The following is a 115343-nucleotide window of genomic DNA, read 5'->3' on the forward strand; positions in this document are numbered from 1 at the left end:
CCGAAGATGAACCACAGGGCCAGGGAGAGCAGCGTGCCGACGTCCTCGACGAGGTGCAGCGTGCCGGCCGGCAGCCGGCGGGCCTCCGGCTCGAAGAACACCCCGGCGACGAAGGCCGCGACGAACCCGTTGCCGCCGGCGAGGGCCGCCACGCCGTAGGCGAGCAGGGGGAGCACGAGCACCCCGATCCGCAGCGCGGACGACTGGGTCCAGCCGTGGTCGAGGGCCAGGCGCAGCACGCGCGCGGCGCTGGCGCCGACGACCGCCCCCGCCAGGATCGCCATGGCCAGCGACGGGAGGGCCTCGACCGCGGCCTCGGCGAGCCCCTCGCCTCCGGCCGCGGTGGCCCCCGCCAGGGCGAACAGGAAGACCGGGGCGACCAGGCCGTCGTTGAGCCCGCTCTCCGCGTTGATCACCTGCCGCAGCCGTTCGGGGATCCGCCGGTCGCGGACGACGGCGATGGCGGGCGCGAGGTCGATCGGCATCACGACGGTGGCGAGCACCAGCAGGAGCCAGAGGCCGGCGCCGTGGAAGAGCGCCGCCCCGGCGAGCCAGGCCAGCGCCAGCGACAGGGGCAGGGCGATCAGCAGGAGCCGGAGGGTCAGCCGCGGCCGGCGCCCCAGGATGCCGCCCGGGACCTCGGTGGCGTCGGTGAACAGCAGGATCGCCAGGACGCCCTCGACGACGTGCTCCGCGGAGTCGATCGGGATGTCGAAGACGAACACCGGGGCCGAGCCGGCGGTGAGGAGTATCCCGGCCGCGAGCATGGCGAACGGCATGGTGACGCTGAACCGCGCGAGCCGGCCCGCCACCAGGGCCCACACGAGCAGGATCAGCATGATGACGACGAGCGCGAGCATCCGTTCCCCCTGCCGTCGGATCTGCCGGCGTTCGCCGCACCCTTGCACTCGACGGGCGCCGGTTCCACGTTTCGGCCGGGTGGATCTGCCGCGGTCTTCCCCGTGCGGGTTCCGGATGGCATTGTGACGCTGACGTCACACTCTCATTCGGGGTCGCCGGACGGCGGCCCGCCCTCGTCGAACACGGGAGGCGCCGCGATGAAGCCGCGCATCGGAACCACCCTGGCCAGCACCACCGACGCCACGACCGTGGTCGTGGTGCGGTGGGGGGAGGCGGACGTGGAGGTGACCTGCGGGGGCGCGCCGATGGTGGACGCGAAGGGCCCCGAGGCGGGCTCGACCCACCCGGCCGACCCGGACCAGCAGGACGGCACGCAGATGGGCAAGCGCTACGCCGACCCCGACCTCGGCGTCGAGCTGCTCTGCACGAAGGCGGGCACGGGGACGCTCGCGGTGGGCGGGGTGCCGCTGCCGCTCAAGGACGCCAAGCCGCTGCCGGCGTCGGACTGAGGCCGCGCCGTGAACCTGTCGGTGCTGCTGGACATGGCGGCGGAGGGCTTCGGCGACCGGGTGGTGGTCGGCACGCGGGCCGAGGGGCTCTCCGCGGCGCGGCTGCGGGAGCTGGCCGCGGGCGGCGCGACCCTGGTCGCCGAGGCGGGCGCGGACGCGGTGCTCTACCTGGCGGTCAACGGGCCGGCGTTCCCGGTGGCGCTGTTCGCCGCCGCCCGGGCCGGGGTGCCGCTGGTGCCGGTGAACTACCGGCTCGGGGCCGCGCAGCTCGACCACCTGCTCGCCCAGCACCCGAAGGCGCTGGTGGTCGCGGATGCGGCGCAGGCGGGCGCGGCGCAGCGGGCCGGGCTGGGGTTCCGCACCCCGTACGGGTTCCTCCGTGACGCCGCCGCGGCGGCCCGGGCGGAGGAGGGGTACGTCGACCCGGACTCGCCGGCGGTGGTCCTCTACACCTCGGGCACCACCTCGGCGCCCAAGGGCGTGGTGCTGCGCCACGCCAACCTGGTCTCCTACGTGCTGGGCACGGTGGAGTTCGCCGCCGCCGAGGAGAGCGAGGCGGCGGTGATGAGCGTGCCGCCCTACCACATCGCGGCGGTGTCCAACGCGTTGACGAACCTCTACGCGGGCCGGCGGGTGCTGGTGCTCGAGGCGTTCACCCCGGCCGGCTGGGTCGACCTCGTGCGCGGCGAGGAGGTCACCAACGCCATGGTCGTGCCCACCATGCTGGCCCGGATCATGGACGAGCCGGGGCTGGACCGGGCGGTGCCGTCGCTGCGGACGCTGGCCTACGGCGGGGCGGCGATGCCGCGGCGGATCGTCGAACAGGCGTTGCGCGAGTGGCCGCACGTCGGGTTCGTCAACGCCTACGGGCTCACCGAGACCTCCTCGACGATCACCGTGCTCGGCCCGGACGAGCACCGGGCCGCCCTGTCGTCGACCGACGCCGCGGTGCGGGCCCGGTTGTCCTCGGCCGGCCGCGCGGTGCCCGGGATCGAGATCGAGATCCGCGACGAGGACGGCACGCCGGTGCCGGCCGGCGCGGCGGGGCGGATCTGGGTGCGCGGGGAGCAGGTGTCCACCGAGTACGCCGGGCGCGGCTCCTCGGTCGACGCGGGCGGCTGGTTCGACACCCGCGACCAGGGCCGCCTCGACGCCGAGGGCTACCTGTTCGTCGAGGGCCGGGTCGACGACACGATCATCCGCGGGGCGGAGAACATCGCCCCCGCCGAGATCGAGGACGTGCTGCTGGCCCACCCCGACGTCGCCGACGCCGTCGTCGTGGGCATGCCCGACGAGGAGTGGGGCCAGCGCATCGAAGCCGTCGTCGTACCGCGGCCGGGCACCGAGCTCGACGCCGCCGCCCTCGACGGCCTGCGCGAGACCGTCCGTGTCACCCTGCGCAGCTCCAAGACGCCCGACCGGATCCAGGCCTGGCCCGAGATCCCCCGCACCCCCACCGGCAAGCTGCTCCGCCGGGACGTCGTCGCCGGCCTCGCGCCGTGACCGGCTGCGGGCCCCGGGCCGGAGGTCACCCGTGAAGATCGACACCAGCCTGCCCCCGGGCGGGCCGGCCGACCGCGTCGCCCCGGAGCTCGTCCGCCGCTACGGCGACCTCTTCTCCCGCTGCTCGCTCTCCACCCCCTGGGACGCCGACGCCGCGCTCGTCGCGGAGATCGCCGGCGGGGTGCGCAAGGGCGCGACCCGGGCGGGGCGGCCGGCATGAGCACCCCGAGCACCACCGAGAGGAGCACCGTGGACCACACAGTCGTCCGCACCGAGGACCGGGGCGCGGTCCGGGTCGTCACGATCGACCGGCCCGAGGCGCGCAACGCCTTCAGCGGGGAGGTGATCTCGCAGCTGTACCGGGCGCTGGTCGAGGCCGACGAGGATCCCGGCGTGCTCGCCGTCGTCCTGACCGGCGCGGACCCGGCGTTCTGCGCCGGCGTCGACCTCAAGCAGGCCGCGGCCGAGGGGGAGGCCTACTTCCGCCGGCACCGCGACGAGCCGGTGATCGCGCAGGCCGGCCTGATGCGCACGCCGATCGTGGGCGCGGTCAACGGCGCCTGCTTCACCGGCGGGCTCGAGCTCGCCCTGGGCTGCGACTTCCTCGTCGCCTCCGAGCGGGCCGTCTTCGCCGACACCCACGCCCGGGTCGGGGTGCGCCCCGGCGGCGGGATGACCGCGCGGCTCCCGAGCGTGGTCGGGATGGCCTGGGCGCGGCGGATGTCGTTCACCGGCGAGGTGGTCGACGCCGAGCTGGCCCTGCGGATCGGGCTGGTCACCGAGGTCGTGCCGCACGAGCGGCTGCTCGACCGGGCCGTGGAGCTCGCGACCGCGGCCACCGAACCGCCCGCGGACGTGCTGCAGGCGGTCAAGCGGATGTACGTCGAGGGCTCGGGGGCGCCGGTGCAGGCGGCCCTGGAGACCGAGCGGGCGATCGCCGCCGCCGGCACCACGGACCTTGCGGCGCTGGAGGAGCGGCGCCGGGCGGTGACGGCCCGCAACCGCGCGCAGCTCGCGCGCTGAGCTCGCCCGTCGGCCCCTCGGCTCGTCAGCCCGTCATCCCTTCAGCACCAGGCAGAACGGGTGCCCGGCCGGGTCGAGGTAGACCCGGAAGTCCGTGCCGGGCTGCACCTCGTGCTTGCGCGCGCCGATCGCGAGGACCCGGGTCTCGCCCTCGTCGAGATCCGGGACGTCGAAGTCGAGGTGGGCCTGCTGCGGGTGCGCGTCGCCCGGCCAGTCCGGCGGGGTGTGACCCGGCGCGAGCTGGCAGGCGATCGTGGGCCCGCCCCCGGCGTCGAGCTGCACCCAGTCGCTGCCGGGGGCCTCGTCACCGGCGCGGATCGGCCAGCCGGTGAGCGCGGAGTAGAAGCGGGCGAGGCCGAGCGGGTCCCGGGTGTCGAAGGCCGCCACGGAGAAGGTCGCGATGCCGGTCATGGTCGTGAACCTAGGCGGCCGCGCCCGCCCGGCCCAGCGGATTCCACCGGGGTGGGGAAGGGTGGCCGGCATGCACGACCGGTGGATCGACCACGCGATCTGGTGGCACGCCTATCCCCTCGGGTTCGTCGGCGCCGAGCGCGAGGCGCTCCCGCCGGGCAGCCCGCTCGCGCACCGGCTCGGCCGGTTCGAGCCCTGGCTCGACCACCTGCTCGAGCTGGGCTGCTCGGGCCTGGCGCTCGGCCCCGTCTTCGCCTCGGAGAGCCACGGCTACGACACCGTCGACCCCTTCCGGATCGACCCCCGGCTCGGCGACGACGCCGACTTCGACGCCCTGGTCGCCGCGGCGCGCTCCCGCGGGATACGGCTGCTGCTCGACGGCGTGTTCAACCACGTCGGGCGGGGGTTCGCGCGGTTCCGCGCGGCCGAGGAGGGCGACGCCGAGGCCCGCCGCTGGTTCCGCTGGGAGGGCGACCGGCCGGCGACCTTCGAAGGGCACGACAAGCTGGTCGCGCTGAACCACGACGAGCCCGCGGTGCAGGAGTACGTCGCCGACGTGCTGCGGCACTGGCTGGACCGCGGGGCGGACGGCTGGCGGCTCGACGCCGCCTACCAGGTGCCGACGGCGTTCTGGCGGGCCGTCCTGCCCGGCGTGCGCAAGGAGTTCCCCGAGGCCTGGTTCGTCGGCGAGGTGATCCACGGCGACTACGCCGCGGTCGTCGAGGAGTCCGGGATGGACTCGGTCACCCAGTACGAGCTGTGGAAGGCGATCTGGAGCGCGCTGAACGATCGCAACCTCTGGGAGCTCGCCCACGCCCTGGACCGGCACTCCGCGATGGTGGAGTCGTTCGCGCCGCTGACCTTCGTCGGGAACCACGACGTCACGCGGCTGGCGAGCCGGCTGGACCGTGCCGACCACATCGGGCACGCGGTGGCCGTGCTGATGACGGTCGGCGGGGTGCCGAGCGTGTACGCCGGGGACGAGCAGGCCTTCACCGGGGTGAAGGAGGACCGCGAGTTCGGCGACGACGCCGTGCGCCCGCCCTTCCCGGACACCCCCGCCGGGCTCGCCCCGTTCGGCGCCCCGGTGCAGGAGCTGCACCAGCGGCTGATCGGGATGCGCCGCCGCCACCCGTGGCTGGTCCGTGCCCGCACCACCGTCGAGCACCTCACCAACACCACGATGGCCCTGCGGTCCGCGGGCCCCGGTGGCGAGGCGCTCCTGACGCTCCTCTCCGTCGACGACGAGCCCCGGCGTTTCCCCGTGGAGCTGGCGGGGGAGACGCTGGAGGACGCGCAGGGCGGCACGTCCGGGGACCCGCTCCTGCTCCCGCCGCACTCCTGGCGGGTGCTCGGCCCGCGGAGCGCCTGACCGCCCGGAGACCCCCGAGACCTGCTGGAGGAACGATGACCGCCGTGACCGTGCTCGGCACCGGGATCATGGGCGCCGGGATGGCCGCCAACCTGGCGAGCGCCGGGCTGGACACCACCGTCTGGAACCGCACCCCGGAGAAGGCCCGCCCGCTGGCCGACGCCGGGGCCCGGGTCGCGGAGGACCCCGCCGACGCCGTGTCCGGCGCGGACGTGATCGTCACGATGCTGTTCGACGCGGACTCCGTCGCCGAGGTCATGGGGCGCGCGCTCCCCGCGGCGAAGGAGGGCGTGCTCTGGGTGCAGACGGCGACCGTTGGCCTCGAGGGCACCGACCGGCTGGCCGCGCTGGCCGGCGAGCACGGCGTCACGTTCGTCGACGCGCCCGTGCTCGGCACCCGCCAGCCCGCCGAGGCCGGGCAGCTGGTGGTCCTGGCGAGCGGGCCGCAGGAGGTGCGCGAGGCGGTGGCGCCGGTGTTCGACGCGATCGGCTCCCGGACGGTGTGGGTCGGCGACCGGCCGGGCCAGGGGCACCGGCTCAAGCTGGTCGCCAACTCCTGGGTGCTGTCGATCGTCACGGCCACCGCCCAGGCCGTCGCGCTGGCGCAGGCGCTGGGCGTCGACCCGCAGCAGTGGCTCGACTCGATCGCGGGCGGCCCGCTCGACTGCGGGTACGCGCAGGCCAAGGGCAAGGCGATGCTGGCCGCCGACTTCCCGCCCGCCTTCGCGCTCGACGGCGCGGTGAAGGACTCCGGCCTGATCGCCGACGCGCTCGCGTCCGCCGGGGTCGCGGACTCCGTCATGCGCGCCTTCCACGAGCGGTTCGCCGCGGCCGCGGCGCAGGGGCACGCCGAGGAGGACATGGCCGCCGTCGTCCACGGCTTCCGGGAGAACTGAGCCCGGCGAGGAGCGCGTCCTGACCGGCCCCCCGGCCATGATCGTCCGCCGTGGCCGGGTGCGGTCGGATCCCGGCCGTCCCGCTCCACAAGTGACGATCATGTGGACGACTGGTCGAGGTGATCGCGCGGCGGCGGATGCGCGCCACCGAGGTCCACGCGCTCGTCGTCATCGCGGCCGCCGAGGCCGGCCCGCGTCCTCGGCGAGCTCGCCACCGCCCTCACCGCCTACCTGCTCTCGCCCGAGGCCCGCGCCGGGTCCTGACCGCCGTTCGCCCTCGGGTGATCGCCGACGGTCCCCGCGCGTCCTACGCTCGGCCCCACCACCGCCGACCCACGGAGGCCGCATGCCCCGCACCGCGCTGACCATCGAGGCTCCGGACGGGACGTGCGCCGCCACGCTGCACACGCCGGCGGGGAAGGGGCCGTGGCACGGGGTGCTGATGTACCCCGACGCGGGCGGGGTGCGGGAGACCTTCCTCGGGATGGCCGACCACCTGGCCGATCTCGGCTACGCGGTCCTGCTGCCGGACGTCTACTACCGCGCGGGCGGGTTCGAACCGTTCGACATCGGGACGCTGTTCGGCGACCCGGCGGAGCGGGCGCGGCTCGGCGAGCTGGTCCGCCCGCTGACCGCCGAGGCGATCGGGGCCGACGCCGGCGCGTACGTCGACGCCCTGCTCGCCCGGCCGGAGGTGCGGGGCGACGCCGTCGGTACCACCGGGTACTGCATGGGCGGCCGGGCCTCGCTCCTCGCGGCCGGGGCGCTGGGGGAGCGCATCGCGGCCGCGGCGTCGTTCCACGGCGGGCGGCTGGCCGTGGCCGACGACCCGGACAGCCCGCACCACCGCGCCGGCGACCTCCGGGCCACGGTGTACGTCGCGGCCGCGCAGGACGACGCCTCCTTCGGGCCCGACCAGTTCGCGCTGCTCGACGAGGTGCTCACCGCCGCGGACGTCCGGCACACCCTCGAGACCTACCCGGCCGGCCACGGCTTCGCGGTCCCCGACAACCCGACCCACGACGCCGACGCCGAGAAGCGGCACTGGGCCGCCCTCGCCGACCTCTACGCCGCCGCCCTGTCCTGAGCCCGCGGCCGGCCGGCGCCGCATCCGCCGGGCCGCCCGCTAGCGGCGGAGATCGGCCGCGGGGAAGGGGCGGCGCTCGTCGAACCGGAGCGACAGCCGGCCCGCGGCGCGCCACGCCTTCGCGACGAGGTCCGTGTCCTGCTCGGTCACCAGGTTGCCCATGACCCGCAGCGCGACCCGCATCAGTGGCGTCGAGCGCATGCCGACCGGCCCCGCGAGCGGGAGCAGCCGCGGGATCGTGAGCAGCCCGGCCAGCCGGCGGGCGATGGAGAAGGCCTGGCCGTAGTGCCGGCGCAGGGTGGCGGGCCAGGCCTGGTCGAGGTCCTTCTCGGTCGCCATGAGCTCGGCGACCAGCCGGCCGGTCTCCAGGCCGTAGTCGATGCCCTCGCCGTTGAGCGGGTTCACGCAGCCCGCGGCGTCGCCGATCAACGCCCAGTTCGGCCCCGCGACCCCGGACACCGCCCCGCCCATCGGCAGCAGCGCGGAGCGGACCAGCCGCACCGGGCCGTCGAGCTGCCAGTCCGCCCGGCGCAGCGTGGCGTAGTGCTCGATCAGCGACTTCAGCTGGACGCCGGCGGGTCGCCTGTCCGTGGCGAGGGTGCCGACGCCGATGTTGACCTCGCCGGTGTGCAGCGGGAACACCCAGCCGTAGCCGGCGAGGACCTCGTCCGCGGTGCCCCGCAGCTCCAGGTGCGAGGAGATCCACGGGTCGTCGTGCCGCCCGGACCGGATGTACCCGCGGGCGGCCACGCCGTAGGCGGTGTCCTTGTGCCACTCGCGGCCGAGCACCCGCCCGAGCGTCGAGCGGGCGCCGTCGGCGACGACCAGCCGCTCGCAGCGGATCGTGGCGCTCCGGCCCTCGGCCAGGGCGAAGGTGACCCCGGAGACCCGCTCGCCGTCGCGCTCCACGCCGACCGCCTTCGCGCCCTGCACCGGGACGGCGCCCGCCTCGAGCGCGACCTCGCGGATCCGGGCGTCGAGCTCGGTGCGGGCCACCGCGCTGCCCTCGGACGGCAGCGAACCACCCGGCCACTCCAGCAGCAGCTCCTGGCCGAAGCCGGCGGCGCGCAGGCCCCGGTTCGCGCCGTGCCCGCGCACCCACTCGCCCAGCCCCAGCCGGTCCAGCTCCGCGATCGCCCGGGGGGTGAGCCCGTCGCCGCAGGTCTTGTCCCGGGGGAAGACGGCCGCGTCGGCCAGGACGACGTCGAGCCCCTGCCGGGCGGCCCAGGCGGCGGCCGCGGACCCCGCCGGCCCGGCCCCGACGACGAGCAGGTCGGTGGACCCGGGGACGGGGCTGGGATCAGGCGCCATGCCACCAGTGTGACAAGGGGAGATCGCCGTCCGGGGGCAGGGCGGCCGTGGTCACACCCCGCGCATGCGAGCGACGCCCGGGCACCCCACCGGCCCGGGCGTCGCCCCGACTCGCGCGTTCACACCTCCCGGGCGCGGGCGGCGACCCGCAGCGAGGCCGCGGCCGCGTTCCCGGTGAGGGTGGCGACGGCGAGTCCGATCACCAGGTGCACCGCGGCGAGGGCGAGGGCCGCGCCGAGCGACGCCGTGGTGACGAAGGGCAGGACGACGGCGGCCGCGGTGCCCAGCCCGACGATCCAGCCCAGGTACTCGAGCGGCCGCGGCGTCGAGAGCAGCAGCAGGTGGGCGACGCCCGTGGCGACCAGGGCGGCCGTCGCGGCGAGGGTGCACAGCAGGATCACGCCCGTCGTCCCGAAGATGCCGGTGCCGATCGCGTGGGCCGCCGGCACGAACCCGGTCAGGACGCGCACGACGAGCGCGCCGACGAGGCCGGCGAGCGCCGCGACCAGGGCGGTGGCGAGGCCGCCCGCCCAGAGCCGACCGGCGTCGACGGCCGGGCGGGCCGGGAGCTGCGCGGGGATCCGGACGGTCGGGTCGGTGAGCGGGGAGACGGGGGCGGTGGTCATGGCGAGCCTTCTTCCGGCCTTGCGCGGGTGGCTCCCGCGGCATGGGAGAAGGGTCGCGCCGGAGAGAGGCCGGCACCGTCGGGCGGTCGGAGGGTGCGCCGGGGGGTCCGCGTGTCGGGCGATCGGGGGACGACGGACTCGGCCGGTCCGCCTCAGGCCCGCGCGGGCACCGCCGGCGTCGCGGGCACGAGGGAACGCAGGGCCAGCACCCCGAGCACCGGCCCCGGGAGCAGGACGAGCAGCGCGGTCGCCCAGCCGCCGACGCCCGCGACGAGCGGGACGACCTGGATGCTCACCGCGGTGAGCAGGAAGCCGAGTGCGGTCTGGGTGGTCAGCGCGGTGCCGACGTACCGGCGGTCGGCGACGTCGGTCAGCGCGCCCGTGAACACGGCGGAGTCCGCGACCACGGACCCGCCCCACACCGCGCAGAACGTGACCAGCGCGGGTAGCCCGGCGCCGACCATCACGGGCGAGAGCAGGCAGCACGTGCCGCTCACGGCGAGCGCCGCGATCGCGACCGGTGCCGGCCCCACCCGGTCCGCCACCCGCCCGGCGACCGCACAGCCCAGGGCGCCCGCGACGCCCGAGGTCGCGAACACCACGAGCCCGGTCGGCGGCCCGCCGGCCGCCGGGGCCGCGGCCAGATAGGCGGGCACCCAGGTCCAGAAGGCGTAGAGCTCCCACATGTGCCCGAGGTAGCCGCACACCACCAGCGCCGGCCCGCGCTCACGGAGCATCCGCAGGGCGTAGCGCGGGTCGGGCGGCGACGCGGGGGCGTGACCGGGCCCGGGCCGGACGAGCGTGGCGGCGAGCAGCGCCGCCAGCAGGCCGGCGGCCGCGGCTCCGGTCAGGACACCGCGCCAGGGCAGGGCGGGGCCCGCGAGGCCGCCGAGCAGATGCGGGAGCGCCGAGCCCAGCGTCAGGGCGCCGACGAGGAGGCCGAGGTCGCGATACCGGCTCCCCGGCCCGGACCAGGACGTCGTCAGCTTCATCCCGACCGGGTAGACCCCGGCGAGGAACACACCGGTCAGCCCGCGGAGGGCCAGCGCGGGCCCGGGGGTGTCGACGGCGGCGGCCATCACCAGCGTGCAGGCGGCGGCGCCGAGCGCGGACCAGGCGAGGAGCCGGTGCGGACGGACCCGGTCCGGCAGCGTGAGCACGGCGGACGTGACCGCGCCGGCGACGAAGCCGAGCTGGACGGCGACCGTCAGCCACACCGCCGTGGCCTCGCCGATGCCCCACTCGGCACGCAACCGCGGGACCACCGCCGAGGCCGAGAACCACACCGCCAGCCCGAGGACCTGGACGAGCGCGATCGCGGTGCGGGGTCCCGTCCACGCGGGCGCACGGTGGCGGGCGACCCGCATCGGTCCTCCCCGGGGCGTCGACGACGTCGACGGGGAGTATCGGTCAGGTCACGTAGGGTTCCCGATCCGGGTCGTGGGTCCCGGTGGCCCGGCGCAGCTGCACGCTGGTCCAGCCGAAGATGCCGACGCAGGCCAGCGCCACCACGGCGAAGACGATCGCGGGCACGAGCGCGTGGTCCATCAGGAACACCACCGTGACCAGCACGCAGAGCAGGAAGGCGAGCACGGAGATGCCCCGGTGGAGCTTCAGGGCGCTCTGTCCGTCGTGCGAGCCGCTGCCCGCGTTCGGGCCGCCGATGCCGAGGACCGGCCGGCCCTTGATCGGGGTCGCCGCGGCGCGGACGTCCGGTGGGGAGGCGGACTCGGGGTCGGTGCCGTGGGTCCGGTGACCGGCGGCGCGTTCGTCGCTCGGAGTGGCCATGCGCCACTGTACCCAGTTCCGCGCCGCTTGATTCGCTGCTCGTGGCAGCTCGTCCACCGTCCACAGAGCTGCCGGACGTACCCGTCTCGCGGTGCGGTTGCCCGTCCGGGCAGGATCACCGGGCGTGGGGATCCACGGGTCCGGAAGCCGAGACGGACGGCCGAGCGAGCGCCTCCGGCAGCCGCAGCCGCTGCTGCGCCGGCGGATCGCCTCCGGCCGGGGGGCGATGGACCAGCCCAACGTCACCGGCGACGGCGACGTGCCGCTCACGGCGCGGTTCTGGCTGATGGTGGTGCTGACCGGGGTCGGGGCGGGCCTGTTCGGGATCGCGCTGATGCTGCTCCTCGGCGCGGTGGCCCGGCTCGCCTTCGGGCCCGGGGCGGACGAGGACTTCGAGGCCGCCGTCCAGCGCGCCTCCTGGCTCGGCCGGGTCGTCCCGTTGCTCGTCGCCGGGGTGATCGCCGGGGTGGGATGGTTCCTGCTGCGCCGGTACGTGGCCGGCCGCTCGGACGCCGACGACGCCGTCTGGACCGGCGACGGCCGGCTCGGCTTCCACCGCAGCGCCGGGACCTCGGTGCTCTCGGTGATCGTGGTCGGGCTCGGCGCGTCGCTGGGCCGGGAGGCCGCGCCGAAGCTGATGGGCGGGGTGTGCGGCTCGGTGCTCGCCGGCTGGGCCGGTCTGACGACGCCGCAGCGCCGCCTGCTCGTCGCCTGCGGGGCGGGTGCGGGGCTGGCCTGCGTGTACAACGTGCCGCTCGGCGGCGCGCTGTTCACCGCGGAGGTACTGGTCGGGGCGATACGGCTGCCCGTCATGCTGCCCGCGCTCGCGTGCTCGGCGGTCGCCACGCTCACGGCATGGATCGGCCTGCCCTCCGGTCCGATCTACGCGGACCTGCCGGACTTCGCGTTCTCCGCGTCGGCGCTGGTGTGGGCGGTCCCCGCCGGCGTGCTGATCGGCCTGGTCGCGGTGGTGTTCGTGCGGCTGATCGCATGGGCCTCGCACCGCGTGCCCCGGGGCCGGGCGATGCTGGTCGCCCCGCTCCTCGCGTTCGCGGTGCTCGCCGCGCTCGGGCTGGTGTTCCCCCAGCTCTACGGCAACGGGCAGGACATCGCGGCCCGCGCGTTCGCCGGAGTGGGGGCGCTGTGGCTGTTCGCCGCGCTCTTCGCGCTCAAACCGCTGGTCACGGTGCTGTGCCTGGGCAGCGGGGCCTCCGGCGGGTTGTTCACCCCGACGCTCGCCACCGGCGCCGCCCTGGGGGCCTGCCTGGGCGGGCTGTGGTCGCTGCTCTGGCCGGGCACGCCGGTCGGCGCCTACGCCATGATCGGCGCCGCCGCGATGATCGGGGCCGGGATGCAGGCGCCGCTGGCCGGGCTGGCCCTCGTCCTGGAGCTGACCCACAGCGGGTTCGGGCTGATGGTGCCGATGATGGTCGCGACCCTCGTCGCGACCGCCGTGTCGCGGTGGATCGACGGCTACTCGATCTACTCCGCGCGGCTGGCCGAGCGGTCCACCCCCACCCGCCGGCCGTCAGGCGGGCAGCAGGAGGTTGACGAGCCCCCGGGCCCAGTCCGGTGAGCCGGGCTCGCCGGTGAAGATCGCCCGGTAGTAGAGCGGCCCGAGCAGCGCGTCGGCCGCCCGCTCGACCGTCGGGACCGCGCCGCCGCGCGCCCGCTCGCGCTCGATCATCGCCGCGAGCTGGTCCTCCCGGTCACCGCGGCAGGCGCAGGCGCCCTGCTCGCCGGCCGCGCCGAGCGTGGCCCGGATCAGGGCGAGGACGTCCGGGTCGGCGAGGTCGGTCGCGACGTCGGCGGCCCAGCGCTCCAGGTCGCCGCGCAGCGAGCCGGTGTCGGGGACGACGACCTCGCCGGAGAAGCGGCTCGTCGCGGCGTCGGCCAGCAGCTCGCCGACCGAGCCCCAGCGGCGGTAGAGGGTGGTCGCGTGCACGCCCGCACGGGCGGCGACGACCGGGATCGTCAGCCCGTCGCCCGCCTCCTCGGCGAGCAGTTCCTCGACCGCCCGGTGGACGGCCGCCCGCACCCGGGCCGAACGACCGCCGGGGCGGGACCCGGTGGCCGCGCCGGGGGTCCGGGAGCGCGTGACCGGCGTGGATGCAGCCATGGGCCCGATTATTGCACCGATCACTGCGACAAGCTAACGCAGCGATCTGTGCGTTCGTGCTACCGTCGACGGGGTTAACGCAGAGATCGTTGCACGAACTTGCGAGGCGAGCATGTCCGTCACGGCTCGGGGGAGCGCGGAGGGGACGGCGGGGGACACGGCGGGGGGCGGTGTCCGGCGCCGGGCGACGTACTTCGCGGCGGTGGCCGCGATCGTCGTGCTGTTCCTGGCGGCGTCCAGCGCGCCCTCCCCGCTCTACGTCGTCTACCAGCAGCTGTGGGGATTCACGCCCACCGTGCTCACGGTGATCTTCGCCGTGTACGTGGTCGGGCTGCTCTCCTCGCTGCTGGTCGTCGGCGGGCTGTCCGACCACGTCGGCCGGCGCCCGGTGCTGTTCGCCGCGATCCTGCTGGAGATCGTCGCGCTGGTGTTGTTCGTGCTGGCCGGGGACGTGGTGGTGCTCTCGGTGGCGCGCTTCCTGCAGGGCGTCGCCACGGGCGTGGCGATGACGACCCTGGGCGCGGCGCTGGTCGACCTCGAGTCCCCGGCCACGCCCGGGCGGGCCGGTGTGGTCAACTCCGTGTCCCCGCTCGGCGGGCTCGCGGTGGGCGCGCTGGGCTGCGGCGCACTCGTCGAGTTCGGGCCCTCGCCGACGAAGTTCGTCTACGCGTTGCTGCTGGCCGGGATGGGGCTGGCGGCGGTGATCGTCGCGCTCATGCCGGAGACCGCCACGCGCCGCCCGGGCGCCCTGGCCTCGCTGCGCCCCAGGGTCGGCGTCCCGGCCCGGCTGCGGGTCGACGTCGTGCCGGTGGTGCCGGTCATGATCGCCAGCTGGGCGCTCAGCGGGCTCTACCTCTCGCTCGGGCCGTCGGTGGCGGCCGGGCTGTTCGGCCTGCGCAACCACCTGGTCGGCGGGTTCGTGGTGACGCTGCTGTGCGGCATCGGCTCGATCACCGCGTTCCTGCTGCGCCGGCGGCCGGCGGTGCGGCTGTTGGCCCCCGCCGCCGCCCTGCTGGGCCTCGGCACCCTCGTGACGCTCCTCGGCGTGACGACCGGGCTCGTCGCCGTCGCGGCGCTCGGCACGGTGATCGCGGGCGTCGGGTTCGGAGCCGCCGCGCTCGCGACCTTCGGGACCTTCGCGCGCATCGCCGCGCCCCACGAGCGCGGGGCGCTGTTCGCCGTGGCGTACGTGATCTCCTACCTCGCCTTCAGCCTCCCGGCGGTGGTCGCCGGGTTCGCCGGCACCGCGTTCGGGCTGCGGATCACCGCCGAGGTGTACGCGCTGGTGATCGTGGCCGTCACCGCCGTCGCGCTGGTCCTGCGGCTGGCGCTGGCCCGGCGGGCCGCCCCGGCCGGCCCCTGACGAAACCCTCCGGCCGCACGTGGCGGGCTCCGGACCGGCCGGGTCCCGGACCCGCGGGGCCGGGGACCCTCCGAACAGGGGTGCCGCCGGTCACGGCGACCGGGATGCTCGGGGTGATCAGCGTCGATCAGCGTTCCCCAGGGAGGCAGACATGGCCCCGTTCCCGCCGCTCGCCCACGCCGCGGTCACGGTGAGCGACCTCGAGCGCAGCACCCGCTGGTACTCCGCCCTCTTCGGCTCCGATCCGGTGCTCGACGAGGACGAGACCGTCGGCGGCTTCCACCACACGGTCTTCGCGCTCGGCGGCGGGCACCTGTTCGGGCTGCACACCCACCCGGGCGGCGCCCCGGACGGCCCGTTCGACGAGCGCCGGACCGGGCTCGACCACGTCGCCTTCGCCTGCGCCGACCGCGCGGAGCTGGAGCACTGGGCGGCGCGGCTCGACGAGCTGGGCGTCGCGCACGGGGGGATCGTCGACGCCCACTACGGCTCGGGTCTCTCCTTCCGGGACCCGGACAACATCGCGCTGGAGTTCTTCGCGCCGCCCGCCCCGTGAGCGGTCGGGGCCGGGCCGGGCGCGCCGGTCAGGGTTGGGCGCGGACCAGGGAGAGTCGCCCGTCGGCGGGCCCGGCGCCACTCCACGTGCCCTCCTCGGCCGACCATGTGCGGCCGTCGTAGGTCACCTCGGACAGGCCGAATCGCGCGGCGTGCGCCACGAGCCAGCTCGCGATCGCCCACCCCCGCTGCTCCGGTTGCGGCCCGCTGAGCCGGGCGGTGCCGAGCTCGCGCGCGGCGACGGAGGCGACGTCGTCCGGCGGGGACTGCGGCGTGAGGTCCTGGCAGCGCAGCGCCGCGGCCTCCTGGCCGGTCAGCGCGACGGCGATGGCGCGGGCCTGCGGCTCCCACTGCGCGTAGGCATCGGGGGCGGCCGAGCGCTGGACGAGCTGGGCGGCCTCGGTGACCGACACGTCCTGCCAGTCCGGGAGCTTCTTCAGCGCCCGGTAGAAGGCCTGCGCCGCGTACACGGGATCGGTGACCTGCTGGTACGTGCCCCAGCCCTGGCTCGGTCGTTGCTGGAAGAGCCCGGCCGAGTCGCGGTCGCCGCCGGACAGGTTGCGCAGCCGGGACTCCTGGAGCGCGGTCGCGAGCGCCACCGTCACGGCGTGGTCGGGCAGGCCCTCCGCGTAGCCGACCCCGCCGATCGTCGCCGCGTACCCGGCCTGCTCGACGGTCAGCGACACCGAGCGCCCCGCCGCGGTCACCACGCAGCCGGGCTCGGGGCGGGAGTTCGTCCACCAGAGCACGCCGCCGACCACGAGCACGCCGACGAGCAGGAGCGACAACAGGGTCGCCGCGGTGCGGTTCACGCGACGCCCTCGGCCATACGGCCATGGTGCCCGACGCGTCGATCACGCGGCGTCGACGCCCCGTGGTCGACCGCGGGAGTCGCTGCGCAGGTGCCGCGCCGGTGGGCCCGCAGTCGGCAGAAGCGTGGAGGAGGATCCAACAGCCCTGTTATATTAGCGCTGTGACAGTGTCCGACCCCACCCTCGAGAGTTGGTTGCGGCCGCTCAAGGACCTGCTCGACACGATGGACGCCGCGATCGCCGAGCTCTACGCCCAGCGCGGGGTCCGGGGCGTGCGCACGCGGTTCAGCATGGCGCTGATCCGGCTGCACCACCGCGGCCCGATGCCGATCAAGGAACTGGCGGCGCAGATCGACGTCACGCACTCGGCGATGAGCCAGACCGTGACCGAGATGCGCAAGGAAGGACTGGTCGAGACCGCGCCGGGCGCCGACGCCCGCACCCGCGAGGTCACGCTCACCGACCAGGGCCGCGCGCTCGTGCCCTTCCTCGAGGCGGAATGGCGCGCCACCGAGGCCGCCTTCGCCGAGCTCGACGCGGCCCTGCCGTACCCGATGACCCGGGTCATCTCCGACGTCGCCGCGGCCCTGCGCGAGCGGCCGTTCCTCGACCGCATCCGGGCCCACCTGCCCGAGTCGGAACGCCCGTGAGCACGCTGGACCGCGTCCTCGACACCCGGCCGCTGCGCGGGCACGCCGGCTTCCGGCGGCTCTGGATCGGGTCGACGGCGTCGACCTTCAGCGGGCAGGTCGCGCTGGTCGCCGTGCTCGCCCAGGTCTGGGAGCTGACGGCGGACCCGGCGCTGGTCGGCGTGGTCGGGCTCGCGACGGGTGTGCCGATCGCCGTGTTCGCCACGGTCGGCGGCACGTTGGCCGACGCCCTGGACCGGCGTCGCCTGGTCCTGCTCAGCAGCGCCGCGGCGGCCCTCGTCGCGGGGCTGCTCGCGCTGCAGGCGGCGATGGGGGTGCGGTCGTGGGCGCTGGTCCTGGCGCTGGTCGCGGCCCAGACGGGGTGCACCGCGCTCGGCTCCTCCGCCCGGCGGACCTTCGTGCCGCGGCTGCTCCCGCGCGACCAGGTCGCTCCCGCGCTCGCGCTGAACCACGTCGCGTTCCAGGCCGCGATGCTGGTCGGGCCGGCCCTCGCCGGCGTCGTGATCGCGGGCTGGGGAACCACCGCGGCGTACGCCCTCGACGCCGCCGCCACGGCCCTCTCGCTCTACGGCGTCGCCCGGCTCCCCACGATGCGCCCCGACCGGGCCGACGTCCGGCGCGGCGTCGCGGCCGGCCTGCGCGACACGGTCGAGGGCTGGGCGATCCTGGTGCGCACCCCGGCGCTGCGCGCCGCGCTGGCGGTCGACCTCGCGCAGACGCTCCTCGCGATGCCCGTCGCCCTCTTCCCGGCGCTCAACGCCGAGCGGTTCGGCGACGACCCGCGCACCCTCGGGCTGTTCCTCTCCGCGATCGCGGCGGGCGGGATCGTCGCCGCACTGGTGTCGGGGCCGGTCACGCGGGCCCGGCGACCCGGGCTCGTCATGGTGTGGGCGGCGGGCGCGTGGGGACTCGCGCTCGCCGCGTTCGGGCTGGTCGACGGCCTTGCGGCCGGGCTGGCGTGCCTCGCCGCGGCCGGCGCGGCGGACACGGTGTCGGTGATCTCCCGCGGCACCCTCGTCCAGCTCGCCACGCCGGACTCGCACCTCGGCCGGGTCGGCGCCGCGGAGTACGTCGTCGGGGCGGCCGGGCCCGGGCTCGGCAACGCCCGGGCGGGGCTGGTCGCGGGCGTCGTCGGCCCGGGACCGGCCGCCGCGACGGGCGGGGCGGCGTGCGTGGTGTGCGTCGCGGCCGTCGGAGCGGTGAGCCGGGAGCTGCGCCGCTGGACGGTCGACGGCCGGGTGTGACGCCCGAGCGACCGGCCACCGCTGGGCGGTCGACGGCCCGTGCGAGGCCCGAGCCGCCGGCCACCCGGACGGCCGCGTGTCGGGACCGCACGACCCGGCGGGCCGGGCCGGGGCGCGGCAGGATGGCCGGATGATCGACCGCGAGGGGCCGGTGCCGTCCCCGACCGCATCCCCTCCCGGCGCGGCACCCGATCCCGACGCCCGTCGCCGTCGTCCCGACGTCGAGCGCCGCCGCGCGGCCGTCGCCTGCCTGCGCAGCCTGCTGCCCGCCCTGCGCCCCGAGGCCGAGGAGGCGCTGGGCCGGGCCGAGGCCGTCGGGTTCCTCGCCCGCCTCGAGCTGTGGTTCCCCGACCTGCACCTCCCGCTCGACGCGCTCTACGGCGACCGCCACGACGTCGACGCCCTCGCCGCCCGGCTGGTTCGCGCCGGCCTCGCCGCCGCGGCCGCCCGCCCGGCGCCGATGCGCGAGCTCGACCGTCGCCGCGAGGTGCATCCGCGCTGGTACCAGGACCCCCGGATGGTCGGCTACGTCGCCTACACCGACCGCTTCGCCGGCACCCTGCGCGGCCTGCACGCCCGCCTCGACCACCTCGCCGAGCTCGGCGTGACCTACCTGCACCTCATGCCGCTGCTGCGCCCCCGCGAGGGCGAGAACGACGGCGGGTACGCGGTGGCCGACTACGGCGCCGTCGATCCCCGGCTCGGCACCCTCGGCGACCTGGAGGAGCTCGCGGCGGCGCTGCGCGCGCGGGGGATGAGCCTCTGCGTGGACCTGGTGCTCAACCACACCGCGCGCGAACACCCGTGGGCGCGCGGCTGGCTCACCGGGGACCCGCGGTACGCCGGCTTCTACACGGCCTTCCCCGACCGCACCCTGCCCGACGCCTACGAGGCCGCCATCCCGGACGTCTTCCCCGACCGGGCGCCCGGCTCCTTCACCTGGGTCCCGGAGGCCCGCGCGGGCGCGGGTGGGTGGGTGTGGACGACCTTCTGGGACTACCAGTGGGACCTCGACTACACGAACCCCGAGGTCTTCACCGCGATGCTGGGGACGATCCTGGCGCTGGCGGACCGGGGCGTCGAGATCGTCCGGATGGACGCCGTGCCGTTCCTGGGCAAGCGGCTGGGCACGAGCTGCCAGAACCAGCCGGAGGTGCACGACATCCTGCAGGCCCTGCACGCCGCGGTGAAGCTCGCGGCGCCGGCGACGGTGTTCAAGGCCGAGGCGATCGTGGCGCCCGAGGACCTCGTGCCCTACCTGGGCGGGCACCCGCGGCACCGTCCCGAGTGCGAGCTGGCCTACCACAACCAGCTGATGGTGCTGTTGTGGTCGTGCCTGGCGACCAAGGATGCGCGGCTCGCGGTGCAGGCGTTGCGGCGGATGGACCCGATCCCGCTCGAGACCTCCTGGGCCACCTACGTCCGCTGCCACGACGACATCGGGTGGGCGGTCAGCGACGTCGACGCCGCCGCCGTCGGCTGGACGGGGCCGGCGCACCGGCGCTTCCTCAACGACTTCTACTCCGGGCGGTTCCCGGGCTCCTTCGCCCGCGGCGCGCTCTTCCAGGAGAACCCGGAGACCGGCGACGCCCGCATCTCCGGCAGCGCCGCCGCGCTCTGCGGGATCGAGCAGGCCCTCGCGGTCGGCGACGGCGCCGCGCTCGAGGCGGGGATCCGGCGGCTGGTGCTGCTGTACGCGGTCGTCTACGCCTACGGCGGCGTGCCCCTGCTGTACATGGGCGACGAGCTCGCGCTGCGCAACGACCACTCCTACCTGGACGACCCCGCCCTCGCCGCGGACAACCGCTGGATGCACCGGCCCTGGCTCGACGCGGGCGCCTTCGCCCGCCGGCACGACGCCACCTCGGTGGAGGGCCGGGTCTTCGCCTGGCTGTGCCGGCTCTCCTCGGCCCGCGCGGAGCTGCTCGCCCTGCACGCCGGCGCCGCCGCCGAGGTGCTGGTGCTCGACGACCCGCACGTGCTCGCCTGGCGCCGCCGGCACCCCCGCAGCGGCACGTTCCTCGGGCTGGCGAACTTCGCCGACCACCCCGCCTCGGTCGACGCCGGCCTGGTCGCCGGGCTCGACACCGTGCTGTCCCCGGACGGGCCCGTCGAGGTGCGGGAGGGCCGCGCCCACCTGCCCGCCCTGGGCTTCGCGTGGCTCGCCGAACCCTGAGTGCGCGGCTGGTCGCGCCGAACCTCCGCACGATCAGCGGTTGTGGACCGAGACGGTCGATTCCCGACCCTTCCGGTCCCGGACGAGCGATCACGGGCTGTCGCGCCCCGCCGCCGATCGCTACGGTCGTCGCGCACGCGACGCGGGCCCGGGGGAGGGTGCGATGACGGCGACGGCGGAGCCGGGGGACCCCGGGACGGGGCAGGTCGCGCCCGCTCCCGCACCCGACACGACCGGCGCTCCCGCACCCGACGCCACCGCCGCCCCCGGACCCGACGCCACCGCCGCTCCCGCACCCGACGCCTCCGCCGCCCCGGGACCCGACGCCCCGGCAACGATCCCCACCCGCCTCCGCGGCCCGGTCGTCCGCGACGACGCGGTGCAGACGGTGCGGCTGCTGGCGGTGGCGTTCGGGGTCACGGTGGTGGTGACCCGGCTCTACCTCGCCCTGACCGGCTACCCCCAGATCGGCGGCGGCGAGTACCACCTCGCGCACGCGTTGTGGGGCGGGCTGCTCCTGCTGGCCGGGGGCGTGGTGGCGCTGCTGTGGAGCAACCGGTGGGTGCAACCGGCCACGGCCGTGTGCGTCGGGGTCGGGTCCGGGCTGTTCGTCGACGAGGTCGGCAAGTTCATCACCCGCCGCAACGACTACTTCACCCCGCTCGCGGCGCCGATCATCTACAGCACCTTCCTGGCGGTGCTCGGCGTCGTGGTCCTGGCCCGCCGCGTGCCCCGCGGCCGGCCGCGCGAGCTGGCCTACGCCGTCGTCGTCCGGCTGAAGGACCTGGCCGACGGGCCGCTGCGGCCCCCCGACCGGGCCGTGCTGCTGCACGACCTCGACGCGCTGCGGGCGCAGCGGGACCGCCCCGACCTGGCCGCCCTCGCGGGGGCCGTGCACCCGGAGGTCGAGGCCGCGCCCGTCGAGGCGCCGCGCGACCGGCTCGGCACCGCGCGGGGCGCACTCGCCCGGGCCGAGCGCGTGCTGCTGCCGCGCTGGGCCCACCGCCTGCTGCTGACCGCGGGCTCGGCCGTGCTCGGCCTGCTCTCGCTGGTCGGCCTGGCCGTCCTGATCGCGCTGCTCAGCGCCTCCCCGGACGTGCAGATCGTGCTCGACGACCGCGCCGTCGCCCCCGGCACCCGGCCGCCGGCCCTCGTCCTCGCGTCGGCCGGGGAGGCCGTGGTCGGCGTGCTCCTCGTCCTGGCCGCCCTCGCCCTGCTGGTCGGCCGGGACCGGGTCGGCACCGCGCTCTGCCGGGCCGGGCTCGTGATCGCCCTGGCCGGGGTGAACGTGGCGCTCGGCTACCTCGACGCGGAGCTCGTGGTGGTGGCGGTGGTCGTGGAACTGATCCTGCTGGTGGGTGCGGTCCGTTACCGCAGGCGGTTCCTGCACGACCAGGCGTGACGGACCGGCGCGATTCCGTCGCGCCGTACCCCGTTCTGACCTTACGGGCCGGGTGATCGCGCTGGCAGGGTCGGCGGAATGGACGCACAGGAGATCCGCCGGGCGTTCCTGGACATGCTCGCCCAGGACCGTCACGCCATCGTCACGCGCGCGCCGATCGTCCTGCGCGACGATCCCACCACGCTGTTCACCGGGTCCGGGATGCAACCGCTGCTGCCGTACCTGCTGGGTGCGGACCACCCGCAGGGCGCCCGGCTCGCCGACGTCCAGCCCTGCCTGCGGGCCCAGGACATGGACGAGGTCGGCGACAACCGGCACACCACGTTCTTCGAGATGCTCGGGAACTGGAGCCTCGGCGACTACGGGAAGGCCGAGCAGATCCCGCGGGTCTTCCGTTTCCTGGTCGACGTCGTCGGCCTCGATCCGAACCGGCTCTACGTGACCTGTTTCCTCGGCGATCCCGTGCACGACATCCCGCGCGACGAGGAGAGCGCCGAGATCTGGGAGCGGCTGTTCGCCGAGCGCGGCATCGAGTGCCGGCGCATCGACCTCGGCACCGAGGAGTTCGGCAACGAGCACGGCAACCAGGGCGCCCGCATCGCGTTCTACGGGGACAAGAACTGGTGGAGCCGGTTCGGCGGGCCCGACGAGATGCCCGTCGGCGACCCGGGCGGCCCGGACTCCGAGGTCTTCTACTACTTCCCGCAGGTGGAGCACGACACCCGCTACGGCCGCTACCCGCACCAGAACTCCGACGGCGGGCAGTACATGGAGATCGGCAACTCGGTCTTCATGACCTACCGCCGGACCGAGTCGGGCGTCACCGAGCTCCCGCGGCACAACGTGGACTTCGGCGGCGGGCTGGAGCGCATCGCCGCGGCCGCGATCGACAGCCCGGACGTCTACCGGGTCAGCCTGCTCTGGCCGATCGTCGAGCGGCTGCAGGCGATCTCCGGCAAGTCCTACGACGGCGGCGCCCCCGAGGTCGTGCACGCCATGCGGGTCGTGGCCGACCACCTCCGCGGTGCCGCGTTCCTCGCCGCCGACGGGGTGAAGCCCGGGAACACCAAGCAGGGCTACGTCATGCGCCGGCTGGTCCGCCGCGCGCTGCGCTTCGGCCTGGACCTCGAGCTCACCGCGGGCGTGGCCGCGGACCTGGTCCCGATCATCGGCAGGCTCTTCGCCGACGTCTACCCGGAGGTCGCGGAGCAGGAGGCGCAGATCGTCGCGGTGCTGCAGAAGGAGGAGAAGCAGTTCGCCCGGACCCTGCGCAAGGGGCTGTCGATGCTGCGCCGGCTCAGCCGGCAGGGCGAGGTCGTGACGGGCGAGCACCTGTTCGAGCTGCACGACACCTTCGGCATGCCGATCGAGCTCAGCCTGGAGGAGGCGACGCGCAAGGGCTACCCGCTGGCGGACGACTGGCGGGCGGTGTTCGACGGTCTGATGGAGGCCCAGCGCGACCGCTCCCGCGCGGCCGTCTGATCCCGGTCGGCCCCTGTCGCCGTCAGCCCACCAGCTCGTCGACGACGCGGGCGACCGCCTCGCCGACGCGGGTCAGACCCTCGGTGGGCAACGCGGCCAGGCACACCCGGACGTCCCAGGTCGGCGCGCCGTAGCCGGCCCCGGGCAGCACGACCACGCCGTGGTCGCGCGCCAGCAGCTCGGGGACCCGCGCGGGCTCGCCCGACCGCAGCCGCTCCGCGCCGGCCGCGCCGTGCCGCACCCGGGCGACCGCGGCCAGGTCGATCAGCGCGTAGTAGAGCGTGTCCTGGCCGCCCGGGGCCTCGATCCCGAGCGGGCCGAGCAGGGCGGCCAGCCGCGCGTGCAGCTCCGCGCGCAGCGACGACGCGTGCGCGGGGCCCCCGGGCATGACGTGCGCGAGCGCGAACAGGGCCATCTGCACCTGGTCCGGCGTCGCCAGCCCGGCGATGTTGTGCAGCGCGACCTCGCGGCTGTCGGCCACCATCCGGGCGAGGAAGGGCAGGGTCCCGGAGTCCGGGGTGAGCGAGGAGTACCGCCGGTCGGCGACCGCCCGGGCGGGGCCGGTGCGGCCGGCGAGGATGTCGTCGAGCACGGTGTCGGCGGCGACCGCGGCGAACCCGAGCCGGTTGCCCGTCGCGCCGAAGTTCTTCGAGAAGGAGTGCAGGCAGATCACGTTGCGCGGCACCTCGGCGAGCATCCCGCGGAAGCCCTCGACGAAGGTCGCGTAGACCGTGTCGGCCACGATCACCAGGTCCGGGCGGTGGTGGTGCACGAGATCGCGGACCTCGCGCAGCCGCTCGGGCCGGACCGCGCGGGTGTCCGGGTTGCCCGGGTTGATCACCACGAACGCCTTGATCGCCGGGTCCCGCAGCGCCTGCAGGACGCCCTCGTCGAACCGGTAGGGCTTGTTCGGCGCGGCCCGGATCTCCACGATCTCGAGCCCGAAGTCCGCCAGCGCGGGGATCTGCAGGTAGGGGGTGAACACCGGCGCCGCGATCGCGATCCTGTCGCCCGGCGAGACCAGGCCGTTCTCCTTGAGCGAGCGGAAGGTGTAGGCCATCGCCGCGGCGCCGCCCTCGGTGCCGAAGACGTGGAACCGCCCGGGCGGCCCGGGCTCCACGCCGGTGACCTCCACCAGGTAGCGCTCCAGCACCAGCTCGCAGTGCCGGAGCATGCGCGTGGGGGAGGGGTAGCCGTCGCCCAGGACCGCCCGGACCAGCTCGGTCACCAGCGCGTCGGGATCGGCGCCGAGTTCCCCGACCACCCAGTCGACCGCCGCGGACAGGAACCGGGCGCCGTCGGACGGGTCGCCGGCGAGCGCGGCAGCGAGGCGGTCGGCGATCCCGGCGGTGGGCGGGGTGCGGCCCCAGTACGGGTCGCCGGCCGCCGCGGAGCCCGCCGCGCCCGCCTCCTCGACGGCGAAGGACCCGAGCCGGAAGAACGCGGCCCGCGGGGTCGTGGCGATCCAGTTGGGCTGGCCCCGCCCGGCGTCGAGCACCGGCCGGCCCGAGTACCGGGCCGAGGCGGTGAGGGCGGGCTGGGAGGCGGGTGGGGAGGCGGACGGGGAGGCGGACGGGGAGGTGGGGGAGGACGCCGGGACGAGCTCGGTCATGACGCGGCCTCTCGACGACGGGCCCGACACACGACCGGGGGCCGATCGCGCCTGGCGATCGGCCCCCGGCCGGACGTTGGTGGAGGACACAGGAATTGAACCTGACAGGGCGCCCCAAGTGCGCATCCCCCGTGCAGGAGGGAAGTTAGCGCATTCCGTTCACGCCCCACAAGGCCTCACTCCCGAGATCATCAGGTTGGACGAGGAAAGGCGCGCTCGGGGACCGTTCAGTGCCCCGCGGGCTCCTTGCCGCCCCCGGAGAAACCCGCCGCGATCAGCTGTCGAGGCGTGGCGTCGGGCAGATACGCCCGGGTGAGGGCGATTCCGATACGGGGAAGGTCGGCCTCGTCACGGAATGCGAGGTGCACGGGTTCGTAGCGCGGCGAGAACTTGGCCTTGAACGCGTGCAGCGAACGGAATCCGTAGAACGGTTCCAGTGCGCCGCCGAGCTTGTCCAGCAGCCGGTCCGTGCGGGCGAGCTCACCCGGCTCGTCGCCCCGGGCGAGCGGGGCGCCGGACAGCGAGACGAACTCGTAGCCCTCCTGCCCGAAGGCCAGGCAGGCCGACGCGATCATGAACTCCATCGTGGAGCGGAACCCGTCCGTCCGCCGCCGCATGACGTCGAGCGTCCAGCCGCGGACCCGGCCGCCCTCGGCGTAGACGGGCAGCCAGGACGTCACGCCGTGGACGCTGCCGCCGGCGTCGATCGCCAGCCCGACCTTCACCGCCGGGTCGAGCGCCTCGTCGACCCCGCCCAGGGTGAAGCCCATCTCCGGCAGGCCCTTGTCGCCCACCCACTCCTCCGAGATCGCCCGCACCTGGGCGAGGACGGCGAAGGACTGCTCGGCCAGCGTGACCACCCGGAACTCGATGCCCTCGCGCCTGGCCTTGTTCAGCGCGGTGCGGATGTCCTGCCACTTCTTGCCCTTGAACGCGAGCCCGGGCAGGTCGATGAGGGTGTCCTCGGCGATCTGCACCGTCCGCCAGCCCGCGGCCCGCGCCGCCGCGGCGGCGGTGTCGGTCACCGAGAACAGGCACGGCGTGAGCCCGCCCCGCTCGGCGTCCTCGGTGAACTCGGAGACCGCCGCGGCGATCGTGCCCGGCGGGGCCACCGGGTCGGCGAGGGCGAGCGCGATACCCGCGTGCCGCTGGTAGCCGACGTAGCCGCGGCCGTCCCGCAGGAAGTAGAAGCGCATCTCCGGCCACAGCGTCATCCACGACATCGTCGAGCCGCCGACGGAGGTGAGCAGGGCACGGGCCCGCGCGAGCGCGTCGCCCTCGTCCGCCGCGACCCCGCCCGGCACCCGGCGCCGGATCGGGACCCGGAAGGCCCGCCGGTTGAGCAGCAGGACGGGCAGCACGGCCAGCCACAGCACCCCGGTGCCGAGGGTGATCGCCTCGTCGGTCACGTCGCCGCCCACGACGAGGATGACGGCGGCGGCCACGGCGACCAGCGCGTTGAGCCCGCCGAGCACGACGGTGACCCACCACGCCCACCGCTTGCCCAGCCGCAGCGCGTTGGCGACGATCCCGACGATCACGACGTCGATCAGCACGTCGAGCAGCGAGGTCGCCGCCCCGGCCGTCTCGCCGAAGGGGCCGCGGCCCGGGAACAGCAGCACCACGAGCTCGGTGAGCGCGATCGCGACGAGCCCGGCGAAGGCCAGCAGCCGCGTCTCCCGGCGGGTGCGCGGCCCGAAGCCGGGCTCCACCCCGAACAGCCGCTGGCCCAGCACGAACCCGACACCGACGGCGACCAGGTGCGCGACATCGGAGAGCGTGCCCTCGAACAGGAACGCGACCAGGACGTAGAAGCCCAGCAGCGCCCGGATCCGCAGCCGCCAGGGGGAGCGGAGGGCGGCGGTCGTGACCGCCAGGACGGTGAGCGCGCCGGTGGTGAAGCCGGCGTCGCGCACGGTCGCGAGGTGCACCGCCCAGGGCCAGGAGGTGTGTGACAGGGCCCAGATCAGCAGCGACGCCACCAGCACGCCGCCGATCTCGCCGGCCAGCGCGGTCACCGCCACGACCCGGGTGCCCATCCGGATCTCGCACGCGCCCACGACGATCGCGAACAGCAGCAGGCCGCTGACGTACTGCCCGGGGGTGATGGCGAAGAACCAGCCGGTGAACAGGGTCCAGATCCGGCCCTCCTGCAGGGCCGGCACGCCGTAGGCGACCTGCGGGAACCAGCCCTCCTGCCAGAGCGGGCGCCAGATCGTGCGCCCGGCCAGCCCCACGAGCAGGGTCACCGCGACGACGGTGATGGTGAACGGCGTCCGGTGCCAGACCTGGGGGAGGGCCGCGGTCAGCCGGGAGGCCCAGACCTCGAAGGGGGCCGTGCGTCCGGCGGCCGCGGGCAGCGGGGCCGACGCCGGCGGGGCGGTCTCCGCCGTCACCGGCGCGGCCGGGGGCGGCCCCGGCGCCTTCGCCGCGGCCGGCTTCCCGGCGGGCGTCTCGGCGGACACCTCGACGGGCTCGGCGGCGGGCTCGGCGGCGGGCTGCTCGGCGGCGTGCTTCTCCGCGGCGGGAGCCGGGGGGACCTCCGCCGCGCTCAGCGCGCGTTCGGGGCCGTCAGCCCCAGCCGCGGTCCCAGGAAGTCCATCGCCGGCGGGAGCGACGCGTGCGGCACCCCCCACGAGTGCCCCTGACCCGGCACGACCTGCGTCCGCACCGTCATCCCGGCCCGCTGTGCTGCCGTCGAGACCTCGGTCTGCCATGCCCCCACCTCCTGTTCCTCCCCGCCACAGGCGAAGTAGCCCCAGACGCCGGGGTAGCGCCGCTGCGCGAGCAGGGTCAGCGGCGTGAGCGCGTCGAACGCCGCGGTGTCGCCGTGGAACGCGATCCGGATCGTCTGCGTCCGGTCGGCACTGATCGCGGGCTCGCGCTCGCCCGCCAGGTCGACGAAGTTCGGGTACAGGTCCGGGTGGCGGGTGGCCATCTGCAGCGCGCAGGTGCCGCCGAAGGACCAGCCGCCGAAGGACCAGTGCGCGTGGTTCGAGTCGACCCCGAGGTTCGCCTGGATCCACCGCGGGACGTCGACCGACAGGTAGGTGTCGGCCTTCGCGATGTCCGAGTCCATGCACATCGTGTTGTTCCCGTCCGCCCCGTTCGGGTCGACGACGACGGTCACCGGTGCGAGCCCACCATGCCGCTCGGCGACGTCGTCCATCAAGGCCTGCAGCGTGCCCCCGACGACCCAGTCCTCGGGGCCGCCCGGTTGGCCGGCGACCAGCACGAGCACGGGCAGCAGCGGCGCGTTCGGTGAGTTGTAGGCGGCGGGCAGGTAGAGCTGGGCGTCCCGGGCGGTGAACCCGCTGACCGTCCCGGGGATCGGCGCGCTCTCGATGCTCGACGGGGCCGTGGCCGGTCCGCGCCACCGGGAGGCGACCGGCGTGGTCATGGGCCGCGACGGGGCACCGTGGCCGCCCGCGAACGAGCGCTCGTCGCCCGTCCCGGCGAGGGCGGAGACCGTGGGGTACTGCTGGAAGTAGACGTTGATCTGCGACGCCGCGCTCACGAGCACCAGCAGCCCGCAGACGAGCGCGAGGACCTTCCGGCCGGGCCGGGTGCCGAACAGCGACCCCACGGCGAGCACGACGCCGCCGAGGCCGAGCGCGATCCAGATCAGCACCTGCCGGGGGAGCGGCTCGGGGAGCAGGTCCAGCGCGTCGACCAGGAGCGGGTTCAGCCCTGCGTACGCCAGGGCGGCGACCAGGACGGCCAGGACCACGGTCACGACCGCGCCGCGGCCCCACCGCGTGAGCAACCCGAACAGCGCGATCCCGCCGACGGCCAGCAGGACGATCGGCAGCCACCCGTCGACGAGCGAGAGTCCGCCCACCCCGCTCCTCCCACCGCCCCGACGACCACCCCCGGGTGATCACGGTCAGGGTCGCCACATCGCGGCTGGTCGTTACCGTCCAGGATGGATCGGCCACGGTCCGGGATCGGAAATAATCACCCACTCGGGTGACGGCCACCGCCGTCGGGCGGCGTCCCGCGGGCCGGGGCGCCGGGGGCAGGCGCCGTTTCGCCGCAGGCCCACCGGGTACCGCCGCCCCCGACCGTGTCCTTCGACAGGGCCCACCACGGGTGGGGCCCGGAACGGGAGGAACCCCGTGCGACTCGACTGGCTGCGCGACGCCTGCGCCGCCCCCGGCCCCTTCGCCACCGTGCTGCTCGACGTCACCCACGACACCGAGGATGCGGCGCGCCAGGACGAGCTCCGGCGCCGCGGCGTCCGTGAGGAGCTGGCGGGGCAGGGCGCGCCGGAGACCGTCGTCGAGGCCGTCGACACCGCGCTGGCCGACGCCCCGCCGCCCGACGGCACCGGCGGCCGCATCCTGGTGGCCGCGGAGAAGGGCGTCCTCGTCGACGCCACCACCCCGGCCCCGCCGCGGGCCGCGGTCACGGCGTGGTCGCCGCTGCCGGACCTGGCCGCCGTCACCGAGGCGTTCCGCGAGGAGGTGCCGGTCGTGGTCGTCCGGATCCACGACGCGGGCGGCGAGATCCTCGCCCCGGGCGACACCGAGCCGGAGGAGGTCAAGGGGCGGAGCGCCCCGGTGCACAAGGTGCGGGGCGGCGGGCTGGCGCACCTGAGCATGCAGGAGCACGTGGAGGAGACCTGGCGGGAGAACACCGCCGACGTCGCCGCCCGGGTGGACGCGCGCGTCCGCTCCTGCGCCGCCCGCGTCCTGGTGGTGCTGGGCGACTCCCAGGCGCGCTCGCGCCTGGTCGACGCCCTGCCCGAGCGGTCCGCGAAGATCGTCGTGGAGGTGGAGCACACGGCGGGCGCCTCGCCCGACGAGGTGCCGGACACCGTCGCCGCGGCGGTCGAGGACCTCCTCGACGCCCGGCGCCGCGAGTCCTGGGAGCACTACCAGGGCCTCGCCGGGCGGCCGGACGGGCAGGCCGTGTCCGGCCTGGCCGACGTCGTCGCCGCGGTCCGGGCCCAGGCCGTCGACACCCTCTTCGTGGATCCCGCCACCCTGACCGACGCCGAGATCTGGGCGGGGGACGAGCCCACCTCGCTCGGCGTGCAGCGCGAGGAGCTGGAGGCGCTGAACGTCTCCGACGCGCACCGCGTCCCCGCGGTGTCCGCGATCCTCCGCGCCGTCGCGTGCCAGAGCGGGCAGCTCGTGCGGCTCGACGACCCCGACGTCGTCCGGGGGCGGGACCGGCTCGACGACGCGCGCCGGGCGGAGGAGGAGGCGCGTGCCGCCGCCGACGCGGCGGGGGAGGAGCCCCCGCAGATCGGCCTGTTCGCGAACGGCGAGCTGGCCGACGGCCTCGGGGCCACCCTGCGCTTCCCCCTCTGACCGGCACGATCCCGTCGCGACGGCACGACGCACGCCGGTAGGGGTGCGTCGTGCCGTCGTGTCCGGGAGTCAGTCCCCGGGCGCGACGTACGCCTGCGAGACCGCCCCCGCCTTGTCCAGGACGTCGACCAGCTCGGCCGGGGTGATCAGCTCACGGGTCTCGTTCCGGGTGAACGACCCCGTCGAGGTCACCGCGAGCGAGATCGCCGCGGCCACCCGGGAGTCCGGGGCGTCGAAGATCACCATGCCGTCGTGGCCCCCGAACATGTAGTAGAGCGCCTCGAGCCGCCCGCCCTGGGACTCGAACGCGGTCCGGACGGCGGCCGTCCGGTCCTGGGGCTTCAGCACCAACCGGTTCCAGGCCTCGGGGCTGTAGCTGAAGAAGAACGCGAACTTCGCCATCTCGACCTCCTCGTCCGTCCGGGCCGCCCAGGATGCTCCCGTCGACCACCCGCTGTCGCTGCGTAGAGGTACGTACGCGGGTGGGTCGCCGGGGAGCCTCAGCGGGCGGAGAGCAGGGCGGCACGGCGGTCCAGGAGGTGGTCGCGAACCCGGGCGGGAGCCCCGGGAAGGTCGGGCGATCGGGGGACAGGCGGATCAGCCGGCGGGTCCCCCACCCGGCCGACGGGGCGGAGCCCGGATCGGGACCACGGTCGGGGCATCGGAGCGGACCGACGCCCCGGCGACATCCCAGGAGGACCGCCATGAGCACGACCGTCAGCGTCAGCGACCCCACGCCGGAGGGCCCCGAGCAGCCCCGCCACGACGCCGCCCGCCCGGGCCCGGACGCGGAGGGCCGCGCCGGCGACGGGACGGTGCCGGCGGAGCGCCCGCGCTACGGGGGCTGGGCCCACGTCCTCGCCGGCATGGACTGCTACGGCTACGGCCTCGGCTACGACTACTGGACCGCGCTCCACGGCGCACCGGGGCCCGACGGCGACCCGCTCGACCCGCGGGCCCGCCGGCACGACGAGGCGGCCGCCCCTCGGTCCGGCACCGGACGGACCGTCGCCCTCGTGGTGGGCGGGTTGGTCGCCGCGGCGGCCGTCGCGACCGGTCTGGTCCTCGGACTGGGCGGGCACTCCACCACCCCGGCCATGGCCCAGGCCGCCACGGCGACCGTGCCACCCGCTCACCCGGTCATGCCGCCCGCACAGTCGTCGACCCCGAGGTGACCGGCCCGGTGCCGGGAGCGTGTCGGTACTCCGGTCGGCCGGGTGCCGAGGGTCATCGGTGGTCGCGGGGCGCCGCCGGTCCGGGGCCGACGAGCCGGCGGGCGCTGCGGTGGAGGAGCCCGACGGCCACGGCGACCCAGAGGGCCAGCGCATCCCAGAACAGCACCAACGAGACGGTGGTGAGCGGCGGCAGCGGCCAGGTGCGGGCGGTGGCGGCCGAGGCGGCCGAGAACATGCCCAGCGGGAACACCGCCGCCCACCACGACCCCTGGTAGGCGAGGAAGCCGGGGATCCTCCCCGCCGTCCACACCTGGGCGCCGAGCAGCGGCACGATCCACGCCATCGCCGCGACCTGGGCGCCCACGGTGAGCCCGTGCGCCGCCGCGGCCGCGCCCGCAGGGGCGCCGAGCGCGGCCACCCCCGCCTGGACGTGGTCGCCGGCCAGGGCGCTGATCGCGAGCGCGCCCATCAGGACCCAGCTGTCCGGGGTGACCTCGGCCGGCGTGAACGGTCGGGACGCCAGCCGCCAGACCACGAGTGCCACGACCAGCAGGTAGAGCAGTACGGCGAGCACCCACAGCACCGCCGCGGCGGCGAGCAGCGCCCGCGTGTGCAGGCGCACGGCGAGGTCGGCGGCGGAGGTGGCGAGCCCTGCCGTGGCGACGGAGACGAGCAGCCACGCGCCGTGCACCTGCTCGCGCAGCTCGCGCAGTCGCTGCGCCCGCACGTCGCGTACCGCGAGGGGCAGCAGGACCAACCAGGCGGCGAACCCCGCCGCCGCCAGCAGCTCCACCGCCCGGTCCGGGCCGCCGAAGAGCGGCTGCACCGCCGACGCGAGCACCGTGGCCGCCGCCACGAAGGTGAACGCCCGCAGCACGACATCCGGCGAACGGGCCTCCCGGGCCAGCCGCCGCGCCCCGCCGAGGACACCGACGGCGAGCCAGCCGAGCAGCACGACGAACGCGGCCACCGCGACGTCGAACAGGACCGGTGCGAGGGGCCGGTAGCCGTGCACGGCGGCGGCGACGGCGAGGATCCCGGTGGCCATCACCACCGCGAACGCGTCCGGCGGGGGCCCGTGCCGCGGAGGTCCGTGCCCCGCGGCCCGCCCGCCCCCACGCACGCCGATCACCGCCGTCGGCGGAAGAGCGCGGTCGCCGTGACCGGGGTGGGTCCCCGGGCGGCGAGCCCGGCGGTTGCTGGGTCCTCGGTCGGCCTGTCGGCATCCGGTCGCACAGCAGGACGGTAGGGCGAGTACCGGCGAAGGACGAAGGCGAAGGATCGGCCGGAGAAGCTGCGGGCTCGGCCGGACCAGGTTCCTGCGCCCCGGCCGGCATGATCGACCTCTTCGTGGGCATGCTGCTGCAGAGATCACGCCGTCACAAGGAGGTCGCCGTGGGGATCATCCTCGCGTTGCTGGTGCTGTGGGTCGTCCTGGCCGTGGTCGGGTTCGTCGTGAAGTCGCTGCTGTGGCTGGCGATCCTGGCGATCGTCCTGTTCGTGGTGACCGGGATCGTGGGCGCGGTCCGCAGACGGGCCGCTCGCTGACCCGCGGGCGGTACGGGGTCGCGGCGACGATCCGCGGCGACGGTCGACGACAGGTGCACACCGGTGGTGTGAGGCCACGCACCGGGTGTGTGCGGCGGCGGCGGGCGGGCATCCGGAGATCGTGCCGCCCGGGAGGCCCGGACGGCACGGACCCGAGGAGGAACTCATGGCGGACCTCGACGATCCCGCCCGCGTGCAGGGACTGACCGTGCGGGACCGGGACGGAGCCGACCTGGGCAAGGTCGACGCCGTGTACGTCGACGACACGACGCAGCGCCCGGAGTGGGTGGTGCTGAGCGGCGGGCTGTCGCGCTCGCGCCGCGCAGCCCTGCCGCTGGCGGGCGCGGTGATCGAGGAGGGCGACGTGCACGTGCCCTACGACGCCGAGCAGCTGCGCACCGCCCCCGAGGTGCCCGAGGGGAAGCTGAGCCCCGAGCTCGAGGCGGAGCTCTTCGACCACTACGGGGTGCCGCACGGCGGCGAAACCGAGACCGCGCTCGTCGACGAGCCGCGGCCGCGGCCCTCGGGCCGGCACGCCGCGGGGCGGCACGAGCGGATCGAGGACGACCGCGTCGAGCGTGACCACGTGGCCGCCGGGGCCGACGGCTTCGACGACCCGGGCAACCCCGACATCGCCTCCGACACCGGCACCGGCACCGGCTCGGACGGCGACGCCGTCCCCGGCGTCCGGAGCGGCTGAGATCCACCGCCCCGCCGCTCCCCGCCGCGGAGGGATCCTCGCGCCCCACCGCCCGGCGACCAGCGTTGGCGTACTCCGCCGTGGGTCCGTACGGTCCGAGGAGAAGGACCGGTGCGGCCCGGCGCGGCGGCCGCACGACGTGAACGAGGGGAGCCGCGGTGCGTGTTGCAATCGTCTGTGACCGGTGCAGCCCGCTCGCCGCGCCCGGTCGACCGGGTCATGGTGGATTGAGCGAGCACCTGGCGGAACTCGGCCGCGGCCTGGCCGCCGCCGGGCACGAGGTGACCGTCCTGGTCCGCCGGGACGCGCCCGGCCAGGAGGCCGTGGTCCGGCCGGCGGAGGGCCTGGAGGTCCGGCACCTCGACGCCGGGCCGGCCGCCCCGCTGCACGAGGACCGGCTGGTCACGCAGGTGCCGGTGCTGGCCGAGGCGCTGGAGCGACGGTGGCGGGCCGAGCGCCCGGAGGTCGTGCACGCCCACTCCTGGACCGCCGGGCTGGCCGCCGCGGCCGCCGCGCGCGAGCTCGGCCTGCCGCTGGTCGTGACCCTGTCCGGGGTCGGCGACCGGTCGGTCGACCCGTCCGTCGACAGCCGCGGCCGCGCCTCGGCCGAGCACGTGCTGGTCGCCCGCGCCGACCGGGTGCTCGCGACCGGGGAGGACGACGTCTTCGCCCTCGTCCGGCTGGGCGCCCGCCGCTCCGCGATCCGGGTGGTGCCCTACGGCGTCGACACCGAGACCTTCCACCCCGACGGGCCGACGCTGCGCCGCGGCGAGCACCCGCGGCTGCTGGTCGTCGCCGGGCTCGAGCCCGAGGCGGGGGTCCAGGACGTGATCCGGGCGCTGCGGACCGTCCCGGAGGCCGAGCTCCTCGTCGCCGGCGGCCCGCCCACGGACGACCCCGAGATCGACCCCGCGCAGGACCGCGACCTGGCACGGTTGCACGCCGTGGCCCGCGAGGCGGGCGTCGAGCGCCGCGTCCGGTTCCTCGGCGCCGTACGCCGGGAGACGCTGCCCGCGCTGCTGCGCTCCGCGGACGCGCTGGTCCACGTGCCGCACCGGACCGGCTTCGGCCTGGTCGCGCTGGAGGCGATGGCCTGCGGCCGCGCGGTCGTCGCGTCGGCCGTCGGTGCGCTGCCGGAGACCGTGGTCGACCAGGTCACCGGCGTGCTGGTGCCACCGGCCCGGCCGGACGCGCTCGCCCACGCCCTGCGCGCCCTGCTGCGCGAGGGCGCGGTGCCGCTGGCCTTCGGGATCGCGGGCCGGGACCGGGCGGTCTCCCGGTACGGCCGCGAGCGGTTGGTCGCCGCCGTCGAGCAGGTCTACCTCGAGGCCGTCGAGGGCCGCCGGCAGGGTTCCGCGGCCGACGCCGGACGGGCGGGCGGGGAGCGGACCGGCGCGGGCTGACCACCCGCCTCCGGGCACGAGGACGAACGGGCCCGGCCGGGAGCGGCCGGGCCCGTCAGGCGCTCTCGGCGCGGTCGCTCAGCAGGTGCGCCAGCCCGGTCAGCTCCAGCACCGGCCGCGCCACGCTGCCCGGCGGCGCGACCACGCACAGGTCGGTCTCCGCGTCGAGCTGGTGGAGCAGCCGCACCCCCGCGCTGGCGAACAGCGTGGTGGCGCTCAGGTCGAGGACGCAGCGGGCCCCGCCCGCGGCCGCGTCGAGCAGCGCGGCCCGCAGGGTCGCCACGGCGGGCAGGTCCACGTCGCCGCGCACGTACAGCACCCCCGGCGCGTCGCCGGCGTACACGGTGAAGGTCTCGGGGACGGCCGTCGGGCCGGGGCGCGGGGTCTCGCCCACCACCACCGGGCGGTCGACGGCCAACAGGGCGGTGACCGTGGTGCCCTCCGGGCCGGGCTCGACGACCAGCTCGTCGCACAGGTCGCGGACCACCGCGAGCCCGAAGCCGGAACCGCCGTCGGCGGGGTCCGGTGTCCCGTCGGGCCCGGCCCCCTCGGGAGGACGCCAGGTGCCGTCGTCGGCGACCGTGATGACCAGGCCGGCGGCCGTCAGGGCGGCACCGACCCGGATCTCGCCGGCGGTGCCCTCGGGGTAGGCGTGCTCGATGACGTTCGCGGCCAGCTCGGAGACCACCATGGGCGCCGCGACGACGGTCCGGGGCGCCACGCCCGCCGCCTCGAGCCATCGGGTCACGCTCTCGCGCAGCGGGCTCAGGGCGAACGGGTCCACGGCGAGCGCCAGCTGCAGCGGCTCGACGGGCACGAGGGGGCGGTGCGCGGCCAGCACCGCGACGCCGCCGCGGGGTGCCCGCGCGGCGAGCACCGCGCAGAGGGCGGCGGGGTCGTTCGCCGGGACGTCCGGCGGCAGCTGCAGACCGCGCCCCATCCCGCGTCCGCGGCCCTCCACCAGGTCGTCCGAGTAGAGCAGGAGCGTCTCCCCGGGCGCGAGCCGCGCGGTGGCGGGCACGGGGGCAGCCGCGCCGACGCCCAGCGGGCCGTAGGCCTGCCCGGGCAGCGCGGCGATCCCACCCGGACCGGTGACGAGGGCCGGGGGGTGGGCGCCCCGGGCGTGCTCGAGCCCGCCGTCCGGCGCCACGACGACGATCGTCAGCGAGGCGCCGTGCAGCGCGTCGTCGGTGCTGGCCGCCCGGTCGACCTGCTCGAGGGCGGCGGTGAGGGTCGGTGCGGTGTACAGCGCCTGGCGGAGCACGGTGCGCAGCCCGGTGACCGCGCCGGGCCGCGGCGTGGGGCCCACGAGGTCGCCGACGGCGAGGGCCAGCCGCCCGTCGGACAGGGGCACCACGTCGAGCCAGTCGCCGGCGGGGGCGGCACCGTCCGAGGACGGCAGGGTCGCGGGCCCGAGCGGGGCGGGCGGCACCCACAGGGCGGCCAGCCGCAGGTCCGGCAGCAGCGGCAGGGCGGCCGGCAGGTGGGAGGGGGCTCCGGCGCCGGGCCCGGCGGAACCCCGCTCGGGTCCGGTCTCGGGGTTCACGAGGCTCCTCTCCGGTCGTCGCCGACCGCCCTCGGACCGGCCGCGACGGCCGGGCCTGCCGAGGATAGAGGCGGTGGGTCGGGGCCGCGCGGTATGCCCGGCGCCCGGGTCAGTCGTCCAGGTCGGGAATGAGCGCGAGGATGTGGCGGTGCTCGGCGAGCCGGTCGAGCGCCGCCGCCATCGCCCGCCCCTCCGCGGTGCCGGCGAGCCCCGCCTCGGCCTCGTAGCGCTCGCGCCGGTTGCGCGGGTCGCCCCGGTCGGCGGCGGCCCAGCGCAGGAACCGCTCGACCACCCGGACCTGGCAGCGGCGGAGGCCCTCGTGCGGCTCGCGGCTCGCCAGCCAGGCGACGAACGGGCCGAGCACGTCGGCGACGGCGCTCGGCCCGGGTGGGTGGACGGCCGGGCGGCGAGCGGTGGTCGGGACGGGTCCGACGGGCATCGGGTCTCCTGAGGTCGTGGCGGTCGTTCGGCCGGCGGCGCGCACTCCCCGGTGGCGGTGGGGCGTGAGCGATGTGTCGCGCGTCATACCCCGCTGGACGCGGGTCATGCGGCGGTCGTGGCGGACTCGACCTGCGGCTCCCACCGGGCGCTTGTACGGTCGGGGAGCGACCGAACACCACCGACGCACGAGCGCGCCCCGCGGACGGCGCTCGACCGAGGTACAGCCAGCTGCCTCTGACGTCACCCGACGCGGAGGAGGCCGCATGACCACCGTCACGAACACGGGCACGGAGCCCGACCCCGGCATCCGGATCCCCGCGGACCCGACGCCCGACACGACCCACCCCCACGAGCGGGGGCACGCCCAGGGCCCGAGCGAGTACGCCGACCAGATGCCGGTGCTGGAGCGGTTCGCCGCGCTCCCCGCCGACCACCCGGAACGCGAGCGGCTGCGCTCCGGGCTCGTCCTGGCGTTCCTGCCGGTGGTCCGGCACCTCGCCCAACGGCACGGCTCGGGCTACCGCGCCGGCATCGAGGACCTGGTCCAGGTGGGCACGATCGGGCTGATCTCGGCGATCGACCGCTGGGACCCGGAGCGCGCCGGCGGGGACTTCCTCGGCTACCTCATCCCGTGCGTGCGCGGGGAGATGCTGCGGTACTTCCGCGACCGCACCTGGTCGATGCGGGTGCCGCGACGGCTCAAGGAGCTCAGCGTCGCGATCGGCAAGGCCTCCGGCCCGCTCGCCCACACGCTGGGCCGGGCGCCGAAGCCCAGCGAGCTGGCCCGGCACCTGGGCGTGGACCGGGAGGAGATCCTCGAGGCCCTCGCGGCCAAGGCCAACCAGCACGCCGGCTCCCTCACCGCGGTCGACGACGCGGACGACCAGCCGGTCGCCGACACCCTCGGCGAGGTGGACAAGGCGCTCGAGCACATCGAGTACCGCGAGTCGCTGCGCCCGATGATCACGCAGCTGCCCGACCGCGAGCGGCTGATCCTCACGCTGCGCTTCTTCGGCGACATGACCCAGACCCAGATCGCCGAGCGCGTCGGCATCTCCCAGATGCACGTCTCCCGGTTGCTCGCCCGCACCCTCGCCCAGCTGCGCGAGGGACTCGACGGGAGGGTGGACCGGACGGGACCGGCCGGCCGGACCGCATGACGCATCGCCCGCGCACGGTCGTGGTCGTCGGCGCCTCCGGGACCGTCGGCTCCGGCCTGCTGGACGCGCTGCGCGAGCGCCGCGAGGTGACCGTCCGCGCCGTGTGCCGGCACCCGCCGGAGGACGCGCGGGACGGTTCCCGCCTGACCTGGCACCCGCTGGACCTGCTGGCCGCGGACGCCGCCGACCGGCTCACGGAGGTCCTGCGCGGCGCCCAGGCCGTCGTGCACCTGGCGTGGGCGATCCAGCCCGTGGGCGACGCCTCGACCCCGCGCAGCGTCGACCTCGACGGCACCGCCGCGGTGCTCGACGCGACGGAGCGCGCCGGCGTCGGCCACCTCGTCTTCCTGTCCTCGCAGGCCGTCTACGGCCCGCCGCCGCCCGGCGAGCCGAGGCGCCCGGTCGACGAGGCGTGGCCGGTCAGGGCGCACCCCGGTTCGCTCTACAGCCGGGACAAGGTCGCGGCCGAGGAGATGCTCGACGCCTTCGAGCGGGCGCATCCGCAGGTCGCCGTGACCCGGGTGCGCGCCGCGCTGGTGGTCCGGGCGGGCTCCGCGGGCCGGATGCGCCGGCTGTTCCTCGGCCCGGCCGTGCCGTCGGTGCTGCTGCGCGCGCTGCGGGCGGGCCGCGTGCCCGTGCTGCCGCTGCCCTCCGGGCTGGTGCTGCAGCTGGTGCACGCCGACGACCTGGGGCGGGCCGTGGCCGCGGCGCTGGACCGGCGCCTCACCGGTGCCGTCAACGTGGCCGCCGACGCGCTCGGGCCCCGCGAGCTCGCCGCCGTCGCCGGCGCCCGCCCGCTGCCGGTGCCCCGTCCGGTGGTGCGGGCCGTGCTGGGCCTGCTGCACCGCCTGCACGTCCTGGGCGCGACGACGGGCTGGTTCGACCTCGCCGTCGACGCGCCGGTCCTGGACACCGGCCGGGCCCACCGCGAGCTGGGCTGGTCACCCGCGGTGGACACGGCCCGCGCCGCCCGGATCCTGCTCGACGCGCTCGCCGGCCCGGACCCTGACGACGGCCCGCGACCGGTCAGCGCCCCGGCAGCACCCGGTCGAGGGTGACGGGCAGGTCCCGGACCCGAACGCCGGTGGCGTGCCAGGCCGCGTTGACCACGGCGGCCGCCGTGCCGACGATCCCGATCTCGCCGATCCCCTTCGACCCCATGGCGTTGACGTGCGGGTCGTCCTCGTGCAGCCAGTGCGCCTGCAGGTCGTCGACGTCGGCGTTCGACGGCACGTGGTACTCGGCGAGGTCGTGGTTGACGACGTGCCCGGTGCGCGGGTCGAGCAGGCTCTGCTCGTGGAGGGCCATGCCCAGGCCCATCGTCATCCCGCCGAGGAACTGGGAGCGGGCCGTTCGCGGGTTCACGATGCGGCCCGCAGCGAAGACCCCGTGGAGCCGGGGCACCCGGACCTCGCCGGTGTCGGCGTGCACCCGCACCTCGGCGAACTGCGCGCCGAAGGCGGACATCACGTAGTCCTCCTCGGCCGCGTTCGGGTTCACCGACCCCTCGGCGGCGTCCCCGTCCTGCGGCGTGTCGCCGTACTTGTCGCGGAACTCGCGGGCCGCCTCGACCAGCGCCGACCCCCAGGTCGTGGTGCCCGACGAGCCGCCGGCCACCGAGGCCTCGGGGTGGTGGGTGTCGCCGATCAGCACGTCGACGTCCTCCACCGGCACGCCGAGCGCGTCCGCGGCGATCTGCGGCAGCACCGTCCAGGCGCCGGTGCCGAGGTCGGCGGCCCCGATCCGTCCGACGTAGCGCCCGCCGTCGTAGGTCAGCGTGGCGGTGGACTTCGGCATCCGCATGGTCGGGTAGACCGAGGCCGCGACGCCGGTGCCGACCCACCAGCCGTCCTCCAGCCGCACGCCGGGGCGGTGGTCGCGCCCGGCCCAGCCGAACCGCTCGGCGCCCTCGCGCAGGCACGCGACGAGGTTGCGCGAGGAGAAGGGCCTGCCGGTCTCCGGGTCGACCTCCGGCTCGTTGCGGATCCGCAGCTCCACCGGGTCCAGGCCGAGCTCGACGGCGAGCTCGTCCATCGCGACCTCGGGGCCGAACATGCCCGGGCACTCGCCGGGCGCCCGCATCCAGGACGGGACCGGGACGTCGAGCGCCGCCAGCCGGTGGGTCGTGCGCCGGTTCGGCGCGGCGTACATGTTCCGGGTCGGCACCCCCGTCTGCTCGGCGAACTCCTTGATCCGGGAGGTCTGCTCCACGACGTCGATCGCGATGCCGCGCAGCCGCCCGTCCCGCTCCGCGGCCAGCTGCATCCGCTGGATGGTGGGGGTGCGGTAGCCGGCCAGGGAGAACAGCTGCTGCCGGGTGAGCGGGAGCCGGACCGGCCGGCCGGGCACCGCCCGGGCCGCCAACGCCGCCATGATCACGTTCGGGTGCGGGTTGCCCTTCGAGCCGAAGCCGCCCCCGACGAAGGGGCACACCACCCGCACCTGCTCCCGCTCCAGCCCGAAGATCTCCGTGACCGTCTGCCGGACCGGGTGCACGCCCTGGGTGGAGTCCCAGAGGGTGAGGTGCCCGGCGCCCGCCCCGTCCCACAGCGCGGTGGTGGCGTGCGGCTCCATCGGGTTGTTGTGCAGCATCGGCGTCGTGTAGGTCTGCTCGACCGTCACGGGCGCCTCGGCCATCGCCGCGGCCATGTCGCCGTCGTGGGTGTCCGAGGGATAGCTCGGGTTGACCGACTCGGGGGTGTAGAGGTCGTCGCGGTCGGGGGAGAGCACCGCGTCGGGCTCCTGCGCGTCGTACTGCACCCGCACGAGGTCGACGGCCTCGCGGGCCACCTCGTCGGTCTCGGCGAGCACGGCCGCCACGATCTGCCCGCGGAAGCCGACCTCGTCGCCCTGCAGCACGGCGAGCTCGGCGTCGTCGGTGTTCGCCAGGCGTTCGGTGTCGGCGCTGGTCAGCACGGCGACCACGCCCTCGAGCGCGGCCGCCTCCGCGGTGTCGACACCGGTGACGCGCCCGCGCGCGATCGTCGCCGGGACGATCCGGCAGAACAGCGGGTTCGCCACCGGCGTGTCGTCGGCGTACACGGCCGTGCCGCGCACCTTCGCCCCGCCGTCGCGGCGGGCGAGGTCGCGCCCGATGGCCCTCGGTTCCAGCGTGGCGGTCATGCCCGGGCCTCCTCGGCGGCCAGCTCACGCAGGGTGCTCACGAGCGTCCCGGTGAGCAGCGGGATCTTGAACGCGTTGCCGCCGTCGAAGCCCTCCTGCGGGCGGGCCTCGGTCAGCTCGGCCTCCGCGGCGGCCCGGTAGGACTCGTCGGTGGCCGGCGCACCGCGCAGCGCCTCCTCGGCCCGGTGCGCACGCCAGGGCTTGTGCGCGACCCCGCCGAACGCGAGGCGCACGTCGCGGATCCGGCCGTCGGCGACCTCCAGGCAGGCGGCCACGGAGACCAGCGCGAACGCGTAGGACGCCCGGTCGCGCACCTTGCGGTACCGGGAGCGGGCGGCGATCGGCGCCGCCGGGAGGTCGATCGCGGTGATCAGCTCGCCGTGCCCGAGCACGGTGTCCCGCTCCGGGGAGTCGCCGGGCAGCGTGTGCAGCTCGGTGAACGGGATCGTGCGCTCCCCGTCCGGCCCCAGAACCTGCACCCGCGCGTCGAGCGCCGCGAGCGCCACCGCCATGTCCGACGGGTGCGTGGCGATGCAGTGCTCGGACGCCCCGAGGATCGCGTGCTGGCGGGTGGCCCCGCCGAGCGCCGCGCAGCCGGAGCCGGGCTCGCGCTTGTTGCACGGGGTGGTGACGTCCTGGAAGTAGACGCAGCGGGTGCGCTGCAGCGGGTTCCCGCCGGTGGTCGCCATGTTGCGCAGCTGGCCGGAGGCACCGGCCAGCAGGGACTCGGCGAGCACCGGGTAGCGCTCGCGGACCCTGGGGTCGGCCGCGAGGTCGGAGTTGCGCACACCGGCGCCGGCGCGCAGGCCGCCGTCGGGGAGGTCCTCGACGGCGGCCGGGACGAGGGCGGTGACGTCGACGAGCAGGCCGGGCCGCGCCACGCCGAGCCGCAGGTGGTCGACGAGGTTCGTGCCGCCGCCGAGGAACGCCGCGTCGGGTCGCTCGGCCACGGCGAGCACGGCCTCGCGGGCGTCGGGCGGGGTGGCGTAGGCGAAGGGCCTCATCGGCGCACCTCGCCCGCGAACCCGCCCGCCTGTGCCACGGCGGCGCGGATGCCCTTGTAGGCGCCGCACCGGCACAGGTTGCCGCTCATCCGCTCCGCGATCTCCCGGTCGACGGTGTGGGGGTCACCGAGGTCCGGGCCGCCGGCCAGGTCGGCGGTCGCGGCACTGGGCCAGCCCCGCTCCAGCTCGTCGAGCACGCCGACGGCCGAGCACACCTGACCGGGCGTGCAGAAGCCGCACTGGAGGGCGTCGTTGTCCACGAAGGCGCGGTGCACCGGGTGGTCCTCGTCCAGCCCCGGCGCGAGCCCGGCCGCCGTCGTCACCTCGGCCCCGTCGTGGGCCACGGCCAGGGCGAGGCAGGCCAGGATGCGGCGGCCCCCGACGAGCACGGTGCACGCCCCGCACTGGCCGTGGTCGCAGCCCTTCTTGGGGCTGGTGGCCCCGAGGCGCTGGCGCAGCGCGTCGAGCAGCGAGGTCCGGGTGTCGACGGGGAGGTGGTGGGTGGCGCCGTCGACCCGCAGGGTCAGTTCGGTCTCCATCGGCCGGGGTTTCCCCGTCCGGGGCGCTCTACCCCGTGCGCGGCATGATCCGGTGGCGGCGCGGTACCCGCTCCGTATGGCCATCGCGACCACCGACCCCAGTACCGGAGAGACGATCCGCACCTTCGACCCGCTCACCGAGGACCAGCTCGGTATGAGGATCATCGCCTCGTCGCACGCGTTCACGCACTGGCGCGACACCCCGATGGACCGCCGCGCCGCGCTGTTCCGCGACCTCGCCGCGCTGCTCGACGAGGAGGCCGAGGAGCTCGGCCGGATCGCGACGCAGGAGGTGGGCAAGACCCTCGCCTCGGCCGTCGCGGAGGTCCACAAGTGCGCGAAGGGCTGCCGCTACTACGCCGACAACGCCGAGGCGATGCTCGCCGACCAGCCGCACGACGTGCCGGGTGCCCGCGTGGTCACCCGGTACGAGCCGCTCGGGCCGGTGCTCGCCGTGATGCCCTGGAACTTCCCGTACTGGCAGGTCTTCCGGTTCGCCGCGCCCGCGCTGATGGCGGGCAACACCGGCCTGCTCAAGCACGCGTCGAACGTGCCGCAGTGCGCCCTCGCCATCGAGGACGCGTTCGTGCGCGCCGGCTTCCCGGAGAAGGTGTTCCAGACGCTGCTGGTCGGCTCGTCGGAGATCGAGAGGATCATCGGCGACGACCGGGTCCGCGCCGTCACGCTGACCGGCAGCGAGGCCGCCGGGCGGGCGGTGGCCGCCGCGGCGGGCAAGGAGATCAAGACCAGCGTGCTGGAGCTCGGTGGCAGCGACCCGTTCGTCGTCATGCCGTCGGCCGACCTGGACGAGGCCGTCCGCAACGCCGTGGCCTCCCGGACGCTGAACAACGGCCAGTCCTGCATCAACGCCAAGCGGTTCATCGTGCACACGGACATCGCCGACGAGTTCACCCGCCGGCTGGGCGAGGCGATGGCCGCGCTGACCGTCGGCGACCCGAGGGACGAGGACACCGACGTCGGCCCGCTGTCCTCCGGCGACGCGGTGAAGACCCTGGACCAGCAGGTCCGCGACACCGTCGCCGCGGGCGCAACGCTCGTGACCGGCGGGGAGCCCGGCGGCGGCCCGGGCTTCTACTACCCGCCGACCGTGCTGGCCGACATCCCGGACGGCTCGCCCGCACACCGCGAGGAGCTCTTCGGGCCGGTCGCCTCGGTCTGGCGCGCCCGGGACCTCGACGACGCGATCCGGATCGCCAACGACTCCACCTTCGGCCTCGGCGGCAGCGTGTGGACCACCGACCCCGACGAGCAGCAGCGCCTGGTCCGCGGGATCGAGACCGGGATGATCTACGTCAACCGGATGACCGAGTCGACCCCGGAGGTCCCCTTCGGCGGCACCAAGAACTCCGGCTACGGCCGCGAGCTCGCGCAGTTCGGCCCGCGGACCTTCGTCAACGCCAAGACGGTGTGGATCGAGGGCGGCTGACCGGAGCCCCTCGGTCGCCGGGCGCGGCGACGACGTAGTCCTCCGGGCGGCGGGTCGCCGGCCAGGTGGGCGCCGAGGATCTCCGCGACGCCCGCGGCGATCCGCCGCTGCGCCTCGATCGTCATGCCGGAGTAGTGGATCGTCATGGCGTTGCGCGGCATGGTGCGCCAGGGACGGTCCTCGGGCGCGGGCTCCTGCCGCGCGCGGTCCAGGTAGACGGGCCGGAACGGGGTGGTGACCGGTACCTCGGCGCCGGACAGCTCCTCGTCGAGCGGTCTGCGATCGGCTACCCGCGTGGTCGGCGCGTACACGACGCACACGGACGCACACCGTGAGCTCACCGTGCACGTCGTCGCCGGATCGTGACCTTGGAGCGCATGTTTGATCATGCGTTCGGGTACAAGCGATCACCCCCGGGCGCACGGGCGCCCGACCGTCGAAGGAGACGCCGTGATCATCCTCGGGCTCATCCTGCTCGTCATCGGATTCCTCACCGGACTGTCGCTGCTGTACTACATCGGGGCGATCCTGCTGATCCTGGGCGTGATCTTCCTGATCCTCGGGCGGACGGGCCGTCCGGTGGGTGGGCGGAAGGTCTGGTTCTAGGCGCGGGCCGGGTCCCGGGCGACCGGGACCCGGCCCTCGCGTCGGTCCGTCCCCCGGTTGAGGAGTCGGGGGGCGGGCGACCTCCACGGCGACGACGAGAAGGGCGTCACCGCCGCCCTCGAGGAGGGCGGCGGACAGGTGCTCGAGGGCGGTCACACGGTCGTCGAGATCGGCGGCGCGCGCTCGGCGAGGTCATCGACGGCTCCGCCGTCGCCTGCGGGTCGCCGGTCGCGCTGGCCCTGCACGGTCACGCCCACGCGGGATCGCCCGACGGCCGCACCCTCGGCGGCGTGGCGGTGCACGACGTCGCCCGCCCCGTGCTCGGCCGCCCGTTCCGCCTGTTCACCCTCGACCCGGACGGGAGGCCCGGATGACCGGCTCCGGGACCCGCACCGTCCGCCCGGACGACGCCGCCGCCGTCCGCACCCTCGCGCGGCCGCTGGCCGGCGACGGCGACCTCGACGAGCTCGCCGCCCGCGCGGGGCGGGCCCGGCTGGTGCTGATCGGCGAGGCCTCGCACGGCACCCACGAGTTCTACGCCTGGCGCGACCGGCTGACCCGGCGGCTGGTGGCCGAGCAGGGTAGGCCGAGCGCGTCGGCTTCCACGGCCTCGACGTCTACAGCCTGCACCGGTCCCTGCGTGCGGTGGTGGAGTGGCTGGCCGAGCACGAGCCGGCGCTCGCGGAGATCGCCCGGGCCGCCCACGCCTGCTTCGACCCGTTCGGCCCCGACCCCTTCGCCTACGCCCGCCTGACGCGCTGGGTGCGGGACCACTGCGAGCAGCCCGTCGTCGAGGTCCTGCAGGAGATGTGTGCGCAGCACAGCCGGGCCGAGCCGGGCTCGGCCGACGAGCGGTTAGTCGCCGAGCAGAACGCCGCCGTCGTCGCCGGCGCCGAGCGGTACTCCCGGGCGGCGGTGCCGGGCGGCGCGGAGTCGTGGAACCTGCGCGACGCGATCCCGAGCCGGAGGCCGCGCCGAGCGGGCTCCGACGGCAGGGGTCGCGCTCCGCCGGGGCCCGGCCGGCCCCGACCCGTGCATGGGACGCGTGATCCGCGGTACCCGCCGCCCATGAGCAACCAGACCGAGCTGCCCATCCCGGACTACGACCAGCTGCCGGAGGGCAGCCTCGTCCACCGCATCCGCACCCTCGACGAGCAGGGGCTGCACGCCCTGCTCGAGCACGAGCGCGGGCACGCCAACCGGCCGTCGGTGCTCCAGGCCCTGACGCACCGCCGGGACGCGCTCGCCAAGGGCGAGGCGGAGCCCTCCGGCGGCGACCCCGCGGCGGCCCAGCCCGAGGTGACCCCCACCCCGGAGGTGGGCGCCGGCGACCCCGTCGACCAGACCGACAACAACCAGCCGCTGCGGCACGGCGTCGCCGGGCAGACCCCGAACCGGAACCCCCGCACCCGATGACCGACCTGACGGTGGACGCGGCGGTGGTCGGCGGGGGCCACCACGGGCTGGTCGCCGCCGCCGTGCTCGCCGACGCCGAGTGGGAGGTCTGCCTGCTGGAGGCGACGGACCACCTCGGCGGGGCGGTGCGCTCCGCGGAGCTGCACCCGGGATACGTCACGGACCTGTTCAGCGCGTTCTACCCGCTGTCCCGGGCCTCGCCGGTGCTGCGGTCGCTCGGCCTCGAGGCGCACGGCCTGCGCTGGTCGGAGGCGCCGGCGGTGCTCGCCCACCCGCTCGGCGACGACGGCGCCGAGGCCGCCCTGCTGTGCCGCGAGCGCACCGAGACGGCCTCGGGACTCGAGGCGCAGCACGCCGGCGACGGCGAGGCCTGGCTGGACCTGTGCCGCCGGTGGGACGTGCTGAGCGAGCCGTTCCTGCGCACCCTGTTCACCACGTTCCCGCCCGTCCGCGGGCCCGTGCAGCTGCTGCGGCGGATCGGGACGGCCGAGGCCCTGCGGCTCGCCCGGTTCCTGGGCGGCCGCGTCCGGACCGTGCACACGGCGGCCGGCACCACGGTCCGGGTCCGGCGGGCGGTGGTGGCCGACGTCTCCGCCCCCACCCTCTACCGGGACCTGCTGCCGGCCGACGCCGTGCCCGCCCGGGTGCACCGCGACCTCGGCGCCGTTCCTGCTCGTCGGGCAGATGACGACCGCCGACCCGAGCCGGTCACCGGCCGGGACGGAGAGCGCGTGGGCGTACACGCACCTGCCGCGCGGGGTCGACGACGCGGACTCGGCCGACGAGCTCGCCCGGCGCGCCGAGGACGTGCTGGAGCGGTTCGCGCCCGGCTTCGGTGCGCGCGTGCGGCACCGGGCGGTGCGGCGGCCGTCGGACCTGGAGGACGCCGACCCGAACCTGGTGCACGGCACCATCAACGGCGGCACCGCCCAGCTCTTCCAGCAGCTGGTCTTCCGGCCGGTCCCCGGGCCCGGCCGCCCCGAGACCCCGGTCGCGGGGCTCTACCTGGGCAGCTCCTCCGCCCATCCCGGTGGCGGGGTGCACGGCGCCTGCGGGTGGTTCGCCGCGCGGGCGGCCCTGCGTGCCCACGGACCCGCGGGCCTCCTGCACCGGGCGGCGACGTCGGCGGCGATCGAGCTCCTGCAGCGGTCGCGCAGGGATGAGGAGCGCGTCAGCGGGTAGGCGGCGGGAGACCGCACCCCCACGACACGGCGACACCCACGACACCGGGAGGACGAATGGCGAGCACGGCACAGAGGGTCGCGGCCGTGGCCGACGACACGGCACGGTCGGAGGCCGAGGAGTACCGCCAGGGCGAGGACCGCCCCCTCGGGGGTTACGTCGTGGTGATGGCGGTCTTCGCCTCGGTGGTGGCCGCCGTGGCCGGGATCGCGGCGGCGACCCGGCAGACCGTGCCGCGGCTGTCGGTCAAGGACCTGGTGCTGCTCACCGTGGCCACCCACAAGCTCTCCCGCACGATCACCAAGGACGCGGTCACCAGCCCGCTCCGGGCGCTCTTCGTGCAGTACGCCGACACGGCCGGCCCGTCCGAGGTGATGGAGGAGCCGCGGAAGCAGTCGTCGCTGCGGCACAGCATCGGCGAGCTGCTCAGCTGCCCCTTCTGCCTCGACCTCTGGATCGCCACGGGCTTCACGATCGGGCTCGTGTTCGCGCCGCGGCTGACCCGGCTCGTGACCGGGACCTTCACCGCCCTGACCGGCGCGGACTTCCTGCAGCTGGCGTACTCGGCGGCCCAGCAGGCCGCCGAGTGAGGGGCGGAGTGACACACCGAGTGACACACCGAGTGACACGCGAGGTGCCGGACAGGGTGACGGGCCGACGGGCGAGCGGTCCGGGACGACCGGGAGGGAGCGGACGATGACCGAGGGGAACGCGCGCCGGGAGGAGCCCGTGCGCGCCCTGACCGAGGACGTGCGGGCGCTCGTGCGCAGCGAGGTGCGGGCGATGCGCGAGGACCTCGTCGGCGAGCTCGGACGGGCGCGCACCGCGAGCCTGCTCCTCGGCGGCGCGGGGCTGCTCGGCCTGCTGGCGACGGGCTCGTCGGCCGCGCTGCTGATGCGGCTGCTCGACCTCGTCCTGCCGCGAGCGGCCTCGGCCGCGGTGGTGACCGCCCTGTACGGCGGGGCCGCAGGCGCCCTCGCCGCCGCGGGGCTGGCCGAGGCGCGCCGGGTGCGCGACGAGGTGAGCGACACGGTCGGCCGGGTCCGGCAGGAGGTGTCCGGGACGCAGGGCTGACCGGCCGGTCAGGTGCGTGCGCGGAGCTCGACGCAGCACTCGCCGTCCCGGGGGTCGAGGACGGCGAGGATCGACGGCCGCGGGTCCAGCCCGTCGATCACCCCGGAGACGAAGGCCTGGTTGATCCCGCAGACGAGCTCGGGGGCCCGGTCGGCCAGGGGGTGGAACGGGCAGCTGTGCAGCCGGACGCAGCCGGGCGCGCGCCGGACCGGCTCGAACCCGTGGCGCGTCAGCAGCGCGCTCACCAGCGTCAGGGCGCGTTCGGGACCGAGCCGCCCCGGCCGGGTGCTGCGCCGCTCGGCCCCGCCGAGCTCGCGCCCGCGTCCGGCCGCGGCCTCCAGGGCGGCCGACGCCGGTGCACCGTCGGCGATCAGGACCGCGGCGAGGAGGATGTCCGCGAGCAGGTCGTGCCGCCGTGGCGGGATGCTGATCCGCAGGTCGGCCTCGACCGGCTCGTAGAGCTTGGGCGCGCGACCGACCCGGCGGATCCCGGTGGCGGACCCGAAGTGCGCGCGCAGGACACCGGCGTCGACGAGCTTGTCGAGGTGGAAGGCGGCGAGCTTGCGGGAGATCCCGACCGCGGCCGCCGCCTCGTCGCGGCTCACCGGCCTGCGCTCGGCCCGGATGAACCGGTACATCCCGCGGCGCAGGTCGTCGTCCAGCGCGGCCACCGCCTTGATCGCCCGGTCGACCGACACACCCGGACCCTAGCACCGGTTGCGCCAGACTCCCTTGCTCCGCGCCCCGGTCACCAGGCGCCCACCTGCGGGTCTTGACGGGGAGGCAGGGATAAGACCAAAATTCATTGGCGTTATCGAGGGCGTCGGGAGGCCGTCGTGAGTGAGCACGCCGGACCGGCGAAGCGGCCGGTCAGTCAGACTCTCGCCGGGCCCTACGGGCACCCGTTCCACCCGATCCTGGTCACGGTGCCGATCGGGGCCTGGGTGGCCAGCCTGGTGTTCGACGTCGGATCGCACGTGGTGGCGGGCCCGGCCTTCCTGGTCGTCGGGTCGACCTGGCTAATCGCGCTGGGCGTGATCGGGGCGCTCCTGGCGGCGGTCGTGGGCACGATGGACCTGCTGATCGTCCCGCCCGGGACCCGCGCGTTCCGCGTCGGCGTGCTCCACATGGCGCTCAACCTCGTGATCACCGGTGCCTACGTCGGCAACTTCCTCTGGCGCCGCGCCGCCGGGGCCACGGACACGACCGCCGTGGCCGCGGCGCCGGTCGGCACCGGCCCCCTGGTGCTGTCCGTGGCCAGCCTGCTCGCGCTGGCGGTGTCGGGATACCTCGGCGGGATGCTGGCCTACCGCTACGGGGTCCGGGTGGCCGACGAGGCCGTCACCCAGGCCGAGGGCTACCGGCACGGCACGCCGCGCACCGGCGTCCACGAACGCGCACGCCCCGCGCACTGACCGTCGGGGGCGCCGGGCGTCAGGTCACCGCACGCCGACCGCACCATCCGCACGACCGCGCCCGTCCGGACGCGGCCCTCCCGCTCGGCAAGGAGGCCGACATGGGTATCGCCGCACTGATCGCCTGGGTCCTCACCGCCGTCGGCGGCGCCGTCCTGCTCGGCAGGTGGGTCGCCCACGGGGGTCTCCGGTCCACGGGGGCCGGACACTTCCCGCCCGGCCTGGTCCTCGGGCACTTCGCCCTGGCCGCGGCGGGCCTGGTGGTCTGGATCGTCCACCTCCTCCTCGGCTCGACCCTGCTGGCGTGGATCTCCCTGGCGCTGCTCGTCGTGGTCGCGCTGCTCGGCTTCGGGATGTTCAGGCTCTGGGTCCCCGGCTACCGGGCCCGCACGGCGACGACGGCAGGGTCGTCGGCCGCGGGGTCGTCGGGCGCGGGGTCGCCGGGTGCGGGGTCGTCGGGTGCGGGGTCGTCGGGGGCGGGGGGCGAGCCGGGCGCCGCGTCCGGGGTGAGCACGGCACCGGCCCGGGAGACGGCCGAGGCCCATCTCCCGCCGGCGGTCGTCGCGGCGCACGGCGTGCTCGGCGTGGCCACGGTCGTCCTCGTGCTGCTCGCCACCCTGGGCGTGGCCGCCGGCTGAGCCGGTCCGCCCGGCTCGGCTCAGCTCAGGCCAGCAGCGCGCGGGCGGTGTCCCACATGTCCTGCACGATCGTCCCCGCGGGCACCGGGCGCGCCAGGGCCGCGCTCTGACCGGCCCACTGGTTGACCGGGTCGATCCCGGCCGCGGCCCCGCGGCGCCACCGCCCGACCAGCCGGCGCTGGTCGGGGTAGGGCGCGGGCGGGGGCGAGCCGGGCTGCGACCAGGCGGTCACGAAGGGCGTGGGCACGGCCCGGCCGAGCCGGCCGGAGTAGGCGCGGGTGGGGACGGGCACCTCCGGGGACAGATCCGCCAGGGCCGACGCCCAGCTCTCGTCGATCCCCGCCTCCGGCGACCGCAGGAGCGCGGTCCCCACCTGGACGGCGCTCGCGCCGAGCGCCAGCGCCGCGGCCACGCCGCGGCCGTCGCCGATGCCGCCGGAGGCGATGACGGGGACCCGCAGCCGGTCGACCAGGTGGGGGAGCAGGGCGAAGAGCCCGACGGCGGTCTGCTCGGCGACGGCGGGGTCGAACGTGCCGCGGTGCCCGGCCGCCTCCATGCCCTGCGCGACGATCGCGTCCGCCCCGGCCTCCTGGGCCACCAGCGCGTCGGACAGGGTGGTCGCGCAGGCGAACCAGGCGATCCCGCGGGCGTGCATCCGCTCGACGTAGTCGGGCGCGAACACGCCCATGATCGAGGAGATCACGGTCGGCGCGGCCTCGAGCATGGCCTCGCACTGCTCGGCGAAGACCGGCGCGGCCGGGCCGGGTCCGCCCGGCGTACCGAAGCCCGCGAGGTAGTCCTCGGCGGCGCGCACGCGCGCCGGGTCGTCGACGGGCGGGTCGGGGATCCAGATGTTGAGCTGGAACGGCCCCGCCGAGCCCGCCCGGAACCGCTCCACCCATGCCCGGATGCGCTCGGGCGGGTCGAGGACGACGCCGTCGGCGCCCATCCCGCCGGCCTCGGCCACCGCGATCGCCAGCTCCGGCGGACAGGCCCCGGCCATCGGGGCCTCCAGGATCGGCAGCCGGAGGCCGAACCGTTCGCAGAAATCCGTCACGCGTCGCTGCACGCCCCTCATCCGACCACAGAGCGCGAGCCGGCGTGCGACGCCACCGCCGGGATCGCCCCCGGGTGTCGATCTTCTCGACATTCGGGGAGCTTCCCTGCGCTACCGGACGACACGAACCTCCGGCGCCAGGCAGGTCGCGCGCGGGAACCGCGCACGGTCTAGGGTCCGGCGTCGTGCGTCAGGACGACGGGCCCGCCGCGAGCCGGCGCGCCGTGCTGCGGGCCGCGGTGGTGCTGCCCCTCGCCGCGGCCTGCTCGTCGCCGTCGGGATCGGGGGCACCGGCGGTCCCGGCCGGCCCGCCGACCTCGGCCGCCCCCGCGACCACGGCCCCGGCCACGACCTCCCCGGCCCGCCCGGCCGGCGAGGTCGCGCGGGCCACGAGCGGCCGTCCCGAGGTCGCCCTGACCTTCCACGGGGCCGGGGACCTCGGCCTCGCGCGGCAGGTGCTGGGCACGCTGCACGACCGCGGCGCCGCGGCGACGGTGCTGGCCGTCGGAACCTGGCTGCAGCAGTACCCGGACGCCGCCCGGATGGTCACCGACCTGGGGCACGAGCTGGGCAACCACACCTGGTCGCACCGGGACATCGACGGGATGGCCGACGCCGCCGCCCGGGTCGAGATCGAACGCTGCCGCGACGTCATCGCCGCGTCGACCGGTGGCCCGGGTGCCTTCTTCAGGCCCTCCCAGGCCCAGCACGCCACGCCGGCGGTGCGGGCCCTCGCGGCGGCCGCGGGCTACCCGACCGTGCTGTCCTACGACGTGGACTCGCGGGACTTCACCGACCCCGGTCCCGCCGCGATCCGTCGCAACGTCGCGGCGGCCACGGCCGGAAGCGTGGTGAGCATGCACCTGGGGCATCCAGGGACCCTGGCCGCCCTGCCGGGCGTGCTCGACGACCTCGCCGCACGGGGCCTCGCCCCGGTCACGGCGACCGGACTGTTCGGCTGAGGTGAAGGGGGTACGGGTGAACGCTCGTCGGAGGCTCGCGGTGGCTGCGGTGGCGGCGGCCGTGGTCGCGCTGGCGGGGTGCAGCGGCGGCGGGGGGACGGCAGCGCCCCCGCCCGCCCCGACGGGTCCGGCCGCGACGAGCCCTGTCCCGGCGCCCGCGGCGGCGGTGGACGGGCTGCCGGGCATGCCGCCCGTCACCGACGCGCACGACGTCTACGCGAACGCCGCGGCGAACATGCTCTCCGACGCCGCCAAGGCCGCGAAACCCCTGGTGTACGTGCCGCACACCAAGTCCGGCGAGGTGCGGGTGATCGACCCGGCCACGTTCGCGGTGGTGGGGACCTATCCGCTAGGCGGCGAGCTCCAGCACGTGGTGCCCTCGTGGGACATGCGCACCCTGTACGCCACGGACGACACCACGAACAAGGTCGTGCCCTTCGACCCGGTGACCGGGAAGCCGGGCGCGGTCATCCCGGTGCAGGATCCCTACAACATGTACTTCACCCCGGACGGGGCCTCGGCCATCTCGGTGGCCGAGGCGCAGCGGCGGCTGGTCTTCTACGACCCGCACACGTGGGCCCAGCAGGGCGAGCTGCCGACGCCGGACTGCGCCGGGATCGACCACGCCGACTTCACCCCCGACGGGCGGACGGCCGTGTTCACCTGCGAGTTCGACGGTCGGGTGGCGGTGGTCGACATCGTCCACCGCACCCTGCTGCGCACGATCGACATGCCGAGGCGGAACAGGCACATGGGTCCGCAGGACATCAAGCTCGCCCCGGACGGCTCGGTCTTCTACATCGCCGACTCCGACCAGAACGGGCTCTGGGTGCTCGACGGCGCCGCCACCCACGTCGTCCGGGAGATCCCGACCGGGCACGGCGCCCACGGCCTCTACCTCTCGCGGGACGCGACCAGGTTGTACGTGACGAACCGACACGAGGGCTCGGTCAGCGTGCTCGACGCCTACACGGGGGCGTCGATCACGAAGTGGAGGCTCCCGGGCGGCGGTAGCCCGGACATGGGCAACGTGTCCGCCGACGGCTCCCAGCTCTGGCTGTCCGGCCGGTACGACCGCGCCGTCTACGTGCTCTCGACGACGGACGGGAGCCTCATCCGGAAGATCGACGTCGGGGACGGGCCGCACGGGCTGTGCGTGTGGCCGCAGCCCGGGCGCTACTCGCTCGGCCACACCGGGATCACCCGGTAGGGGTTCGAGGGTGTCCGGGCCTGCTCAGAGGTTCCCGGTCGGGACGTCGGGCGCCGCGGCGCTCCCCACCACGGTGAGCGCGGCGATCTCCTCGGGGCCGTAGCCCAGCTCGGCGAGGATCTCCGGTCCGTGCTCCCCGAGCCGGGGCGCCGGCCGCAGGTCGACGCCGGGGAGCCCCGCGAAGTCGACGGGGAAGCGGACGTGCCGGAGGGGCCCCTCGGTGGGGTGCACCGTCCGGTCGAACGTGCCGACGGCGCGGAGGTGCTCGTCGTCGAACAGTTCGGGCACGGTGAGGACCGGCATTGCCGGGATGCCGAGGGCGTCGAACGCGGCCAGCCAGTCGGCGGTCGACCGCGCGCCCAGCTCCTCCTCGAGCAGCCGGTACAGCTCGTCGATGTGGACCGTCCGCGCGGTGATCGTGCGGAAGCGCGGGTCCTCGGCGAGCTCGGGCCTGCCCGTCAGCTCGAAGAACGCCCGCCACTGCGCGTCCGTGTAGACCATGACGCCGACGTGCCCGTCGGCGGTCCGGTACGGCCTGCGGTACGGGGAGTCCGTGCGGGCGTAGCCGGCCGGTCCGCGCGGCGGGTCGAAGACGTAGCCGCCCTGCTGGTCGAGCAGGGTGAACGAGACCATCGTCTCGAGCATGGGCACCTCGATCGCCAGGCCCCGCCCCGTGCGCTCCCGCCGGTAGAGGGCGGCGGTGATCGCCCCGACGGCCATCAGGGCGGTCCCCTTGTCGGCGACCGGGGTGCGGACGTAGGTCGGTCCGTCCGGTCCGCCCTGCACGGCGGCGAGGCCGGACGACGCCTGGATGACGTCGTCGTACGCCGCCTTGTCCCGGTAGGGGCCCGCACTGGAGAACCCGCGGACGACGCAGTGGACGAGCCGCGGGGCGACGGCGTGCAGGTCCTCGGCACGCAGCCGGAGCCGGGTGGCCGCCTCGGGTCGCAGGTTGTGCACGACCACGTCGGCGGTGCCGACCAGCCGCAGCAGCACCTCCCGTCCGGCCGGCCGTTTCAGGTCGAGCTCGAGGCTGCGCTTGCCCCGGTTCGCGTTGAGGAACACGGGGCCCATGCCGGTGCCCCGCTCGTCGGCGACGTAGCGGACGACGTCGCCGCCCGGGGCCTCGACCTTGACGACGTCGGCGCCCATCTGCGCGAGGACGAGCGTGCAGTACGGGCCCATGAACGTCGTGGTCAGGTCCACCACCCGCACGCCGGCGAGCGGAGCCTCCTCCGCGGATTCCGGGACCATCGGCGCCGCTCCCTCCTGCCGTCCGCTCCGGCTCCGGCGACGGCCCGCGCCGATCGTCCCAGCCCGAGGTGGGTCGTCACGCGTCGGTTCGGGGTTCCCCCGTGGACGAGGCGGCCGTCCGCGACGGGCTCGAGGTCGTCGTGGAGGTCCCCGTGGCCGGGCGGCCCTCCTCGAGCCGTCGCCGCTGCGGCACGACGGTGTACTTCGGGTCGTTCGCGGACTGCAGGCCCGCGTGGAAGATGCCCCAGCGGGTGGCGGCGGAGGCGGCCAGCAGCGCGCCGCCGGACACGGCGCCGGCCAGGCGGCTGCGGCGGCCGAGCACCGCACCGACCGCGCCCGCGACGGAGAGGATCTTCCCGGCCCTGACGTACGTACCGCCGCGGCCCTGCGAGTAGGGCTCCCCGGGCATGCCCATCCGCCGCTCCATCAGCTCGAACGCGGCCAGCTCGGTGCCGACGCCCATGGCGGCGAGGGCGCGGGCCGGTCCGTGCTCGCGGAGCGGGGCGGCGACGAGACCGAGCCCACCGGCGGCGGTCGCGGCCGAGCCGACGAACACGTAGGGCATCTCGCGGTGCCCGTCGTGCCAGGCGGGCACGGCGGTGTCGCTGATCAGCGCGGCGGTGTAGGAGGCGACGGCCGGCCCGAGGGCGGCGGCGCCGGCCGTGGCCGCGGCCCCGATGCGGGGCAGCCGGCCGGAGACGGCGCTCGCGGCCGCGGCGCCGGCCAGCGGGACGTACCCGGCGAGCAACCAGGAGCCGACGCTCATCGGCGAGGTCACCTTGAACACCCGCAGCATGTTCAGGAACCGCATCGGCCTGCCGAGGTCGTGGACCAGCGCGGCGAGGGACAACGCGCCGGCGGCGACCGCGGCGAGCTTGGTCGACCGGGCCAGGGCCGGCCGCCCGGTGACGTGCGCCCCGGCCCCGAGCACCGACGAGGCGCCGGCCAGCCCGCCCAGGAACAGGTAGCCCGCGATGTCGCGGGACTCCCACACGGGCGGGTTGAGGATCGAGCGGCCGTAGTACGAGCGGAACTCGGCATCGGGAACCATCGCCCGCTCACCCCGTGCACCACGACCTCCGCCGCCCCGCCGCCGGCGCCCGCCCTGCCGGCCGTCGTCGCGCACGGCGCCGGTCGTGGCCTCCCGGTCCGGACGTCCGCCGCGGACCCCGTCCCTGGTGACGTCGGACTCGCTCATCGCCGTCCTCCGGTCCTGGTCGTCGAGGCGAAGGCGGCGGCCACGCCGCCGAGGAGGCCGAGCGCGGCCATGCCGACGTGCTTCCACATCCGGGGCAGGTCCCGCGTGGTGACGACGGGGTCGGGCGGCAGCCCGTAGACCTCCGGCTCGTCGAGGAGCAGGAAGAACGCGCCGTCGCCGCCGACGCCGTCGTCCGGTTCCCGCCCGTACAGCCGGGCCTCGGTGACACCCGCGTCCTGCAGCTGCGCCAGCCGGGCGTCGGCGCGCTCGCGCAGCTCGTCCAGCGGGCCGAACTGGATCGAGTCGGTCGGGCACGCCTTCGCGCACGCCGGCTCGGCGCCGACGCCGAGCCGGTCGTAACAGAGCGTGCACTTCCAGGCACGTCCGTCGTCCTTGCGCTGGTCGATCACCCCGTAGGGGCAGGCGGGGATGCAGTAGCCGCAGCCGTTGCAGATGTCCTCCTGCACGACGACCGTGCCGAACTCGGTGCGGAACAGCGACCCCGTGGGGCAGACGTCCAGGCACGCCGCGTGCGTGCAGTGCTTGCAGACGTCCGACGCCATCAACCAGCGGAACTCGCCCGCCCCGCCCGGTTCGACGGGCGCGGCCGGGAGGTGCGCGGGCGGGCTGGACGTGCCCTGGCCCGCCAGGGAGAGCACGTCGAGACGGGCGAGGTCGTGCCGGGTCGGGTCGGTGCGCGGGACGCCCGGGTCCTGCGCGGCGAGCGGGCGGCGCTGCTCGATGAAGGCGACGTGCCGCCAGGTGTCCGCGCCCAGCCCCTCGCTGTTGTCCATCGAGGTGCCGGTGAACCCGCCCTCGGGGAAGTCGGCGGGGATGGCGTTCCACTCCTTGCACGCCACCTCGCACGCCTTGCAGCCGATGCACACCGAGGTGTCGGTGAAGAAGCCCATCCGCGGCGGATGGCCGTCCGTCCCGTCGGCGTACCCGCCCGGGCGGGCCGGGTCGGCGTCCCCGGACAGTGCAGTGCGCAGGTCGGGTTCGGCCGTCATGACGCTCCTCCCGCCGTCCGGGTGCTTCCGGTGTCGTCCACGCCGGTCCGCTCGGTGATCCCGGCACGTTGCCGGTAGGCCTCGACCAGGGCGACCCGGTCCGGTCCACGGGGGCGCCGGCCGGGCCGGATGTCGCAGGCCAGGGCCTTGGTCTCCATGATGTGCACGTTCGGGTCCATCACCAGGCTCGTCAGCTCGTTGGCCGCGTCGCCGGTCACCAGGCCGTTGGGTCCCCAGTGGTAGGGCAGCCCGACCTGGTGCAGCACCCGCCCGGCCACCCGCAGCGACGGGATCCGGTCGGTGACCATGACCCGGGCCTCGATCACGTTGCGCGCCGTGACCAGGTGGGCCCAGCCGCCGTGCTCGAGCCCGCGCTCGCGGGCCAGCTCGGGTGAGACCTCGCAGAACATCGCCGGCGCGAGCTCGGAGAGGTACGGCGACCAGCGGCTCATGCCACCGGCGGTGTGGTGCTCGGCGATCCGGTAGGTGGTGAGCGCGTAGGGGTAGACCTGCGCGCCGGGCTCGTCGCCGCTGGGCTGGAACCGGTCCTGCGGGTGCACCACCGAGTCGATCTGCCGGGCCGGGTTGCGCTGCTCCGGGTAGACCGGGTTGGCCACCGGCGACTCCTGCGGCTCGTAGTGCGCCGGGAGCGGCCCGTCGGTCAGCCCCGCCGGCACGTAGAGCCAGGCCTTGCCGTCGGCCTGCATGATGAACGCGTCCGTGCCCGAGAGGGCCTCGACGCCCTTGGCGTCCTCGGGCGGGACGTGGTCGGGGGCCTTGGTGGGCGAGAAGTCCGGGACGTCGTGGCCCACCCACTTCTTCTCGTCCGGGTCCCACCACACGTAGGCCTTGCGTTCGCTCCAGGGCGTGCCGTCGGGTGCGGCCGAGGCGCGGTTGTAGAGGATGCGCCGGTCCGCCGGCCACGCCCAGCCCCACTCGTGGGCGACCCAGTCCTGCTCGGTGCCCGGCTTGCGGCGGGCGGCCTGGTTGACCCCGTCGGCGTAGGTGCCGCAGTAGATCCAGCACCCGCAGGCGGTCGAGCCGTCGTCGCGCAGCTGCTGGTAGGACGAGAGCGGCGTGCCGTGGCCGTCCCACCCGTTGATCTCGGCGAGGACGGCCTCGGCCTCCGGCTCGTCCAGGCCCGGGTGGGTGGGCGAATCCTTGGTGGGGTAGTCCCAGGTGAGGTCGAGCACCGGGCGGTCCCGCTCGTCCGTGCTGCCGGCGAGCTTCTCCCGGATCCTGCGGCCCAGGTGGAACAGGAACCACAGGTCGCTGCGGACGTCGCCGGCCGGTTCGACGGCCTGGTGGTGCCACTGCAGCAGCCGTTGGGTGTTGGTGAAGCTGCCGTCCTTCTCGGTGTGCGCGGCGGCGGGCAGGAAGAACACCTCCGTGCCGATGTCCTCGGTGCGCATCTCCCCGGTCTCGATCTCGGGCCCGTCCTTCCACCACGTGGCCGACTCGATCAGGGAGAAGTCCCGCACGACCAGCCAGTCCAGATTGGCCATGGCCAGCCGTTGCATCTTCGCGTTGGCCGACCCGACGGACGGGTTCTCGCCGAGCACGAAGAAGCCGGTGCACTCGCCCTCGAGCTGGGCCATCACGGTCTCGAAGGAGCTGTGGCTGCCGGTGAGCCGGGGCAGGTAGTCGAAGCAGAAGTCGTTCTCGGGCGTGGCCGCCGGGCCCCAGTAGGACTTGAGCAGGCTGACCAGGTAGGAGCCGAGCTCGGCCCAGTAGCCCTTCTCCGCCTTCTCCGCCGACACGAAGGTCGTCAGGTCCGGCGAGGACTCCGCGTGGGGCATCGGGATGTAGCCGGGCAGGATGTTGAACAGCGTCGGGATGTCCGTGCTGCCCTGGATGCTGGCGTGCCCGCGCAGAGCGAGGATCCCGCCGCCCGGACGGCCGATGTTGCCCAGCAGGGCCTGCAGGATCGACGCGGTCCGGATGTACTGCACACCCACGGTGTGGTGGGTCCACCCCACGGAGTAGACGAACGCGCTGGTCCGCTCGGGGGTGGAGTTCTCCTCGAGCAGCTCGCACACCCGCAGGAACGTCTCCTCCGGCACCCCGCAGGTCTCGGCGACCAGCTCGGGGGTGTAGCGGGCGAAGTGCCGCTTGAGGATCTGGAACACCGTGCGCGGGTGCTGCAGCGACTCGTCGGTCTCGAACCTGCCGCTGATACCGGCCCCGCCCGACCCGTGCGCCTCCCCGCGGGCGGCCCGCTTCACACCGCTCGACCCCCTGCGCCCGCCCGGCCCGCCGCCGTCGGACCCCGCCTGATCCGACTGCGCCTTCCCGGACTGCTCGACGCGTTCCGACCCGACCTGGTCCCGCTCGCCGGACGCGGCCTGGACCGTGCCGCCCTCGTAGCGCCAGGTCTCGAAGTCGTAGGACTTGTCCTCCCGGTCGAGGCCGGAGAACACGCCCGCGAGGTCCTCGGTGTCACGGAAGTCCTCACCGACGAGCGTGGCCGCGTTCGTGTACGCCACCACGTAGTCGTGGAAGTACTTCTCGTTCTGCAGGACGTGGTTGATGATCCCGCCGAGGAAGGCGATGTCGGTGCCGGCGCGCAACGGGACGTGCAGGTCGGCCATCGCGCTGGTGCGGGTGAAGCGCGGGTCGACGTGGATGACCGTCGCCCCGCGGGCCTTCGCCTCCATCACCCACTGGAACCCGACCGGATGGCACTCGGCCATGTTCGAGCCCTCGATGACGATGCAGTCGGAGTTCTGCAGGTCCTGCTGGAACGTCGTGGCGCCGCCGCGACCGAAGCTGGTCCCCAGACCGGGGACGGTGGCGGAGTGTCAAATGCGCGCCTGGTTCTCGATCTGGATCGCGCCGAGCGCGGTGAACAGCTTCTTGATGAGGTAGTTCTCCTCGTTGTCCAGCGTCGCCCCGCCGAGGCTGGCGAAGCCCATCGTGCGCCGGACCCGCTTGCCCTCGTGCTCCCACTGCCAGCCCTTGCGCCGGCTCTCGATGACCCGGTCGGCGATCATGTCCATCGCCGTGTCGAGGTCGAGGTCCTCCCAGTCGGTACCGCCCGGGCGCCGGTAGCGGACGGTGTACTCGCGCGCGTCCCCGGTGACCAGCTGCAGGCTCGACGACCCGCGCGGGCACAGCCGGCCGCGGCTGATCGGGGAGTCGGGGTCACCCTCGATCTGCACGACCTGCTCGTCCTTGACGTACACGTTCTGCCCGCACCCCACTGCGCAGAACGGACAGATCGACTTGACGACACGGTCCGCGGTGCCGATGCGTGGCTGCAGGCGCGCGCTCGTGCCGCTCCTGGCCGCCGAGCCGCGGCCCAGCGGGTCGTCCCCGGTGAGCTGCCGGTAGACCGGCCACGACTCGATCCACGTCCTGACGCCCACGTCTCACCCCTCCTGGTTCTGCTGGTCGTGGCGCTGCTGGGCCGCGCGCATGGCGGTGTCGGCGGCCACCCGTGCGGAGATCCACTCGTGCACGGCCTTTCGACTGGTCGGGTTGTGCACGGGCACGCCGAGCAGGTGCTGGGTGCTCGCGGGGACGCCCTTGTCCTCCCGCTCGGCGGCGGTGAGGGCGTCGGAGCCGTCGGCCGGGACGCCGGTGGCGATCATCTCGACCTGACCGGCGGGGATCCCCAGGCGGCGGCCCACCTCACCGTGGTCGAGGCCCTGCGCCAGCAGCGCCCTGACCTCTCGAGGGCTCGGCATGCTCAGCTCCCCGTCCTTCCGTGTGTCGTCTCGCGGGTGGCTCCGCCGACCGCCCCGTGCCCCACGTGAGCGGCCGCGTCGGCTGCGGCCGTGCGCTCCTCCTCGGCCGTCCAGCGCCAGGCCAGCCCGAGCGCGGTCAGCCCGATCGGCAGCATCCCCAGGACCATCGCGATCCCGCCGGGCCCGTCGCCGCGGGCGACGAGCCAGACCCCGGGCAGGTCGAGCGCCGGCATGGTGGCGAAGAGGTAGACGATCCGGCCGGCCGGCGACAGCCGGCGGCGGCCGAGGACGGGTGTCCAGAACAGGACGCCGCCGGCCAGCAGCAGCACCGGAGCGGCCCCGGCCAGCGCCGGCAGCAGGACCGCCGCGGCGTGGAGCAGCACGACCCCGGGCGCCACGACGACCGCGGGCAGCGTGGGCGGCTCCACGCGCAGCGCCCGCAGCAGCATGAGCAGCAGCGGGGCGAGCACGGAGACCAGCAGCCCGTCCACGGCCATGTGCGCGAGATGGTTCATCCCGACCTCCGGAACAGCCCCCGCACGGCCGCGGGCAGGACGGCACCGAGCACGAGCAGCCGGCCCCGCCGCCGCGGGGGAGCGGGCGGGGGCGGCGGGTCGGCGGCGCGCACGGGGTGGCCGGCCGGGACGGGCACGGCCTCGCCGGTGGTGGTGCCGTCGTACTCCTGGGGACGCGGGTTCGGGGCGAGCGGCATGCCGTCGAGCGCGGCCGGCTCGGGCCGGGTACCGGGCGGGACGCGCTCGCCGCGCACGAGCACCGCGGCGGCGCCCAGGGGGTAGAGCGCGACGAGCAGCCAGAGCCAGCCGTAGGCCAGGGCGAGGCCGGCGAGGGTGAGCCCGATCGCGGTGAGGACGGCGGCGGTGCTGCGGACGGGCATCCGCACGGTGGTGCCGACGCCGCGCCGCGCGCGCAGGGCCAGCAGGACGGCGAGCCCGAACCCGGAGACGAGCAGCAGGTCGAACAGCCAGAGCAGCATGGAGATGGTCTGCGGGCGGAACCCGAGCATGATCCCGGCGAGCACGCCGTTGCCCGCGGTCCAGGCACCGACGAGGAGGTGACCGGTGCGCAGCTCGCGCACCCGCGAGGGCGGCAGCGCGGCCCGCCGGACCGGGTCGGGCGGGGCGGCCGGGGACGGGGACCCCGCCGAGGTCGACGACGGGGTGGGGGAGGCCGGGGTCGGGGTGGTCATGCCCGGCCCTCCCCACCCCGCAGGTCCTGTCGGAGATCGAGCAGGGGCGCGTAGCTGCGGATCGGCGGCACCGGGTGGGCCGGGTCGAAGTTCTGCGGGGGCGGCGGGGAGGAGGTGGCCCATTCGAGGGTGAAGCCGCCCCACGGGTCGTCGGGCGCCCGCCGCGGCCGCGCGATCGACACGACCAGGTCGACGAGGAACAGGATCGTGCCGATCGCGAGCAGGCCCGAGCCGAGGGTGGCGATCAGGTTGAGCGTGCCGAAGCCGTCCTGGGGCAGGTAGCTCGCGATGCGCCGGGGCATGCCCTGCAGCCCGAGCCAGAACATCGGCAGGAAGGTGGCGTTGGTGCCGAGGAGCCAGAACCAGAAGTGCGCCTTGCCCAGCCGCTCGCGCAGCAGCAGGCCGGTGGCCTTGGGGAACCAGTAGTAGAACCCGGCGAAGAAGCCGAACAGGCTGCCGGCGGCCAGCGTGTAGTGCCAGTGCCCGACGATGAAGTACGAGTCGGTGACCTGGTAGTCCACCGGCGGGGTGGCGACCATGATCCCGGTGAGGCCGCCGATCAGGAACTGCGGCACGAAGGCGACCGCGAACAGCATCGGGGTGGGGAGGCGCAGCCGCCCGCCGAGCAGCGTGGCGAGGAAGCCGAAGTACTCCAGCCCGGCCGGGACCAGCAGCAGGATCGAGGTCAGCGAGTAGTAGTCGTTCTCGGCCTGCCCGGTGCTGAACATGTGGTGTCCCCACACGCTCATCGACAGCGCGGCGAAGGCGAGCAGCGACACGACGGTGATCCTGTAGCCGAAGTAGCGGCGGGCGCCGAACACCGCGAGCACCTCGGCGACCGCCCCCACGAACGGGAAGAACATCACGTAGACGACGGGATGCCCGAAGAACCAGAAGACGTGCTGGTAGCCGATGTTCCAGGCGTTCTGGGTGAACAGGTCGGGCTCGATCCGGCCGGCGGCCAGGATGCCCATCGCCACCAGCAGCGAGGGGAACGCGCCGATGCACATCAGGTTGGTCGCGACGACCGACCACGTGAACACGGGCATGCGCAGCAAGGTCATCCCGCGGGTGCGCTTGACCAGGGCGGTCCAGAGCACGGTGGCCGCCATGAGCAGCATGCCGAGCCCGGCGAGCGTCACCCCGGCGATCCACAGGTCCACCCCGGGGCCCGGGGTGTAGCGGGTGCCGGCCAGCGGCGGGTAGGCGTACCACCCGTGGTCGGCGGCGCCGGAGGAGGTGGCGAAACCCGACAGCATGGTCACCGCGCCGCCGAGGTAGAGCCAGTAGCCGAGCATCGTGGTGCGCGGCGCGGCGACGTTCGGGGCGCCGATCTGCAGGGGCACCAGGTAGAGCCCCAGCCCGATGGCGAACGGGGTCATGACCAGGTAGATCATGCCCGAGCCGTGCATGGTGAAGAACTGGTTGTAGCGGTCGGGGGACAGCACGTCCATCTGCGGCTGGGCGAGCTGCGCGCGCAGGGTCAGCGCGAGGCCGCCGATCGCGATCAGCAGCGCGACGGCGGTGCCGAGGGTCAGCAGCCCGATCCGCTTGTGGTCGGTGCTCGTCACCCAGGCCAGCACCGTGGTGCGGACCCGGCGGGGCGCCGGTTCCGGGACGTCGAGCGGGGGACGGGGTTCGGTGGCGGTCATGCGGCCGCCCCCGCCGGCAGCGCCCCGGTCCGGAGGAAGGCCTGGTACTGGTCGGCGGGCACCGCCTGGACGTAGAAGTCCATGTCCTTGTGGTAGGTGCCGCAGAACTCCGAGCAGCGGCCCAGCCAGCGGCCGGTCTCCGGGAACGTCATCAGCAGCGTGTTGACGTGGTCGGGGTAGGCGTCGCGCTTGACCGCGAGCTCCGGGATCCAGAAGGCGTGGGCGACGTCCCGGGCGGTGAGGGCGAACTCGACCGGCCGCCCCTGCGGCACGACGATCACCGGCCGGCCGGCGGGGGTGTCGCAGGAGCCGGAGACGGTGGTGGCCGAGCCGGGGTAGCTCGCGCTCCAGCACCACTGGAAGGCGGTCACGTCGACCCGGACCGGCTGCTGCCCGCCCGACAGGCCCGTGCGCTCGGCCACCACCCGGGTGTCGGTGTAACCGAGCCGGTGGTTGTTCGACAGGCTCAGCCACACCAGGAACGCCGCCGCGCCGCCGAGGAACACTGCGAAGGTGATCTCGATCGGGTTGTGCTCCGCCGCGGCGAAGGGCAGCTTGTCCCGCCGGCGGGCGCGGTTGAGGACCAGGGCGCCGAGCAGCAGGCCGGTGACCACGACGAAGACCCCGCCGGCGATCCACAGTTGCAGGCCGAACACGTGCTCGAACACCCCGCGGTAGTCCACCCCGTCGCCCTCCCCGGTCGTGTCCGCCCCACGCGGCGCAGCAGCCGCGGCCGTTCCTACCCGCCTCCTTCACCTCCAAACGGGTCACGTGGCGGGGGAGCTCGGCGGCAGCGGCGCCCGCCCCTGCCGGAGAGGTCTACTCGCGTCGGTGGGTGGTTGCCGGATGGAACGACCATCGCAAGGCGACCGCAAGATTCGCTCCGGCTGCCGTGGCCCACCCTCCGTGGGGAGGGCGGAGCAGCGTTTCGCGCGGCGGTGCACGGGTACGGGCGGCGCGACGCGCGGTGGTCCCCGGGGGCGGTTCCGGGGCCGCTCCGGAACGGGCTGCCCGGACGGCGACGCGGACGAGGGAGGTGGCGGGTGGGGCCGGTGACGCGGAGCCTGGCGCGGACGACCGCGAACGCCCTGGACCGGCGCTTCAAGGCCGCGGGCGCGGTGCGGCGACAGGCTTCGCACGTGTTCCCGAAGCACCACTCGTTCTACTGGGGCGAGTTCGCGCTGTACTCGTTCGTCGTGCTGGTCGTGTCCGGTGCGTACCTGGCGCTGTTCTTCGTGCCGGACACGACCGAGGTGGTCTACCGGGGACCGTTCGAGCCGATGCAGGGCCTGTACATGTCCCGGGCCTACCACTCGGTGCTGACGATCTCGTTCGAGGTCCGGGCGGGGCTGTTCGTCCGCCAGCTGCACCACTGGTCCGCGCTGGTGTTCGTCGGGGCGATGATCCTGCACATGGCCCGGAACTTCTTCACCGGGGCCTTCCGCCGGCCGCGCGAGACGACCTGGCTCGGCGGGGTCGCGCTGCTCGCGCTCGGCATCCTCGAGGGCTACCTCGGCTACTCCATGCTCGACGACCTGCTCTCCGGGCTGGGCGTGCGGATCTTCTCGGGGATCCTGCTGTCCGTGCCGCTGGTGGGCACCTGGCTGCACTGGATGGTGTTCGGCGGGGAGTTCTTCGGCGACATCTGGATCTCCCGGTTCTTCATCGCGCACGTGTTCCTGATCCCCGCCGTGCTGGTCGCGCTGATCGCGATGCACGTCGGCCTGGTCTGGTACCAGAAGCACACCCACTTCCCCGGGCCGGGCGCACGCGAGGACACCGTGGTGGGGGAGCGGGCGGTGCCGGGCTTCGCCAGCAACACGGTGGCCAACGGCATCTGCGTGCTGGCGGTGCTGGGCCTGCTCGCCGGGGTGTTCCAGATCAACCCGGTGTTCCTGTGGGGCCCCTACGTGCCGTCCCAGGTCTCGACCTACATTCAGCCCGACTTCTACGCCGGGTTCCTGATCGGCGGGCTGCGGCTGTGGCCGCGGTGGGAGATCCCCCTGGGCGCCTACACCGTGCCCGCGCCGTTCTGGGTGGGGCTGGTCCTCCCGCTGGTGATGTTCGCCCTGCTCGCGGCCTACCCGTTCCTCGAGCGGTTCGCCACCGGCGACCGGGGCGCGCACCAGGTGCTGCAGCGCCCGCGGGACAACCCGACCCGGACCGGGATCGGGGCCATGGGCCTCGTCTTCTGGGGGATCCTGTTCGCCTCCGGCGCGACGGACGTGATCGCGGCGACCTTCGACGCGCCCTTCGAGCTGCTCGTGTGGGCCGGCCGGATCGGGCTGCTCGTGCTGCCGCCGGTGGCCTTCCTCGTGGTCCGCCGGATCTGCCTGGGCCTGCAGCACGAGGACCGGGACGTCCTGCGGCGCGGGATCCGCACCGGGGTGCTGCAGGAGCGGCCCGACGGCGTGTACGTCGAGGTCCGCCGCCCGCCCGGCGGGGCGGACCACCTCGGCCGGCCGATCCCGCTCGAGTACGGCGGCGCGCGGGTCGACCAGCGGCCCGCCGCCGCCCCCGAGCCCGTGACGGAGGAGCGGTGAGGACGCGTCGGCTCCGGCACGCGCTGCTCCTGGTGGCGGCCCTCGTCGCGCTCGGCGGCGCCTACGCCCTCCTCGTGCCCGCGCCGCAGACCGCCCGCGCCCAGACCGGGCAGGCCCAGATCGAGCAGGGCCGGCTGCTCTACGCGCGGGCCTGCATCAGCTGCCACGGCGCGAACCTGCAGGGCGCGCCGGACCGCGGGCCGACCCTGGTCGGCGTCGGCGACGCCGCCGTCTACTTCCAGGTGTCCACCGGCCGGATGCCGCTGGCCCGCTCCCAGGATCGCGGCTACCGCAAGGACCCCGCCCCGGAGTTCGATCCCGCCACCGAGCAGGGTCGGGCGAACCTCGCCGCGCTCGGCGCCTACATCGAGGCCCACGGCGGCGGGCCGACGACACCGGCCGAGACCGGGCCGGAGCTGATCGGCTCGGACGTGGCGCACGGCGGCGAGCTGTACCGCCTCAACTGCGCCTCCTGCCACCACTTCACCGGCCGCGGCGGGATCCTGGCCGAGGGCCGCTACCCGCCGCGGCTCGAGGGCGCCACGCCGGAGCAGATGTACACCGCGATGCTCAGCGGGCCCATGGCGATGCCGGTGTTCGGCGACCGCCAGCTCACCCCGGAGGAGAAGAAGGACATCATCGCCTACGTCCTGGCCGTGCGCGGGCAGAACAACGCCCCCGGCGGGTTCACCCTCGGCGAGCTCGGCCCCGCCACCGAGGGCCTGGTCGCCTTCGCGGTCGGGCTCGTACTGCTGGTCGGCGTCGCGGCCTGGATCGGGGCCCGCTCGTGAGCGGCCCGCGGGAGCCCACCGGGCCCGAGCTGGAGCGGATGAGCCGCGGCGAGCTGGTCGACCTCGGCAACGCGCTCGACGGCGTCCGGGTCGTCTCCGACGAACCCGCCCCCGCGTCGGTCGACGTGCGCGGGGAGCGGCGCAGCCGGCGCCGGGTCACGCTGCTGCTGCTGCTGTCGTTGCTCTGCGCGGCGGCCTTCGCGTGGGCGTACCTGTTCTGGCCCACCGGCTACGTGCCGGCCGGTGCGCCGGGGCACACCGCCTACCTGCTCTACACCCCGCTGCTCGGGGTCACCTTCTTCGGCGCCGTCGGCGCGCTGGGCGCGGCGATGATCCTCTACGTCCGGAGCTTCTACCCCGAGGAGGTCGCGGTCCAGCAGCTGGAGAAGGGGCCGTCGGCCGAGCGCGACCGGTTCACCGCGGCCGCCGCCCTGGCCGAGGCGGGCCACAGCACGGGGTTCGGCCGGCGCTCGATGATCCGCCGACTCGGCCTGACCGGCCTCGGCGCCCTCGGGATCCTCGGTGGCCTCGTCGCCGTCGGCGGGCTGGTCCGCGACCCGTGGAAGGCGCGCGGCGACGCGCCGTTGTGGACCACCGGGTGGAAGCCGACCGGCGGCGAACCCGTCTTCCTCCGCGTGGCCACCGGCGACCCGCACGAGATCAGGAAGCTCCGGCCCGAGGACGTCGAGGTGAACGGGATGATCACCGTCGTCCCGTTCCGGGAGGGCGAGCGGGGCGACGTCGAGGCGCTGCACGCCGCCGAGATGGCGCCGGACAGCCCCGTCATGCTCATCCGGCTGCCGGCCGGGGCCCCCGTCAGGCCGGCCCCCGGCCGGGCGGACTTCGGCTGGGGCGACCACTACGCGTTCTCCAAGATCTGCACCCACCTCGGGTGCCCGGCCTCCCTCTACGACGCCGGCCTCCAGATCGCCCTCTGCCCCTGCCACCAGTCCCAGTTCAAGATCAGCGAGGGGGCGCGGCCGATCTTCGGTCCCGCCGCCCGCCCGCTGCCGCAGCTGCCGATCACCGTCGACGCCGACGGGTTCCTCGTCGCCCGCGGCGACTTCGCCGACCCGGTCGGCCCCAGCTTCTGGGAGATCCGGCGGGGGAGGCACTGACCGCCGCCCGGCCGGGTTCCCGGACGCGGCGCGCGGGATCGGCCCGGGGACCGCAGGATCGACGGGTGCGCACCACGATCGACGCCACCGGACCCGTACCCGCCGACGAGGCCTGGGACCGCTACGCGCGCCCGCGGCGCTGGCCCGAGTGGGCGCCCTACCTGCTCGGGGTCGAGGCCTCGGCGGACCGGCTGGTCCCGGGCATGACCGGCCGGGTCCGCGGACCGCTGCGGCTCGCGGTCCCGTTCACGGTCACGGAGGTCCACGAGCCGGGTGGGGCCGGGCCGGCCGGCTCGCCCGCCGCCCGTCCCGGGACCGGCTCCTGGGCCTGGGAGGTCCGGTTCGGCCCGATCGGGCTGTCGCTCGACCACGGCGTCGAGCCGCGGGGGAGCGGCACCCGGACCTGGCTGACGGTCGAGGGCCCGTGGCCCGTCCTCGCCCTCTACCTGCCGCTCGCGCGCGTGTCGCTGGAGATGCTGGTCCGGCGCCGGACCTGACCCGCGAGCCGGCCCGCGGCCCGGGCCGCACCGGCGCCCGCCGCGGCCAGGGCCGCCCGGTTGCGCACGAGTCCACGCCCGCCCCTCACCGCCAGCGCGCCCGCGACCACCCAGGGCCCCGCGACCACGACGGGGTCGAGCCACTGGTGCGCCAGGTCGGCGCGGCCCCGGCCGAACCGCGACCGGACGGGGTGGCGGGAGAACTCGGCGAGCACGCCCGTCTCGGTCACCGGGTTGTCCGGGCGCAGGGTGGCGAAGGAGCGCACGTGGTTCTCCCACGCGTCGATCCGGTCGCCGAGCATCAGCAGCAGCCAGTGCGCCGCCCGGCCCTCGCCGTAGCGGCGATAGGCCAGGCCCCGCACGGCCCCGGAGAGCCCGCGGCGCGGGCAGGTGGTCCCGTAGACGGGCGTGAGGAACTGGTGCTCGACGGACCGCTCGCGGCGGTCGTCGTCGGGCTGCCGGTCGGGGAAGCGCCAGTGCGCGCCGCTGAGGTCCGCGCGGAACTCCAGCTTGGGGTCCGAGGGCCGGTCCTCCGGGTCGAGGTCGACGCCCCAGCCGGGGATGCGGGCCCGCAGCTCGTCGGGCGACTCCTTCAGCGGCGGCTTGTCCGGTGTGTAGGTCATCGGGGTCTCCTCCCTCAGGCCGCGCTCGGCAGGACCAGGGTCTTGATGCAGTCGTCGAGCTTCGCCGAGAACATGTGGTAGGCCTCCGCGATGTGCTCGAGCGGCACCCGGTGGGTGACGATGTCGGCGGGCCTGATGTAGCCCTGCCGGACGTGCTCGAAGAGCCGCGGCCACTGCCGCTTCACCGGGCACTGGTTCATCCGCAGGGTCAGGCCCTTGTTCATGGCGTCGCCGAACTTGACCGCGCTGAAGAGCGGCCCGTAGGCGCCCATGACCGAGATGGTGCCGCCCTTGCGGACCGAGTCGATGGCCCAGTTCAGCGCCACGGGCGAGCCGCCCTGCAGCTTGAACTTGGTCGTCGTGACGTGCTGCAGGAAGTTGCCGTCGGCCTCCGCCCCCACGGCGTCGATCGCGACGTCCGCACCGAGGAACCCGGTGTCGCGCTTGAGGTGCAGCACGACGTCGCCGACCTCGGTGAAGTTGAGGGTCTCGGCATGGGCGAAGGTCCGGGCCTTCTCCAGCCGGTAGTCGAGGTGGTCGACCACGATGACCCGCCCCGCGCCCATCAGCCACGAGGACAGCGCGGCGTAGAGCCCGACCGGGCCGGCCCCGAACACGACCACCACGTCGCCCCCGGCGATCTCCCCGAGCTGGGCGCCGAAGTAGCCGGTGGCCAGCGCGTCGGTGAGCAGGACGGCGTCGTCGTCGTCCATCCAGTCGGGGATCGTCGCCGGCCCGACGTCCGCCAGCGGCACCCGCACGAACTCGGCCTGCCCGCCGTCGTAGCCGCCGCAGGTGTGCGAGTAGCCGTAGATCCCGCCGACCGCGGTGGCGTTCGGGTTCACGTTGTGGCAGTTGGAGTACAGCCCGCGCGCGCAGTACCAGCAGGAGCCGCAGAAGATGTTGAACGGCACCATGACCCGGTCGCCGACCTGCAGGTTCTGCACGGTCGGCCCGACCTCGTCGACCACGCCCACGAACTCGTGGCCGAAGGTGTGGCCGATCCGCGTGTCCGGCATGAGCCCGTGGTAGAGGTGCAGGTCGGAGCCGCAGATCGCCGCCCGGGTCACCCGCACGATCGCGTCGTTCGGGTGCTCGATCCGCGGTCTCTCCTTCTCCTCCACCCGGATCTTGTAGGGCCCCCGGTAGACCATCGCGCGCATCGCCGCCTCCTCCGCGGGCCGGCAGCGTCCCCTCCCGCCCCCGGTCGGGGGCTCGGCCGGCCACGACGGGTGCTACCCGCGCGGGCGGGAGTCATCCCCGGCGGCGGGGCCCGGCCGGACCGACCGGCCGGGGGCGTCGCGGGCCGGGGGTCAGTTCAGTCGGCGAGTGCCCTCGGGCAGGCCGCCGCCGGCGTAGACCGACTCGGCGAGCTCCGCGAGGGCGGTCAGCGCGACGTTCTGGCTCCAGGGGCCGTAGGAGACCCGAGCCACGCCGAGCCGCCGCGCGGTCTCCAGCGGGAGGGACCCCGGCACGCCGATCAGGTTGATCGTGCGCTCGCCGAGCGCCTCGACCAGGCGCCCGACCGTCGTCTCGTCGAGCCGGCCCGGCACGAAGAACGTGGTGGCGCCGGCGCCCAGGTAGGCGCGGCCGCGCTCGATCGCGTCGGCCAGGACCTCCTCCGGGTCCCGGTCGCCGGCCCGCAGGAAGGCGTCCGTGCGGGCGTTGAGCACGAACGGGACGCCCGCCTTCTCGCCCGCCGCGACCGCGGCCTCGACGGCCTTCACCGAGTCGGCCAGCGGCTTCATCTGGTCCTCGAGGTTCGCGCCGACGATCCCGACGTCGATCGCGCGGGCGACGGTGCCGCCCGGGTCGCCGTAGCCGGCCTCCAGGTCGGCGGTCACGGGCAGGTCCCCGGCGACCCGCGCGATCAGCCCGACCTCGGCGATCATCTGGTCGCGTGGGATGTTCTCGCCGTCCTCGTAGCCGCGGGAGGCCGCGATGCCGTGGCTGGCGGTGGCCAGGGCCTTCGTGCCGGGCGTCTGCGCGACGACCCGCGCGGTGATCGCGTCCCAGACGTTGACGAGGAGCAGCAGCTCGGGCGCCTCGTGCAGGCGACGCAGTTCGGTGGCCTTCTCGACGATGGTGCTCATCACCGGACCGTAGCCAGCGCGGCGCCCCGACGGCCACGGACCCGCCCGCGGTCACCCGCGCCGACCCGTACGGGCCCCGGACACGAGCGGGCTCGGCCGGCGTGCCCTCCGGCCGAGCCCACGCGGCACCAGGTCCGGGGTCGGGTCCGAACGGGATCCGATCCCCGGCCGGGCGTCCCCCTCCCACCGCCGCGGACACCGAGCCTGGCCCAGAGTCAGAACGGGTTCTAGGGACTTAAGTCCTGAGCGCCGGGCGCGGGCCCGGACCGGTTCGTGAGCCGCAGGGCGAGCGCGAACGCGGCGGCGTCGCCGAGCGCCGCGCCCTCGGCGAGCGCGGCGTCGAGGCCGGGCCCCAGGGCGGCGCGGGCGGCCTCCTCCACCCGCCGCTCCCGCCCCAGGTCGGGCCCGAAGGCGCGGGTGGCGCGCGGGCTGGCGCGCAGCGCACCGAGCAGGGCCGCCGCCTCGCGGTGCCGGCCCAGCCCGGACAACGCCTCGACCAGGGCGCGGACCGCGATCCAGGTGTGGTTCCAGGACCCCGAGCGGTGCCAGTGCTCGAGCAGCGGCCGCAGCTCGGCGAGCGACGCCCCGCCGTGCCGCACCGCCGAGGTGAGCAGGGTGTGCCGGGCGATCCCGGCGACGAACGCCGAGTCGGCCTCCTCGGCCAGCGCCACCGCGCGGCGCAGGTGGGTCGCGGCGGCCGGGTCGCCCTGCTCGGCCCGGTGCTCGCCCCACGCGTACTCCGCCCACGCACGCACGGTCGGCGAGCCGGACCGGGCCGCGACCGCCGCGATCTCGGCCTCCACCGTGGCGGTGTCCCCGTCGGTGCCCCCCTCGGTGCCGGCGGTGCCGGCGGTGCCGGCGGTGCCGTCCCCGGCATAGGTCGCGGAGAACAGCCGGTCGACCAGGGCGGAGATCAGCACCTCGGGGTCCGGCCCGTCGTCGGGGCCCTCGGACGTGCCGGCCGCGGCCGCGAGCAGCGCCTCCCGGGCCGCGTCCGCCGCCGCTCGGGCCTCGCCGAGCCGGCCGCCGAAGGTGTGGAGGTTGGCGAGCAGCTCGTGGCCGTATCCCGGGTGACCGAGCGCGACCAGCGCGTCCGCGTGCGCGCCGGCGAGGTCGAGGTCCCCGCGCTGCCAGCAGGCGCAGGCCACGAAGTACAGGGTCCGGGCCGCGGCGGGGGTGAGCCGGCGGGTGGCCACCCGACCGTCGGCCCCGACGACGCCGGACGCGCGCAGCGCCTCCTCCGCCGGGTCGACGAGGTCGATGCGACAGCGCAGGAATCCGAGCTCGGCGAACAGCGCGGCGAGGCGCAGCAGGTCGTCGGGCGGCCCGTTCTCGGCGAGCCAGGCGTGGGCGCGACGCAGGTCGGCGAGGTGGGCGTCGAAACGGCGCACCGCCTCCGCCTCCCCGGGGCCCCGCCGCGCGCGCCCGACCTCGGCGGCGAGGCCGGCGGCCCAGGAGGCGTGCCGGGCCCGCAATGCCGGCCCCTCCGCCCGTTCGGCGACCCGGCTGCGGCCGAAGGCGCGCAGGGTCTCCAGCATGGTGAACCGGGTGCCGCGCCGGACGACCAGGGAGCGCTCCACCAGGTCCGGCAGCGCCGCCGCGTCGCCGCACACCGCCGCGACCGCGGCGGGCTCGACCGGCCCGGCGAACACGGCCATCCGGTCGAAGAGTGCGCGCTGCTCCTCGTCGAGCAGGCCGTAGGACCAGGCGACGACGTCGCGCAGCGAGCGGTGCCGGGCGGCGGCGGTGCGCCGACCGCCCCGCAGGACGTCCAGCGGCCGGTCCAGGGCCTCCACCAGGCCGGCCAGCCCGAGCGGCAGGACCCGGGCCGCGGCGAGCTCGAGCGCCAGCGGCAGCCCGTCGAGCCGCGCGCAGATCTCGTCGACGAGCGCCCCGGGGTCCTCCCCGTCGACCGCCCCGTCGACCTCCCCGTCGACCGCCCCGTCGACCCCGCCGACCCCGCCGACCCCGCCGACCCCGCCGACCCCGCCGACCCCGCCGACCGGCACCCTGCCGATCGGAGCCGCCGGGTCACCGGCCCGGATCCGGTCGGCGAGCAGCCGCGCCGCGTCGGGCGGCTCGAGCGGCGCGACGGGCAGGCACTGCTCGGCGTCGATCCGCAGCGCCTCCCGCCCGGTGGCGAGGACGTCGACCTCCGGGGCGCCGGCCGCGACGGCCGCGGCCAGGGCCGCCGCCCGCTCGACGACGTGCTCGCAGTTGTCCAGCACCAGCAGCAGCCGGCGCGGGGCGAGCACCTCGACGATCCGCGCGCGCAGCGAGCCCGGCTCGGCGTCGGTGATCCGCAGGCGCCCGGCCAGGGCCGGCTCGACGTCGTCCGGGCCGCCGTCGCCGAGCTCCACGACGAGGACGCCGTCGGGGTAGTCGGCCGCCACCCGCGCCGCGACGTGCCGGGCCAGCCGGGTCTTGCCGACGCCGCCGGGCCCGGTGAGCGTGACCACCCGGGAGCGGCCGAGCAGCTCGGCGGCGAGGGCGAGCTCCCGCCCGCGCCCGACGAAGGAGTTGGCCGGCGGGGGCGGGAAGGACGAGCGCGTGACCGCGGGCGGCCGGGCCGGCAGGACCGGTGGCGGGAGCTCCTGGCGCAGCACCCGGCCCTCGAGCTCGCGCAGCTCCGGCGAGGGGTCCAGGCCCAGCTCCTCGGCCAGCCGGGTGCGCAGCGCGGCGTACGCGTCGAGGGCCTCGGCCTGGCGACCGGCGGCGACGAGGGCACGCATCAGCACCCCGACGGCCCGCTCGCGCAGCGGTTCGGCACGCACCAGCGGCTCCAGCGCCGCGACCGCGTCCGCGGGCCGGCCGGCGTCCACCAGCGCGGCCGCCCGCTCCTCGATCGCGTGCCGGTGCAGCTCGTCGAGCCGCGCCACCTCGGGCTCGACGGCCGGGTGGTCGAGATCGGCGAAGGGCCGGCCGCGCCACAGCGCCAGGGCGGCGTCGAGCACGGCCAGCCGGACCGGCGGGTCGTGCCCGTCCCCGCCGGGCCCGCGCAGCCCGTCGAGCAGGTCGGTGAAGGCGGCCGCGTCGACCGCGCTCCGCTCGGCACGCAGCCGGTACCCCCGCGGGGTCGTCTCGCCGGCCAGACCGGGCGGCAGCAGCCGGCCGAGCCGGGCGACGTTGGTCTGCACGGCCCCGGCCGGATCGGCCGGTGGCGTGGCACCCCAGACCAGCTCCGCGAGCAGGTCCACGGGCACGGGCTCGTCCAGGCGCAGCGCCAGCGCGGCCAGCAGGCGCCGCTGCCGCGCCGACCCGACCGCGACCGCCCCGTCGTCCAGGGCGAGCGGCCCGAGCACCCGGAGGACCGCCATCGGGCCATGGTGGCGCATCCGGCGGCCGCGCGGCAGCGCCTTTCGTCCCGGGATGCCCGGATCGGCGGTGCCCCGGCCGCACGGACCGCCGCTGACAGCGCGGCGACAGGCGACCGACAGCGCGCCCGTCCATGCTCGGGCCACCGACCAAGGGGGAACCATGACCGACACCGCCGCCGACACCGCCGCCGACACCGCCACCGACACCGCCGCCACCGACACCGCCGCCGGCGCCGAGTCCCTGACCGAGCGGCTCTTCGACGCCGTGCTCGCCACCATGGACCTGCACGCCGTCTACCTCGGCGACCGGCTCGGCTACTACCGCGCGCTCGCCGAGGGCGACGCGCTGACCCCGGGGGAGCTGGCCGAGCGCACCGGCACGGCGGAGCGCTACACCCGGGAGTGGTGCGAGCAGCAGGCCGTCACCGGCATCCTGCGGGCCGACGCCGAGCCCGCCGGTCCCGCCCGCCGCTACACGCTGCCCGCCGAGCACCGCGCCGCGCTGGTCGAGGTCCTGTCCCTGGACCACGTCGTCCCCCTCGCCCGCTTCGCGATGGGGTGCGCCAAGCAGTCCGACCTGCTCGCCGAGGCCTTCCGCACCGGCGGCGGGGTGTCGTGGGCGCAGCACGGCGCCGACGCCCGCGAGGCCCAGGCCGCGGCCAACCGGCCGCTGTTCCTCGGACCGCTCGGCCGCGAGTACCTGCCGTCGGTCCCCGACGTCCACGCCGCCCTGCGCGCCGGGGCCCGGGTCGCCGACGTCGGCTGCGGGCACGGCTGGTCGGCGATCGGGATCGCCCTGGCCTACCCGGAGGTCACCGTCGACGGGTTCGACCTCGACGCGCCTTCGGTCGAGGCGGCCCGGTGCAACGCCCGGGAGGCCGGCGTGGCCGACCGGGTGCGTTTCCACCTGGCCGACGCCGGGTCCGTGACCGCCGGGACCTACGACGTCGTGTTCGCGTTCGAGTGCATCCACGACCTGCCCGACCCCGTCGCGGTGCTGCGCACCATGCACCGGCTGGGCGGGACCGTGATCGTGATGGACGAGCGGGTGGCCGAGACCTTCACCGCGCCCGGCGACGAGATCGAGCGCCTGATGTACGGCTACAGCCTGCTCTGCTGCCTGGCCGACGGGCTGGCCCACGAGCACTCGGTCGGCACGGGCACGGTGATGCGCCCGGACACCCTGCGCGGCTACGCCCGCGAGGCCGGGTTCGCCGAGCTCGAGATCCTCGGCATCGAGGACGACTTCTTCCGCTTCTACCGGCTGGTCCGGTGAGGTGACCCGGCGCCGCGGCGGCCCGACGGGTCGCCGCGCGATGTGCCACGCCGTTTCCGGGATTCGTGGATCAAGCTCGACAACGACGAGGTGCGGCGTGCTCGGCGACGAGTGCGCGTGCCTTGCCGAACATCTCGGCTATGTCGGGCTCGAACCAATACACGGCGAGCTCGTGCTTTCCTGCCGGGTAGTCGTACTGCCACGGCCAGGCCCTGCCCACCTGCTCGCTCAGGACGCCGGGCTGTCCGAGAAGGCCGGTGAGGTCGTGAGGGAGGCGGCAGCACCGGAAAGCTCGACGAGCTCGTCGGCTCGGAACCGTCGGCCCGGGTGGTCGACGAGGACGCCGAAGAGCTGTCGCCGGCGGTCGTGGAGCTGTTGCCAGATGGCGACCGCGAGCTCGTGGTCGGTCCCTCGCCAGTCTGCGTTGGATCGGCCCTCGAGCCACAGCTGGGTGAGGTCGCGGAGTCGGGCGGCCTTGTCGGCCGGAACGGTGAGGGTGACGTCGACGGTGTCGGGGCGATCGTCCGGCGGTAGCTCCGCCTCACCGCTCGTGCCGACAGTCTCGGACTCACCTCTCGACCGACGTCCGGAGAGCAGACCAGGCGCGCTGAGATCGAGGGATAGATTCACGTGCCCACGCTGAGCCCGGCGTCACTCATCGGCTGAAGGCCCATCGGATATCCGGCACTCCTGCGACCTGACACCTGCTCGGGTTCACACGATCGTGGTACGGCAGCGGTTCTGCGGAGTCACCCGGGCGACAATGGGCCGGAAGCCGGAATCGACTACCCCGGTTGGGTGATCAACGACCGGGGATGATCTCGTCGTTAGGGTGCGAGCACTGGCAAGGGGGGCACGTTGGCCAAGCTGAGCACGATTCTGGACCAGATCGACGCGGGCACGATGCAGTTGCCGGAGTTCCAGCGGGGGTACGTCTGGAACCGCGACCAGGTCCGCGGGCTGATGAAGTCGCTCTACCACGGCTACCCGGTCGGGGCGCTGCTCGTGTGGGAGACCGAGGGCAGCACCCAGGCGGTCCGTGGTGGCGTCTCCAGCGCCGGTCAGAAGCAGATGTTGCTCGACGGCCAGCAGCGCGTCACCACGCTCTACGGCATCATCCGCGGCAAGGCTCCGGCGTTCTTCGAGGGCGACCCGAGCGTCTTCCAGGGGCTGCGGTTCAACGTCGAGGACGAGTCCTTCCAGTTCCACGCACCCGTGAAGATGAAGGACGATCCGCTCTGGATCGACGTCACCGCGATGTTCGAGGGCGAAGAGGGGGCGGCCTACGAGCAGCTCCTCGATCTCAAATGGCTGCGGCCCAAGCTGCCCGTCTACCTCGCTCGGATTTCTCAGCTGCAGGCCGTCCTGCAGAAGGACTTCCACATCGAGCAGATCACCGGGGCGGACAAGACGGTCGACGTCGTCGTCGACATCTTCAACCGGGTCAACTCCGGCGGCACCAAGCTGTCCAAGGGTGACCTCGCGCTCGCCCGGATCTGCAGCGACTGGACCGACGCCCGGCCCACGATGCGGCGCAACCTGGCCCGCTGGCGGGAGTCCGGTTTCACCTTCACCCCCGACTGGCTGCTGCGCAACGCCAACGCGGTCGCCACCGGACGTGCCCCGTTCTCCGCGCTGGAGGACGTCCAGGCGGACCAGTTCCAGGTCGGGCTGACCTCCGCGGTGGACCACGTCGACCACCTCCTGTACCTGATCACGACGCGTCTCGGCCTGGACCACGACCGGGTCCTCATGGGTCGCTACGCCCTGCCGGTGCTCGCTCGACACCTCCACAACCGCGGCGGCCGGTTCGCCGACGGCGCCGAGGCCGACCGCGCCCTGCACTGGTACATCCACGCCGCGCTCCGCGGCCGGTTCGCGGGATCCACCGAGACGTTCCTCGCCAAGGACCTCGAGACCGTCGACAAGTCCGGGATCGAGGGCGTCACCGCCGCACTGGCCCGCTCCCGCAAGGGCGTGCTGTCGATCGACGCCCAGGACTTCGAGGGCAACGGCCGCGGCTCGCGGTCCTACCCCCTGCTCTACCTGCTGACCCGGGTCCGGCGGAGCCGCGACCTCGTGACCGGCAACCCGCTCGGTGCCGACGCCCCCTCCCTGCAGGTACACGAGATCTTCCCGAAGAGCGAGCTCGCGAAGCTGGGCCGCTTCAGCCGGGCCGAGCTGAACGCGATCGCGAACTTCGCGTTCGTGGTGCCCTCCTCCGCGGTCACCCTGAGCCGCCGCGACCCCGCCGAGTACCTGGCGCAGATCGACCCCGCGGTGCTGGCGTCCCAGTGGATCCCGGCCGATCCCGAGCTCTGGCGGATCGAGAACTACCGCGAGTTCCTCGCCGCCCGCCGGGAGCTGCTCGGTCGGGCGGCGGACGCCTTCTCCGAGGAGCTGCTGACCGGTTCCCGCGCCTGGACCGCCGACCAGCAGCTCGCGCCGATCGTCGTCGCTCCGGACGACGACGAGCGGGACGCGCGTGCTGCCCAGCTCAAGGCCCTGATCGAGGACTTCGCCGAGATGGGGTTCGTCGCCCCGTCGCTCGACGCCGAGATCTCGGACCCGGACTCGGGCCGGGTCCTGGCGGTCGCCGAAGCCTTCTGGGCGGACGGTCTGCAGCCGGGACAGGACAAGGCGGTGATCCTCGAGCTGGACCCGGAGGAGGCCGACCTCCCGCGGCTCGCCGAGCTGGACTGCCTGGTTTTCACGTCGGTCGACGCGCTGCGCGGCTATGCCCAGCGGCGCAACGAGACCGCCTCCGGCGAACGGGAGGACGACGGCGCCGCGGTCTCGTCGACGGGCGGCCCGGCGCCGGCCGAGGTCGACATCGAGCAGCTCGACGAGCCGCCGGTGGAGACGGGCGGTGAGTTCGACCAGGTCGTCCTCGACACCATCGAGGCCTGCAAGGACGACCTCGGCTACAACCCCAAGCAGTTCCGGGTGATGGTGAACCAGTACGGGGCGTTGGGTGCCGTGCGGCGGATCCTGCACGCGCCCGCGGTGTCGGACGGTTTCGTGACGCTGTGGGAGCACCGCAGGCTCGACCTGACCGTTGAGGCGATCGCCACGGATCCCCGGTTCGTGCACCTGTTCACCGACGACGAGCTGGCGGTCGCCCGCAAGCGGCTGGCGGACTTCGCCGATGCGGTCCCGAAGGCGGGCTGAGCTGCTACGACGCCGGCAGGAGCGGGCTGGGCAGAAGGGGACTGGGCTCGCCGGTCCACGAGACCCGCAGGCGCTCGCGGGCGCGGGTGGCGGCGACGAAGAGCAGGCACCGCTCCTGCTGGACGTCGAGCATGTGTCGTACCGGGTCCTCCTCGGCGGCAGTGATCGCGCCGGGGGAGGGGAGGCGGTCGGCGCCGACCGCGGCGATCGCGACGCAGCGGAACTCCAGCCCCTTCATGCCGTGCATCGTGCCGACCCGGACCGCGTCCGGGGCTGCGTCGCCCAGTGCGGTGGTCGGGACTCCGAGCCTGGTGAGCGTCGACCGCAGCGTGTCGACGAGCTTGTTCGTGCGAGCGACGACGGCCATGTCCGCCCAGGCCACCCCGTCCTCCCGCCACTGCTCCAGAGCCAGCGCGAGATCCTCGGCCTCGGCCGCAGCGGTGGTGTGGCCGACGACGTCGGGGACCTCACCCCGGAGCGCCGAGCGGTAGCCGTCGAGCGAGTCCAGCCCGTCGGACAGGTCGGCCACGGCGACGTCCGCCATCACGCCCAGGGACCAGCGCAGGATCTCGGCGCTCGTCCGGTAGTTGATCCGCAGGCGCGTCGAGCGGCCGGCCACGGTGATGCCGACCTGCTTGAGGCTCACGTGGTTGCCGTAGATCCGCTGGTGTGGGTCTCCGGTGAGGAAGAGGTCGTCCGGGCCGGTGGCCACGGCGGCGCGCAGCAACCGCCACTGGCTGGGGTGCAGGTCCTGGATCTCGTCCACGACGACGTGCCGGAAGGGCGGACGCTCGCGCGCGGCGACGAGGCGCGCGGCCTCGTCCGCAATGGTGTGCCAGGTCCAGAGTCCGTCGGCGCGCAGGCCGGTGGCGAACCGGTCGAGCACGGCCCACACCACGCGCTTCTGGGCCTTGGTGAGCCCGCGACCCCGCCCCCGACGCGGGGCCGCGAGATAGCTGGCCTCGTCGGTGACGGCGTTGGCGAGCACGACCTCCCGCCACTCGTCGAGCAGGAAGGCGGGGGTGAACTCGGACCCGGTGAGGCGACTGCGAAGTTGCTGCTCGGTCGCGATCGGGACCGAGCCGTGCTTCTCGCGCACCACCCCCAGCGCCCAGCGGTCCACGTTCAGCACCTCGACAGCTGCGCGCTCCGCCGGGTCGAGCAGCTGCGCGAGGTCCCGGTCGAGCGCGTCCGCGAGGCCGCGGGTGTAGGTGGTGAGCAGGACGGACTTCGGCGACAGCTCCTTCGTCCGCACCAGGTGCGCCACCCGGTGCAGCGCGACGACCGTCTTGCCGGTCCCCGGCCCGCCCGTCACCTGCGCGCTGCCCCAGTAGGTCGGCCGGTAGGCGACGGACTCCTGCGCGGGGTGCAGGAAGACCCGCCACATCGCCATCGGCTTGCTGAAGAGAGCGAGCAGCTCATCGGGCCCGTCCACGAGAGCGATCCGGCCGCGGGTGCGCTCGACGGCGGCGTCGAGGTCCTCGGGATCGATCGGCTCGTCCGGGATGCGGGGCGCGACGACGTCCGCCCACACGTCCTCGACGCTGTAGCCGGCGGCGAGAGCGCGCAGGACATCGGCCTGGTTCTCCGGGATCAGCTCGGCGATCGCGTCCAGCGCCGGCTCGTCCCGCAGCGTCCGCGCGGCGGCCAGCACCCGCGCGTCGATCCCGAGCCGGGTCAGGTCGGCGTCGCTCACGCCGGCGAAGAGCAGCTCGTCGGCGGGCTGCTGCCCGTGCTGGTCGGCGAGGGCGGCAAGCGCTTGGACGTCGCTGATCTCCAGCACGCCGGTGACCTCGTTGACCGACAGCGAGTGCGACTGTGCCCAGGTGATCGCGTCGTCGTGGGGGAGGACGTGCAGGAGCGTGTAACGGTCGCCCTTCACCGGCGCCGCCACCACTCCACGCCAGAACTTGTCGATGCGGATGGTGCGGACCTGCGGGTCCCGGGAGTTGGTGATCTTCTCCAGGTGCAGGCCGGCGTGGGTGTGCTCGCCGAAGAGCTCGAGCGCCTTGTCGGTGGCCTTCTGGACCTTCTTCTCCAGCCGGGCGTACTCGCTCAGGAACGAGACCCCCACCGCCAGCTGCGCCACGCCGTCTTCCCTTCGTCGACCGGTCCGATCATGCCCGGTCGCCGTACCCCTCCGACGGCGACCGGGCCGACCGGCTCACCGGAGCGAGACGAGCGCCCCGCCGGAGAACATCGAGTCGTGCAGCTCGATTGCAGCCGGCTGCAGCCCGACGGGCACGTCGAACACGATGGTGGCCTGCACCGTGTTGCCCGGGTTGATCTGGTTGAGGAAGCTCTCGCTGTCCGGCACGTACATCACGGCGCTGCCGCTGTCCGCGTCGAACTCCCGGCCCTGGGAGTCCAGCAGCTTCTGGTTCCCGCCGCTGAACATCGTGGACTCGGTGCCGACGTTGGTGACGGTGACGCGGACCAGCACGAACTCCCCCTGGGCCTGGGTGCTCCAGGCGCCCTTGCCGAGGGTCTTCACCCCGGGCTCGACCTTGGTGACGACGAACGCGAAGTCCCCGTCCCGCACCTCGGTACCGATCCCTGCCGCGGCCTGCGCCCCGCTGTCCGACGATGCCGACGTGGCCGAGCCGGCCGAGCTCGTCGAGGTGCCGGAGGCCACGGTCGGGCTGGCGGTGTCGGAGCCGCCGCCGAGCCGCGAGATCACCCCCAGCGCCACGATCACGCCGAGCACGATCAGCACGGTGCGGCCGCGCTTCTTCCGCTTCGGCGGAGCAGTCGGCGGGACCTGGCCGTAGGGCGGCGGGTACGGCCCGGGCTGGTAGGAGCCGGGCTGGTAGCCGGGGGGCGGGGTGCTCATGGGATCTCCTGACGACGGCGGGGGAGCAACGGTGCACACTGAAGCACACTGTGAACTCAGTTCACAACCGCCAAAACTGATGATGGCGGTGCCACGTGCGTGCTCTAGCGTGAACGTGATCAGAGGAGGCGGTTGTCGGTGACAGCAGCGACGCAGCCGGCGAAGGTGCGCGGCCGGGCCGGTGCAGCCCAGCGGGGCGAGCTCGTCGTGGGTGACCGCGTGCAGGTGCGCGGCCGGACCTGGGTGGTCGGCGCGGTCGACGCCGGGGAGCACACGACCTGCGTGACCCTGCAGAGCGTCGAGGACGGCGAGTACGGCCGGACCCTGGACGTGATCTGGGAGGTCGAGGTCGACCGCCGGATCCTGCCCGCCGGTTCGCTGCCCGAGATCACCGCCGAGGGCTTCGACGCGCCGACTCGGCTCGCCGCCTTTCTCGACGCCGTGCGCTGGTCCGCGGTCACCTCCGCCGAGACCCGCACCCTGCAGGCGCCGTTCCGCTCCGGCGTCGCGATCGAGGACTACCAGCTCGAGCCCGTGGCCCGCGCCGTCGGCGCACCGCGGGTGAACCTGCTCCTCGCCGACGACGTCGGACTCGGCAAGACGATCGAGGCCGGCCTGGTCGCGCAGGAACTGCTGCTGCGCAACCGCGCCCGCCGGATCATGATCGTCTGCCCGGCCGGGCTGACCGTGAAGTGGCGGGACGAGATGGCCGAGAAGTTCGGCCTCGACTTCACCGTGATCGACTCCGAGCGCTGCGCCCAGGTGAGGCGGGACTTCGGCAGCGGCGCGAACCCGTTCAACGTCTTCCCGCTGGCGATCGTCAGTCTGCCCTGGCTCCGTGGGCCGAAGGCACAGCGACTGCTGTCGGAGGTCCTCCCGCCGGACGGGCAACCCACCCTGCCGCGGACCTTCGACCTGCTGATCCTCGACGAGGCCCACCACGTGGCGCCCGCCGCGCCGAACCAGGTCTACGCCGTCGACTCGCAGCAGACCCGCCTGGTCCGCGGGCTGGCGCCGCACTTCACGCACCGGCTGTTCCTGTCCGCCACCCCGCACAACGGTTACCAGGCCTCCTTCACGGCGCTGCTGGAGATCCTCGACGACCAGCGCTTCGCCCGCGGCGTGGAGCCGGACCCGGACGCCGTGCGACAGGTCGTGGTGCGCCGGCTGAAGTCGGACATCGTGCGGGCGGACGGCAGCCCGCGATTCGTCCGGCGCCGGACCAGTCCCATCGCCGTCGACTACCCGGACGACGAGCGCGAGGTCCACCGCGTGCTCGCGGAGTTCACCGCGCTGCGCCGGGCCCGCGCGACGAAGCGCCGCGGCCGCAAGGCCGTCGACCTGGTGACCCTGCTGCTCAAGAAGCGGCTGTTCTCCAGCCCACGGGCCTTCGGCCGGACGTGCGAGGCGTACCTGGAGACCGTGCGCCGTAAGGCGGGACGGACCACACCGAACCAGGCGGATGAGGAGTTCCTCGACGAGTTCCTCGACCTCGACGACGAGCTGTACGACGACGAGGCCCTGCTCCAGGCCGAGGACGACGCCCTCGACCGCGCCATTCCGCTGCAGTCCGAGGAGCAGGACGGCACCGACCGGGAGATCGCCCTCCTCGAGGAGATGGCGCGCTGGGCCGACCGGCACGACGCCCAGGCGGACGCCAAGGCCACCGAGCTGATCCGCTACCTGGAGGCGGTCTGCAAGCCGGACCGCCACTGGACGAACGAGCGCGTGGTGGTGTTCACCGAGTACCGGGACACCCAGATCTGGCTCGCGGACCTGCTGCGCCAGCGCGGGATGGACGCCCCGCACGTCGCGCTCCTGCACGGCGGGGTGCACGGCGACGACCGGGAGCAGCTGCGGCTGGCCTTCCAGGCGGACCCGACCGAACACCCGGTGCGGATCCTGCTCGCCACGGACGCCGCCAGCGAGGGCATCGACCTGCAGCGGCACTGCCACCGTCTGGTCAACTACGACATCCCCTTCAACCCGAACCGGCTCGAGCAGCGCATCGGCCGCGTCGACCGCTACGGCCAGGAACACGAGCCCGACATCCGGCACTTCGTCGGCACCGGCTGGAAGACCGCGGCGGACACCTTCGAGAACGACCTGGAGTTCCTCGCCCGCGTCGCGAGCAAGGTCGTGACCATGAAGGCGGACCTCGGCTCGGTCAACGCCGTGCTGGCGGACGCGGTGCAGCGCCGGATGGTCGGCGAGCACGTCGCCATCGACGTCGAGGCCGCGGACTCGGGCCCCGGCCCGGAACTGCCCGTGGACAAGGACGTCCGGCGGCAGGTGAAGGCGTTGCAGGACACCGTTTCCGCCACCGTCGAAGCGCTGGGCATCACGCCCGCCGCTGTGCACCGCGTGGTGTCGACGGCGCTGGACCTTGCCCGCCAGCAGCCGCTGCGGCCATTCGAGGACGAGCGTTCGCTGGCCGACGGGCTCTGGACCGTGCCGCCGCTGACCAGCTCCTGGGAGCGGGCGGCCGCCGGTCTCACCGAGAAGCTGGAGCGCAAGGACCAGACGCCGCGCCAGCGTCCGGTCACCTTCGACCCGGCGGTGGCCGCGGGCCGGGACGACGTGGTGCTCGCCCACCTCAACCACCCGCTCGTCGCCATGTCCACGCGGCTGCTCCGCGCGGCGGTGTCCAACCCGGAGATCGAGCTGCACCGGGTCGCCGCCGTGGTGTCGGACGACCCACGGCTGGAGGACGTGCTCGTCGGCGCCTACTCCCGATTCGTACTCGTGGGCGCTGACGGCATCCGGCTGCACGAGGAGGTCCTGCACTCCGGCGGCTGGTCGCCGGAGCAGGGCCGCTTCCGACGCTGGGACAACGTCGGCGAGTTCGGCGCGCTGCTCTCCCGCGCCCTGGCCGACGGCACGCCCGCGGCTCCGCACGTGCGGCAGCGGCTCGCCGAGCGTTGGCCGCGGATCCGGGAGGGCCTGGTCGCCGCGGTCGACGCGCGGGCGAAGACCCGCCAGGCCTCGCTGGAGCGCGTGCTGGGCGAGCGACGGGACGAGGAGCAGCGCCGGATCGTCGAGCGCCTCGACCACTTCGCCGACACCCTGCGCGGTGCCCTGCAGGTCGACGAGGAGACGGCCCAGCAGGAGCTGTTCTCCAAGGTCGAGGCGGCGAAGACGAAGGACGAGCTCGCCCAGTACAAGAAGGACCGGCGGTCGTGGGCGGACAAGCTCGCCGGCATCGAGCTGCAGAAGAAGCGCGAGTTGGAGGTCATCGCCGACCGGTACGCGGAGCCCACTCCGCACGTGTTCCCGGTCGCGGTGGTGTTCGTGGTGCCCAGGCGGGAGGCCGTTCGATGAGTGCAGCACGCAGGCCGGGCCCGCCGCCCGTCGATCCGGTGAAGCACCACCGGGACTGGCTGGCCCTGGTCGAGGTCACCGGGCCCTTCCTCTCGCTGCCGGTCCTGCGGGAGGTCTGGCCGACGCTCGACGCGCTCGATCGCGAGCAGCGCGAGGACCTGCGCCGCGCCCACGGGCGCTGGCGCGCGGACACGGAGGCCGGGCAGGAGGAGTGGATCTCCTTCGTCCTGCGCGACCTCCTGGACTGGCGCACCGAGCTGGTCCAGTCCGATCTGGGCGCCCTGGCGGTCGAGAAGCCGGAGCACGACGCCACGATCGAGCCGTCCTTCGTGCTCGTCGAGCCGGGTTCGCACCCGGCAACGGACGGCGCCGGGCCCGAGGACGGGTCCGGCCCCGAGCCGGTGGACGTCCGGCTGTTCGGCATGATCTGCCCGCCCGGGTCCCAGCCGACGGCGCGCATCCCCGACTCGACGTGGGCAGCCACCCCGGTCGACCGGCTCGCGCAGCTCTGCCGCCACCACGGCGTGGAGCTCGGCCTGGTCACGGACGGCCGCTGGTGGGTGCTCGTCCGCGCACCGAAGGGCGGCGTGACCTCCCATGTGGTGTTCGACGCCGTGGGTTGGGGGGACGCGGCGGACCGGGACGTCGTTCGCGCCTTCCTGTCCTTCCTGCGCCGCACCCGCTTCTTCGGTGTGCCGGAGGCCGAGCGACTGCCCGCGCTGCTGAAGCGCAGCGAGGACAGCCAGGAGGACCTGACCGACGCCCTCGGCGTGCAGGTCCGGCAGGCCGTGGAGCTGCTGGTCACGGCCATCGGGCGAGCAGATGTCCTGTCCGGCGGCCAGGGCCTCGCCAAGGTCACCGCGCACGACGTCTACCGCGGCGCCGTCTCGGTGATGATGCGGATCGTGTTCCTCCTCTTCGCCGAGGAACGCAAGCTCCTGCCCAGCGACAACGAGCTCTACGCCCAGGCCTACTCCGCGAGCCGGCTCGGCGCGGAGCTGGAGCAGCGTGCCCTCGAAGGGTCCGAGGACGAGCTGGAGAACTCCACCGCCGCCTGGCACCGGCTCCTCGCCCTGTTCCGCGCGGTGCACGACGGCGTGGACCACCCGCGCCTGCAGATGACCGCCCACGACGGCTCGCTCTTCGACCCGGACGAGTACCTCTGGATGCCGAAGTCCATCGACGACCGCACGGTCCTGCACATGCTGCGCGCCGTGCAGTACGTCGAGGTCGGCAAGGGCCGCAACAAGGAGCGGCGCACCCTGTCCTTCCGGCAGCTGGACGTGGAGCAGATCGGCTACGTCTACGAGGGCCTGCTGTCCTTCGAGGGTTTCCGGGCGGACGACGTCGTGGTCGGGCTGATCGGCAAGCCCGGACTGGAGGAGGAGGTCAAGCTCTCCGAGCTGGAGAAGATCCCCGCCGCGGAATTGGCCGCGACCCTCGCGGACAAGTACAAGTCCTCCGGCATCGGCTCGGTGAAGGCACTCACCACCAAGCTCGCGCCGCTCGCCGCGGACGCCCGCGAGGAGGCCCGGAAGAAGCTGCTCGCGGTCACCAACCGGGACTACGAGCTGGCCGAGCGCCTGCTGCCCTTCCACGGAATCATCCGCACCGACCTGCGGGACCTCCCGGTGGTGATCCTGCCGGGGGCGCTGTACGTCACGGAGTCCGCGCTGCGCAAGAACACCGGCACCCACTACACACCCCGGTCCTTGGCCGAGGAGGTGGTGGAGCACGCCCTGGAGCCACTGCTCTACCACGTGGGTCCGCTGCAGACCGCGGACAAGACACAGTGGACGCACAAGAGCAGCGCCGAGATCCTGGAGCTGAAGGTCGCGGACATCGCGATGGGCTCCGCGGCGTTCCTCGTGGCGGCCGCTCGATATCTCGGCGAGGCGCTGGTCAGCGCGTGGGCGCGGGAGGGGAAGATCTCGCGGCCCTTGTCCGACGACACGCGTCCGCTCGACGCCGACGAGGACCCGATCGTGGTCGAGGCCCGCCGCCAGATCATCGAGCACTGCCTCTACGGCGTGGACATCAACCCGATGGCCGTGGAGATGGCGAAGCTGTCGCTGTGGCTCGTGTCCATGGACGCCAAGCGCCCCTTCACCTTCCTGGACGACCGCCTGATCGCCGGCGACTCCCTGCTCGGCGTGACGTCGGTGGAGCAGATCGAGTACCTGCACCTGGATCCGAAGAAGGCGCGGGAGATGCGGGAGGGCATGCTGCCCTTCACCGACGACGTGCGGAGCGTCGTCGCGGCCGCCGCCGAGGCCCGGAAGAAGATCAGCGAGATCGAGCTGGGCGACGATCCTGTTGGAGCGCTGGACCTGAAGCGCTCCCTGCTCAACGAAGCAGAGATGCAGACCAGCCGCCTGGAGCGCTTTGCAGACCTGACGGTGGGGCATGCGCTGGCCGGGTCGCGGAAGATCGTCGGCTCGCGGAATCCGCGAGTGAGGGAGGCGCAGGGCGAGGAGCAGAGGGAAACCAAGGAGTCGCTGTACGAGCGATCGGTGATCTTAGCCAGTCACGTCGCCGCAGGAGAAGAGCGGGAGGCGCGACAGGTCGCGGCGGAGTGGCTGGCGACGGACCAGCCCGCCGAAGCGCGAGCCGCGGGGCTGTCACGAGTGCCCGTGCATTGGCCTCTGAGATTCCCCGAGGTATTCGAGCGTGGCGGCTTCGACGCAGTGATCGGCAATCCGCCGTTCCTGGGCGGCCAGAAACTCACCAGCTCGCTCGGTGCGGCGTTTCGCGAGTACATGGTCGAGTCGATCGGCCGCGGAGCGCGGGGCAGTGCCGACCTGGTGGCCTACTTCCTACTCCGGGCTCACGATTTGCTGGCGGCGAACCGCGGGCAGGCTGGACTAATCGCTACGAACACCCTGGCGCAGGGTGACACACGAGAAATCGGACTGGATCAGGTCCTCGCGAGCGACACCACAATCCGGCGGGCGATTAAAAGCGAACCGTGGCCCTCGAAGAGCGCTGTGCTTGAATATTGTGCAGTTTGGACAAGTCTGCCGCGGCCTACTGACTCTGTTCCTCGGTTGGTTGATGGCCTATCAGTCACAGAAATTTCCTCCTCGCTTGAAGCTGCTGCGCGCGTGACGGGAACTCCAAAGCGCCTGGCTGCGAACTCAAAGATTGCGTTCCAGGGGTCTAATGTTCTGGGCCTCGGTTTCACCCTTCTTCCCGAGGAGGCTCGGCGCCTAATTGCGGCTGATTCAAGTAATCGACATGTGCTCTTCCCATTCTTAAATGGACAGGACCTCAATTCCAGTCCTTCCGGAAGCGCCAGTCGCTGGGTGATCAACTTTCGCGACTGGTCGGAGTCTGAGGCTCAGCGCTTTCCGGATTGCTACAGGCAAGTTCGCGAACTTGTCAAGCCGGAAAGGGCTTTGAATAACGATCGCCGCCGTCGAGAGTTCTGGTGGCAGTTCACCCGCCCAGCGCTGGATCTGTACGAGGCAATCTCGGATCTGCCCAGGGTGATTGCTCTGACCCTTGTCAGTAAGGTCGGGATCCCGCTGATGGTCAACACGAAACAGGTATTTTCGCATAAGCTCGCTGTATTTGCTTCCGATAGGCCCGAGCTACTTGCCGTCCTCTCCTCGGATTTGCACAACTGGTGGGCTAGGGCATGGGGATCGACCTTAGAGAGCCGCCTAAACTACTCGCCTTCGGATGTGTTTGAGACTTTCCCGCTCCCTACGTCGACTCAGGAGATGCGGGAGTTGGGCGAGAGACTCGACTCTTTCCGCCGCGACGTGATGCTGGCGCGGCAGACGGGCCTTACCAAGACCTACAACCTTGTTTTTGACCCCTCCGTCCACGAGGAGGACATCGTGGAACTCCGCCGCATCCACAAGGCGATCGACGAGGCGACTGTCCGCGCCTACGGCTGGGATGACTTGCTCGACAAGCTCGACCACGGCTTCCACCCCGCCGGCCGCGACCTCCGCTACACCATCGGACCCGCGGCGCAGCGGGAGATCCTGGACAGGCTGCTGGAGCTCAACCACGAGCGGTATGCCGAAGAAGTACGGCTCGGGCTGCACGACAAGAAGAAGGGCGCGAAGAAGCCCAAGGCGCAGCCCGGTACCGGCGAGGGGCTGTTCTGATGCTCGCGTCAGACCGGGACCGCGGCGGGCGTGCGGCGCCGGCGCGGTCTTCGCGTCCGGTCGATCCAGCTGGGCGGGATGAACTCCGGCAGGCCGTGCACCATGCGCACTTCCCAGTGCGTGTGATGAATGAGCCGGTGGTGTTCCGAGCACAACATCACGAGATTGCCCAGCTCGGTCGGCCCGCCGTGCTGCCACTCCACGACATGGTGGACCTCGCACCACGAGGGTTGGCGGTCGCAGCCCGGGAAGGCGCAGCCGCCGTCCCGCACCGTGACCGCGCGCCGCAGGCCGTCCGGCACGGTGCGGGAGATCCGGCCGACGTCCAGCGGGATCCCGGTGCTGGACAGCACCATCGGGACCACCGCGGCGTCGCACGCCAGCTGTCGCAACGAGGCCGCGGTGAGCGCGCCGCCGAACTCCAGCGAGGCGGCCGCGGCGCGGCGCTCCAGGTCCTCCAGCCGCACGGTGACCACGAGCTGGGGGCGACGGCCGCCGGTCTCGGGGAGCCGACCGCGCGAGAGCACCTGTGCGCAGGCGTCGGCGAGGGCTTCGGCCTGGCGCTGGGGGACCGGGCGCTCGTCGTCCGCATCGCGTGGAGCGGCGCCGGCGTCGATCACCGCGGCGATGGCGGCGAACAGGGCCGCGTCGTCGTAGCGGCCGGTGATCTTGCCGCCGGGCTTGGTCCGGAAGCGGGAGAGGCGCAGCTCGTTGGTCTGGGTCGGGGGCGAGTCCTCCGGCTCGGCGCCGTCCTGGTCCAGCAGCTCGACCAGCTCCATACCCCAGCCGTGGAGCTGGGTGGGGGTGAAGGCGGCGCACTGCGCGGCGAGCTGGGCCTCGGCCCCCGCCCAGGTCTCGGGATCGAGCCGCTGCGCGGGGCTGCTGTTCAGCACGCGGGCGATGACCTCGACATGGCGCAGGCTCGCGGCGCCGTCGGCGAACACCATCGCGGTGGTGGGCATGCGGGCCGGCAGTTCCTCGCCGCTCAGGCCGATCGTGGGGCACACGGACTCCGCGGCGACCACGCGGCGCCGGGACTCGAACCGCTCCCACCCGAGCAGGTCCGACAGGGCAGCGGCGGGGGAGCGGTAGCCGCGCTCGGCGAAGGTGCCCGGGCGCTGCAGGTCCGCCGTGGCGTCGACCATGAAGCGGTCGAGGGCTCGGCGGGTCTCCTCGGCGAGAACGAGCAGGGCCACCAGGTCGTCTACTTCGGCCCCCGGCCCGCCGGCCGCACGCAGCCCCGCGAGCGCCTCGCGGAGCTGCTCACACGCCGCGTCGACCGGGGTCGGGGACATGCCTCGATTCTACTCGAACACATGGTCGAATCGAGGCCGATCGTCGCAGGTCAGTGGCCGTTCGACGCCCCCGCGAAGCCTGCTCCACCGCTGCTCCGAACGGGTGGCGTAGCCGCTCGTCGCACTTCGCTCACCGCTCCCCACGATCATGAAGGCCGCGTTGCGCCTGCGGAGACCGCGCGGCAGCGCGATGTGGCCCGGTGCTGCGTCGACGGGTCGACCGCGGCGGAGCCCCCGCCTCCTCCTCCTGGTCCCTCCGGGCGCGTCGGGCAGCGTGCGTGGAGCGATGTCGACCCGTGCGGCGTCGGCCGAGTGAGCACGCCCGCCGCGGCACTCGTCGCCGCCATGCTCGACCCGGTCGGACAGGGGCCGGCGGGCTCGTCCCCAGCCCGCGCGCCGCCACGCCGGGCCCGCCTCGGCGCACCCGTCCCAGCAGCCTCCCCGGAGCACGCTGATGCCCCCACCCCAAGATTCAGGAGCCGGATTGTTCGACGACCCCCGTGGTGAGCAGGGCCTGCTGGAGGACGTGCCCCACCCGCTGGACGTGCCGCAGGAGTTCGCCGAGGCCTCGTCGTTCGAGGTGCGGGACGAGCTCGGCGACCTGATCGCGCGAGACCTGCTCGGTCCGTGGGGCGGGCCCGAGGAGACGTTCCGGCCACGGGCCCGCGGCCCTCGCGACCGGTACCTCGTCGGGATGCTCGGGCCACGCCCGGAGACCACCTCGACGCGCACCCAGGCGGACCGGCAGCCGGACACCGAGTCGGGGGTCTACGGCGACGGCGAGGCCGAGCTGCCCGAGGTGTTCACGCCGCAGAACCTGGGGCGGATGTGGGCGTCGTCGATGGGGGTGTCGTTCACCGTCGCCGCGGACACGGACGTCGTGGCCGTCGCGATCGAGTGGGGGCAGTACGCGGGCGAGCAGGTCACCGGCGAGGACGGGAAGACGACCACGGTCTGGCGGCGGACCCCGCACACGGCCGAGCGCGAGGTCCGGCTGGACGGGCCGCCGACCACCCGGATCGGGCTGCGGCCCGGCGAGGACCCCGACCAGGTCCCGACCGTCTACCTGGCCGTGATCGTCCGGCCGCGGGACGGCGAGCGCGTCGTCCAGATCGTGCTGGTCAACGGGCAGCGGGAGCCCGAGTCGAAGGTGGACACCGCCTGGATCTTCCAGGCCCGGATGACCGTTACCGCGCTCGACGGCGCCGCGCCGGTCTTCCATTCCGTCGACGACCCGAACGAGGGCGGCACCGCGGGCGAGGAAGCCGAGGACCTGCACCTGCGGCTGCTCTACCGCAACCAGCTGCGGTTCGCGGTGGGGCACAACGTCGCCGTGCGGGCCACGCAGGCCGACGGGACCCGGTGCGCGAACCGGCTGGAGACCACCTGGCTGCCCACCTACGACGTCCCCGCCACCGAGGCCGCGGGTTCCGCCGGTGACGCCGAGTTGTCCATGGACGCCCTCGCCAGCACGGACGTCGGTGCCCTGCGGCGCGGCCTCGTCCCGCTGGTCGAGGGATATCGCACCTGGCTGGAGGGCCAGGCCGCGCAACTCCCCGGTCTCCCGGCGCCGCTGCGCGGGACGGGCGAGCGCGCCGTCGGGACCGCGCGGGAGATGGCGGCCCGGATCGAGGCGGGCGTCGCGCTGCTGACCGACCCGAGCGCGCCCGGCCATGCGCAGGCCGTGCAGGCCTTCGCGTTCGCGAACCGGGTCATGGCGCTGCAGCGCCGGCACACGGCCCTCGGGCGGATCCGCGAGGAGAAGGGCCTGGGGTACACCGCGGCGCTGGCCGAGGTCGAGGGCCCGGAGAACGCCCGGTGGCGGCCCTTCCAGCTGGCGTTCGTGCTGCTCAACCTGCCGAGCCTCACCGACCCGACGCACCCGGACCGGGCCCCGGGCCACGACGCGCGCGTCGACCTGCTGTTCTTCCCCACGGGCGGCGGCAAGACCGAGGCCTATCTGGGGCTCACGGCGTTCACGTTCGCGATCCGCAGGCTGCAGGGCCGGGTCGGGAGCGGGGAGGAGCAGCGCGACGGCAGCGACGGCGTCGCGGTGCTGATGCGCTACACGCTGCGACTGCTCACCGCGCAGCAGTTCCAGCGGGCCGCCGCGCTGGTGTGCGCGGCGGAGGTCGTCCGGCGCGAGGACGAGCAGACCTGGGGGGCCACCCCCTTCCGGATCGGGCTCTGGGTCGGCGGGAAGGTCTCGCCCAACTGGTACCCGCAGGCCGCGGAGCAGGTCGCCGAGGCCCGCGAGGCCGGGCAGGGCAGGCGGGTGGACGTCCTGCAGACGCTGGCCTGCCCCTGGTGCGGCACCGCGCTGGCCGGGCACCGCGACCTGAAGGAGGACGACACCACCCGCCGGGTCCACCTGTACTGCCCGAACGCCGAGGGTGCGGCGGCGTGCCCCTTCTCCCGACCGAACTCGGCGGAAGGGCTGCCGGTCCTGACGGTCGACGAGGAGATCTACCGGTACACGCCCGCCCTGGTGATCGCCACCGTCGACAAGCTGGCGCAGCTGCCGTGGCGCGGGTTCGCGGGTGCGCTGTTCGGTCGGGTCCGGGAGCAGTGCCCCCGGCACGGCTACCGGCACGCCGACCTCGACCAGAAGACGGGGTGCCGGAGCAAGCACGCCGCCAAGGGCAGCCATCCGGCCGTGACATCCAGACCGGTCGTCCGGCTGCGGCCGCCGGACCTGATCATCCAGGACGAGCTGCACCTGATCTCGGGGGCGCTCGGCACGACCGTCGGGCTGTTCGAGGCCGCGGTCGCCGAGCTGTGCACGTGGCGGGTGGACGGGACCGAGGTGGGGCCCACGATCGTCGCCTCCACAGCGACCACGAAGAACGCCGAGGCCCAGGTCCGCGGGGTGTTCGGCCGCAGGCTGGCGATCTTCCCGCCGCCGGTGCTGGACGTGGCCGACACGTACTTCTCCACCCAGGTCGAGGTGACCCGGAAGGCACCCGGGCGGCGCTATCTCGGGGTCTGCGCCCACGGCGTGCGGCTCAAGTCCGCCGAGATCCGGCTCGCCGAGATCCTGCTGCTGGCCGGGCAGACGCTGTTCGACCGGTACGGCGCGCCCGCGGACCCGTACATGACGCTCGTCGGGTACTTCAGCGCCACTCGCGAGCTGGCGGGCATGCGCCGCTACCTCGACGACGACGTGACCACCCGCGTCCGGCGGCACGGCACCTTGAAGGACCTGTCGAACCGGCTGCTCGGTACGCGCATGCTGGAGATCGCCGAGTTGACCTCGCGGATCTCGTCGGCGGACATCAGCGCGGCGCTCAAGCGGCTCGAGGTGGGCTTCGAGCCGGAGTTCGACACCACGGACCGCAAGAAGGCGATCGTCGACGAGTGGCGGGACGTCCTGGGCGGGAAGGAACCCCGCCGGGAGGCGCACGAGGTCGCACAGCGGTCTCGGGGGCGGGACGGCGCCGTGGACGTCGTGCTCGCGACGTCGATGCTCCAGGTCGGGGTGGACGTCTCCCGGTTCGGGCTCATGGTCGTGACCGGACAGCCGAAGAACACCGCGGAGTACATCCAGGCGTCCTCGCGGGTGGGGCGCGACGCGCGCAGGCCCGGGCTCGTGGTGACCCTCTACAACTGGACCCGGCCCCGCGACCTGGCGCACTACGAGGACTTCGGGCACTACCACGCCACGTTCTACAAGCAGGTCGAGGCGCTGTCGGTCACGCCGTTCACCCGGCGGTCCCTGGACCGCACCACGGCGGGGGCGGTGGTGGCGGCACTGCGCAACGTCGTCGACGAGCACTCCCACAACCCGGACGCCCGCACGGTCCCGCTCGACGGGCCCATCGCCAAGCGGGTGTTCGATCGCATGCTCGCCCGGGCCCAGCACGTGGCCGGCAACCGGGGGCGGGAGTACCTAGCGGACCGGCTGGCCCGCTTCACCGACCTGTGGCGGAAGCTGCAGCAGGCGGACGACCAGGCGCTCGGGTACGAGACGGCGACCGGGAAGACGGCCAACCTCCGCGGACTGCTGGACCGCGCGGGCAACGGCTTCTGGGGTGACCAGACCGTCGCGATGTCCATGCGCGAGACGGAGAACGAGATCAACCTGCTGGTACCCGCCGATCTGTCCACCCCGGACCTCGACGCGCCACCCTGGGACGGGCTCGACGGGCAGGCGGCGGACCCGGATCCCGAGCCCGAGGGGGACGAGATGGGCGACACGACCCTGAGGGGAGCCGCGCGATGAGTCGTCACCGGCGCAAGGTCGGCGCGGTCCGGCCGAGCCACCTGATGTTCACCAGCGGTGTCGGGTCCCTGATCGACCTACCGAACTTCTCGGTCCTGGTACGGGGCACGGACGACTGGAGCTACTTCCCGGCCGAGCCGGAGCTCGTCAGGGAACGGCGGCTGCTCGCCGCCGTCCAGCGGGTCGAGGGACTGGAGTCCGTCGAGGCCCTCCAGAAGGCCCCGTGGACGGACGAGGACGCGGCGGACGACGCGGCCTCCCGGATCGGCGTCCCCGTGGCGCCCTTCCCGAACTGGTTGCGCTGTACGGCCTGCAACGAGCTCGCCCTGGTGAGCACCACGGTGTTCACGTTCGTCAACGACAACCCGCACCGCCCGCACGAGGCGAAGTTCGTGCACGCCCACTGCCCGAAGTCGCGGCGGCGGCCCGCGCTCGCCGTCGCGGCCCGCTTCGTGCTGGCCTGCACCAAGGGGCATCTGGACGACTTCCCGTACCCGCAGTTCGTGCACGCCGGGAAGGCGTGCAAGGAGTCCCATCCGCGGATGGAGATGCAGGACCGCAGCGCCAACCTCGGCGCCAACGTCGAGGTGCGGTGCAAGGTCTGCGGCGAGTCCCGCAACATGCGCGAGGCGCTCGGTCGGCTCGGGGAGCAGAACCTGCCGCGCTGCCGGGGGCGCCACGCCCACCTGCGGTCCTACGATCCGCAGGGGTGCGACCAGAAACCCAAGACGCTCGTCGTCGGGGCGTCGAACCAGTGGTTCGGACGGACGCTGTCCGCGTTGGCGGTGCCACGGACCGGGCAGAGTGAGCTGGCCGCCACGGTGGCGAAGTACTGGCAGAACCTCGAAGGATTGGAGCGTGCGTTCCTGCCCTTTGCTCGGAAGAACGTGCCGGCCCTGCAGTTCTTCAGCGCCTGGCCGGACGACGACGAGGTCTGGGCGGCGATCGAGAAGCACCAGGCCACACTCGAGGGCGGCGAGGAGGAGGCCGACGCGGGCGATCTCCGGGCGGAGGAGTGGGAGATCTTCACGCACTACCCCCTGCCGGACCCGACGCTCGACTTCACCGTGCGGCAGGCAGAGCTTGCACCGGAACTGACGAACCACGTCGAGGACCTCGTTCAGGTCGAGCGGCTGCGCGAGGCCCGCGCGCTCGTCGGCTTCACCAGGCTCGACGCCCCCGATCCGGATGATCCCGAGCTCGTCGAGTCCGCCCCGCTGTCCCGCGACGAGCACCCGACGTGGGTGCCGGCGACCGAGGTGCGGGGTGAGGGCCTGTTCGTGAAGCTGCCGGAGCACCTCGTCGGCGGCTGGGAGCAGGAGGTCCGACAGTCTCTCGGCGTGGGGGAGCACTACGAGGCCTACGGCCGATATCGCGCCAACCGGTACTCCGATCGGCTGAAGGGCGACTTCGACCGGTACAAGAACTGGCCGGGTCCCCGGTTCATCGCCCTGCACACCCTGTCCCACCTGCTGATCCGCACCATCGCGCTGGAGTGCGGGTACAGCTCGGCGAGCCTGTCCGAGCGGATCTACGCGGGCACGGAGGACGACCCCCGCACCGGCATCCTGATCTACACGGCGGTCCCGGACTCCGAGGGCACCCTCGGCGGGCTGGTCTCGCTCGGGGAGCCCCGAGCGTTCTCGCGGATCTTCCGCCGGGCGCTCCGGGACGCCGACCGCTGCTCCTCCGATCCGCTCTGCGTGGAGCGCCATCCGGTGCCCTCGGCGGACTTCCTGCACGGTGCCGCCTGCCACGTCTGCCTGTTCGTCTCGGAGACGACCTGCGAGCGCGGGAACCGGTTCCTCGACCGGCGGTTCGTGGTACCGCTCGATCCCGAGATGCCGTCCCTGTACAAGGGCGTGCCGTGAGTGCCGCGGCGCGGATCCTGGACCTGGGCGGGGCCGAGGCGCTGCGCGCCGTCGTCGACGGGCGGACGCCGGGGATCGTGCCCGCCGAACTCGCCGTGCAGGTGACGCAGGAGGGCTCGGCGGACTACCTGCGCGGGCTCGCCGACGGGTACGCCCAGGCGGCGGCGACGCACCGGGTCGAGTCGGTGTGGAGCGGCCCGCACGAGCACACCGTGCCGGTGCGCTCCACCGAGCAAGCCTTGGTCGACCTGGTGGCGGGGGCGAGCGAGCACCTCTGGCTGATGACGTACTCGGCGCGCCCCCACCGCCCGGTGCTCGATGCGCTGGGGGCCGCGCGGTCCCGTGGAGTCCGGGTGCGGGTCGTGGTCGAGACGCTGCAGGGGGCGGGTGGGGCGCTCGCCGGGGTGGAGCCGGGAGCGGCGTTCCTCGGTGTGCCAGGGGTGGAGCTGTGGCACTGGCCCGTGCGGGAGCGGCCGGAGCGCTCGTCCCGGATGCACGCGAAGATCGCGGTGGCCGACCGACGGGTTCTGCTCGTGTCCAGCGCGAACCTCACCCAGTCCGGCACGGTCAGCAACATCGAGGCAGGGCTGCTGGTCCGCGGGGGCACGGCCCCGCGGCGGGCGACCGAGCACCTCGAGGCGCTGGTCGGGTCGGGGACTCTGGCCCGGTTGGCGGTGGGAGCATGACCGATCCGACAGCGTCGACCGTCGCGTCCGCAGACATCGCCCGACTCGCCGGGGTGGGCCGGGCCGCGGTCAGCAACTGGCGGCGCCGCTTCCCGGATTTCCCGGAGCCCGTCGGCGGGACGGCGTCCAGCCCGCTCTACCGGCTCGCCGACGTCGAGCGGTGGCTGGCTGCGCACGGCCGCAGTGCCGAGATCACCCCGATGGACCGGATCTGGCAGGGCCTGCGGTCCACCGTGGACGACCACCGGCTCGGCGAGGTCGTCGGGGACCTCGCCGGCCTGCTGTCGCTGCTCACCGTCGCGAAGGCGGAGTGGCCGCGGGTGATCCTCGGTGACGGCGAAGGCCTCGCGGTGGCCGTCGACCGGGCTCTCGCCGGAGCGGGGGTGGACTTCCCGGCCGCGGCACCGGGGGTGGGCGACGAGCAGCTCTTCCGCTCGGTCGCCGCACTCGCGGCTCAGCTCGGGCCGGCCGCCGTGCTGACCCGGCTGGTCGACAGACTGCAGGAGGCGACCGCGCGTCGGCTGCAGACGACGCCCGCCGCGATCTGCCGCATCGCCGCCGAACTGGCAGAGGTCCGCGGCCGCACAGTGCTGGACCCCGCCTGCGGAACCGGCGGCCTGCTCGACGCGGCCCGAGAGGCGGGCGCCGCGGCGCTGCGGGGCGCGGACGTCGACTCGGCGGCCGCACGGATCTCGGCGGGTCGGGTGGTGACCGCGAAGGCGCACGGGTCGGTGGCGAGGGCGGACTCGCTGCGGCGGGACCCGTATCGGGGCGAGCGGTTCGGTGCCGTGCTCTGCGAGCCGCCGTTCGGCGAGCGCGACTGGGGCTACGAGGAGCTCGTCGCCGACCCGAGATGGGAGCTGGGGTCTCCGCCACGGGGCGAACCCGAGCTGGCCTGGCTCCAACACTGCCTGGCCCATGCCGAGCCGGGGGCGCCGGTCGTGCTGGTCCTCCCGGCGGCGACCGCGAGCCGGCGGGCGGGCAGGCGGATCCGGGGCAACCTCGTGCGCAGTGGCGCCCTGCGGATGATTGCCTCGATCCCGGACGACTCCGGCCGTCCGCTGGACCTCTGGTTCCTGATCCGCGACGCCGAACCCGCCGAGGTGTTGTTCCTGACCGTGGGGGTCGACGAGATCGCGGCGCGGTGGCGGGCGTTCGCCGCCGATCCGCAGGCCGCAGACGGGCCCGGTTCGCAGGCCGTCCGGCCGCTCGATCTGCTCGACGACGACGTCGATCTCTCACCCACGCGCCACGTCCCCGCGACGGCGGGCGAAATGGATCTCGGGGCCCTCGCCGCCGAGGTCACCGCCGCCCGGGCGGGTCTGCCCGACCTGCCCGCGCTCGTCGCGCAGGTGCGGGAGGTCGCGTCGACGACGGTCGGCGATCTCGCGAAGGCCGGCGCCGTGGAGATCCTGCAGGCGCCGCTGCGGACCTCGGACGAGGGGCCGCGGCCGATGCTGACGGTCCGCGATCTGACGGCTCGGCGGGGGCCGACGGGGCACACCGAGGACACCGACGGCATGGTCGTCCTCGCGGCGGGGGACGTCGTGCTGCCCGCGGTCGCCGGTCGGGAGAACGCGGCCCGGGTGGTGGAGGGCGCGCTGGTCGGGGCCGTGCTCGGACCCCGGCTGCTGTGCCTGCGCCCTGACCGTTCCCGGGTGGACCCGCACCTGCTGGCGGGGTGCGTCGGGGTGCCCGGCGCTCGTCCTCGGACGGCGAGCGGGATGAGCCGCACGGACGCCCGCAAGCTCACGCTGCCGCTGCTCCCGGTGGGGGAGCAGCGGACCCTCGGCGCCGCGTTCGCACAGCTGGCGGCGTTGGACGACGCCGTCCGCAGGCTGTCTGCGGCGAGCGAGCAGTACGTCGGCGCGGCCGTCTCCGCGCTGGCCGCCGGCCGGGCGGGGGTCCCGTGACCCGCGTGGTCGCCGAACGGTACGAGCTGGACCCGCTGCCGTTGGGTCGCGGGGGCATGGGGGAGGTGTGGGGTGCCCGCGACACCAGGCTGGAGCGGCGCGTCGCGATCAAGTTCATCCGCTTCCCGGACGACGCCGACGGGCCCGAGCTGGTACGGCGCTTCGAGCGCGAGTCCCGGATCACCGCTCGGCTCGAGCACCCGGGGGTCCCTGCCGTCTTCGACTCCGGGACCGACGCCGGACGTCCCTACCTCGTCATGCAGTTCGTCGAGGGGGTCACGGTCGCGGACGTCCTGGCCGAGCGTGGGCCGCTACCCGTCGGGTGGGCGGCGGCGATCACCGCGCAGACGTGCGCGGTGCTTGTCGCGGCGCACACCGCCGGTCTGATCCACCGCGACCTCAAGCCGGGCAACCTGATGGTGTGTCCCGACGGCTCGATCCGGGTGCTCGACTTCGGCCTCGCCGTCGCCCTGGGCTCCGGGGACTCGCAGATCACCAGGACGGGCCAGAGCATCGGGACACCGGCCTACATGGCACCCGAACTCGTGCTGGGGGAGCCCACGGGGCCGTGGACCGACCTCTACGCCGTGGGCTGCACCCTGCACGAGATGCTCACGGGCGCCCCGCCGTTCCGCGCGACGACCCCCTACGGCGTGATGAACCATCAGGTGGACCAGCGGCCCGTCGGGGTGCGGCGCACCCGACAGGAGGTGCCCCTCGACATGGAGGCGCTGGTCCTGGCGCTGCTCGCCAGCAGGCGGAGTCGAGGCCCGCCTCGGCCATCGAGGTCTACCAGCAGGTGGCCGCTTACATGGACACCTCGGCACCGCTGCCCGGGGTCGTCGGCTCCGCGCCCAGCCCGCTGACCCTGTTCTCCAGGGCGCTGGGCGGTGGCGTGGGTCCGGCTCCGGTTGCTGCCGCGATGGCTTCGTCCTTCACCCGCAGCGACCTCGGCCGAGCCCGTGCCGAGGCGGCGGACCTCGCCCGGCAGTCCCGCCGAACCCAGGCCGGGGACCTGCTCGCCGAGGTCCTCGGCCCTGCCACGTCGGCCTTCGGGCTCGCCGACCCGGACGTCGTGAGCCTGCGGTTCGAACTCGCGGACCTGCGCTTCGACGCGGGCAACTATCGGGCCGCCCGCCCCCTGTACGGAGCATTGGCGGCCGATCTGTCCGACCCGGACCTCGTCCACCGCTGCCGCCGCCAGGAAGCCACCTGCGCGGTGATGACCGGGGACACCGCCGGCGCGACCCGCCTGCTCACCGACCTGCGCGACGAGACCCGAAGACTGCACGGACCGAACGATCCGCGGGTCGCCGACCTCGAGACCCAGCTGTCCCTGCTACCCGACCAGACTGGGAGTTGAGTTCGCAGAAGAGGAAACGTGCCATCAGCCCAGAGGGAAGCGGGCAATGACCTTGGAGGCGAGGTCGTGGGTGCGCGCGTCGATGTCGTCCACCGTCCAAGAGTCTTTCGTCGCCAAGCCGGCGTTGAGGGCCAACCCGTTCCGGTAACCGATGTCTCGGCCGCGCGCGTCCTTGCGGTCGCGCTTCTCGAGGAACGACTTGTTGCCGAGCGTGCTGTTGTAGGCGGTGATCGTCAGGTTTCCGAGGCGGTGGGCGTGGGCCTCCTGCGCGGCTGCGGCGGCCTCGGGCCCGCCGAGCATCTGCACCCAGGCCGACGGGAGGTTCTTCCCCTGGGGGAGCACGTGCTCGATGGTGAAGGTGTAGTGGCCCTTCTCCTGAACCCAGAGATCCCGCCAGGTCTCCTTCGTCATCGAGTCTTCGGCGAGGGCGACGAGGATGAAGCGCACCACATCGGAGTTCTCGTCGTAGACGGGGCCTCCAAGGCGATCGCGGAACTCGGCGTCGCTGGACGACACAGCCACAAGGTCACGGGCGATCCTCGAGACGATGTCATCTCCCGTCATCCCACCGAGCTTCTCGACGATGGTCATGAAGAGCTTCGGAAGTGCGTAGGTCTGCGGATAGCCGGTGAGATTGCGTCGGACGAAGAAGCTCGTGAGAAGCCGGACGACGCTGATGAGGTGCGCGTCCGAGACCGCGAGCTCCTGGCGCTTAGCGAGCAGCCACATCACGAGGATGTAGGACGGAGCGCCTTGCGCACGCATCAGCTGGCGGAAGGCGATGTCGAGTGGCGTCGGCCCGTCGAGCTCGGTCACGCAGGTGATGCGCCCGTAGACGGCACTCGCGTCGACGAGTGCCTCCATCCGCGCCCGAATGTCCCCGTCGAGCAGCTTCTCGTAGATGCGGATCAGCTTGCTCTTGGTGGCGACCTGAGCGTTGGGCACCTCGGGCAGCTCCGCCTTGAAGGCGTTGTAGTAGTGACGGAGGAAGCGCTCCTGGATCGCGTAGGCGTCACCGAGGTTGGTGAGCATCTCGTTCCACATCTTGAACGCGTCGTCGACGTCGAGGCCGTCCCCGGCGGACGCGGCCAGGAGGTGGTTCTTGATCAGGTCGACGGGGGTGAGCGCCATCCCGCGGTTGTTCAAGGACTCGAACAGGACGAAGGCGTCGGCGTGGCTCTCGACCTCGATCTTGACGAGGATCGCCTGCTGCGTCGTGTTGAGGACCCGGCGTGCGGCGTCGACGGGGCTGACGGACTCGGACTCGGCGAGCTCCCCGATGGCGGACCGGAAGTACTGGTAGCACTTGTAGACCTTGCGTGCCTTGAAGTACGCCTGCTGCTGCGAGTCCACGTCGAGCCCTGCGAGCGTGAGGACCCGGCGGTAGTCGTCCAAGTTCTTGCCCTGGGTCTGGGGCGTAACCCTCAGCCGCCCGCCGTCGAGGACGAGGCGCTTGCCCAGGCTGATCATGGCGAACTGGCCGTTTCCGTCGAGCTCCTTCTCGTGCTCTCGCAAGACCGAGTAGATCGCGGCAAGGAGCAGGGTCAGGGTCGTCGCACGCTGTTGACCGTCGATGAGCTCCAGGACCGTGCTGTCGACCGCGTCCTTGGTCTGGTTCAGCGTGATGATCGTGCCGAGGAAGTGAGCGCCCTCTGCCTCCACGAGGTCCTGGAACAGGTCCTCCCACTGCGCCTTCTGCCAGGAGTACTCCCGCTGGTAGCGCGGGATCCGGTAGACGATGTTGCTCTCCATGCTGAAGAGCGCGTGGACCGGGTACTGGTTGGCGGACTTGATCACAGTGGCGGTGTCCTCGTTCTGCAGCGCGGGTGGGGAGAGGTGGTCGTCCGGTGTTGGTCAGTCAGTCAGCGTCGTGACCCTCTGGGCCCGCGCAGCGGACGAGCGGCGCGACCTGATCCAACCTCGCCCGGATCAGCGACCCGAGCTGGCGGACGTCGAAGCGTGCGATCGTGGCCCGGTAGACGGCGCTGGGATCCGACCAGCCGAGCCCGTCGGCCTCCTCCGCCATCACCGCCGCCAGCTCGGCGGGCGGGATCTGGTCGAAGTACCGCACGCCTCGGGGGCGGACGCGGACCTCGGGCTGATCGGGTAGACGGAACGTCGCGTGCTTGTGGCCGGCCTCGCCGAGCGGGGTGTCCTTGACCAGTCGGCCCTGCCTCAGGGCCGCGCTGAGCGCCGAGTTCAGCGCTCTCGTGATCTGCGATCCGACCCGTTGGCCGTTGGCGCCGTGGACGTAAGCCGTGTGCAACCGGGCCCCGACGACCGGGCCCTCGACCGCGACGATAGCGACCAGCCCGTCCACCAGCTCCCGCGTCGACGCGGTCTGGGCGGGCACCGTCGACCCGGTGAACTCCTCGTACCCGATCGGCTGAGGTCGTAGTACCTGCGACCCTGCGACAGGCTCGAGTGACTCGGGCGCTGTCGTGAGCACATCGCCGGTCTCGTCCTCCTCATCGTCGGCCTGCGTGACGGCTGCGACGGTCGGTGCGGGGGCGGGCGGCTCGGCGGCAGGGAGCTCGACCACCGGGAGCCCGAAGGCCGGCGTCACGGCCTCGGTGTCGACCTCGTCGACCAGGTCTAGGGACTCGGCCGGCGCGCCAGCGAGGCCCGCCGTTGCCCAGCCCGCCGGATGGATGTCGAGCTCCGCGAGAGTCGCCCAGAGCGGCTCCAGGGTCGCCACGGGGTCCCGGTAGAACTCGGACTCCAGGATGCGATGGAACCGCCACCCGCAGCGCTCCAGCTCACGCTGTCTGCCCATGTCGCGCTGGTAGGCCTCCGGCCCGTGCCAGAAGTCGCCGTCGCACTCGATCGCGAGTCGCCGAGTGGCGCCGACGGCCACGAGGTCGATCGAGTAGCCCAGCGCCTCGTACTGCGGGACCAGGGTGTATCCGCGGCTCCTGATCCGGTTGTGTACGCGCTGCTCGAAGAGCGAGCCGAAGGGCGCGACCGGGAGGTCCTCGGGGACCAGGCCGGTCGTGGCGCCCTCGTGTTCCTCGGAGCCACGCTGCGCGACCCCGTAGCAGTAGTCGAGCAGCTGGTAGCGCATGTCCTCCGGATTCGTCAGCGTCGTGCGATCCATCGAGTGGAAGACCCAGAGCTGGTCCTTGGCCCGGGACGCGGCGACGTTGTAGCGCTGCACGTGCATCGTCTGGGTCAGCGCGGTGAGCCGCCGCTCGGGACCGGGCGCGGCGACCATCGAGAGGAACACGACGTCCCGCTCCGAGCCCTGGAAGTCCGCGGCGTCGCCGCAGCGCAGGTCGCGTGCAGCCCATTCCTCCGGCGTGATCCGCTCCAGCAGGGCCTTCTCGATGGCCTTCGCCTGTCCCGTGCCGAGCAGGGAGATGACCCCGAAGGTGCGCCCGTCGTAGGCGGGGTCGGCGATGCACTTCTCCACCTGGGCGACGATGGCGTCCACCTCGACGGGGTTCGTGCGGGTGCTCGAGGAGCCCTTCTCGTAGCCGTCCCGCACGAACACCGGCTTGACGGGCTCGAGCCGGTCGGCGCCGAACTGGCGCACGGGGATGAGCCGCACGCCATCGGGCTCGTAGGCGATGCGGTTGGAGAAGCCGATGATCTCCGGCACGCACCGGCGGTGCTCGACGAGGGTGATCATGCCGCTGTAGCGCATCTTCGCCTCGTCGAACAGCGAACGCTGCGGGTCCTGCCAGGTGGAGCGGAACCGGTCGTCGTGGAGGTACTGCGCGCCGAGGTCGCGCAGCTCCTGCTGGTCGACGCCCACGGCCGAGGGCGACACCTGGCGGTCGTCGCCGATGACCACGATCTTGGGGGCCATGTACTGCAGGAACGTCGCCTCGATGCCCGCCTGCGAGGCCTCGTCGACGATCACCACGTCGAACATGTCCGGCTGCACGTCGAACTGGTCGGCGATGCGGTACAGCGGCATGATCCATACCGGGACTGCCGGACGGCACCGGTCCATCGCCGCCCGGATCTCGCGTCGGCGCTGCACGGCGTACGTTCCGGTGCCCTTACCCAGCCGCTTGACCAGCGAGGCGTACTGCTCGAGCGAGGCCCGGGAGCCGCGAGTGAGCCGGCCGGGAGCTACGGCGTGATCCCAGGCGCGGGTCGCCGACAGTTCGGTCACGTGGTGGCGGATCCGCTCCTCGACGGCCAGGATCTCGCGCTGCACGGCGTTGACGTCCGCGGCCTCCTGCGTCGACAGCCAGGCCGAGGCCACGGCGTACCGCCAGGCCTGCTCGAACTCGGGAACCCGGTCGTCCCAGACCGGCGACTCCGCCGTTCCGACCAGCGCCGCCGCCAGACCGGGCGCGCCCTGGAGCCGGGCCGCCAACCCGTCCCGGCTGCGCAGCAGATCGCGGACCTCCCAGAGCCGCACGAGGCGCTGGTGGGCGGCCGCGTAGCCGCGATCGTCGCGGGTCCGCGCGGCGCGCAGCAGGGTGCTCAGGACTGGAGCGGCGTCCGGCTCCCGTTCGGCGTCGGCGAGGACGGTCACCGCGGTGTCGATCCGGGCGGTCTCGGCCGCGGCGTCCTCGGCGGCCGCGACCCCGGCGAACACGGCGAGGTACCGCTCGACCGCCGGGGGGGTCAGCCAGGCGGGCCGAGGCAAGCCGAGCGCGGCGATACGGGCGTCCTCGGCGATGATCCGCCGGTCGGTCTCCAGCAGCCTGCCCAACACCGCGGCTTCGGCGCGGTGCCATTGGAGTCGCTCGGCGGGGGTGTCCTCGGGTGGGATGACGACGGTCGCCGGCCAGGCGCGGTCCAGGGCGTCGAGTACCTGGTTCGCCTCGACCCACAACAGGAACGCGTGCACCTGCAGCGTGGTGGTCGGGGCCTGGCCACCCACCCGCACGCGGGCGAAGAACGACTCGGCCGCCTTCACCGCACGGGGCGTGAACATCCCCTGCTTCGGGAGCCCGTCGCCGCCGAGCTTGATGGAGTTGCCGCCCTCGAGGTGCTCGGCGATCCCGCGCGCCGCCGGCACGAGCAGCCCGACGTCCTCGCCCTGGACCGTGACCGACGTGGCCGGGCCGAGCTCCGCGACGATCCGACCGGCCTCGTCGAGCAGCGCCGTGACCTCGGCGTGACGCCCGGCCCAGACGGACCCACGACCGCGGGCGAGATCGCCCAGTGCCTCGCGGAGCCACGCCTCCGGGCGCCCGAGGAGGTCACGGACGTCGGCCGCCACGGCGGCGATGCTGCCGGTGAGCTGTCGACGCGTCTCGGCGTCGAGCGCGGCCACGGGGGAGTAGGCGGGGTCGTCCCGCAGCCCGGCGTACGACTCGGCGATGCCGTGCGCCCGCCGCTCGGCCTGGACCGAAGCCGCGAACGCGGCGGGTCCGGGCACCGAGTCGACCGCGACCAGTCTGCGCCCGGCCTCGGGCTCGTCAGCGACCAGCGCGGTGTCCCGGAGGTGACGACGCCACTCCGCGAGCTCTGCCGCCGACATCGGCACGGGCCCCGACGGTGCGGAGACGAGTTCCGACAGCCAGCCGTGGCGGTCGTCGTCGGCGCGCAAGAGGCGGGCCACGGCCGCCGGCGTCCCGCGGTACCCGTCGAGCTCGACCTCGACGACCTCGCGTTCGCGGGCCTCCTGCAACCGGTGGGTCAACTCGGCCCGGAGCCTGCGGAGATCGTCGACGGTGTCGAGGTGTCGGCGGATCGCGCGGGCGGCGTCGTCGGCGTCGTGCTCCTGTGCGGTCGACGCGATCCGTTCGACCGCGACCCGCAGGTCCGACATGTCCTCCCGGGACGACCCGACCACCGCGACGGCCAGCGGCTGGATCGCCTCGGGCAGCTTCTCCCGCACCTCCTTGAGCGCCCGATCGGTCTGCGCGGTGACGAGGATCCGCTTGCCCTGGGCGAGCAGATGGGTGATCAAGACTGCTGCGGTGTGAGTCTTCCCCGTGCCGGGCGGCCCCTGGATGAGGGTCTGCGCGGTGCTGTCCACCCGCCGGAGGATCTGGAGCTGTCGGTCGTTGACCGGCAGCGGCAGGAACGGATCGTCGTCCACCCGCACCACAGCGCCACCGGCGTGTTCGCCGTCCGGGGTGGTCGCGGGCTCGTGGTCGGCGTCGACGAGAGGGCGGATACCGTCGGGCACCTCGCCCGCCTCGCGCAACTGCTCCACGATGCGGCGGAAGATCTCCAGCAGACCCTTCTGCGAACGCCTGCGGAGCAGAAGGGCAGGCGCGAACGAGGTGACGGGCGACGCATCGGGCGTGGTGGGATCGTCGGCGTCCCGGTATCGGGCGTCCGCGGCGAGCTGATGGGTGAGCCTGCGCCCCAGCTCACCCATCCGGTCGCGATCCATCGGGTGCGCGTCGCTCTCGCGTGCGCGGTCGCGCAGCTCGTTGACCAGCTTCGGCTGTCCGATCAGACCCGGGTCCAGCATGTCCAGCTCCAGCACGGAGCCCTCGACGGAGTCGTCGACGAGCACGGTCAACCGCCCTGAGTCCTCGTCGAAGTCGATGCGCGCCGCGGTCGTGAGCAGGTGCCGACGGACCCGACCGCCGCTCGGCGGTGTCCACGCGAGCAGGCTGGTCCCGAGGACGAGCTCGAGCTCTTCGGGGTGACCCGCGGCGGTGACGTGGGCGGAGAAGAGGTGGTTGTAGAAGTCCCGGACCGGCTGGTCGCGCAGCTCCTGCTCGGCCCAGGCCCGCCACTGGGGCAGGTACTCGCCGAACAGCTCGTCGATCTCCGGACGCTCGCTCCGCTCCACCCGCTGCCGGATGGGCTCGCCGTCCGCTTCCTCGACGTCGAGGAAGCGGTGGTCCCGGAGGACGGGCTCGCGAGCCGCATCGGTAGGCGGGTTCTCGAGCCAGCCCACCAGGCCGGCGGCGGGCTCGGGAGCGGGGACGGCGGCGATCCGATCGACGCTCAGCACGACGTTGCTGCCCTCGGCGGGCGTGTGTCGGACCCCGCCGAGCACTGCCGCGTGGGCGGGCGCGTCGGCGAGCCAGAGCACGGCACCGTCGCGGCGGTACTGCTCCAGGTCGGTCACGGGTGTGCTGCGCAGCCGTTGCGCCTCGCCGAGGAACGTGAACAGGCGGATGGCCCGATCGACGAGGGGATCCTGCGGGGTCTCCGGCGTGGTCGTCTCGTCGTGCATGCCTCGTGCCTCGTGCTCGTTGGCGAACATGATGTTCGCAGTCTTCCCGTCCGTGCGACGCGCTCCCGTATCGCCGAAGATCAGCTGGTCGTTACCGCTCCACCCGCCAGACGATGAGCGGGGTGCCACTGCGAAGCGGTCACCCGCACGGCGGGCTCGAACGGTGGGGGCTTCGGGATTCCGAGGGCGCGGAGCGGCACCGGTTGCGAGAAGAGGCCGACAATGGCGAACCGGCAGACCGTCGATCCGCTGACCTTCCAGTACGGGGCTCCCACGATGTATGCCGCTGACGTGGCCACGAGCACACCCTCCAGGTCCCGCCCGTCAGGGCGCAGGAGCATCGCGAGGTCACCGGTCCGGGTCTCGGGTGCGCAGGCCCACTCGTCTTCGCGCAGGTAGGCGATCGACGGCCGGTCACCTCCGACGTAGTGGTCGCGCGGGACGGCCCAGATCCACAGGGAGCCCAATTCGGTGGCAGCGCGGGTCTGGCGAGTGACGTTGGGGAAGTCGATGCGACGGCGGCCGGAGGCGGCGGCGACAGCCGTCTTCAACGCTGCATCTGTCAGCATGTCTCCCCCGAGGCTACGACGAAAAGCAGTGCGTACTCTGCCGAACGGCAGAGCCACCCTGTGTCGCAAGCGTGAGTTGCCCTGTTTCGGCGCCCGGCGGTCGTTCATCAATGTTGATGAAGCCAGTGCGGAGGTTCGTTGCAGAGGCGATGAGGCTTAGCGAGCTCAGGGCTCGGCAGCGACCCGACTCGTCGCGCGAGGTCGGGTTTCGTGCTCTCCGCGTAACAGTCGTGATCGACCTCCCGATGCCGAGAGAGGGCCTGGGGCACGGGGGGACGACGATGGCGACGGGGGCACGGAGCACGGCGGAGGTAGCGGCGGACGCCCGCGCAATCGTGATGCGGGAGATCGAGCGTCGGGGTGGGCGGGTGATGGAGGTTCAGGACGGCCGGCGCTGGGAGCTGCTGGTGGACAGCGGGACCGGAGGACCGTCCCGTGTCCGGGTGGTGAGCCGACGCCGCGGCGACTGGCAGTCCTCGATCAGGGAGGGCGAGTGCCCCGGCGCGGACTGGCGGTACTGGGTCTTCGTGGACCTCGCGCACGAGCCCCGGTTCTGGGTGCTTCCCGAGCCCGAGGTGGTCACTGGGATTCGCGAGCGGCACCGGGACTACCTGGCACGCAACGAGGGGCGGCGGGCCCGGAACGACGCCTCCGTGCACTGCGCGATCCGGACCGTCGACGTGGCTCACGGAGCGGACCGATGGGACCTGCTCGGGTTGCCGTGTTCCTGACGTGCCCACGGTGCTTCTCCGCGGATGACGTCGCCTTTCGGCGGCTACCGGATCGCATGGTCGAGTACACGTGCTCGGCCGCGCACGAGGGGACGGGCGAGCACACGTGGTTGCTCTCGCAGGTCCACGCGGGGTGGACCGCCGAATCCGAGGATGGGGTCACGGACGAACTACTCGGTCCCCTCCTCGACTGCGTCGTGCCCGGTGAACCGTTCGTCGAGTTCGGCATCGTCGAGTTCCGGCTACGGGAGAGCCGACCCGACCTGTTCCGGGCGCACGTCGCCGATCGCGGCCACGTGATGCTCGCCCCAGGTATCGCGACTGCGTCGAGCGTGAGATTCGGGACAGCCCTCGGACGACTGGCGCGCTCGGAAGATCTGGTCTCCCGGTATGGCCCCGCGACGGGCGCCTGGAAGTACAACGGACAGGTCACATACTGGGCGCGGCCTCCGGCTCCGAGTGGATCGTTGAGTTGGGCGGAGCACTGCATGCGCCTCGGACGTTCTCCGGAGTGGACCGACGAGGATCGCATGGCAGCGCGCGGCGGTCTCCGCGGATCCTGACCGCGGCGTCCCATCGGACGGAGCCCGTGCTCGTAGCGGGGGCGCCCCACGAAGGACGACGGTTTGGCCTCGCATCACGCAAGGCGGCGGAGTGCGGCGGTCATGTCGTCGGGGGCCGCCGACTCGATCGCCTCCTCGATGAGCTGGTCGATCACCCGGAAGGGGATGAGGTAGCGGGCTCGGATGCGGACCGCGGGAACTCCTCGGCTCGGATGGCGCGGTAGAGGGTCGAGGTGTCGACTCTCAGAAGTTCGGCGGCCTCGGGGACCGTCAGGAAGGTGCGGGGGGTCGACATGGGGCTCCTCGGTTGTCGGCGGAGTAATCGTCGGGTCCTGTCGTTCGGGGCTCCTTCGTGCCTGCTCAGAAGTCGCTGGGCGTCGTTCGGAGTGGGGGTCTGGGCATGCGGGAGGCGAGGATCTCCGCCGTCTGGCGGTCGGCTGCGGCGACCCAAGCGGCGTAGACCTTGAGCGTTGTGGCACCGCCTGCGCCGTGGCCGAGGCGGCTGGCGACGGTGCGGAGGTCGACGTCGGCGGTGAGCAGTTCGGCCGCGGAGTAGTGGCGCAGGGCATGCAGGTGGGTGTCGATGCCGGCCCTGGCCGCCATGGACGCGTACCGCTGGGTGACGGCGTTGGGGGAGTAGGGCTCGGAGTGGTCCGGGGTGCGTTGGCCGGAGAACACGAAGCTCTGGTCGGTCAGGCGGGTGCCGAGTGACGCGAGTCGCTCGGCGACGCGCGCTCGGTGTTCGCGAAGCAGTGCGACGGTCTCCGAATCGAGGGCGATCCGGCGGGCTTGGTGGGTCTTGGTGTCCTTCTCGCGTCCGTCGACCCAACTGCGGCGGATGTCGATGATCTCCTCGTCGAGGTGGAGGCGGCCGAACCGCAACCCGCAGAGTTCGCCGGGGCGCATGCCGGTGGTCATGACGAGCCAGACGAGGGTGCCCCAGTCGTCGTCCATGGCGAAGGCGCGCTCGAGGAGCGGCGCTGCCTCGCGGGGCGAGGGCGGATCCGACTCGGGTGCCTTGGGGCGGGGGATTCGGGCGCCGCGGGGCGAGGTTGGTGTCGAGCCAGCTCCAGCCGACGGCGCTCTGCATGGTTCTGCTGATGACCCAGTGCATCTGCCGGACGGTCGACGCCGCGAACGGGCTGCAGACGTGGGGCGCGGGCTCGTTCGCCCTCGTTCGGACCTGCAGCGCTGTCGGCACTGGCGCAGCTCGACGTAGAGCTGCTCGCGGACGCGGGGGTTCAGGTCGCGAAGCGGGGTGTGGCCCGGCGTCCGTGCCGGGGATGGTCTCGGTCAGGTAGGCGCGGCGCCCCGTCACCGGATCGTCGCCCGCCGAGACACGCACCTGCAGCGACCCTCCGCGGACGCGAATGGTGCCGCGTCGGCGAGGGTCGGAGGTGGTGTCGGGCGAGCTCACGATCGCGAAAGTAGAAGACCCTCGTTCGCAGGTTCGTGGGCAAATTCGTGGCCAAGCACCTGGGTTCCAATCATGAACCCTGCGAACTCGTAGTCACAGGTGGTGCCCCCGGTCAGATTCGAACTGACACTGGGCGGATTTTGAGTACTTCGGGACTGTAAAGATCGACTTGCCGTGAAGGCCCCTCTACGGCAAATCCACACTGGTCAGGGGAGGGTAAGGTCCCTGACCAGGGTGGATGTGGATCATGCTTTTTGCCGCAGCGTATGCACTGCCTCGAAGGGGATGCGAAGGGGCCAGCCCCTACCAGCCCACCGCCTCGCGGGCCTCGCCGGACAGGTAGCCGATCTGCCCGCCCTCGGAGAGGTAGACGACCTCGGCGGAGTTCACGAGGTCCACGAGCCCCACACCCTCGTCGCAGCCCTCCTCGTGCTTCCACCCGGCGTGGGCGCCGCAGGTGTCGCAGCGGGGCTCTGGGACGGCGACAGCGGCCACGCTGTGCTCGAAGGGCCAGTTGGGCTGGATGGCGAGCCGGACCTCGGCGTCGGGACTGAGGGTCTCGTCGTCGATCATGTCCTGCAGAGCGGCGATCAGGTCCTCGACTCGCATGGCTCAGACCTCCGCGCGCTTGTAGGCGGCCACGAGGGCGTCGACGAGCTCGGGCGGGCAGCCGATCACCCGCAGCCAGCCGCCAACCTGGTCGGCCCCGCCGGGCGCGTCGTCGGCCCAGACCTGGAAGGCCCGGTACTGCTCGGGCGTGTAGTCCTCGCTCATTGGTTTGCTCCCTGAATGTTGAGCGTTCAAGTACCAACGAGGCGAAACGTACGCCAGTGCATGTTGAATGGAAACTCCCCGACGCAGAGAAGTTTGAAGCGCGGTTCGCATAAAGGAACCGCGCGAAAGGGGGAGGGGAATTGGGGTGGGGGTGTAGACCGGGCGCGCGTATTGGCGCCCGGCTACCTGCCCGAGGTCAATTGATCACGGCCTTGAACTTCTTCTTGTCGATGATCCCCGTGACGTTCACTCCGCGGATGACCGACTTGCGGCAGCCGTGCTTCCCGCACCACGTCCCGTGGCACTTCTTGACCTTGCCCGCGTCGTCCTTGCGGGTGGCCGTTCGGACGCGCTCTTCGAGCGCATTCGGGAAACTGTTGATCGACATGACGGACCGCTCGGCGTGGCCGCTCTCGACCCAGTGCTCCTTGAAGCTCTCGTACACGTCTGCCAGGTGGATCCAGTCGGCGATCGGGTTCTCGGTGACGCACTCGTCGATCCACTCGGCCAGCGGGTCGCTGCTGCGGACGTGCTCCTTGACCTTCTCCCGCACAGCGGCGGGCATGCCGAGGTCGCCCTTCGCCTGCCAGGCGAGGCAGCCGCGCACCGCCCAGGCGAGCACGCCGGGCAGCTCGTTGGCGATGATCCGGTCGGGGAGGTCCTTGTCCTGCTCCTCGTCCGGGATGGTCACGTCCCAGCCGATGTCGTGCAGGCGCCGCTCCATGCTGTACCCGGCGGAGCCCAGGTGCGGCAGGAAGTTGGTCACGATGTGCACCTTGCCGACCGGCTTGAACTCGAAGAACTCGGCGTTGAGGTAGCGCGCGGTCATGCGGTCGCCCGAGGCGATGGACTTGATGCGCTCGTTGTCGAGCATCTGGCCGGCGTTGGTCTCGTGCATCTCCAGCAGCCGCTTGCCCGCGATGCGCGCGAGGTCGTTGGGGATCCCGCCGGTCTTGTCCTGTGCCATGAGGGCGGACTTGGCGACCGACTGGTGGTAGTCGCCCATGAGCGCGCCGATGATCTTGAGGAAGACGGACTTGCCGTTTGAGCCGTTGCCGTGGTGAACGAAGAACGCCTGCTCCTCCACCGAGCCCGTCAGCGTGTAGCCGATCACCCGGGCCAGGTACGCGCGCATCTCCTCGTCCGGCTGCACCCGCTTGAGGAAGGTGTCGAACTCGGGGCAGAGCGCCGTCGGGTCGAAGGCCACCGGGCTGGTCTGCGTCATCATCAGCGCCGGGTCGTGCGGGCCCAGATTGCCCGTCTGCAGGTCCAGCACGCCGTTCTGACAGTTGAGCAGGTACGGCCGCTGGTCGAAGTCGTCCACCCGGGCCCAGATCTCTTCTTTGGCCCCGAACTCCCGGATCATGTTGCTGACCACGGCGGACTTCTCCTGGCCCTTGAGCCACCCCGCGAAGATGTCCTGCTCGGACGGCCCCGGCTTGGCGCGCTTGTCCGGGGTGCCGTCGTCCTTCAGCTTCACCTCCTTCTCGTCCGAGTACATCGGCAGCTCGTGCTTCTTCGCGAACTCGATGGCCTTCCGCGAGAGGTTCCGCATGACGCTGTTGTCCGTGGCCGGCAGCCGGTACCAGCGCACCCCGTCGAACACGTGCCACATGGTGGCGTCGACGGTCTTGCGCACCTTGTGCCCGAAGTAGTCCAGCATCCGGTCCGCGTTGCCGAAGTCCGACCAAGCCCGCATCTGTGCGCAGACGGCGGGGTCGATCTCCGAGGAGACCTGGCCCTGCCACTCCCCACCCTCGTCGCAGGAGCACGGGATGTCCGACATCGTCTCGCCCTTCTCCCCGACAGCCCTGCGGATCCCGCCGTCGAGCGCACGGTTGTAGGTCTTGACCGGGTCGCTGTCCATCGACGTCGCGTGTGCGAAGCCGCCTCGGTCGGACTCGCGAGTGACCTCGGCCATCCACGCTGCCCGGTACTCGTCGAGCGCGGTACGGATGCCCCGGTGGCGCTCGCACGAGAGGTAGATCAGATGGGCCATGCCCTTGATCATCTCGACGTGCCCTGCAGCGAAGTTCTCGATGGCAGCGTCGAGCGCGGCCCTCAGCTGGGAGCAGGGTTCGCCCTCCGGGTCGGGGCGGTTGCTCAGGAACTCCTCGATCTCGTCCGAGGTCATGTCGGCCGAGACGATGGCCTCCTGCTTGCGCAGCCCCGTGATCGCGACGACGAGCTCGTCCGGAAGATAGGCGGCCTCGTCCTTGCGCGGGATCTCGCCGCCCGTCACGAGCCGGTCGTTGTCCCGGTACCAGCGGACCTTGCTGAAGTCGCTGCCGGGGTTGAGCGACGGGTAGGTCATGGCGAACCGGTGGTGGAACTGGATGATCTCCGTGTCGAGCCCGATCGTGCCGGGCCAGGCCAGCCCCTGGTGCTCGGGCTTGAGCCGGTAGAAGAGCTTCCCGCCGGCTGAGCGGAACTCCCCTCCGCGGCTGGTCAGCCGCAGCGTCGGCGGGAATCTGACGCCCACACGCTCCTCGATGGCGGTGATGGTGTCGAGGCCGTGCTTCGGGCCGTACTGGTCGACGTCGACGCCGATCATGTCCGTGCCGACGTGGAGGCCGATGTTCGCCATGGGGTACTCGGCCTGCCACTGCTTGTGATCAGCAGCCGTAGGAATGCGGGCCGCGTGCCCCGTCACTCCTTCCACCGGCGGCCTCTTGGTCAGCCGATTGGGGTCGGTGTTGTTGCGGTATCCGATCGGGAAAACACGGTCCCATCCGGCAGCGCGGTACTTCTGCACGATGGCCTTGCGGTAAGGGGAGCGGATCTCGGTCACAATTGGCCTTTCGGAGCGTTCACTATCGGTAGCGGGTAGCGCCCCGAGGACGTATAGTTATACCTACGGCCTGGTCCGCCGAGCGGTACTGCTGTACTCCTCAGAGCAGCGCCTCTTCTGCCTCCACAGAAGGGGCGCTGTTTCATTCCCGCGAGTTCCAGATTCGGTCGGCCTTCGCGAGAGCGGCGGCCTCCCGCTCGGCGTCTCCGAACCGGCGCGCAACCTCCGCGTCGTCGTAGGCCATCCGCAGGTTGAGGCTCTCGGTGCCGGTCAGCGGCCGGGGCGTACCCGCCAGGCGCGTCGGAGGCAGGCCCTCGCGCGGCAGCTCGTCCCAGTTGCTGGTCTGGGTGCGGTGCACGTAGATGTGCAGCGTCTGCCCGAGATCCCCCGGGCGGAGCAGCTCCAGCCAGTCGTCGTCGGCCGCGACAAGCTCGCCAGCCGTGCACTCGCACCACCCCAGGCAGTACCGCGCGTAGTGCTCCTCGGGGGAATCCGTGGCGTAGCGGGGGCAGCTGACAACAACCCAGCCCTCCATCACTCGGCGTCCAGGATGTGAGCGG

At 73.9% G+C, this 115343-nt stretch carries 95 protein-coding genes and 2 pseudogenes (2 of these 97 cut by a window edge); 49 read left to right on the forward strand and 48 right to left on the reverse strand.

What is annotated here, in order from left to right; all coding sequences use genetic code 11:
• Positions 1–860, reverse strand: the 5' portion of a protein-coding gene (locus tag ACFQH9_RS01575) for a cation:proton antiporter domain-containing protein (protein WP_379563369.1). Its footprint begins 457 nt before the window's first position; the window shows 860 of its 1317 coding nt (coding positions 1–860); it begins with the start codon at positions 858–860; its stop codon lies beyond the left edge, outside the window.
• Between the two features lie 198 nt (positions 861–1058).
• On the opposite strand from ACFQH9_RS01575, the gene ACFQH9_RS01580 reads away from it, so the two are divergent.
• Genes ACFQH9_RS01580 through ACFQH9_RS01595 form a run of 4 tightly spaced genes read left to right on the forward strand, consistent with a single transcriptional unit; the run spans position 1059 to position 3896 of the window.
• Complete coding sequence (locus ACFQH9_RS01580) at positions 1059–1370, forward strand: hypothetical protein (RefSeq protein ID WP_379563371.1); 312 nt, start codon at positions 1059–1061, stop codon at positions 1368–1370.
• A 9-nt stretch (positions 1371–1379) separates the two neighbouring features.
• Complete coding sequence (locus tag ACFQH9_RS01585) at positions 1380–2873, forward strand: class I adenylate-forming enzyme family protein (protein WP_379563373.1); 1494 nt, start codon at positions 1380–1382, stop codon at positions 2871–2873.
• 31 nt (positions 2874–2904) lie between these two features.
• Complete coding sequence (locus ACFQH9_RS01590) at positions 2905–3093, forward strand: hypothetical protein (RefSeq protein WP_379563375.1); 189 nt, start codon at positions 2905–2907, stop codon at positions 3091–3093.
• 29 nt (positions 3094–3122) lie between these two features.
• Complete coding sequence (locus tag ACFQH9_RS01595; RefSeq protein WP_379563377.1) at positions 3123–3896, forward strand: enoyl-CoA hydratase; 774 nt, start codon at positions 3123–3125, stop codon at positions 3894–3896.
• A gap of 33 nt (positions 3897–3929) precedes the next feature.
• Here ACFQH9_RS01595 and ACFQH9_RS01600 read toward each other — a convergent pair whose 3' ends face one another.
• A complete protein-coding gene (locus ACFQH9_RS01600; protein ID WP_379563380.1) occupies positions 3930–4307 on the reverse strand; it encodes a VOC family protein in 378 nt (125 codons plus the stop codon).
• 70 nt (positions 4308–4377) lie between these two features.
• Between ACFQH9_RS01600 and ACFQH9_RS01605 the strand changes: the two genes are divergently transcribed.
• From ACFQH9_RS01605 to ACFQH9_RS01615, 3 genes are all read left to right on the forward strand, one after another.
• Positions 4378–5679, forward strand: a complete 1302-nt coding sequence (locus tag ACFQH9_RS01605; RefSeq protein WP_379563382.1) for an alpha-amylase family protein — start codon at positions 4378–4380, stop codon at positions 5677–5679.
• 35 nt (positions 5680–5714) lie between these two features.
• On the forward strand, positions 5715–6575 hold the full coding sequence (locus tag ACFQH9_RS01610) for an NAD(P)-dependent oxidoreductase (RefSeq protein ID WP_379563384.1): 861 nt from the start codon (positions 5715–5717) through the stop codon (positions 6573–6575).
• A gap of 346 nt (positions 6576–6921) precedes the next feature.
• Positions 6922–7662 (forward strand): dienelactone hydrolase family protein, encoded by a 741-nt coding sequence (locus ACFQH9_RS01615; RefSeq protein WP_379563386.1) that lies wholly within the window; start codon positions 6922–6924, stop codon positions 7660–7662.
• Between the two features lie 39 nt (positions 7663–7701).
• On the opposite strand, the gene ACFQH9_RS01620 is transcribed toward ACFQH9_RS01615, so the two are convergent.
• The 4 genes from ACFQH9_RS01620 to ACFQH9_RS01635 form a co-directional block, all read right to left on the reverse strand.
• Positions 7702–8973 (reverse strand): geranylgeranyl reductase family protein, encoded by a 1272-nt coding sequence (locus tag ACFQH9_RS01620; RefSeq protein WP_379563388.1) that lies wholly within the window; start codon positions 8971–8973, stop codon positions 7702–7704.
• 119 nt (positions 8974–9092) lie between these two features.
• Positions 9093–9599 carry a DUF6069 family protein gene (locus ACFQH9_RS01625; RefSeq protein ID WP_379563390.1) on the reverse strand — a complete coding sequence of 169 codons (507 nt, stop codon included), beginning with the start codon at positions 9597–9599 and terminating at the stop codon, positions 9093–9095.
• A 152-nt stretch (positions 9600–9751) separates the two neighbouring features.
• Entirely contained in the window at positions 9752–10966 is a 1215-nt protein-coding gene (locus ACFQH9_RS01630) for an MFS transporter (RefSeq protein ID WP_379563392.1), read from the reverse strand.
• Positions 10967–11009: 43 nt separating this feature from the next.
• A complete protein-coding gene (locus ACFQH9_RS01635; protein ID WP_379563394.1) occupies positions 11010–11387 on the reverse strand; it encodes a hypothetical protein in 378 nt (125 codons plus the stop codon).
• Between the two features lie 226 nt (positions 11388–11613).
• Between ACFQH9_RS01635 and ACFQH9_RS01640 the strand changes: the two genes are divergently transcribed.
• Positions 11614–12963, forward strand: a complete 1350-nt coding sequence (locus ACFQH9_RS01640) for a chloride channel protein (protein WP_379563396.1) — start codon at positions 11614–11616, stop codon at positions 12961–12963.
• Here the strand turns inward: ACFQH9_RS01640 and ACFQH9_RS01645 are convergent.
• Positions 12916–13506 carry a TetR/AcrR family transcriptional regulator gene (locus ACFQH9_RS01645; protein WP_379563398.1) on the reverse strand — a complete coding sequence of 197 codons (591 nt, stop codon included), beginning with the start codon at positions 13504–13506 and terminating at the stop codon, positions 12916–12918. The genes ACFQH9_RS01640 and ACFQH9_RS01645 overlap by 48 nt on opposite strands.
• A 112-nt stretch (positions 13507–13618) precedes the next feature.
• On the opposite strand from ACFQH9_RS01645, the gene ACFQH9_RS01650 reads away from it, so the two are divergent.
• Both ACFQH9_RS01650 and ACFQH9_RS01655 read left to right on the forward strand, forming a co-directional pair.
• Positions 13619–14869, forward strand: coding sequence for an MFS transporter (locus tag ACFQH9_RS01650; RefSeq protein ID WP_379563400.1), 1251 nt, complete (start codon positions 13619–13621; stop codon positions 14867–14869).
• Positions 14870–15020: 151 nt separating this feature from the next.
• Entirely contained in the window at positions 15021–15425 is a 405-nt protein-coding gene (locus tag ACFQH9_RS01655; RefSeq protein WP_379563402.1) for a VOC family protein, read from the forward strand.
• A gap of 28 nt (positions 15426–15453) precedes the next feature.
• Here ACFQH9_RS01655 and ACFQH9_RS01660 read toward each other — a convergent pair whose 3' ends face one another.
• Entirely contained in the window at positions 15454–16203 is a 750-nt protein-coding gene (locus ACFQH9_RS01660) for a VldE C-terminal domain-containing protein (protein ID WP_417715117.1), read from the reverse strand.
• Positions 16204–16397: 194 nt separating this feature from the next.
• Here ACFQH9_RS01660 and ACFQH9_RS01665 point away from each other — a divergent pair, with 194 nt between their 5' ends.
• The 5 genes from ACFQH9_RS01665 (at position 16398) to ACFQH9_RS01685 (ending at position 23190) form a co-directional block, all read left to right on the forward strand.
• Entirely contained in the window at positions 16398–16886 is a 489-nt protein-coding gene (locus tag ACFQH9_RS01665) for a MarR family winged helix-turn-helix transcriptional regulator (RefSeq protein WP_379563406.1), read from the forward strand.
• Positions 16883–18130, forward strand: a complete 1248-nt coding sequence (locus ACFQH9_RS01670; RefSeq protein WP_379563408.1) for an MFS transporter — start codon at positions 16883–16885, stop codon at positions 18128–18130. Before ACFQH9_RS01665 ends, ACFQH9_RS01670 begins: the two co-directional genes overlap by 4 nt.
• 130 nt (positions 18131–18260) lie before the next feature.
• Entirely contained in the window at positions 18261–20306 is a 2046-nt protein-coding gene (locus ACFQH9_RS01675; RefSeq protein ID WP_379563410.1) for an alpha-amylase family protein, read from the forward strand.
• 163 nt (positions 20307–20469) lie between these two features.
• Positions 20470–21708, forward strand: a complete 1239-nt coding sequence (locus ACFQH9_RS01680; protein WP_379563412.1) for a hypothetical protein — start codon at positions 20470–20472, stop codon at positions 21706–21708.
• A gap of 78 nt (positions 21709–21786) precedes the next feature.
• On the forward strand, positions 21787–23190 hold the full coding sequence (locus ACFQH9_RS01685; protein WP_379563414.1) for an alanine--tRNA ligase-related protein: 1404 nt from the start codon (positions 21787–21789) through the stop codon (positions 23188–23190).
• Positions 23191–23212: 22 nt separating this feature from the next.
• Here the strand turns inward: ACFQH9_RS01685 and ACFQH9_RS01690 are convergent, their stop codons facing one another.
• The 3 genes from ACFQH9_RS01690 to ACFQH9_RS01700 all read right to left on the reverse strand — a co-directional run bounded on the left by ACFQH9_RS01690 (position 23213) and on the right by ACFQH9_RS01700 (position 28643).
• Positions 23213–24802 carry a bifunctional aspartate transaminase/aspartate 4-decarboxylase gene (locus tag ACFQH9_RS01690; RefSeq protein ID WP_379563416.1) on the reverse strand — a complete coding sequence of 530 codons (1590 nt, stop codon included), beginning with the start codon at positions 24800–24802 and terminating at the stop codon, positions 23213–23215.
• A 227-nt stretch (positions 24803–25029) separates the two neighbouring features.
• Entirely contained in the window at positions 25030–27267 is a 2238-nt protein-coding gene (locus ACFQH9_RS01695; RefSeq protein ID WP_379563418.1) for a bifunctional lysylphosphatidylglycerol flippase/synthetase MprF, read from the reverse strand.
• An 86-nt stretch (positions 27268–27353) separates the two neighbouring features.
• Positions 27354–28643 (reverse strand): alpha/beta hydrolase, encoded by a 1290-nt coding sequence (locus tag ACFQH9_RS01700; RefSeq protein WP_379563420.1) that lies wholly within the window; start codon positions 28641–28643, stop codon positions 27354–27356.
• A 277-nt stretch (positions 28644–28920) separates the two neighbouring features.
• Here ACFQH9_RS01700 and ACFQH9_RS01705 point away from each other — a divergent pair, with 277 nt between their 5' ends.
• Positions 28921–30120: a baeRF2 domain-containing protein gene (locus ACFQH9_RS01705; RefSeq protein WP_379563422.1), complete on the forward strand. Its 1200-nt coding sequence runs from the start codon at positions 28921–28923 to the stop codon at positions 30118–30120.
• 69 nt (positions 30121–30189) lie between these two features.
• Here ACFQH9_RS01705 and ACFQH9_RS01710 read toward each other — a convergent pair whose 3' ends face one another.
• Positions 30190–30522 (reverse strand): GYD domain-containing protein, encoded by a 333-nt coding sequence (locus tag ACFQH9_RS01710; protein WP_379563424.1) that lies wholly within the window; start codon positions 30520–30522, stop codon positions 30190–30192.
• A 302-nt stretch (positions 30523–30824) separates the two neighbouring features.
• Here ACFQH9_RS01710 and ACFQH9_RS01715 point away from each other — a divergent pair, with 302 nt between their 5' ends.
• The gene (locus ACFQH9_RS01715) at positions 30825–31295 is read left to right on the forward strand and encodes a hypothetical protein (RefSeq protein ID WP_379563426.1); all 471 of its coding nucleotides are present in this window, start codon (positions 30825–30827) and stop codon (positions 31293–31295) included.
• 52 nt (positions 31296–31347) lie between these two features.
• On the opposite strand, the gene ACFQH9_RS01720 is transcribed toward ACFQH9_RS01715, so the two are convergent.
• The gene (locus ACFQH9_RS01720) at positions 31348–32427 is read right to left on the reverse strand and encodes a tellurite resistance/C4-dicarboxylate transporter family protein (protein WP_379563428.1); all 1080 of its coding nucleotides are present in this window, start codon (positions 32425–32427) and stop codon (positions 31348–31350) included.
• A gap of 203 nt (positions 32428–32630) precedes the next feature.
• Here ACFQH9_RS01720 and ACFQH9_RS01725 point away from each other — a divergent pair, with 203 nt between their 5' ends.
• From ACFQH9_RS01725 to ACFQH9_RS01735, 3 genes are all read left to right on the forward strand, one after another.
• Entirely contained in the window at positions 32631–32843 is a 213-nt protein-coding gene (locus tag ACFQH9_RS01725) for a hypothetical protein (RefSeq protein ID WP_379563430.1), read from the forward strand.
• A gap of 166 nt (positions 32844–33009) precedes the next feature.
• Positions 33010–33543, forward strand: coding sequence for a PRC-barrel domain-containing protein (locus tag ACFQH9_RS01730; RefSeq protein ID WP_379563432.1), 534 nt, complete (start codon positions 33010–33012; stop codon positions 33541–33543).
• Positions 33544–33701: 158 nt separating this feature from the next.
• Entirely contained in the window at positions 33702–34946 is a 1245-nt protein-coding gene (locus ACFQH9_RS01735) for a glycosyltransferase (RefSeq protein ID WP_379563434.1), read from the forward strand.
• Positions 34947–35001: 55 nt separating this feature from the next.
• On the opposite strand, the gene ACFQH9_RS01740 is transcribed toward ACFQH9_RS01735, so the two are convergent.
• Entirely contained in the window at positions 35002–36492 is a 1491-nt protein-coding gene (locus ACFQH9_RS01740) for an ATP-binding protein (RefSeq protein WP_379563436.1), read from the reverse strand.
• 109 nt (positions 36493–36601) lie between these two features.
• The gene (locus tag ACFQH9_RS01745) at positions 36602–36931 is read right to left on the reverse strand and encodes a hypothetical protein (protein WP_379563438.1); all 330 of its coding nucleotides are present in this window, start codon (positions 36929–36931) and stop codon (positions 36602–36604) included.
• A gap of 265 nt (positions 36932–37196) precedes the next feature.
• On the opposite strand from ACFQH9_RS01745, the gene ACFQH9_RS01750 reads away from it, so the two are divergent.
• Together ACFQH9_RS01750 and ACFQH9_RS01755 are read left to right on the forward strand one after the other, a co-directional pair.
• Complete coding sequence (locus tag ACFQH9_RS01750; protein WP_379563440.1) at positions 37197–38093, forward strand: SigB/SigF/SigG family RNA polymerase sigma factor; 897 nt, start codon at positions 37197–37199, stop codon at positions 38091–38093.
• Positions 38090–39151: an NAD-dependent epimerase/dehydratase family protein gene (locus ACFQH9_RS01755; protein ID WP_379563442.1), complete on the forward strand. Its 1062-nt coding sequence runs from the start codon at positions 38090–38092 to the stop codon at positions 39149–39151. Before ACFQH9_RS01750 ends, ACFQH9_RS01755 begins: the two co-directional genes overlap by 4 nt.
• Here the strand turns inward: ACFQH9_RS01755 and ACFQH9_RS01760 are convergent.
• From ACFQH9_RS01760 to ACFQH9_RS01770, 3 genes are read right to left on the reverse strand one after another with little or no spacing between them, the layout of a single operon-like run.
• On the reverse strand, positions 39120–41216 hold the full coding sequence (locus tag ACFQH9_RS01760; RefSeq protein ID WP_379563444.1) for a xanthine dehydrogenase family protein molybdopterin-binding subunit: 2097 nt from the start codon (positions 41214–41216) through the stop codon (positions 39120–39122). The genes ACFQH9_RS01755 and ACFQH9_RS01760 overlap by 32 nt on opposite strands.
• Positions 41213–42220 (reverse strand): FAD binding domain-containing protein, encoded by a 1008-nt coding sequence (locus ACFQH9_RS01765; RefSeq protein WP_379563446.1) that lies wholly within the window; start codon positions 42218–42220, stop codon positions 41213–41215. Before ACFQH9_RS01765 ends, ACFQH9_RS01760 begins: the two co-directional genes overlap by 4 nt.
• The gene (locus ACFQH9_RS01770; protein ID WP_379563448.1) at positions 42217–42759 is read right to left on the reverse strand and encodes a 2Fe-2S iron-sulfur cluster-binding protein; all 543 of its coding nucleotides are present in this window, start codon (positions 42757–42759) and stop codon (positions 42217–42219) included. The genes ACFQH9_RS01765 and ACFQH9_RS01770 overlap by 4 nt, the downstream gene beginning before the upstream one ends.
• 76 nt (positions 42760–42835) lie before the next feature.
• Here ACFQH9_RS01770 and ACFQH9_RS01775 point away from each other — a divergent pair, with 76 nt between their 5' ends.
• Positions 42836–44206 (forward strand): NAD-dependent succinate-semialdehyde dehydrogenase, encoded by a 1371-nt coding sequence (locus tag ACFQH9_RS01775; protein WP_379563450.1) that lies wholly within the window; start codon positions 42836–42838, stop codon positions 44204–44206.
• Here ACFQH9_RS01775 and ACFQH9_RS01780 read toward each other — a convergent pair.
• A complete protein-coding gene (locus tag ACFQH9_RS01780; protein WP_379563452.1) occupies positions 44131–44526 on the reverse strand; it encodes a hypothetical protein in 396 nt (131 codons plus the stop codon). The genes ACFQH9_RS01775 and ACFQH9_RS01780 overlap by 76 nt on opposite strands.
• A gap of 130 nt (positions 44527–44656) precedes the next feature.
• Here ACFQH9_RS01780 and ACFQH9_RS01785 point away from each other — a divergent pair, with 130 nt between their 5' ends.
• From ACFQH9_RS01785 to ACFQH9_RS01810, 7 genes and pseudogenes are all read left to right on the forward strand, one after another.
• Positions 44657–44812 (forward strand): hypothetical protein, encoded by a 156-nt coding sequence (locus ACFQH9_RS01785; protein ID WP_379563454.1) that lies wholly within the window; start codon positions 44657–44659, stop codon positions 44810–44812.
• 600 nt (positions 44813–45412) lie between these two features.
• Positions 45413–45754: pseudogene (locus tag ACFQH9_RS32235) on the forward strand (erythromycin esterase family protein); the annotation flags it as partial.
• 126 nt (positions 45755–45880) lie between these two features.
• Positions 45881–46228, forward strand: coding sequence for a DUF8129 domain-containing protein (locus ACFQH9_RS32240; RefSeq protein ID WP_465269509.1), 348 nt, complete (start codon positions 45881–45883; stop codon positions 46226–46228).
• Positions 46225–46392, forward strand: a pseudogene (locus ACFQH9_RS01795) (NAD(P)-binding protein); the annotation flags it as partial. The gene ACFQH9_RS32240 and the pseudogene ACFQH9_RS01795, both read left to right, overlap by 4 nt.
• Positions 46393–46912: 520 nt before the next feature.
• Positions 46913–47410, forward strand: a complete 498-nt coding sequence (locus ACFQH9_RS01800) for a phytoene desaturase family protein (protein ID WP_379563717.1) — start codon at positions 46913–46915, stop codon at positions 47408–47410.
• 56 nt (positions 47411–47466) lie between these two features.
• Positions 47467–48000, forward strand: a complete 534-nt coding sequence (locus tag ACFQH9_RS01805) for a DUF1360 domain-containing protein (RefSeq protein ID WP_379563455.1) — start codon at positions 47467–47469, stop codon at positions 47998–48000.
• A gap of 106 nt (positions 48001–48106) precedes the next feature.
• Positions 48107–48484 carry a phage holin family protein gene (locus ACFQH9_RS01810; protein WP_379563457.1) on the forward strand — a complete coding sequence of 126 codons (378 nt, stop codon included), beginning with the start codon at positions 48107–48109 and terminating at the stop codon, positions 48482–48484.
• Positions 48485–48492: 8 nt separating this feature from the next.
• Here ACFQH9_RS01810 and ACFQH9_RS01815 read toward each other — a convergent pair whose 3' ends face one another.
• Positions 48493–49182, reverse strand: a complete 690-nt coding sequence (locus ACFQH9_RS01815; protein ID WP_379563459.1) for a helix-turn-helix transcriptional regulator — start codon at positions 49180–49182, stop codon at positions 48493–48495.
• A gap of 138 nt (positions 49183–49320) precedes the next feature.
• Between ACFQH9_RS01815 and ACFQH9_RS01820 the strand changes: the two genes are divergently transcribed.
• Both ACFQH9_RS01820 and ACFQH9_RS01825 read left to right on the forward strand, forming a co-directional pair.
• The gene (locus ACFQH9_RS01820) at positions 49321–49899 is read left to right on the forward strand and encodes a DUF2231 domain-containing protein (protein ID WP_379563461.1); all 579 of its coding nucleotides are present in this window, start codon (positions 49321–49323) and stop codon (positions 49897–49899) included.
• 101 nt (positions 49900–50000) lie between these two features.
• Positions 50001–50537, forward strand: coding sequence for a hypothetical protein (locus ACFQH9_RS01825; RefSeq protein ID WP_379563463.1), 537 nt, complete (start codon positions 50001–50003; stop codon positions 50535–50537).
• A gap of 25 nt (positions 50538–50562) precedes the next feature.
• On the opposite strand, the gene ACFQH9_RS01830 is transcribed toward ACFQH9_RS01825, so the two are convergent.
• Positions 50563–51594, reverse strand: coding sequence for an NAD(P)H-dependent flavin oxidoreductase (locus ACFQH9_RS01830; RefSeq protein ID WP_379563465.1), 1032 nt, complete (start codon positions 51592–51594; stop codon positions 50563–50565).
• A 185-nt stretch (positions 51595–51779) separates the two neighbouring features.
• Here ACFQH9_RS01830 and ACFQH9_RS01835 point away from each other — a divergent pair, with 185 nt between their 5' ends.
• Together ACFQH9_RS01835 and ACFQH9_RS01840 are read left to right on the forward strand one after the other, a co-directional pair.
• Positions 51780–52556 carry a polysaccharide deacetylase family protein gene (locus ACFQH9_RS01835; RefSeq protein ID WP_379563467.1) on the forward strand — a complete coding sequence of 259 codons (777 nt, stop codon included), beginning with the start codon at positions 51780–51782 and terminating at the stop codon, positions 52554–52556.
• A gap of 40 nt (positions 52557–52596) precedes the next feature.
• The gene (locus tag ACFQH9_RS01840) at positions 52597–53766 is read left to right on the forward strand and encodes a YncE family protein (RefSeq protein ID WP_379563469.1); all 1170 of its coding nucleotides are present in this window, start codon (positions 52597–52599) and stop codon (positions 53764–53766) included.
• A 24-nt stretch (positions 53767–53790) separates the two neighbouring features.
• Here ACFQH9_RS01840 and ACFQH9_RS01845 read toward each other — a convergent pair whose 3' ends face one another.
• From ACFQH9_RS01845 to ACFQH9_RS01885, 9 genes are all read right to left on the reverse strand, one after another.
• Positions 53791–55020 (reverse strand): CaiB/BaiF CoA transferase family protein, encoded by a 1230-nt coding sequence (locus ACFQH9_RS01845; protein ID WP_379563471.1) that lies wholly within the window; start codon positions 55018–55020, stop codon positions 53791–53793.
• A gap of 76 nt (positions 55021–55096) precedes the next feature.
• The gene (nrfD, locus tag ACFQH9_RS01850; protein WP_379563473.1) at positions 55097–56218 is read right to left on the reverse strand and encodes an NrfD/PsrC family molybdoenzyme membrane anchor subunit; all 1122 of its coding nucleotides are present in this window, start codon (positions 56216–56218) and stop codon (positions 55097–55099) included.
• Positions 56215–57228 (reverse strand): 4Fe-4S dicluster domain-containing protein, encoded by a 1014-nt coding sequence (locus ACFQH9_RS01855; protein ID WP_379563475.1) that lies wholly within the window; start codon positions 57226–57228, stop codon positions 56215–56217. Before ACFQH9_RS01855 ends, nrfD begins: the two co-directional genes overlap by 4 nt.
• Positions 57225–60596 carry a formate dehydrogenase gene (gene fdh, locus ACFQH9_RS01860; protein WP_379563477.1) on the reverse strand — a complete coding sequence of 1124 codons (3372 nt, stop codon included), beginning with the start codon at positions 60594–60596 and terminating at the stop codon, positions 57225–57227. The genes ACFQH9_RS01855 and fdh overlap by 4 nt, the downstream gene beginning before the upstream one ends.
• 3 nt (positions 60597–60599) lie before the next feature.
• Positions 60600–60917: a hypothetical protein gene (locus ACFQH9_RS01865; protein ID WP_379563479.1), complete on the reverse strand. Its 318-nt coding sequence runs from the start codon at positions 60915–60917 to the stop codon at positions 60600–60602.
• Positions 60918–60919: 2 nt separating this feature from the next.
• Positions 60920–61432, reverse strand: a complete 513-nt coding sequence (locus ACFQH9_RS01870) for a cytochrome c oxidase assembly protein (RefSeq protein ID WP_379563481.1) — start codon at positions 61430–61432, stop codon at positions 60920–60922.
• A complete protein-coding gene (locus ACFQH9_RS01875; RefSeq protein WP_379563483.1) occupies positions 61429–62124 on the reverse strand; it encodes a hypothetical protein in 696 nt (231 codons plus the stop codon). Before ACFQH9_RS01875 ends, ACFQH9_RS01870 begins: the two co-directional genes overlap by 4 nt.
• Positions 62121–63776 carry a cytochrome c oxidase subunit I gene (locus ACFQH9_RS01880; protein WP_379563485.1) on the reverse strand — a complete coding sequence of 552 codons (1656 nt, stop codon included), beginning with the start codon at positions 63774–63776 and terminating at the stop codon, positions 62121–62123. The genes ACFQH9_RS01875 and ACFQH9_RS01880 overlap by 4 nt, the downstream gene beginning before the upstream one ends.
• On the reverse strand, positions 63773–64459 hold the full coding sequence (locus ACFQH9_RS01885; RefSeq protein WP_379563487.1) for a cytochrome c oxidase subunit II: 687 nt from the start codon (positions 64457–64459) through the stop codon (positions 63773–63775). Before ACFQH9_RS01885 ends, ACFQH9_RS01880 begins: the two co-directional genes overlap by 4 nt.
• Before the next feature lie 369 nt (positions 64460–64828).
• On the opposite strand from ACFQH9_RS01885, the gene qcrB reads away from it, so the two are divergent.
• From qcrB to ACFQH9_RS01905, 4 genes are all read left to right on the forward strand, one after another.
• Positions 64829–66319: a cytochrome bc1 complex cytochrome b subunit gene (gene qcrB / locus ACFQH9_RS01890; protein WP_379563489.1), complete on the forward strand. Its 1491-nt coding sequence runs from the start codon at positions 64829–64831 to the stop codon at positions 66317–66319.
• Positions 66316–67110 (forward strand): cytochrome bc1 complex diheme cytochrome c subunit, encoded by a 795-nt coding sequence (gene qcrC, locus ACFQH9_RS01895; RefSeq protein ID WP_379563492.1) that lies wholly within the window; start codon positions 66316–66318, stop codon positions 67108–67110. The genes qcrB and qcrC overlap by 4 nt, the downstream gene beginning before the upstream one ends.
• Complete coding sequence (gene qcrA, locus ACFQH9_RS01900; RefSeq protein WP_379563494.1) at positions 67107–68228, forward strand: cytochrome bc1 complex Rieske iron-sulfur subunit; 1122 nt, start codon at positions 67107–67109, stop codon at positions 68226–68228. The genes qcrC and qcrA overlap by 4 nt, the downstream gene beginning before the upstream one ends.
• 65 nt (positions 68229–68293) lie before the next feature.
• Positions 68294–68725, forward strand: coding sequence for an SRPBCC family protein (locus ACFQH9_RS01905; protein WP_379563496.1), 432 nt, complete (start codon positions 68294–68296; stop codon positions 68723–68725).
• Here the strand turns inward: ACFQH9_RS01905 and ACFQH9_RS01910 are convergent.
• From ACFQH9_RS01910 to ACFQH9_RS01925, 4 genes are all read right to left on the reverse strand, one after another.
• Entirely contained in the window at positions 68671–69348 is a 678-nt protein-coding gene (locus tag ACFQH9_RS01910) for a hypothetical protein (RefSeq protein ID WP_379563498.1), read from the reverse strand. The genes ACFQH9_RS01905 and ACFQH9_RS01910 overlap by 55 nt on opposite strands.
• Positions 69349–69362: 14 nt before the next feature.
• On the reverse strand, positions 69363–70511 hold the full coding sequence (locus ACFQH9_RS01915) for a zinc-dependent alcohol dehydrogenase (protein WP_379563500.1): 1149 nt from the start codon (positions 70509–70511) through the stop codon (positions 69363–69365).
• Positions 70512–70661: 150 nt separating this feature from the next.
• Positions 70662–71441: an isocitrate lyase/PEP mutase family protein gene (locus ACFQH9_RS01920; RefSeq protein ID WP_379563501.1), complete on the reverse strand. Its 780-nt coding sequence runs from the start codon at positions 71439–71441 to the stop codon at positions 70662–70664.
• Positions 71442–71668: 227 nt separating this feature from the next.
• Entirely contained in the window at positions 71669–74758 is a 3090-nt protein-coding gene (locus tag ACFQH9_RS01925) for an ATP-binding protein (RefSeq protein ID WP_379563503.1), read from the reverse strand.
• 160 nt (positions 74759–74918) lie between these two features.
• On the opposite strand from ACFQH9_RS01925, the gene ACFQH9_RS01930 reads away from it, so the two are divergent.
• Positions 74919–76034 carry a class I SAM-dependent methyltransferase gene (locus tag ACFQH9_RS01930; RefSeq protein WP_379563505.1) on the forward strand — a complete coding sequence of 372 codons (1116 nt, stop codon included), beginning with the start codon at positions 74919–74921 and terminating at the stop codon, positions 76032–76034.
• Positions 76035–76262: 228 nt separating this feature from the next.
• Here ACFQH9_RS01930 and ACFQH9_RS01935 read toward each other — a convergent pair whose 3' ends face one another.
• Positions 76263–76664 (reverse strand): DUF6416 domain-containing protein, encoded by a 402-nt coding sequence (locus ACFQH9_RS01935; protein ID WP_379563507.1) that lies wholly within the window; start codon positions 76662–76664, stop codon positions 76263–76265.
• A 228-nt stretch (positions 76665–76892) separates the two neighbouring features.
• On the opposite strand from ACFQH9_RS01935, the gene ACFQH9_RS01940 reads away from it, so the two are divergent.
• Positions 76893–79205 (forward strand): GmrSD restriction endonuclease domain-containing protein, encoded by a 2313-nt coding sequence (locus ACFQH9_RS01940; RefSeq protein WP_379563509.1) that lies wholly within the window; start codon positions 76893–76895, stop codon positions 79203–79205.
• 4 nt (positions 79206–79209) lie between these two features.
• On the opposite strand, the gene ACFQH9_RS01945 is transcribed toward ACFQH9_RS01940, so the two are convergent.
• Together ACFQH9_RS01945 and ACFQH9_RS01950 are read right to left on the reverse strand one after the other, a co-directional pair.
• Positions 79210–81294: a UvrD-helicase domain-containing protein gene (locus ACFQH9_RS01945; protein ID WP_379563511.1), complete on the reverse strand. Its 2085-nt coding sequence runs from the start codon at positions 81292–81294 to the stop codon at positions 79210–79212.
• Positions 81295–81369: 75 nt separating this feature from the next.
• A complete protein-coding gene (locus tag ACFQH9_RS01950; protein ID WP_379563513.1) occupies positions 81370–82038 on the reverse strand; it encodes a DUF4352 domain-containing protein in 669 nt (222 codons plus the stop codon).
• A 138-nt stretch (positions 82039–82176) separates the two neighbouring features.
• Between ACFQH9_RS01950 and drmD the strand changes: the two genes are divergently transcribed.
• Both drmD and ACFQH9_RS01960 read left to right on the forward strand, forming a co-directional pair.
• Positions 82177–85359: a DISARM system SNF2-like helicase DrmD gene (gene drmD / locus ACFQH9_RS01955; protein ID WP_379563515.1), complete on the forward strand. Its 3183-nt coding sequence runs from the start codon at positions 82177–82179 to the stop codon at positions 85357–85359.
• On the forward strand, positions 85356–89480 hold the full coding sequence (locus tag ACFQH9_RS01960) for an Eco57I restriction-modification methylase domain-containing protein (protein WP_379563517.1): 4125 nt from the start codon (positions 85356–85358) through the stop codon (positions 89478–89480). The genes drmD and ACFQH9_RS01960 overlap by 4 nt, the downstream gene beginning before the upstream one ends.
• A gap of 8 nt (positions 89481–89488) precedes the next feature.
• Here ACFQH9_RS01960 and ACFQH9_RS01965 read toward each other — a convergent pair whose 3' ends face one another.
• Complete coding sequence (locus ACFQH9_RS01965) at positions 89489–90775, reverse strand: HNH endonuclease signature motif containing protein (RefSeq protein ID WP_379563519.1); 1287 nt, start codon at positions 90773–90775, stop codon at positions 89489–89491.
• 484 nt (positions 90776–91259) lie between these two features.
• Here ACFQH9_RS01965 and drmA point away from each other — a divergent pair, with 484 nt between their 5' ends.
• Genes drmA through ACFQH9_RS01995 form a run of 6 tightly spaced genes read left to right on the forward strand, consistent with a single transcriptional unit; the run spans position 91260 to position 100830 of the window.
• Positions 91260–94997, forward strand: coding sequence for a DISARM system helicase DrmA (gene drmA / locus ACFQH9_RS01970; protein WP_379563521.1), 3738 nt, complete (start codon positions 91260–91262; stop codon positions 94995–94997).
• Positions 94994–96868: a DrmB family protein gene (gene drmB / locus ACFQH9_RS01975; RefSeq protein WP_379563523.1), complete on the forward strand. Its 1875-nt coding sequence runs from the start codon at positions 94994–94996 to the stop codon at positions 96866–96868. Before drmA ends, drmB begins: the two co-directional genes overlap by 4 nt.
• Positions 96865–97554 (forward strand): DISARM system phospholipase D-like protein DrmC, encoded by a 690-nt coding sequence (gene drmC / locus ACFQH9_RS01980; protein WP_379563525.1) that lies wholly within the window; start codon positions 96865–96867, stop codon positions 97552–97554. Before drmB ends, drmC begins: the two co-directional genes overlap by 4 nt.
• On the forward strand, positions 97551–99467 hold the full coding sequence (locus ACFQH9_RS01985) for an N-6 DNA methylase (RefSeq protein ID WP_379563527.1): 1917 nt from the start codon (positions 97551–97553) through the stop codon (positions 99465–99467). The genes drmC and ACFQH9_RS01985 overlap by 4 nt, the downstream gene beginning before the upstream one ends.
• 5 nt (positions 99468–99472) lie before the next feature.
• On the forward strand, positions 99473–100333 hold the full coding sequence (locus ACFQH9_RS01990; protein ID WP_379563529.1) for a serine/threonine-protein kinase: 861 nt from the start codon (positions 99473–99475) through the stop codon (positions 100331–100333).
• Between the two features lie 56 nt (positions 100334–100389).
• Entirely contained in the window at positions 100390–100830 is a 441-nt protein-coding gene (locus ACFQH9_RS01995; protein ID WP_379563531.1) for a hypothetical protein, read from the forward strand.
• A 24-nt stretch (positions 100831–100854) separates the two neighbouring features.
• Here ACFQH9_RS01995 and ACFQH9_RS02000 read toward each other — a convergent pair whose 3' ends face one another.
• The 3 genes from ACFQH9_RS02000 to ACFQH9_RS02010 all read right to left on the reverse strand — a co-directional run bounded on the left by ACFQH9_RS02000 (position 100855) and on the right by ACFQH9_RS02010 (position 108507).
• Positions 100855–102627, reverse strand: coding sequence for a DUF262 domain-containing protein (locus ACFQH9_RS02000; RefSeq protein WP_379563533.1), 1773 nt, complete (start codon positions 102625–102627; stop codon positions 100855–100857).
• A 61-nt stretch (positions 102628–102688) separates the two neighbouring features.
• Positions 102689–107968: an AAA domain-containing protein gene (locus ACFQH9_RS02005; protein WP_379563535.1), complete on the reverse strand. Its 5280-nt coding sequence runs from the start codon at positions 107966–107968 to the stop codon at positions 102689–102691.
• A gap of 50 nt (positions 107969–108018) precedes the next feature.
• Positions 108019–108507: a hypothetical protein gene (locus ACFQH9_RS02010; RefSeq protein WP_379563537.1), complete on the reverse strand. Its 489-nt coding sequence runs from the start codon at positions 108505–108507 to the stop codon at positions 108019–108021.
• Between the two features lie 116 nt (positions 108508–108623).
• Here ACFQH9_RS02010 and ACFQH9_RS02015 point away from each other — a divergent pair, with 116 nt between their 5' ends.
• A complete protein-coding gene (locus tag ACFQH9_RS02015) occupies positions 108624–109238 on the forward strand; it encodes a hypothetical protein (RefSeq protein WP_379563539.1) in 615 nt (204 codons plus the stop codon).
• A gap of 714 nt (positions 109239–109952) precedes the next feature.
• Here ACFQH9_RS02015 and ACFQH9_RS02020 read toward each other — a convergent pair.
• From ACFQH9_RS02020 to ACFQH9_RS02050, 7 genes are all read right to left on the reverse strand, one after another.
• Positions 109953–110096, reverse strand: a complete 144-nt coding sequence (locus ACFQH9_RS02020) for a helix-turn-helix domain-containing protein (protein ID WP_379563541.1) — start codon at positions 110094–110096, stop codon at positions 109953–109955.
• 65 nt (positions 110097–110161) lie between these two features.
• Positions 110162–110755 (reverse strand): site-specific integrase, encoded by a 594-nt coding sequence (locus ACFQH9_RS02025; protein ID WP_379563543.1) that lies wholly within the window; start codon positions 110753–110755, stop codon positions 110162–110164.
• A gap of 766 nt (positions 110756–111521) precedes the next feature.
• The gene (locus ACFQH9_RS02030; RefSeq protein WP_379563545.1) at positions 111522–111827 is read right to left on the reverse strand and encodes a hypothetical protein; all 306 of its coding nucleotides are present in this window, start codon (positions 111825–111827) and stop codon (positions 111522–111524) included.
• Positions 111828–111830: 3 nt separating this feature from the next.
• Positions 111831–111992, reverse strand: coding sequence for a hypothetical protein (locus tag ACFQH9_RS02035; RefSeq protein WP_379563547.1), 162 nt, complete (start codon positions 111990–111992; stop codon positions 111831–111833).
• A gap of 196 nt (positions 111993–112188) precedes the next feature.
• Entirely contained in the window at positions 112189–114783 is a 2595-nt protein-coding gene (locus ACFQH9_RS02040; RefSeq protein ID WP_379563549.1) for a phage/plasmid primase, P4 family, read from the reverse strand.
• A 142-nt stretch (positions 114784–114925) separates the two neighbouring features.
• Positions 114926–115318 (reverse strand): hypothetical protein, encoded by a 393-nt coding sequence (locus tag ACFQH9_RS02045; RefSeq protein WP_379563551.1) that lies wholly within the window; start codon positions 115316–115318, stop codon positions 114926–114928.
• Positions 115318–115343 carry the 3' end of a hypothetical protein gene (locus ACFQH9_RS02050; protein WP_379563552.1) on the reverse strand. Its footprint extends 187 nt past the window's final position, so 26 of the gene's 213 nt are visible here — the last part of the coding sequence; its start codon lies beyond the right edge, outside the window — the gene reads right to left on this strand; its stop codon occupies positions 115318–115320. The genes ACFQH9_RS02045 and ACFQH9_RS02050 overlap by 1 nt, the downstream gene beginning before the upstream one ends.

This window comes from Pseudonocardia lutea, from assembly GCF_042658055.1.
Classification (GTDB): domain Bacteria; phylum Actinomycetota; class Actinomycetes; order Mycobacteriales; family Pseudonocardiaceae; genus Pseudonocardia; species Pseudonocardia lutea.

Excerpts from the sequence above, each read along its gene's own strand:
- ACFQH9_RS01580 (WP_379563371.1), top strand. The coding sequence starts at position 1,059 with ATGAAGCCGCGCATCGGAACCACCCTGGCCAGCACCACCGACGCCACG.
- ACFQH9_RS01600 (WP_379563380.1), bottom strand. The coding sequence starts at position 4,307 with ATGACCGGCATCGCGACCTTCTCCGTGGCGGCCTTCGACACCCGGGAC.
- ACFQH9_RS01605 (WP_379563382.1), top strand. The coding sequence starts at position 4,378 with ATGCACGACCGGTGGATCGACCACGCGATCTGGTGGCACGCCTATCCC.
- ACFQH9_RS01610 (WP_379563384.1), top strand. The coding sequence starts at position 5,715 with ATGACCGCCGTGACCGTGCTCGGCACCGGGATCATGGGCGCCGGGATG.
- ACFQH9_RS01615 (WP_379563386.1), top strand. The coding sequence starts at position 6,922 with ATGCCCCGCACCGCGCTGACCATCGAGGCTCCGGACGGGACGTGCGCC.
- ACFQH9_RS01620 (WP_379563388.1), bottom strand. The coding sequence starts at position 8,973 with ATGGCGCCTGATCCCAGCCCCGTCCCCGGGTCCACCGACCTGCTCGTC.
- ACFQH9_RS01625 (WP_379563390.1), bottom strand. The coding sequence starts at position 9,599 with ATGACCACCGCCCCCGTCTCCCCGCTCACCGACCCGACCGTCCGGATC.
- ACFQH9_RS01630 (WP_379563392.1), bottom strand. The coding sequence starts at position 10,966 with ATGCGGGTCGCCCGCCACCGTGCGCCCGCGTGGACGGGACCCCGCACC.
- ACFQH9_RS01635 (WP_379563394.1), bottom strand. The coding sequence starts at position 11,387 with ATGGCCACTCCGAGCGACGAACGCGCCGCCGGTCACCGGACCCACGGC.
- ACFQH9_RS01640 (WP_379563396.1), top strand. The coding sequence starts at position 11,614 with ATGGACCAGCCCAACGTCACCGGCGACGGCGACGTGCCGCTCACGGCG.
- ACFQH9_RS01645 (WP_379563398.1), bottom strand. The coding sequence starts at position 13,506 with ATGGCTGCATCCACGCCGGTCACGCGCTCCCGGACCCCCGGCGCGGCC.
- ACFQH9_RS01650 (WP_379563400.1), top strand. The coding sequence starts at position 13,619 with ATGTCCGTCACGGCTCGGGGGAGCGCGGAGGGGACGGCGGGGGACACG.
- ACFQH9_RS01655 (WP_379563402.1), top strand. The coding sequence starts at position 15,021 with ATGGCCCCGTTCCCGCCGCTCGCCCACGCCGCGGTCACGGTGAGCGAC.
- ACFQH9_RS01675 (WP_379563410.1), top strand. The coding sequence starts at position 18,261 with ATGATCGACCGCGAGGGGCCGGTGCCGTCCCCGACCGCATCCCCTCCC.
- ACFQH9_RS01680 (WP_379563412.1), top strand. The coding sequence starts at position 20,470 with ATGACGGCGACGGCGGAGCCGGGGGACCCCGGGACGGGGCAGGTCGCG.
- ACFQH9_RS01685 (WP_379563414.1), top strand. The coding sequence starts at position 21,787 with ATGGACGCACAGGAGATCCGCCGGGCGTTCCTGGACATGCTCGCCCAG.
- ACFQH9_RS01690 (WP_379563416.1), bottom strand. The coding sequence starts at position 24,802 with ATGACCGAGCTCGTCCCGGCGTCCTCCCCCACCTCCCCGTCCGCCTCC.
- ACFQH9_RS01710 (WP_379563424.1), bottom strand. The coding sequence starts at position 30,522 with ATGGCGAAGTTCGCGTTCTTCTTCAGCTACAGCCCCGAGGCCTGGAAC.
- ACFQH9_RS01715 (WP_379563426.1), top strand. The coding sequence starts at position 30,825 with ATGAGCACGACCGTCAGCGTCAGCGACCCCACGCCGGAGGGCCCCGAG.
- ACFQH9_RS01725 (WP_379563430.1), top strand. The coding sequence starts at position 32,631 with ATGATCGACCTCTTCGTGGGCATGCTGCTGCAGAGATCACGCCGTCAC.
- ACFQH9_RS01730 (WP_379563432.1), top strand. The coding sequence starts at position 33,010 with ATGGCGGACCTCGACGATCCCGCCCGCGTGCAGGGACTGACCGTGCGG.
- ACFQH9_RS01745 (WP_379563438.1), bottom strand. The coding sequence starts at position 36,931 with ATGCCCGTCGGACCCGTCCCGACCACCGCTCGCCGCCCGGCCGTCCAC.
- ACFQH9_RS01750 (WP_379563440.1), top strand. The coding sequence starts at position 37,197 with ATGACCACCGTCACGAACACGGGCACGGAGCCCGACCCCGGCATCCGG.
- ACFQH9_RS01755 (WP_379563442.1), top strand. The coding sequence starts at position 38,090 with ATGACGCATCGCCCGCGCACGGTCGTGGTCGTCGGCGCCTCCGGGACC.
- ACFQH9_RS01760 (WP_379563444.1), bottom strand. The coding sequence starts at position 41,216 with ATGACCGCCACGCTGGAACCGAGGGCCATCGGGCGCGACCTCGCCCGC.
- ACFQH9_RS01765 (WP_379563446.1), bottom strand. The coding sequence starts at position 42,220 with ATGAGGCCCTTCGCCTACGCCACCCCGCCCGACGCCCGCGAGGCCGTG.
- ACFQH9_RS01770 (WP_379563448.1), bottom strand. The coding sequence starts at position 42,759 with ATGGAGACCGAACTGACCCTGCGGGTCGACGGCGCCACCCACCACCTC.
- ACFQH9_RS01775 (WP_379563450.1), top strand. The coding sequence starts at position 42,836 with ATGGCCATCGCGACCACCGACCCCAGTACCGGAGAGACGATCCGCACC.
- ACFQH9_RS32240 (WP_465269509.1), top strand. The coding sequence starts at position 45,881 with ATGAGCAACCAGACCGAGCTGCCCATCCCGGACTACGACCAGCTGCCG.
- ACFQH9_RS01800 (WP_379563717.1), top strand. The coding sequence starts at position 46,913 with ATGACGACCGCCGACCCGAGCCGGTCACCGGCCGGGACGGAGAGCGCG.
- ACFQH9_RS01805 (WP_379563455.1), top strand. The coding sequence starts at position 47,467 with ATGGCGAGCACGGCACAGAGGGTCGCGGCCGTGGCCGACGACACGGCA.
- ACFQH9_RS01810 (WP_379563457.1), top strand. The coding sequence starts at position 48,107 with ATGACCGAGGGGAACGCGCGCCGGGAGGAGCCCGTGCGCGCCCTGACC.
- ACFQH9_RS01825 (WP_379563463.1), top strand. The coding sequence starts at position 50,001 with ATGGGTATCGCCGCACTGATCGCCTGGGTCCTCACCGCCGTCGGCGGC.
- ACFQH9_RS01845 (WP_379563471.1), bottom strand. The coding sequence starts at position 55,020 with ATGGTCCCGGAATCCGCGGAGGAGGCTCCGCTCGCCGGCGTGCGGGTG.
- nrfD (WP_379563473.1), bottom strand. The coding sequence starts at position 56,218 with ATGAGCGAGTCCGACGTCACCAGGGACGGGGTCCGCGGCGGACGTCCG.
- ACFQH9_RS01855 (WP_379563475.1), bottom strand. The coding sequence starts at position 57,228 with ATGACGGCCGAACCCGACCTGCGCACTGCACTGTCCGGGGACGCCGAC.
- ACFQH9_RS01865 (WP_379563479.1), bottom strand. The coding sequence starts at position 60,917 with ATGCCGAGCCCTCGAGAGGTCAGGGCGCTGCTGGCGCAGGGCCTCGAC.
- ACFQH9_RS01870 (WP_379563481.1), bottom strand. The coding sequence starts at position 61,432 with ATGAACCATCTCGCGCACATGGCCGTGGACGGGCTGCTGGTCTCCGTG.
- ACFQH9_RS01875 (WP_379563483.1), bottom strand. The coding sequence starts at position 62,124 with ATGACCACCCCGACCCCGGCCTCCCCCACCCCGTCGTCGACCTCGGCG.
- ACFQH9_RS01880 (WP_379563485.1), bottom strand. The coding sequence starts at position 63,776 with ATGACCGCCACCGAACCCCGTCCCCCGCTCGACGTCCCGGAACCGGCG.
- ACFQH9_RS01910 (WP_379563498.1), bottom strand. The coding sequence starts at position 69,348 with ATGACCTACACACCGGACAAGCCGCCGCTGAAGGAGTCGCCCGACGAG.
- ACFQH9_RS01915 (WP_379563500.1), bottom strand. The coding sequence starts at position 70,511 with ATGCGCGCGATGGTCTACCGGGGGCCCTACAAGATCCGGGTGGAGGAG.
- ACFQH9_RS01920 (WP_379563501.1), bottom strand. The coding sequence starts at position 71,441 with ATGAGCACCATCGTCGAGAAGGCCACCGAACTGCGTCGCCTGCACGAG.
- ACFQH9_RS01925 (WP_379563503.1), bottom strand. The coding sequence starts at position 74,758 with ATGGCGGTCCTCCGGGTGCTCGGGCCGCTCGCCCTGGACGACGGGGCG.
- ACFQH9_RS01930 (WP_379563505.1), top strand. The coding sequence starts at position 74,919 with ATGACCGACACCGCCGCCGACACCGCCGCCGACACCGCCACCGACACC.
- ACFQH9_RS01950 (WP_379563513.1), bottom strand. The coding sequence starts at position 82,038 with ATGAGCACCCCGCCCCCCGGCTACCAGCCCGGCTCCTACCAGCCCGGG.
- ACFQH9_RS01960 (WP_379563517.1), top strand. The coding sequence starts at position 85,356 with ATGAGTGCAGCACGCAGGCCGGGCCCGCCGCCCGTCGATCCGGTGAAG.
- ACFQH9_RS01965 (WP_379563519.1), bottom strand. The coding sequence starts at position 90,775 with ATGTCCCCGACCCCGGTCGACGCGGCGTGTGAGCAGCTCCGCGAGGCG.
- drmB (WP_379563523.1), top strand. The coding sequence starts at position 94,994 with ATGAGTCGTCACCGGCGCAAGGTCGGCGCGGTCCGGCCGAGCCACCTG.
- ACFQH9_RS01985 (WP_379563527.1), top strand. The coding sequence starts at position 97,551 with ATGACCGATCCGACAGCGTCGACCGTCGCGTCCGCAGACATCGCCCGA.
- ACFQH9_RS01995 (WP_379563531.1), top strand. The coding sequence starts at position 100,390 with ATGGCTTCGTCCTTCACCCGCAGCGACCTCGGCCGAGCCCGTGCCGAG.
- ACFQH9_RS02005 (WP_379563535.1), bottom strand. The coding sequence starts at position 107,968 with ATGTTCGCCAACGAGCACGAGGCACGAGGCATGCACGACGAGACGACC.
- ACFQH9_RS02010 (WP_379563537.1), bottom strand. The coding sequence starts at position 108,507 with ATGCTGACAGATGCAGCGTTGAAGACGGCTGTCGCCGCCGCCTCCGGC.
- ACFQH9_RS02015 (WP_379563539.1), top strand. The coding sequence starts at position 108,624 with ATGAAGCCAGTGCGGAGGTTCGTTGCAGAGGCGATGAGGCTTAGCGAG.
- ACFQH9_RS02020 (WP_379563541.1), bottom strand. The coding sequence starts at position 110,096 with ATGTCGACCCCCCGCACCTTCCTGACGGTCCCCGAGGCCGCCGAACTT.
- ACFQH9_RS02025 (WP_379563543.1), bottom strand. The coding sequence starts at position 110,755 with ATGGACGACGACTGGGGCACCCTCGTCTGGCTCGTCATGACCACCGGC.
- ACFQH9_RS02030 (WP_379563545.1), bottom strand. The coding sequence starts at position 111,827 with ATGCGAGTCGAGGACCTGATCGCCGCTCTGCAGGACATGATCGACGAC.
- ACFQH9_RS02035 (WP_379563547.1), bottom strand. The coding sequence starts at position 111,992 with ATGAGCGAGGACTACACGCCCGAGCAGTACCGGGCCTTCCAGGTCTGG.
- ACFQH9_RS02045 (WP_379563551.1), bottom strand. The coding sequence starts at position 115,318 with ATGGAGGGCTGGGTTGTTGTCAGCTGCCCCCGCTACGCCACGGATTCC.